Annotated in this window: 85 protein-coding genes and 1 pseudogene; 48 read left to right on the top strand and 38 right to left on the bottom strand. The window is 41.6% G+C overall.

Features of this window, described 5'->3' with window-relative positions:
* A pseudogene (locus tag CWC02_RS15085) lies at positions 1 to 374 on the bottom strand (hypothetical protein); the annotation flags it as partial.
* A gap of 62 nt (positions 375 to 436) precedes the next feature.
* Here CWC02_RS15085 and rsmD point away from each other — a divergent pair.
* From rsmD to CWC02_RS15020, 13 genes are all read left to right on the top strand, one after another.
* Entirely contained in the window at positions 437 to 1054 is a 618-nt protein-coding gene (rsmD, locus tag CWC02_RS15080) for a 16S rRNA (guanine(966)-N(2))-methyltransferase RsmD (RefSeq protein ID WP_138601680.1), read from the top strand.
* Positions 1055 to 1199: 145 nt separating this feature from the next.
* The gene (gene rpsU, locus CWC02_RS15075) at positions 1200 to 1415 is read left to right on the top strand and encodes a 30S ribosomal protein S21 (RefSeq protein ID WP_002957797.1); all 216 of its coding nucleotides are present in this window, start codon (positions 1200 to 1202) and stop codon (positions 1413 to 1415) included.
* Positions 1416 to 1436: 21 nt separating this feature from the next.
* Entirely contained in the window at positions 1437 to 1883 is a 447-nt protein-coding gene (locus tag CWC02_RS15070) for a GatB/YqeY domain-containing protein (protein WP_054551044.1), read from the top strand.
* Positions 1884 to 2019: 136 nt separating this feature from the next.
* On the top strand, positions 2020 to 3771 hold the full coding sequence (gene dnaG, locus CWC02_RS15065) for a DNA primase (protein ID WP_138619136.1): 1752 nt from the start codon (positions 2020 to 2022) through the stop codon (positions 3769 to 3771).
* 123 nt (positions 3772 to 3894) lie between these two features.
* Positions 3895 to 5754, top strand: a complete 1860-nt coding sequence (gene rpoD / locus CWC02_RS15060; protein WP_054551042.1) for an RNA polymerase sigma factor RpoD — start codon at positions 3895 to 3897, stop codon at positions 5752 to 5754.
* 64 nt (positions 5755 to 5818) lie between these two features.
* Positions 5819 to 6700 (top strand): 50S ribosomal protein L11 methyltransferase, encoded by an 882-nt coding sequence (gene prmA, locus CWC02_RS15055; RefSeq protein WP_138619134.1) that lies wholly within the window; start codon positions 5819 to 5821, stop codon positions 6698 to 6700.
* A gap of 270 nt (positions 6701 to 6970) precedes the next feature.
* A complete protein-coding gene (gene dusB, locus CWC02_RS15050) occupies positions 6971 to 7942 on the top strand; it encodes a tRNA dihydrouridine synthase DusB (RefSeq protein ID WP_054551040.1) in 972 nt (323 codons plus the stop codon).
* A gap of 21 nt (positions 7943 to 7963) precedes the next feature.
* Positions 7964 to 8254 (top strand): DNA-binding transcriptional regulator Fis, encoded by a 291-nt coding sequence (gene fis, locus CWC02_RS15045; RefSeq protein ID WP_002957804.1) that lies wholly within the window; start codon positions 7964 to 7966, stop codon positions 8252 to 8254.
* A gap of 179 nt (positions 8255 to 8433) precedes the next feature.
* Complete coding sequence (purH, locus tag CWC02_RS15040) at positions 8434 to 10020, top strand: bifunctional phosphoribosylaminoimidazolecarboxamide formyltransferase/IMP cyclohydrolase (protein WP_138619132.1); 1587 nt, start codon at positions 8434 to 8436, stop codon at positions 10018 to 10020.
* A 99-nt stretch (positions 10021 to 10119) separates the two neighbouring features.
* Positions 10120 to 10941: a class I SAM-dependent methyltransferase gene (locus CWC02_RS15035; protein WP_138619144.1), complete on the top strand. Its 822-nt coding sequence runs from the start codon at positions 10120 to 10122 to the stop codon at positions 10939 to 10941.
* 15 nt (positions 10942 to 10956) lie between these two features.
* Positions 10957 to 12243, top strand: coding sequence for a phosphoribosylamine--glycine ligase (gene purD, locus CWC02_RS15030; RefSeq protein ID WP_138619129.1), 1287 nt, complete (start codon positions 10957 to 10959; stop codon positions 12241 to 12243).
* A 93-nt stretch (positions 12244 to 12336) separates the two neighbouring features.
* Positions 12337 to 14835: an EAL domain-containing protein gene (locus tag CWC02_RS15025; protein WP_138619127.1), complete on the top strand. Its 2499-nt coding sequence runs from the start codon at positions 12337 to 12339 to the stop codon at positions 14833 to 14835.
* A 47-nt stretch (positions 14836 to 14882) separates the two neighbouring features.
* Positions 14883 to 15692 carry a DUF2797 domain-containing protein gene (locus tag CWC02_RS15020; protein ID WP_138619125.1) on the top strand — a complete coding sequence of 270 codons (810 nt, stop codon included), beginning with the start codon at positions 14883 to 14885 and terminating at the stop codon, positions 15690 to 15692.
* On the opposite strand, the gene CWC02_RS15015 is transcribed toward CWC02_RS15020, so the two are convergent.
* Positions 15679 to 18192, bottom strand: a complete 2514-nt coding sequence (locus CWC02_RS15015; protein ID WP_138619123.1) for an EAL domain-containing protein — start codon at positions 18190 to 18192, stop codon at positions 15679 to 15681. The two genes, CWC02_RS15020 and CWC02_RS15015, sit on opposite strands and share 14 nt — an antisense overlap.
* Positions 18193 to 18270: 78 nt before the next feature.
* Here CWC02_RS15015 and CWC02_RS15010 point away from each other — a divergent pair, with 78 nt between their 5' ends.
* Complete coding sequence (locus tag CWC02_RS15010) at positions 18271 to 18564, top strand: DUF4144 family protein (RefSeq protein WP_138619121.1); 294 nt, start codon at positions 18271 to 18273, stop codon at positions 18562 to 18564.
* Here the strand turns inward: CWC02_RS15010 and CWC02_RS15005 are convergent.
* The 6 genes from CWC02_RS15005 to CWC02_RS14980 form a co-directional block, all read right to left on the bottom strand.
* Complete coding sequence (locus CWC02_RS15005) at positions 18561 to 19481, bottom strand: histone deacetylase family protein (protein ID WP_138619119.1); 921 nt, start codon at positions 19479 to 19481, stop codon at positions 18561 to 18563. The two genes, CWC02_RS15010 and CWC02_RS15005, sit on opposite strands and share 4 nt — an antisense overlap.
* Positions 19482 to 19548: 67 nt before the next feature.
* A complete protein-coding gene (locus CWC02_RS15000) occupies positions 19549 to 21096 on the bottom strand; it encodes a serine hydrolase (protein WP_063703012.1) in 1548 nt (515 codons plus the stop codon).
* Positions 21093 to 21608 carry a gamma-glutamylcyclotransferase family protein gene (locus tag CWC02_RS14995; protein ID WP_138619117.1) on the bottom strand — a complete coding sequence of 172 codons (516 nt, stop codon included), beginning with the start codon at positions 21606 to 21608 and terminating at the stop codon, positions 21093 to 21095. Before CWC02_RS14995 ends, CWC02_RS15000 begins: the two co-directional genes overlap by 4 nt.
* A 7-nt stretch (positions 21609 to 21615) precedes the next feature.
* Positions 21616 to 22236: a LysE family translocator gene (locus CWC02_RS14990; RefSeq protein ID WP_119852454.1), complete on the bottom strand. Its 621-nt coding sequence runs from the start codon at positions 22234 to 22236 to the stop codon at positions 21616 to 21618.
* A 6-nt stretch (positions 22237 to 22242) separates the two neighbouring features.
* The gene (locus CWC02_RS14985) at positions 22243 to 23025 is read right to left on the bottom strand and encodes a hypothetical protein (protein ID WP_138619115.1); all 783 of its coding nucleotides are present in this window, start codon (positions 23023 to 23025) and stop codon (positions 22243 to 22245) included.
* Between the two features lie 3 nt (positions 23026 to 23028).
* A complete protein-coding gene (locus tag CWC02_RS14980) occupies positions 23029 to 23499 on the bottom strand; it encodes a CreA family protein (protein ID WP_054551027.1) in 471 nt (156 codons plus the stop codon).
* Between the two features lie 103 nt (positions 23500 to 23602).
* On the opposite strand from CWC02_RS14980, the gene CWC02_RS14975 reads away from it, so the two are divergent.
* Entirely contained in the window at positions 23603 to 24190 is a 588-nt protein-coding gene (locus CWC02_RS14975; RefSeq protein WP_138619113.1) for an outer membrane beta-barrel protein, read from the top strand.
* A 10-nt stretch (positions 24191 to 24200) separates the two neighbouring features.
* Positions 24201 to 24530, top strand: coding sequence for a 5-carboxymethyl-2-hydroxymuconate Delta-isomerase (locus tag CWC02_RS14970; RefSeq protein ID WP_054551025.1), 330 nt, complete (start codon positions 24201 to 24203; stop codon positions 24528 to 24530).
* 1 nt (position 24531) lies between these two features.
* On the opposite strand, the gene CWC02_RS14965 is transcribed toward CWC02_RS14970, so the two are convergent.
* Complete coding sequence (locus CWC02_RS14965; protein ID WP_171043850.1) at positions 24532 to 26661, bottom strand: winged helix-turn-helix domain-containing protein; 2130 nt, start codon at positions 26659 to 26661, stop codon at positions 24532 to 24534.
* A 330-nt stretch (positions 26662 to 26991) separates the two neighbouring features.
* On the opposite strand from CWC02_RS14965, the gene CWC02_RS14960 reads away from it, so the two are divergent.
* Positions 26992 to 30012 carry a TonB-dependent receptor domain-containing protein gene (locus CWC02_RS14960; RefSeq protein WP_138619109.1) on the top strand — a complete coding sequence of 1007 codons (3021 nt, stop codon included), beginning with the start codon at positions 26992 to 26994 and terminating at the stop codon, positions 30010 to 30012.
* 48 nt (positions 30013 to 30060) lie between these two features.
* On the opposite strand, the gene zapE is transcribed toward CWC02_RS14960, so the two are convergent.
* The gene (zapE, locus tag CWC02_RS14955; protein WP_138619107.1) at positions 30061 to 31170 is read right to left on the bottom strand and encodes a cell division protein ZapE; all 1110 of its coding nucleotides are present in this window, start codon (positions 31168 to 31170) and stop codon (positions 30061 to 30063) included.
* A 58-nt stretch (positions 31171 to 31228) separates the two neighbouring features.
* Between zapE and rsuA the strand changes: the two genes are divergently transcribed.
* Positions 31229 to 31927 (top strand): 16S rRNA pseudouridine(516) synthase RsuA, encoded by a 699-nt coding sequence (rsuA, locus tag CWC02_RS14950; protein WP_138601721.1) that lies wholly within the window; start codon positions 31229 to 31231, stop codon positions 31925 to 31927.
* 154 nt (positions 31928 to 32081) lie between these two features.
* A complete protein-coding gene (locus CWC02_RS14945; RefSeq protein ID WP_138619142.1) occupies positions 32082 to 33656 on the top strand; it encodes a methyl-accepting chemotaxis protein in 1575 nt (524 codons plus the stop codon).
* A 61-nt stretch (positions 33657 to 33717) separates the two neighbouring features.
* Here CWC02_RS14945 and CWC02_RS14940 read toward each other — a convergent pair whose 3' ends face one another.
* Both CWC02_RS14940 and CWC02_RS14935 read right to left on the bottom strand, forming a co-directional pair.
* A complete protein-coding gene (locus tag CWC02_RS14940) occupies positions 33718 to 34500 on the bottom strand; it encodes a YggN family protein (RefSeq protein WP_138619105.1) in 783 nt (260 codons plus the stop codon).
* A 105-nt stretch (positions 34501 to 34605) separates the two neighbouring features.
* Complete coding sequence (locus CWC02_RS14935; protein WP_138619103.1) at positions 34606 to 37035, bottom strand: zinc-dependent metalloprotease; 2430 nt, start codon at positions 37033 to 37035, stop codon at positions 34606 to 34608.
* Between the two features lie 160 nt (positions 37036 to 37195).
* Between CWC02_RS14935 and CWC02_RS14930 the strand changes: the two genes are divergently transcribed.
* Entirely contained in the window at positions 37196 to 38164 is a 969-nt protein-coding gene (locus tag CWC02_RS14930) for a class 1 fructose-bisphosphatase (RefSeq protein WP_138619101.1), read from the top strand.
* 146 nt (positions 38165 to 38310) lie between these two features.
* Here the strand turns inward: CWC02_RS14930 and CWC02_RS14925 are convergent, their stop codons facing one another.
* The 5 genes from CWC02_RS14925 to rplU all read right to left on the bottom strand — a co-directional run bounded on the left by CWC02_RS14925 (position 38311) and on the right by rplU (position 41229).
* Positions 38311 to 38688, bottom strand: coding sequence for a DUF3718 domain-containing protein (locus tag CWC02_RS14925; protein WP_138619099.1), 378 nt, complete (start codon positions 38686 to 38688; stop codon positions 38311 to 38313).
* Between the two features lie 79 nt (positions 38689 to 38767).
* The gene (gene folA / locus CWC02_RS14920) at positions 38768 to 39247 is read right to left on the bottom strand and encodes a type 3 dihydrofolate reductase (RefSeq protein ID WP_138619140.1); all 480 of its coding nucleotides are present in this window, start codon (positions 39245 to 39247) and stop codon (positions 38768 to 38770) included.
* 79 nt (positions 39248 to 39326) lie between these two features.
* Entirely contained in the window at positions 39327 to 40481 is a 1155-nt protein-coding gene (cgtA, locus tag CWC02_RS14915) for an Obg family GTPase CgtA (RefSeq protein WP_138619097.1), read from the bottom strand.
* A gap of 162 nt (positions 40482 to 40643) precedes the next feature.
* Positions 40644 to 40901: a 50S ribosomal protein L27 gene (rpmA, locus tag CWC02_RS14910; protein ID WP_054551015.1), complete on the bottom strand. Its 258-nt coding sequence runs from the start codon at positions 40899 to 40901 to the stop codon at positions 40644 to 40646.
* Between the two features lie 16 nt (positions 40902 to 40917).
* Positions 40918 to 41229, bottom strand: coding sequence for a 50S ribosomal protein L21 (gene rplU, locus CWC02_RS14905; RefSeq protein ID WP_036965957.1), 312 nt, complete (start codon positions 41227 to 41229; stop codon positions 40918 to 40920).
* Between the two features lie 410 nt (positions 41230 to 41639).
* Between rplU and ispB the strand changes: the two genes are divergently transcribed.
* Positions 41640 to 42611, top strand: a complete 972-nt coding sequence (gene ispB, locus CWC02_RS14900; RefSeq protein WP_054551014.1) for an octaprenyl diphosphate synthase — start codon at positions 41640 to 41642, stop codon at positions 42609 to 42611.
* 89 nt (positions 42612 to 42700) lie between these two features.
* On the opposite strand, the gene mdh is transcribed toward ispB, so the two are convergent.
* Positions 42701 to 43636: a malate dehydrogenase gene (mdh, locus tag CWC02_RS14895; RefSeq protein ID WP_054551013.1), complete on the bottom strand. Its 936-nt coding sequence runs from the start codon at positions 43634 to 43636 to the stop codon at positions 42701 to 42703.
* Positions 43637 to 43861: 225 nt separating this feature from the next.
* On the opposite strand from mdh, the gene argR reads away from it, so the two are divergent.
* Complete coding sequence (argR, locus tag CWC02_RS14885; RefSeq protein WP_054551012.1) at positions 43862 to 44329, top strand: transcriptional regulator ArgR; 468 nt, start codon at positions 43862 to 43864, stop codon at positions 44327 to 44329.
* Here the strand turns inward: argR and CWC02_RS14880 are convergent.
* The 5 genes from CWC02_RS14880 to CWC02_RS14860 all read right to left on the bottom strand — a co-directional run bounded on the left by CWC02_RS14880 (position 44326) and on the right by CWC02_RS14860 (position 50496).
* On the bottom strand, positions 44326 to 45225 hold the full coding sequence (locus CWC02_RS14880) for a Dyp-type peroxidase (protein ID WP_054551011.1): 900 nt from the start codon (positions 45223 to 45225) through the stop codon (positions 44326 to 44328). The two genes, argR and CWC02_RS14880, sit on opposite strands and share 4 nt — an antisense overlap.
* Positions 45226 to 45286: 61 nt before the next feature.
* Positions 45287 to 46330 carry an ABC transporter ATP-binding protein gene (locus CWC02_RS14875; protein WP_138619094.1) on the bottom strand — a complete coding sequence of 348 codons (1044 nt, stop codon included), beginning with the start codon at positions 46328 to 46330 and terminating at the stop codon, positions 45287 to 45289.
* Entirely contained in the window at positions 46327 to 47961 is a 1635-nt protein-coding gene (locus CWC02_RS14870; protein WP_138619092.1) for an ABC transporter permease, read from the bottom strand. The genes CWC02_RS14875 and CWC02_RS14870 overlap by 4 nt, the downstream gene beginning before the upstream one ends.
* A gap of 77 nt (positions 47962 to 48038) precedes the next feature.
* A complete protein-coding gene (locus tag CWC02_RS14865) occupies positions 48039 to 49043 on the bottom strand; it encodes a Fe(3+) ABC transporter substrate-binding protein (protein WP_138601729.1) in 1005 nt (334 codons plus the stop codon).
* 790 nt (positions 49044 to 49833) lie between these two features.
* The gene (locus CWC02_RS14860) at positions 49834 to 50496 is read right to left on the bottom strand and encodes a tRNA-uridine aminocarboxypropyltransferase (protein ID WP_138619138.1); all 663 of its coding nucleotides are present in this window, start codon (positions 50494 to 50496) and stop codon (positions 49834 to 49836) included.
* A gap of 479 nt (positions 50497 to 50975) precedes the next feature.
* Here CWC02_RS14860 and rluA point away from each other — a divergent pair, with 479 nt between their 5' ends.
* Together rluA and CWC02_RS14850 are read left to right on the top strand one after the other, a co-directional pair.
* Positions 50976 to 51629: a bifunctional tRNA pseudouridine(32) synthase/23S rRNA pseudouridine(746) synthase RluA gene (gene rluA / locus CWC02_RS14855; RefSeq protein WP_138619090.1), complete on the top strand. Its 654-nt coding sequence runs from the start codon at positions 50976 to 50978 to the stop codon at positions 51627 to 51629.
* Positions 51630 to 51709: 80 nt separating this feature from the next.
* Positions 51710 to 52645: a DUF3530 family protein gene (locus CWC02_RS14850; protein ID WP_138619088.1), complete on the top strand. Its 936-nt coding sequence runs from the start codon at positions 51710 to 51712 to the stop codon at positions 52643 to 52645.
* Here CWC02_RS14850 and djlA read toward each other — a convergent pair.
* The 3 genes from djlA to CWC02_RS14835 are packed head-to-tail and all read right to left on the bottom strand — an operon-like array spanning position 52628 to position 55178.
* Entirely contained in the window at positions 52628 to 53500 is an 873-nt protein-coding gene (gene djlA, locus CWC02_RS14845; RefSeq protein ID WP_138619086.1) for a co-chaperone DjlA, read from the bottom strand. The two genes, CWC02_RS14850 and djlA, sit on opposite strands and share 18 nt — an antisense overlap.
* A 23-nt stretch (positions 53501 to 53523) precedes the next feature.
* Positions 53524 to 54180 (bottom strand): N-acetylmuramate alpha-1-phosphate uridylyltransferase MurU, encoded by a 657-nt coding sequence (murU, locus tag CWC02_RS14840; RefSeq protein ID WP_138619084.1) that lies wholly within the window; start codon positions 54178 to 54180, stop codon positions 53524 to 53526.
* A complete protein-coding gene (locus CWC02_RS14835; protein WP_138619082.1) occupies positions 54177 to 55178 on the bottom strand; it encodes an aminoglycoside phosphotransferase family protein in 1002 nt (333 codons plus the stop codon). The genes murU and CWC02_RS14835 overlap by 4 nt, the downstream gene beginning before the upstream one ends.
* A gap of 103 nt (positions 55179 to 55281) precedes the next feature.
* Here CWC02_RS14835 and lptD point away from each other — a divergent pair, with 103 nt between their 5' ends.
* The 7 genes from lptD (at position 55282) to CWC02_RS14800 (ending at position 64010) form a co-directional block, all read left to right on the top strand.
* On the top strand, positions 55282 to 57528 hold the full coding sequence (lptD, locus tag CWC02_RS14830; protein WP_138619080.1) for an LPS assembly protein LptD: 2247 nt from the start codon (positions 55282 to 55284) through the stop codon (positions 57526 to 57528).
* Positions 57529 to 57564: 36 nt separating this feature from the next.
* Positions 57565 to 58857: a peptidylprolyl isomerase SurA gene (gene surA, locus CWC02_RS14825; RefSeq protein WP_138619078.1), complete on the top strand. Its 1293-nt coding sequence runs from the start codon at positions 57565 to 57567 to the stop codon at positions 58855 to 58857.
* Positions 58858 to 58862: 5 nt separating this feature from the next.
* Positions 58863 to 59855, top strand: a complete 993-nt coding sequence (gene pdxA, locus CWC02_RS14820; protein WP_138619076.1) for a 4-hydroxythreonine-4-phosphate dehydrogenase PdxA — start codon at positions 58863 to 58865, stop codon at positions 59853 to 59855.
* Positions 59852 to 60658: a 16S rRNA (adenine(1518)-N(6)/adenine(1519)-N(6))-dimethyltransferase RsmA gene (gene rsmA, locus CWC02_RS14815; RefSeq protein ID WP_054550997.1), complete on the top strand. Its 807-nt coding sequence runs from the start codon at positions 59852 to 59854 to the stop codon at positions 60656 to 60658. Before pdxA ends, rsmA begins: the two co-directional genes overlap by 4 nt.
* Positions 60642 to 61031 (top strand): Co2+/Mg2+ efflux facilitator ApaG/CorD, encoded by a 390-nt coding sequence (apaG, locus tag CWC02_RS14810; protein WP_054550996.1) that lies wholly within the window; start codon positions 60642 to 60644, stop codon positions 61029 to 61031. Before rsmA ends, apaG begins: the two co-directional genes overlap by 17 nt.
* Positions 61032 to 61037: 6 nt before the next feature.
* Complete coding sequence (locus CWC02_RS14805) at positions 61038 to 61853, top strand: symmetrical bis(5'-nucleosyl)-tetraphosphatase (protein WP_054550995.1); 816 nt, start codon at positions 61038 to 61040, stop codon at positions 61851 to 61853.
* Between the two features lie 141 nt (positions 61854 to 61994).
* Positions 61995 to 64010: a methyl-accepting chemotaxis protein gene (locus tag CWC02_RS14800; RefSeq protein ID WP_138601742.1), complete on the top strand. Its 2016-nt coding sequence runs from the start codon at positions 61995 to 61997 to the stop codon at positions 64008 to 64010.
* A 190-nt stretch (positions 64011 to 64200) separates the two neighbouring features.
* On the opposite strand, the gene lpdA is transcribed toward CWC02_RS14800, so the two are convergent.
* From lpdA to ampD, 6 genes are all read right to left on the bottom strand, one after another.
* Complete coding sequence (gene lpdA / locus CWC02_RS14795) at positions 64201 to 65625, bottom strand: dihydrolipoyl dehydrogenase (protein ID WP_138619074.1); 1425 nt, start codon at positions 65623 to 65625, stop codon at positions 64201 to 64203.
* A 188-nt stretch (positions 65626 to 65813) separates the two neighbouring features.
* Entirely contained in the window at positions 65814 to 67706 is a 1893-nt protein-coding gene (gene aceF / locus CWC02_RS14790; protein WP_138619072.1) for a pyruvate dehydrogenase complex dihydrolipoyllysine-residue acetyltransferase, read from the bottom strand.
* Between the two features lie 9 nt (positions 67707 to 67715).
* On the bottom strand, positions 67716 to 70382 hold the full coding sequence (gene aceE, locus CWC02_RS14785; RefSeq protein WP_138619070.1) for a pyruvate dehydrogenase (acetyl-transferring), homodimeric type: 2667 nt from the start codon (positions 70380 to 70382) through the stop codon (positions 67716 to 67718).
* Between the two features lie 85 nt (positions 70383 to 70467).
* The gene (pdhR, locus tag CWC02_RS14780; RefSeq protein WP_036965924.1) at positions 70468 to 71217 is read right to left on the bottom strand and encodes a pyruvate dehydrogenase complex transcriptional repressor PdhR; all 750 of its coding nucleotides are present in this window, start codon (positions 71215 to 71217) and stop codon (positions 70468 to 70470) included.
* Positions 71218 to 71694: 477 nt separating this feature from the next.
* The gene (gene ampE / locus CWC02_RS14775; protein ID WP_138619068.1) at positions 71695 to 72546 is read right to left on the bottom strand and encodes a beta-lactamase regulator AmpE; all 852 of its coding nucleotides are present in this window, start codon (positions 72544 to 72546) and stop codon (positions 71695 to 71697) included.
* Between the two features lie 21 nt (positions 72547 to 72567).
* Entirely contained in the window at positions 72568 to 73110 is a 543-nt protein-coding gene (gene ampD / locus CWC02_RS14770) for a 1,6-anhydro-N-acetylmuramyl-L-alanine amidase AmpD (protein ID WP_054550989.1), read from the bottom strand.
* A 187-nt stretch (positions 73111 to 73297) separates the two neighbouring features.
* On the opposite strand from ampD, the gene nadC reads away from it, so the two are divergent.
* From nadC to yacG, 8 genes are all read left to right on the top strand, one after another.
* Entirely contained in the window at positions 73298 to 74146 is an 849-nt protein-coding gene (nadC, locus tag CWC02_RS14765; protein ID WP_138619066.1) for a carboxylating nicotinate-nucleotide diphosphorylase, read from the top strand.
* 491 nt (positions 74147 to 74637) lie between these two features.
* The gene (locus tag CWC02_RS14760) at positions 74638 to 75072 is read left to right on the top strand and encodes a pilin (RefSeq protein ID WP_138619064.1); all 435 of its coding nucleotides are present in this window, start codon (positions 74638 to 74640) and stop codon (positions 75070 to 75072) included.
* A gap of 48 nt (positions 75073 to 75120) precedes the next feature.
* Positions 75121 to 76449 (top strand): O-antigen ligase family protein, encoded by a 1329-nt coding sequence (locus CWC02_RS21105; RefSeq protein WP_349304122.1) that lies wholly within the window; start codon positions 75121 to 75123, stop codon positions 76447 to 76449.
* A 63-nt stretch (positions 76450 to 76512) separates the two neighbouring features.
* Complete coding sequence (locus CWC02_RS14750) at positions 76513 to 77742, top strand: type II secretion system F family protein (RefSeq protein WP_054550985.1); 1230 nt, start codon at positions 76513 to 76515, stop codon at positions 77740 to 77742.
* 123 nt (positions 77743 to 77865) lie between these two features.
* On the top strand, positions 77866 to 78762 hold the full coding sequence (locus tag CWC02_RS14745; protein WP_138619060.1) for a prepilin peptidase: 897 nt from the start codon (positions 77866 to 77868) through the stop codon (positions 78760 to 78762).
* 2 nt (positions 78763 to 78764) lie between these two features.
* A complete protein-coding gene (gene coaE, locus CWC02_RS14740) occupies positions 78765 to 79361 on the top strand; it encodes a dephospho-CoA kinase (protein WP_138619058.1) in 597 nt (198 codons plus the stop codon).
* Positions 79362 to 79559: 198 nt separating this feature from the next.
* Positions 79560 to 81236: a type IV-A pilus assembly ATPase PilB gene (gene pilB / locus CWC02_RS14735; protein ID WP_138619056.1), complete on the top strand. Its 1677-nt coding sequence runs from the start codon at positions 79560 to 79562 to the stop codon at positions 81234 to 81236.
* A gap of 73 nt (positions 81237 to 81309) precedes the next feature.
* Positions 81310 to 81543: a DNA gyrase inhibitor YacG gene (gene yacG, locus CWC02_RS14730; RefSeq protein WP_138619053.1), complete on the top strand. Its 234-nt coding sequence runs from the start codon at positions 81310 to 81312 to the stop codon at positions 81541 to 81543.
* Between the two features lie 60 nt (positions 81544 to 81603).
* Here the strand turns inward: yacG and CWC02_RS14725 are convergent, their stop codons facing one another.
* Complete coding sequence (locus CWC02_RS14725) at positions 81604 to 82131, bottom strand: Spy/CpxP family protein refolding chaperone (RefSeq protein WP_138619052.1); 528 nt, start codon at positions 82129 to 82131, stop codon at positions 81604 to 81606.
* Positions 82132 to 82302: 171 nt separating this feature from the next.
* Between CWC02_RS14725 and CWC02_RS14720 the strand changes: the two genes are divergently transcribed.
* Genes CWC02_RS14720 through CWC02_RS14710 form a run of 3 tightly spaced genes read left to right on the top strand, consistent with a single transcriptional unit; the run spans position 82303 to position 85321 of the window.
* Positions 82303 to 82992, top strand: coding sequence for a response regulator (locus CWC02_RS14720; protein ID WP_138619050.1), 690 nt, complete (start codon positions 82303 to 82305; stop codon positions 82990 to 82992).
* Between the two features lies 1 nt (position 82993).
* A complete protein-coding gene (locus CWC02_RS14715) occupies positions 82994 to 84379 on the top strand; it encodes an ATP-binding protein (protein WP_138619048.1) in 1386 nt (461 codons plus the stop codon).
* Positions 84380 to 85321, top strand: a complete 942-nt coding sequence (locus CWC02_RS14710; RefSeq protein WP_138619046.1) for an alpha/beta fold hydrolase — start codon at positions 84380 to 84382, stop codon at positions 85319 to 85321.
* On the opposite strand, the gene CWC02_RS14705 is transcribed toward CWC02_RS14710, so the two are convergent.
* Positions 85300 to 86208, bottom strand: a complete 909-nt coding sequence (locus CWC02_RS14705; protein ID WP_138602166.1) for a cation diffusion facilitator family transporter — start codon at positions 86206 to 86208, stop codon at positions 85300 to 85302. The two genes, CWC02_RS14710 and CWC02_RS14705, sit on opposite strands and share 22 nt — an antisense overlap.
* A 101-nt stretch (positions 86209 to 86309) precedes the next feature.
* Here CWC02_RS14705 and trmL point away from each other — a divergent pair, with 101 nt between their 5' ends.
* Both trmL and CWC02_RS14695 read left to right on the top strand, forming a co-directional pair.
* Complete coding sequence (gene trmL / locus CWC02_RS14700; RefSeq protein ID WP_054550977.1) at positions 86310 to 86774, top strand: tRNA (uridine(34)/cytosine(34)/5-carboxymethylaminomethyluridine(34)-2'-O)-methyltransferase TrmL; 465 nt, start codon at positions 86310 to 86312, stop codon at positions 86772 to 86774.
* Positions 86775 to 86876: 102 nt separating this feature from the next.
* Positions 86877 to 88763 (top strand): putative bifunctional diguanylate cyclase/phosphodiesterase, encoded by a 1887-nt coding sequence (locus tag CWC02_RS14695; RefSeq protein ID WP_138619044.1) that lies wholly within the window; start codon positions 86877 to 86879, stop codon positions 88761 to 88763.
* 74 nt (positions 88764 to 88837) lie between these two features.
* Here CWC02_RS14695 and gpsA read toward each other — a convergent pair whose 3' ends face one another.
* From gpsA to CWC02_RS14675, 4 genes are read right to left on the bottom strand one after another with little or no spacing between them, the layout of a single operon-like run.
* The gene (gene gpsA, locus CWC02_RS14690; RefSeq protein ID WP_055022087.1) at positions 88838 to 89845 is read right to left on the bottom strand and encodes an NAD(P)H-dependent glycerol-3-phosphate dehydrogenase; all 1008 of its coding nucleotides are present in this window, start codon (positions 89843 to 89845) and stop codon (positions 88838 to 88840) included.
* 3 nt (positions 89846 to 89848) lie between these two features.
* Positions 89849 to 90334, bottom strand: a complete 486-nt coding sequence (gene secB, locus CWC02_RS14685; protein WP_054550974.1) for a protein-export chaperone SecB — start codon at positions 90332 to 90334, stop codon at positions 89849 to 89851.
* Positions 90335 to 90375: 41 nt separating this feature from the next.
* Positions 90376 to 90633 (bottom strand): glutaredoxin 3, encoded by a 258-nt coding sequence (gene grxC, locus CWC02_RS14680; protein ID WP_138619042.1) that lies wholly within the window; start codon positions 90631 to 90633, stop codon positions 90376 to 90378.
* A 30-nt stretch (positions 90634 to 90663) separates the two neighbouring features.
* On the bottom strand, positions 90664 to 91095 hold the full coding sequence (locus tag CWC02_RS14675) for a rhodanese-like domain-containing protein (protein ID WP_054551326.1): 432 nt from the start codon (positions 91093 to 91095) through the stop codon (positions 90664 to 90666).
* 192 nt (positions 91096 to 91287) lie between these two features.
* On the opposite strand from CWC02_RS14675, the gene gpmM reads away from it, so the two are divergent.
* From gpmM to CWC02_RS14655, 4 genes are read left to right on the top strand one after another with little or no spacing between them, the layout of a single operon-like run.
* Positions 91288 to 92832, top strand: a complete 1545-nt coding sequence (gpmM, locus tag CWC02_RS14670; protein ID WP_054550972.1) for a 2,3-bisphosphoglycerate-independent phosphoglycerate mutase — start codon at positions 91288 to 91290, stop codon at positions 92830 to 92832.
* A gap of 3 nt (positions 92833 to 92835) precedes the next feature.
* A complete protein-coding gene (locus CWC02_RS14665; RefSeq protein WP_138619040.1) occupies positions 92836 to 93975 on the top strand; it encodes a murein hydrolase activator EnvC family protein in 1140 nt (379 codons plus the stop codon).
* A 35-nt stretch (positions 93976 to 94010) separates the two neighbouring features.
* The gene (locus tag CWC02_RS14660) at positions 94011 to 95279 is read left to right on the top strand and encodes a S41 family peptidase (protein ID WP_138619038.1); all 1269 of its coding nucleotides are present in this window, start codon (positions 94011 to 94013) and stop codon (positions 95277 to 95279) included.
* A 35-nt stretch (positions 95280 to 95314) separates the two neighbouring features.
* A complete protein-coding gene (locus CWC02_RS14655) occupies positions 95315 to 96073 on the top strand; it encodes a divergent polysaccharide deacetylase family protein (RefSeq protein WP_138619036.1) in 759 nt (252 codons plus the stop codon).
* Positions 96074 to 96510 lie beyond the last annotated feature (437 nt).

Genomic DNA, 96510 nt, shown 5'->3' with positions numbered 1-96510 from the left:
TCTGCCTTTTCTGCAGCGATACGTTCTTGTTCTAAACGTTCAGCTTCTACTTTTTCTGCCGCAATGCGTTCTTGCTCTAAACGTTCAGCTTCTGCCTTTTCGGCTTCAATTCGCTGTTGTTCTTCTATTTGCTTCTGGTTATCAGCCTCTTTTGCTGCTTGCTCTGCTTGTTGCTTATCTGATTTGCCAAAACCAAACCAAGACAGGAATTTACTTTTTTTTGCCATACTTGCTAATAACCACTTATAAAAATCTGATAAACTTACATGAATAATAGTTTGGTGACAGTTCAGCTTTTTAGCCAAACATAAACAGGTACCATCTATCGCTAAGGTCGCAATACTATCACTTTTAGCGCAGTAGAAAAATGACACGCTAGCTATTGCATACAATATTATCTGAGCTAGGGGTCAGTTACCAATGATTAGTGAGTTAAATGAGAAAAAAATCAACAGCTAACCGCCAAGCAAAAGCAGCGAACAATAAATCAGCAAATGGTTTTATTCGTATTATTAGTGGGCAATTTCGCGGTAGAAAATTACCAGTAAAAGATGTGCAAGGCTTGCGTCCAACCACAGACCGTATAAAAGAAACAGTATTTAACTGGCTCATGCAAGATACCCGAGGCGCAGCTGTTCTTGACTGCTTTGCTGGTTCTGGCGGCTTAGGGTTTGAAGCTTTATCGCGCTTTGCTGATCATGCTGTGTTTTTCGAACTAGATAAAAGTGCCGCTAGCCAGCTAAAAGAAAACATTAACATGCTTAAATTGGATAATGCCGTCGTAAAACAAGGCAATAGCCTTTCATTATTAGAACAAAAGACGCAAAACGAGCAATTTGATCTAATTTTTGTTGACCCGCCATTTCGACAAAACTTGGCTGAAAAAAGTTGTTTTTTACTCGAAAAAAATAACTGGTTATCTGCCCAAGCACTTATATATGTTGAGGTCGAAAGCGAACTAAGCGACCTAAGCTCACCAGATAACTGGATGCTTTTAAAAGAAAAAACTGCCGGACAAGTAATTTGTCGGCTATATCAACGCCAGACAAATTAACACTGTTTTGCAAACCTAGTTTCTGTTAATATTATTCTTTACATGTGGTGTTGCTTCGGATTACAATACCGCACCATTTTTGAACCACTTGGTCGTTATTCGATCAACTTGAGCAACGCTCATTATTTAGGTAGGTGAATTTTTAATGCCAGTAATTAAAGTAAGAGAGAACGAACCGTTTGACGTAGCACTTCGTCGCTTCAAGCGTTCATGTGAAAAAGCAGGTATCCTTTCAGAAGTTCGTCGTCGCGAGCACTATGAAAAACCAACAGCTGAGCGTAAGCGTAAAAAAGCTGCTGCAGTAAAGCGTCACATGAAGAAGCTTTCTCGCGATAACGCACGTCGCGTTAAATTATACTAATCAGTATTTGGTCTTGTATAAATGAGCCTTTTATTAACGCTAAAAGATGCGCAAAAAGATGCGATGAAGGCAAAAGACAAAGAACGTCTTAAACCTATCCGCATGGTACTTGCTGCAATCAAGCAACGTGAGATTGACGAGCAAATTACACTTGATGACGACGGTATTACCGCTGTTTTAGTAAAGCTTGTTAAGCAACGTCGCGATTCTTACACCCAGTACATTGATGCGGGTCGTGAAGATTTAGCTGAAATTGAAGCCAGTGAGATTAAAGCACTTGAAGAATTCTTACCTCAACAATTGAGTGAAGAAGAAATCATTGCTCTTATTGACTCGGCTATAGCTGATACAAACGCAGCGGGTATGCAAGACATGGGTAAGGTAATGGGAGTTATCAAAAGCAAAGCTGAAGGTCGTGCCGATTTAGGTAAGATTTCTGGCTTAATCAAGCAACGATTAACTGCCTAACCCCCACATACAGATGTATGATTCAAGCAAACCGAGCCTAGTGCTCGGTTTCTTGCTTTTAGTCTTTCATAAACACAGTAATTGTGTTCAAATCTTATTTTACAACGCATAGATAGCGCAGGAAAAAACAACAGCTATGGCCGGAAAGATCCCTCGACAGTTTATTAATGATTTACTCGCACGCACAGATATTGTTGAGTTAATTGATTCGAGAGTTGGCCTAAAAAAAGCAGGTAAAGACTACCAAGCCTGTTGCCCATTTCACAACGAAAAGTCACCCTCTTTTACCGTTTCTCAAGATAAACAGTTTTACCACTGCTTTGGTTGTGGTGCCAATGGCAATGCAATTTCATTTGTCATGGAATACGACAAATTAGAGTTCGTTGACGCCATTGAAGAATTAGCGAGTATGCTCAATTTAGACGTACCTCGCGAACAAGGCACAAGCTCAGGCCCGCAACGCACCGCAGAACAAAAGCGCTCTGATTACGATTTAATGTTACATGCTGCTCGCTTTTACCAACATCAATTAAAGCATCATGCCAACTCGAAAACGGTTATCGACTATATCAAGGGTCGTGGTTTAAGCGGTGAAACAGCGAAAAAATTCATGATTGGTTATGCGCCAAGTGAATGGGAAGCGCTATGCCAGCAACTTGGCCGCAATAAAGAACAAAAAGAGCAGCTTGTAGAACTAAAGCTAGCCTCTGAAAAATCGCCTGGTCGTCAATTTGACTTCTTCCGTGATCGACTCATGTTTCCTATTCGCGATAAACGCGGTCGGGTGATTGCATTTGGTGGCCGTGTTATGCAAGCGGATCAAGGTCCTAAGTACCTTAATTCACCAGAAACCCGTATTTTCCATAAAGGCTTTGAGCTTTATGGTTTATACGAAGCCAAGCAAGCGCATAAAAAACTTGAACATATTTTAATTGTTGAAGGCTACATGGATGTCGTTGCTTTAGCTGAGCAAGGCATCGAATATGCCGTCGCCGCCCTTGGCACAGCAACCACTGCAGAGCATATGCACACTTTATTTAGAACCACGGATAAAGTGATTTGCTGCTACGACGGTGACCGTGCTGGCCGCGATGCAGCTTGGCGAGCGCTTGAGAATGCACTGCCTTATCTTGGTGATGGTAAGTCGTTGAAGTTTGTGTTTTTACCAGATGGTGAAGACCCTGATTCACTGGTACAAAAGGAAGGTAGAGACGCTTTCGAAGCTAGGTTAAGCGAAGCGGATGATTTTACTAAGGTGCTGTTTAATAAGCTCAGCCAAGAGATAGACCTGACACAAGACGCAGGTAAAGCAAAGCTCCTTAGTGATGCCCTACCACTAATTGAAAAAATCCCGAGTGATTTTTACCAAGAGAATATTTTGGAACATCTTGGCCGCTTAATTGGTCGAACAAGAGAGCAATTAAATAATCGTGTTAAGTCACCAAAGCAACAGCATGCGATTGAGCGTAAATTTAAAATAACGCCGATGCGCCAAGCGATTGGTATTTTATTGCAACACCCAAGTTTGGCGACCAGCATTGCTTATATGCCGGAGTTAGCTGAGATGAAAATAGCCGGTATTGAGCTATTTTTACGCATTCAGCACTTAGCACTAGAACGTGAAGGTATCACCACCGCACAAATTTTAGAGTCATTTAGGGATGGCGCTGAATATGACGCGCTGGTGAAATTAGCCACTTGGCAGCATCAAATAAATGACGATCGTTTAGAGACGGTTTTTAAAAATACTTTTAAATTTATTGAAGACCAGTGTTTAAATTATCGACTAGAGACCCTATTAATAAAAGACAAGACCCAAGGCTTAAGCAGCGAAGAAAGGCTGGAATGCCACTTACTAACGCAAGCGTTAAAAGGCAGCAACAGCTAGTCAGAATTGAATAATGCTGTTATACTGTGCTATTCACTGCGTCTAGTTAGTTTTCGTGTCGCTTAATTAGTAAGCGAGCTGGCGCCTGTTGTATCAACTTTCAGAGTGGAAGAATAAATCTCTATGGATCCAACTCCTCAGTCACAATTAAAGCTTCTGATTCAAAAAGGTAAAGAGCAAGGTTATTTAACTTTTGCAGAAGTTAATGATCACCTTCCACAAGACATTATCGACTCAGATCAGGTAGAAGATATCATTAGCATGATTAATGATATGGGTATCAAGGTAAGTGAAAACGCACCTGATGCCGATGAATTAATGATGCAAGAAACAACGACAGACGAAGACGCAGCAGAAGCCGCGGCAGCTGCACTTGCGACTGTAGAAAAAGAGATCGGTCGAACAACTGACCCTGTACGTATGTATATGCGTGAAATGGGTACTGTTGAACTTCTTACGCGTGAAGGCGAAATCGTAATCGCTAAGCGTATTGAGGAAGGTATTAACCAAGTACAGATTTCAGTTGCTGAATACCCAGAAGCAATTACTTATCTACTAGAGCAATGGGACAAATTCGAAGCTGAAGAAATGCGCTTAAGCGATATTATCTCTGGCTTCTTTGATCCTAATAATGAAGACGAATCACAAATTTCTGCAACACACATCGGTTCTGAGTTAAACGAAGAGCAACTCGACGAAGAAGACGACGAAGACGATGATGACGAAGATAGTGATGATGATAACGATGATGATAACGATGGCGACACAGGTCCAGATCCTGAAGAAGCCCGTATTCACTTCGAAAACTTACGTGAGCTTTATAACAAAGCACGCGAAACGTTCGAAGAAAAAGGTCGCTCACACCCTGACTCACTTGTAGCTATTGCAGAAATCGGCGAACTATTTAAAACATTTAAATTAGTGCCAAAACAGTTTGACCGCATGGTTAACAACATGCGTGAAATGATGGACCGCGTTCGTGTACAAGAACGTATCATCATGAAGCAAGCTGTACAAATTGCTAAGTTACCGAAAAAGAACTTTATCAAGCACTTTGCAAATAACGAAACAGACACAAGCTGGATCGACCTTGAGATTGCTGCAAACGAGAAATACTCAGTAGCACTTGAATCAGTTAAACCAGAAATCATTCGTTGCATCAGCAAACTAAGTGCGATTGAAGAAAGCACTGGCCTTAGCATCGAACGAATTAAAGACATCAACCGTCGTATGAGTATTGGTGAAGCGAAAGCTCGCCGTGCGAAGAAAGAAATGGTTGAAGCGAACTTACGTCTTGTAATTTCAATTGCGAAAAAATACACCAACCGTGGTTTACAATTCTTAGACCTTATCCAAGAAGGTAATATTGGTCTAATGAAAGCGGTTGATAAGTTCGAATACCGCCGTGGTTATAAGTTCTCAACTTATGCAACATGGTGGATCCGTCAAGCAATCACACGTTCGATTGCTGACCAAGCACGTACCATTCGTATTCCTGTGCACATGATTGAGACGATCAACAAGTTAAACCGTATCTCTCGTCAAATGCTACAAGAGATGGGTCGTGAGCCGAGCCCAGAAGAATTAGCTGAGCGTATGTTAATGCCTGAAGACAAGATCCGTAAGGTACTTAAGATCGCTAAAGAGCCAATTTCAATGGAAACACCAATCGGTGATGATGAAGATTCGCACTTAGGTGACTTCATTGAAGATACCACAATCGATTCACCTATTGATTCAGCAACCATGGAATCACTACGTGGCGCAACAAACGATGTACTAGCGGGCTTAACAGCACGTGAAGCTAAAGTATTACGTATGCGTTTCGGTATCGACATGAACACTGACCATACATTAGAAGAAGTAGGTAAACAATTTGACGTAACACGTGAGCGTATCCGTCAAATCGAAGCGAAAGCGTTACGTAAATTACGTCACCCTTCTCGCTCTGACTTACTGAAAAGCTTCTTAGATGCTAAGTAATTTAGTATCGCGTTATTAACTAAAAGGCCGCTGTTGCGGCCTTTTTTCTATTCGAGAGATATTCATGGCTTGGATCCAAATTCGCATCAATGCAAACGCAGACAACGCTGAATTAATCAGCGACTTACTCATGGACACTGGCAGTGCCTCAGTCACTTATGTTGATGCCAAAGATACTCCTATTTATGAGCCAAAGCTTGGTACTGTGCAGTTATGGGCTGATACCACAGTGATTGGCCTGTATGACGCAAACCATGATATGGACAGCGTTGTAGCAACATTAAATGCTGAAGCAACACTCGCCGATAAGCTCGTTTATAAAATTGAACAGCTTGAAGATAAAGATTGGGAACGTGAATGGATGGATAACTTCCACCCTATTCAATTTGGTGATCGCTTATGGATCTGTCCAAGTTGGCGCGATATTCCCGACCCTGATGCGGTTAATGTATTGCTCGACCCTGGCCTTGCTTTTGGCACAGGTACCCATGCAACCACTGCGCTTTGTTTAAAGTGGCTAGAAAGCCAAGATTTAACAGGTAAAACCGTGGTCGACTTTGGTTGTGGCTCAGGTATTTTAGGAATTGCGGCGATCAAACTCGGGGCAGAGCGTATGATCGGTATCGATATAGATCCTCAAGCCCTTGAAGCAAGCCGCGATAATGCAAAACGTAATGGCGTTGCAGATAAACTTGAAGTGTATTTACCTGAAGATCAACCAGAGTTTACAGCCGATATTGTGGTTGCAAACATCTTAGCTCAACCACTTCGTGAACTACATGAAGTGATTTTAGGTCTTTTAAAACCGAATGGTAAAATTGCTATGTCAGGAATTTTAGAAGAACAAGCTCAGTCTGTAGCCGATGTTTATGCCCCGTTTTTAGCACTTGATGAAGTGGCTGTTGAAGGTGAATGGACCCGTGTCAGCGGCGTCAAAAAAGCTTAAACAGCACTAGAGCATTTACTCAAACATAATAGGTAAAGCCTATATTTAACAGGCTTTACCTTATTTTTACAGTTAATCGTTTCGCACTTTTTTGCGAGTAAAAAAATTTCTGTTTAAATATCAAACAAATCAACCTACCCGTCAAACTGTTATCAAAAGTCAATACGAAAAGGGCAAAAAAAAGTCACTTTTGTTCAATTTATAGCCTTTGATTTTTGTCAAAAAAACCGTAAACTTAGCGCCCCTTGAAAAGAGGCCAATTGAATAACAGTGCGTATCGGTTCATACCAACTTGAGAACAATGTAATTGTCGCGCCAATGGCAGGCATTACAGACAGACCATTTAGACAACTTTGCCGTCGCTTAGGTGCGGGCCTTGCTGTTTCTGAAATGCTCTCGTCAAACCCGAAAGTATGGAAAACTGAAAAATCGATGAACCGTATGGATCACAGCGGTGAATCGGGAATTCGTTCGGTGCAAATCGCCGGAGCCGATCCTGAGCTTATGGCACAGGCAGCACAATTCAATGTCAGCAATGGTGCACAGATCATAGATATCAATATGGGGTGCCCAGCTAAAAAAGTGAATAAGAAACTCGCAGGCTCTGCCTTATTACAGTTTCCTGAATTAGTACAAGAGATACTCGATGCCGTTGTAAACGCTGTTGATGTCCCTGTCACTTTAAAAATCCGTACTGGATGGGATCAGGATAACCGTAATGGTGTCGAGATTGCGAGAATAGCTGAACGTTATGGCATTGCCTCACTGGCAGTACATGGGCGAACGCGCGCATGTATGTATAAAGGTGAAGCAGAGTACGCCACAATTAGGGATATTAAACGTTCAGTGTCTATCCCTGTCGTTGCCAATGGTGATATTACTTCACCAGAAAAAGCAAAGCAGGTTTTGGATTATACGGGTGCAGATGCCATTATGATTGGTCGAGCCGCCCAAGGTCGCCCTTGGATTTTTAGGGAGATAGACCACTATTTGCGAACTGGAGAACATTTGCCAGCACCTGAAATTGCAGAGGTGCGTAGCATTTTGATGGAGCATTTAGACAATCTTCATCAGTTTTACGGGGAGCCAATGGGAGCGCGTATCGCTCGAAAGCATGTATCTTGGTATTTGCAAACCCATGACAGTGACGGTCAGTTTAGGCGAGTATTTAATGCGTTAGATAACCCACAGGCACAAGTCGACGCATTAGAAGAATACTTTAAAACACTAGCAGCTAACTAAGAAAGAAAGAGACATATAACGATGTTCGAACAAAACGTGACTTCTCCATTTATCACAAACCCTCATGTACAGTCACACGAGAAACCACAGCCGTTGCGTGATGCAGTGAAAAAAGCTGTTCATCACTACTTAAAGCAGCTTAATGGTCAAGACGTACAAGACGTATACGACCTTGTTCTTTCTGAGCTAGAAGCACCATTACTTGAAGAAGTAATGACGTACACGCGTGGTAACCAAACTCGTGCTGCAATCTTACTAGGTATCAACCGTGGTACTTTACGTAAGAAGCTTAAAAAATACGGCATGAACTGATATAAAAGTTTTTAAAGAACTGATATAAAAGTTTTGAAAAAAGCACCTTAGGGTGCTTTTTTTATAGCTGTTAAAAACTATGCAAAATCCTCACGCTTTAAACGTCGTTTTTTAAAGCAGATTCAGTTAAAATACCGCCTTTCTAAGCTAGCTCAAACATTGAGGTAATCAAAACTACAATGGATACACATCGTCCAATTCGTCGCGCACTATTAAGTGTGTCAGATAAAACCGGTATCGTTGAATTTGCTCGCGCTCTTGAAGCACAAGGCGTGGATATTTTATCAACTGGCGGTACTTGCAAATTACTTGCTGATAACGGCATCAAAGTCACTGAAGTATCTGACCATACTGGTCACCCTGAGATCATGGATGGTCGCGTAAAAACACTTCATCCAAAAATTCACGGCGGCATCCTAGCGCGTCGCGGTCAAGATGAAGACGTAATGAGCGAGAATAACATCTCTGCTATCGATATCGTTGTAGTTAACTTATACCCCTTCGCAAACACTGTTGCGAAAGAAGACTGCAGCCTAGAAGATGCGATTGAAAACATTGATATCGGTGGTCCAACTATGGTTCGCGCTGCGGCGAAAAACCATAAAGACGTAACTATCGTAGTTAATGCAAAAGATTACGACCGTGTGATCAGCGAAATGCAAAGCAACAACGGTTCAACAACGTATAAAACACGTTTTGATCTAGCTATTGCTGCTTACGAGCACACAGCTCAGTACGATGGCATGATTGCAAACTACTTTGGCAAGATGGTTCCTGACTACACAGAGGAAGCAGCTGAAGAGACTAAGTTCCCACGTACTATCAACATGCAGTTCACTAAGAAGCAAGATATGCGCTACGGTGAAAACTCACACCAAGACGCTGCTTTTTATGTTGAAAACGACTTAACTGAAGCATCTGTTGCGACGGCAGTTCAACTGCAAGGTAAAGCACTTTCTTACAACAACATTGCTGACACTGACGCAGCATTAGAGTGTGTAAAAGAATTCGACGTACCAGCGTGTGTAATCGTAAAACATGCGAACCCTTGTGGTGTGTCAATTGGTGACAACATTCTTGAAGCTTATGATCGTGCATTCAAAACTGACCCTACATCAGCATTTGGTGGCATCATCGCATTCAATAAAGAACTTGATGCAGACACAGCTGAAGCAATTGTTGCTCGTCAATTCGTTGAAGTTATCATTGCACCAAAAGTATCTGAAGCAGCTGCACAAATCGTATCTGCAAAGCAAAACGTACGTTTATTAGAGTGTGGTGAGTGGTCTGGGAATGCAACAGGTCACGACATCAAGCGTGTTAATGGCGGTATTCTAGTTCAAGACCGCGACCTAGGCATGGTAACGCAAGGCGACCTTAAAGTTGTATCTAAGCGTCAACCAACTGAGCAAGAATTAAAAGATCTTTTATTCTGCTGGAAAGTAGCTAAATTCGTTAAGTCTAACGCAATCGTTTATGCACGTGACGGTATGACGATTGGTGTAGGTGCAGGCCAAATGAGCCGTGTTTACTCAGCTAAAATTGCGGGTATCAAAGCCGCTGACGAAAACCTTGAAGTTAAAGGTTCAGTTATGGCATCGGATGCATTCTTCCCATTCCGTGACGGTATTGATGCAGCAGCAGAGGCTGGCATTACCGCAGTTATTCAACCAGGTGGCTCAATGCGCGATGAAGAAGTTATCGCTGCAGCTGACGAAGCTGGTATGGCAATGGTATTTACAGGTATGCGCCATTTCCGCCACTAATCACATAAAGGGTTAAGCAAATAGCTTAACCCTTTTTGTTTGCCACAAATTCACGTATTCTGATTAATAATAATTACCCATATAATGAAGGAATAGATGATGAAATTTGCCGTAAAAACGTTACTCGTTGCCAGCCTTGCACTGACATCAGCACAGGCTCTAAGCCATGGCCATGAATCAGCGCTTACACAAGCCGTGCAATCAAGTGAACGTGATGCTAAAAATAGCGCACGTGATAAATATCGCCATCCAGTTGAGACACTTGAGTTCTTTGGCTTTAAGCCAAACATGACCGTTGTTGAAATTGCGCCGGGCGGTGGTTGGTACAGCGAAATCCTTGCGCCAGCTGTAAAAGGCCATGGTGTTTACTACGCGGCACATTTCCCTGCTGATTCTGAGGTGGGTTATTACCAACGTTCATTAGCTGGTTTTAAGAAAAAGATGAGCGATGACGCACGCTTCAGTGAAGTTAAACTAACTGAATTTGCACCAGTAACACATCTTGATATTGCACCAGCGGGTAGCGCAGATCTTGTCTTAACATTTAGAAATGTACACAACTGGTACATGGGTAAAGATAAAGAAGGCGCGTTAAGTGCGTTTAAAGCATTTTATAAAGCACTTAAACCAGGCGGCACTTTAGGTGTGGTTGAACACCGTCTACCTGAAGCGCGCAGCGATGAAGATCAGAAATCATCAGGTTATATGAAGCAAAGCTATGTAGTTGATATTGCAAAGCAAGCTGGCTTTGAACTGGTGGCAAGCAGTGACATTAATGCAAACCCACTTGATACAGCAGATCACCCTAAAGGGGTGTGGACACTACCACCAAGCCTTCGTTTAGGCGAGCAAGATGCCGCGAAGTATAAAGCGATTGGTGAAAGTGATCGTATGACGCTGAAGTTTAAAAAACCGCTATAAATAGGATTATACGCCATGAATGTACTTGTCATCGGCAGTGGCGGCCGCGAACACGCTCTTGCGTTTAAGGCTGCACAAAATACTAAAGTAAACACCGTTTTCGTAGCTCCTGGTAACGCAGGTACTGCACTAGAGCCAAAACTTGAAAACGTAGCTATCAACGTTGAAGACCTAGCAGGTTTAGTTACTTTTGCTAAAGAAAACAACGTTGAGTTAACTATTGTTGGTCCAGAAGTACCGCTTGTTTTAGGTGTCGTTGATACATTCCGTGAAAACGGTCTAGCTATCTTTGGCCCAACAGCAGGTGCTGCACAGCTAGAAGGCTCGAAGTCATTCACTAAAGACTTCTTAGCACGTCACGACATTCCAACAGCTGATTACCAAACGTTTGAGCAAATCGATCCAGCACTGGCTTACCTAAAAGAAAAAGGTGCGCCAATTGTTGTTAAAGCTGATGGCTTAGCAGCAGGTAAAGGCGTTATCGTTGCGATGACAGAGCTTGAAGCTGAAGAAGCTATCCGCGATATGCTTGCAGGCAACAGCTTCGGTGAAGCCGGTAGCCGTGTAGTTATCGAAGAGTTCTTAGAAGGTGAAGAAGCTTCTTTCATCGTGATGGTTGATGGCAAAAACGTACTGCCATTTGCAACTAGCCAAGACCACAAACGCGCTTACAACGGTGACCAAGGTCCAAACACTGGTGGCATGGGTGCATACTCACCGGCTCCAGTTGTTACAGATGAAATTCACCAACGTATTATGAACGAAGTGATCAACCCAACAGTTGAAGGTATGGCAAAAGAAGGCCACCCTTACACTGGTTTCTTATACGCTGGTTTAATGATCACCGCTGATGGTACGCCAAAAGTAATCGAATACAACTGTCGTTTTGGCGACCCTGAAACACAACCTATGATGCTTCGTCTTAAGTCTGACCTTGTTGAACTTATCGAAGCGGCTAACCGTGAAGAACTAGATAAAACAGCAATCGAGTTCGACCCACGTGCAGCAGTCGGTGTTGTATTAGCAGCTAAAGGCTACCCAGATAGCTACCCGAAAGGTGATGCAATCAGCGGCTTGCAAGTTACTTACCCTGAAAGTGAGAAAGTATTCCACGCAGGGACTAAGCAAGACGGCGACAACGTAGTAACAGCTGGCGGTCGTGTACTGTGTGCTACGGCACTTGGCAACACTGTAACTGAAGCGCAGCAACGTGCTTATAAACTAGTTGATCAAATCAGCTGGGAAGGCATGGAATATCGTACTGATATCGCCTATCGTGCAATTGCTCGCGAACAGAATTAAGGTCAAACCAGTCTAATTCTGAAAAAAGCGCAGTTTATCTGCGCTTTTTTAATGCTACACTATGAGAATATTTACCTAGATAAAGAACTAATTTTGAATAATAAAGCACTGAAATATAACTTTGTTTCATTTCTTATTCTGACAATTTTGTTTTTTATCATTGCTACCCTAGCTGCACATTTAGCCAGCCCTACCCGCTACACCATAGATAAAACAGCCCCCATCTACAGTAATACGGCGTATCGAATAGATAGCAGTAAAGCGCTAACACTCGAGCAGTTTTTAGCTGAGCCAGACAAGCTTAAACATCGCCCTTTTAAAGATGTTGAATGGGATTTAGCAGCGCAGGATTATTGGTTAAAGCTTGATTTAGAAAACCGTCAAGCTAAGCCTGTGGAGCTGGCGATTCACTTTGACAACCCTATGGTTGATTACCTTAGCGTTTATCATGTTGATGATACAGGGCAGCTTATAGATACAACCGAGCTAGGTGATAAAGTCTCTGGCCTTAGTTTGTTTCAATACAGTACACCGCACAGCATGCTCACCATGCAGGGCTATGAACAAACATCCCTCATTATAAAAATAGATACGGTTGGGATTAGCAAAACACCTATTAATATTTATGGTGAAAAAGAGTTTCAAGACCTACTACGTTCGCAATCAGGAATTTGGGGGATCTTCATTGGTGTGCTGATCATGGCAGCTCTGTATAACTTGGTATTATTTTTAGGGATCCGTGACCGCGTCTATCTTATTTATATAGGCTACATCATCTCAGCACTACTACTTATGGGCTCAGTGCTAGGCTTTGGTTTTTATTTATGGCCGTTATCGTGGCAAATCTTTTTTAATGAGCAAGTGGTCTTCAGTAACTACGCGATTGCATTTTTCACCGTCGCCTTTTGCACCATGTTCTTACGCTACCATAAAGACAATTGCCGCTTATACAAACTCAGTATCAGCTTTTTAGCCTTGCTGTTCAGCCTCGGTTTGCTCAGCTTTTTTATGTTGGAATACCATTCCTCGAAAATCTTTTTTGCCATCATGGTGCCGTTATACATTTTATGTATTTGCATGATTTACAAAAAGTTGGTGAGTGGTTTTCGGTGGGCAAAGTTTTACGTCATGTCGTGGGTGCCACTGATTGTAGGCGCTGCCATTCAGCCATTAGAACTAACGGGCTTTATTCCCTACAGTTTTGCTGTTAGGCACATATTTTTAGTCGCCATTCTCTGTGAGATTGTGCTTATGGCAATGGCGCTGGCAGACCGTGTTCGTTATCAACGTGAAAAAGCGCTGTATCATGCAACCCATACGCAACAAACTGAGCTACTCAACCAAGCAATGCTCAAACAAGCTTATATGGCGATTACCTCGGAGCAAAGACTCGCTAACCTTTGTTTAGTGAAAATAGAGCAATTCAATGCCCTTATGAGCATTCTAAAGCCAAGCCAAAGCAGCCAAATAATTATCACTGTTGCCCAATCGCTAGAGCATCAAATTAATAAAAATAGGCAATTTATTAATTTAGAATCAGCGTTAGATAACAGTCCAAAAGTGGCTGACTTAGGCAATGGTGTACTGGCTTTTATTTCGACCAAAATTCAATCGAAAGCAGAAATCTATCAAGAACTTAGCAATATATGCAAGCAGCTACCTAAGCAATATAAAGTTGCAGGCTTAGACCTTCAGCTTTATTACCGCTATAGCATTACTGAACCGGTGAGTGATGATGGCTTTGATATTTGGCTGCAACGTGGCTACTTAGGTTTATCGCAAAAACAGCAAAATATAGACTTTAGTAAAGCTCATATTGATATGGATGTGAGCCTTGCTGCTGAGTTACAACAAGCAATGCGAAGTAATACCTTAGCCATTTACTTACAGCCCATTATCAATTTACGCAGCGGTGCGATCTGTGGCGCAGAGGCATTGTTACGCTGGCCTACAGCAGGGAAATACCTGGATATTGAGCAACTCATTTTATTGGCTGAACGTACTGGTTTAATTAACGAATTGAGCTTATGGGTGATTGATCAGGCTTGCCTAGCCGCTGCAAAGCTTAATCGACAAGGCTATCGCGACCATACCATTAGCGTTAATTTAAGTGCTAAGAATCTCGCGATCCCTAAGCTGGTCGAAAAAGTCGAAAACACCATTCTAAAACATGGCATTACTGCGGATCAGTTAAAGTTTGAATTAACTGAGTTTGCGCTTATAAAGAACCATGATGAAATGGTCAGCTTTATCAGCGAACTCAATAAACTCGGTAGCAAGGTGGTACTCGATGATTTTGGTACTGGTTACTCGTCGTTAAACTACTTAGTAAATTATTCTTTTAGTACGATTAAAGTCGATAAGAGCTTTATTCTGGATTTAGTGAATAACACTACCAACCAAGTGGTGGTAAAAACGGCCATTGATATGGCCCATAACCTTGATATGAATATCACCATCGAAGGCATTGAAGACCAAGAAACAGAAAAAATGCTGATCAAGATGGGCGCAGATCAAGGGCAAGGCTATTATTACAGCAAAGCGGTGCCGATTAATGAGTATCTAAGCTTTATTGCCTCACAATTTAAATAGGCCGTGTTACACTGCCCTTTTTTAACATCTTTAGGGGCCATGTAAAGATGCAAGGTACGATCAGAAAATTAAAGTCGACACTGACCTCTCCTGTCGAATATCAATTACCTATCGGTGATGAGCTAGTTTCATTAAATGACTATATTGGTATGCCGCTCACGCTGACTTTCACCGGCAATATTTTTTGCTGTAACTGTGGTAAGAAAACCAAGAAAAGCTACTCTCAAGGCCACTGTTTTGTGTGTATGCGCAAACTGGCTAGCTGTGACATGTGTATCATGAAACCTGAAACGTGTCACTTTGATAAGGGCACCTGTCGTGAGCCACAGTGGGGTGAAGAAAACTGCATGATCCCGCATTACGTGTATTTAGCCAACACCTCAGGCCTAAAAGTAGGTATTACCCGCCATACTCAAATTCCTACACGCTGGATTGACCAAGGTGCGACGCAAGCTTTACCTATCTTCAAAGTACAAACCCGCCTTCAATCGGGTTTAGTTGAGGTTGCTTTAGCCGAGTTTATTGCTGATAAAACCAATTGGCGAAACATGCTAAAAGGCCAATCTGAAGCGATTGATTTAAAAGCTGCGGCAGCAGAGTTGATCCCACAAATTGATGCTAAGCTGAGTGAACTTGCAGAGCTATTTGGCGCAACAGCCATTGAAAAGCTCGATGAAGAGGTGGTCGAGCTAGACTACCCAGTAAGTGAATACCCAAGCAAGATCAGCTCTTTCAATTTTGATAAAGCACCAGAAGTATCGGGTATTTTAAAAGGCATTAAAGGCCAGTACTTAATTTTTGATACTGGCGTCATTAATATTCGTAAATTCACTTCTTACGAAATTAGCCTAGCTTAGGCTCTTTTTCGGTATTGAGATAAAAGTCATACCATTGCTGCTTCGCTATTGGGCGGCAAAAGTAATAGCCTTGAATGGTATCGCAGTTAAGTGAACGTAAGTAATTTAACTGCTCTACCTTCTCTACCCCTTCCGCGACAACATGAATACTCAAGCTTTTCGCAAGGCTAATAATCGCCGTAACAATTTCACTATTACCGTATTCATCGGGCACTTTTGCGATAAAGCTGGCATCTATTTTTAACGTATCAATTGGCAGTTTGGTTAAGTAGCTTAAAGCCGAATAGCCCGTGCCAAAGTCATCTAACGTTATATGCACGCCTAACTTTTTAAGCGCGAGTAACTCTTGCTTAGCCTCACTAAAGTGGCTGATAAAACAGCTTTCAGTAAGCTCTACTTCAAGCTTGTGTGGGTCTACATCGTAACGCTCGAGTAAGCGCTCAACATTTGATGCTAGTTGCCCCTGACGTAAGTGATTAGCCGAAATATTAATTGCTAAGCGCCCTGCTTCAATGCCTTGTTGCTGCCATTTTTCTAACTCTTTACAGGCCTGCTCGATGACCCATAAATCAAGTTTCACAATTAGGCCTAGCTCTTCAGCAAGAGGGATAAACTTAGCAGGTGAAATCACTCCAAGGTTTGGCTCATGCCAACGTAACAGTGCCTCTACTCCTAAAATTTTGCCTGAATTTAATTGCTGCTTGGGTTGGAAATAAAGCTCAAACTCATCGCTTTCGATGGCGCTTTGTAATCGGCTCATCATAGCCAATCGCTCTAAAGAGCGTGCATTCATCGCCGGTTTGAATAATTGAAATGAATTACGGCCCACCTCCTTAGCACGGTACATAGCAATATCAGCATGCTTAAGCAGTGTAGCGCTATCTACGCCATCATCAGGGTAAACCGCCGCGCCAATAGAAGCTGTAATTGCAACCACATGCTCGTTAATAGCAAGCGGCATACTCACCTGCTGCAAGACTTGTTCGGCAAAGTTGAGCAGTGTTTCAACCCGATTTACTTCGCATAATAAAACAAACTCATCGCCACCTAAGCGCGCAAGAGTATCCCCTTCAGGAAGAATTGATAAAATACGCTCTGCCACTTGCTGCAATAAGTTATCACCAGCGTCATGCCCTAAGCTGTCGTTCACCTCTTTAAAGCGGTCTAAGTCGATAAACATCACTGCTAATAGATCATGGTTTCGTTTGGCAGAGCTCAGCGCAATAGAGAGTCTGTCATGAAATAAGCGCCGATTAGGCAGGCCGGTTAATTCGTCGTAATAGGCAAGCTGGGCAATTTTTTCTTCGGCACGTTTGCGCTCTGTAATGTCGCTAAAAATTGCCGCATAAAGCACTTCATCAAAGTTAGGGTCTTTAATTTGGATAATGGTGAGCCACTCTACAAACTCTTCACCATCTTTTTTGCAATTGCAGATCTCCCCTTGCCAGACCCCTTCGTATTCAATGGCATGCCACATTTTTTGATAAAACGAACGGCTATGTTTTGTAGAGCTTAAAATATTAGGGCGCTTTCCAATTACTTCATGCTCAGCAAAGCCGGTCAATTTAGTAAAAGCAGGGTTAACTTGAATAATCGTGCCGTCTTTACGGGTTAGCATGATGCCATCGAGTGAGGCATCAATAATTTTATTTGCCAAAAACAAGTTACGTTGTGACTTTTGCAAAGCAATATCACGCTGCTCAATTGCCCGCTCAAGCTCGCAGCAATAAGCTGACTCGATCTCAGTGATCAAATCAGCATATGAAATCACCCCGCAAATTTCATCATCTCTGACCACCAAATGACGCACATTACGATCTGTCATAGTGCGATACGCATCAAATAAACTGCTTTCACAATCAATTTCAATGAGCGGGTAGCTGGCATATTGCCAACAAAGATTTAGCCACTCAGTTTGAATGATCAGCTCGACAATATCACGCTGAGTAATAATACCGTGCAGTTCAAGCTCTCGGTTATAAACCAGTACACTATCAAGGCGGCCTGCGCGCATCAGTTGCACAACCTCTTCTATCGGTGTTTGCGCATCAACTATCTCTAGGTCAGTGCGATACTGCTCATGAATAGGCCGAAATTGTAGGTAGTGGTCCAAACCTTGGTTATGCACAATATCTGACAGGTTCAACATACCTGCAGGCTGATTCTCGCTATCCATCACCAATAAATGACGAATACCATGCTGTTGAAAACGCAGGGTTGCATCACTGACTGAGCATTGATTCGGCACCGTAATAACAGGCGCTGACATAACCTCGTGAATGGCAAGGTTCTTATAGAGCGGGCTGCTGATGTCAATTTTCAAACAATCAGCCTCAGTCCAAATACCAACAACAGACTGTTCATGCTTGATAAAAATCGCCGTTACATTGTGAACATGCATCAACCTCACCGCATCGACCAAAGGCGTATGCGCAGGACACGATACCAGCTTTTGCGAAAAAACATCACTCACCTTTTGATGTCGTCTTGGTTGATTCATAAGTAGACTTTCCTAGTTCTTACATGAATTGGCAATTATAATCATTTCAACCTCGGCAGCTTTGACACAGGACAATAAATGCACTCATCATTTCCTAAGATTATTTTTACAGACCATGAATTAGCATTAGTAGAAGATGAAGCCGATATAGAAAGCTTTTTATATGGCTTAAGTGAAGAGCAGCAACATGAAGCGATGCTACTTTTGGCAACAGGGCAGTATGTCAACTTGCAAGGAGAAAGCGTGAAAGCGTTAACTGACGTTGAACTTGCGAATAAAGTAACAGAGCATCTAGCACAAGAGGGAGTATGCTGTTTAAGTAAGGTTACTAAGCTTACACCAACGCAAGCCTTTGCGATGCTGGCAGATTAAGGCGCATCCACCAGCGCTTTAATGTGCGCAACGGCACTACGACCTAGAGCTGATAAAGCATAGCCCCCTTCAAGATAAGAGATAATCCCTTTGCAATCTTGCTGCTGACAAAATTCAGCTAATTGGGTGGTTAGCCATGCGTAATCGTCTTCAACAAACTTCAGGCTTGCCATGTCATCTTCAAGGTGAGCATCAAACCCGGCGCTAATAAACAACAGTTCAGGTTTAAATTCATTGAGTTTTGGTAGCCACTGCTCAAGATAAACAGCTTTTAAGTCATTACCATCACTGGCAATTGGCAGCGGTGAGTTCACTAACGTCGCGTTATTTTCAACGGCGGTATTTGGGTAAAACGGGTGTTGAAACAAAGAGCAAAACAACACAGTGTCATCATCTAAAAAGATATCTTGTGTGCCGTTGCCGTGGTGTACATCAAAGTCCAAAATAGCGATGCGTTTTACACCTTTGCTTTGCGCGTACTTCACGGCAATGGCTAGGTTATTAAAAACGCAAAATCCTGCAGAGGTACTGCGGTTTGCATGATGTCCTGGTGGTCTAACAGAACAAAACGCTGCATCCAGCTTATCAGCAAGGATTTCATCAACGGCGAGTAATCCAGCGCCAACGGCTCGCTCAATCGCTTTCATTGAATCTGGGCACAACCAAGTGTCGCCGTCTAATTCAGCCAGCCCTTCAGCGGGAATTGTTTGCTCTACATGGCTTACCAAAGGTTCATCATGAGCACGTAAAAAGTCGTCGCGGCTGGCTTTAGGAGCTTGTAAGTGAGTAATTGCTATATCAATACCACTTGCTAGCAAGCGGTCGGTGATCACATCTAAACGCGCGGGGCATTCGGGGTGATCCTCAATCATTTTATGTTTACGACAAAATGGATGTGAGATAACAGCCGTTCTCATAATACGCTCCTTGAATTATTTTCCCCAGTATAACAAAGCCACCTAACGGTGGCTTTGCGACTTTGGTTTACTTTTTAGCGCGTAAATCTAAATTCCTAAAGTCAAAACTAAAGTCTGTCACCGCCGTTGAGACAGCGCGCATTTTCGCACTACTCACTCGGTTATCAGGGCTCATTTGAAACTCAATATACGCATCTGCTTCAAGTAACTTTTCATCCCACTTCACAATGAACGTATTGCCGGTGTAATGCTCAAGCTGACCTTTCAAACGCTTTGTATGTGTAAAATCAATACGTAGCTGGCCATTTAACTCTTCAATAACCACATCACCATACCAGTTGTCATGCAGCGTGCCTGTGTAGTTGATGTTCGGCAATTTTGGTTGATAATCCGCAGGTGTTTCTGGTTTTGCGTTTGCGTAAGCTTCTTTTTTACCTTCAAAGTGCTTTTTAGCAAGATCTTCAACCCAGTCTTTATCTTCAAGATCTAATGCATCTTCTAGCACTTCATAGGTCACTGCAGAGAGCGCGCTGAATGCTTGCTGGTTACTCAGAATAACAATACCGAGGTTTTTCTCAGGTACTAAAGTCACTTGAGACACCATACCTAAGATACCACCACCGTGGCCTAGCTTTTTAATGCCGTGGAAATCTTCAATGCTCCAACCTAAACCATAACCTCTAAATTGTTGGTGGTAAGCTTCATAAGCACTTTTTGATGCCATTGAGGTAATGTGCGGATGCCACATTTGTTGCTGCTGCTTTTCAGTGAATAACTGCTGGCCATTTGGCATTTTGCCATGAGCAAGCTGCGTGCGTAGCCATTGGCTCATGTCGCTCACGCTTGATGCAATCGCACCTGCGCCACGGAAATCTTCAAGGTAGTTCACAAAAAATGGATGAAGTTGACCATCCATTGGAATATGACCTGTCGCCCAGTTTTTATTGCTACTAGGAATGCGTGAAAAACCTGCACGTGAGTTTTTCATATCAAGTGGCTGAAGAATATTCTTCTCGATGTAATCATTCCAGCTCATGCCTGAAACACGGGCTACTACCTCACCGGCTGTTACAAACATTAAGTTGTTATACGCGTATTTACTGCGAAAGCTACTCGCTGGTTTTAAGTATTTAAGACCTGCGATGATTTCCTCAATTGATTTGTCAGTATCAGGCCAAATCATTAAGTCGCCTTGCCCTAACCCCAAACCGCTACGGTGGCTTAGTAAATCGCGAATGGTCATTTCACGCGTGACATAAGGGTCATAAAGACGAAACTCTGGTAGATGATCAATCACTTTGTCATCCCAACTCAGCTTACCTTCATCAATTAGTTTAGCTAACGCTGCTGCGGTGAATGCTTTGGTGTTTGACGCGATACCGAATAAGGTGTCTTTATTTACTTTTTTACCCGTATCAAGGTTTGCGATCCCAAAGCCTTTAGCTAATACGACTTTATCATTTTCAACAATCGCCACTGCCATACCCGGCACATCAAAACGTGCCATTGAAGTTTCGATTACTTTTTCAATTTTCTTACTATCGATATCAGCATAACTGTAAAACGAACAGCTTGATAACAGCGCCGCGGCAACGGCTAATTTACGAAATGTCATAATGTCCCTTGGTGATTTTTATTGTTGTGAATAGCGAACTCTCTCGCTGCTCGGGTTTTATCTGGATCATCGCAACTTGGTCTTGCGAGTATTGCTTCACTGTAATGATTTGGTACACCTGCTTCAAGCGCTCCGCGATGAACATGCTGAAGATACCAGTCGAATGGCAGTAAAGACTCATCTAAGGTGTTGGCAATATAACAATGGGCAGCAAGTTGCTCGCCATCAATGAGTTCAACGGTGATATCCACACAGTCATAACGCGGCCCTTCAATGTCATCTAGAATCGACTTTTCAGCTTCGTTTAACTGATACACAACGCCATACACTAAGGCATCTGGCTGCGCTGTTTTACGCACGCTGCATTTCGCAGAGCCATCGGTACTCACCATATCAAACGTCAGCTCATAGCCTTTTAAAATAGCTGTGCCCACCCGTTTAGCCTCTGGCAACCTTGCCAGCAATCGACTCGATGACATATTTGAACCAAATGAAAAGTTATACAGCGCCATATTCACCTCACACAACAACGCGAATAGCTAAGGCAATTAAGATCACCCCAATGCCTCTATCAAACCAGTATCCGCTTTTTAAGAAAAATGCTCGCACTGATGCTTTTGATAACACCAATGATAAAAATGAAAACCACAGCCAAGTCGCCATTGCCATATACACGCCATAACCAGCCTGCACTAAAACAGGTGTGTCAGGGCTAATCACAAGAGTAAACAACGACATAAAGAACAGTGTTGCTTTGGGGTTAAGGGCATTGGTAAAAAAGCCGCGTCGAAATGCTTTATACACAGATTCAGGTTCAGCAGGAGCAAGAGTTTGCTGCGTGCTATCGGTAGGTTTTGCGCTACGTAATGCTTGTACACCTAAGTAAGCCAAATAAGCCCCTGCAAGGTATTTTAAAGCCATAAATAAGCTAGGCGACTGCGATAAAATTAACGCCACACCTAATACACAATAAGCAATATGCAAAAGAATAGCCGCACCAACACCGGCACTGGTCCACAGCGCATTTTTACGACCCTGTTGAATACTTTGCTTGAGTACAATTGCAAAATCAGGGCCTGGACTTGCTACTGCAAAAAAGTGAGCAATGGCTATCAATAAAAACTCATCTAAATACTGCACTCAATATCACCCTACTGCTTGTTCATCTAATGCCAATAACAACGGATTTGCACTGTCACTCACCAATGCTTTAATTTGCTTTTGCGCTTTTTTATATTGGCTGCGTAAATGGGGTTTTAAAAACTTCTTCGACTGATTATCCCCTTTAAAATGCGTAACTAGCGCATGCATAAATAGCGTTTGTGGCTCAGTCAGCGCCGCTTGGCGATTGGCATAAGGGTTATAACCGCAGCCGCAGCCTCCTTTAAATTGATACACCGTATTACTCATCATTACCCCAAAGCCTAAATAGCATGCCAACGCATCGCTCGCTTGCGGTAAGTACTCTTTACCGCCGGGCGGTAAGACACCCACATGGTGAATCAAAATAGTCGCTAAGGTACCAGCAAAACTTGCCACTAAATCTTGTGGTTGATTGATTTGGTTCGGGTTAAACGAGATATTCACCGGATGATTTGCCGGTACAATTAAACTTGCCTCGCTACCGCGTAAACTGTCTTGAAACTCAAAATGCGGAAACACCTGAGGTGTAAGCCCAGATGGCGCAACTAAGTTAATTGGCCACGCCTGCATACCCGCATACTCAACAACCCGACTAAATACCTTTTCAGCCATTTCACTGACGCTCGACACCCTATCAGGAAAGAACAGCCCGTTAGGTAAAATAATTTGCGTGTGTTTTAAATAATATTCACTATCAAAGTGCTCAACTGCCCATAAAAAGGTATCGATTAACCATTGCTGCTCTTGCTCATCAACAACTGGGGCTGACTTAAATAACGCTAACATAAATTACTCTTGTGATTGTGCCCATTGCCATGCATCCGTATTGTAAAGAGGCACTGTTGATAAAGCATGATGATGGCTGCCGCTCGACTCTTTCGTTGAATAAGACAAATATAAAAGAGTGCGTGTTGGCGCATCATAAATACGACGTACTTTTAACGATTTAAACAAAATACTTTTCGATGACTTAAAAACCACTTCGCCCGATTTACTTCGGTCAATTTGTTGTAATTGTTCAGCGGTTATAGGTCCTGTTTGACGACAAGCAATAGACATATCAGATGGATCTGCAAAATCAAGATTCGCTTCAATATGGCTAATATGGCAAGTAACACCGCTTATAAGCGGGTCTTGTTGTGATACCACTTTAATATCTTTAGTCGTGAATAATCCTAAACTCACCGAAGCAGCGTCATCCGAGCAACCGCTCAACAAAATCAGTGGCGCAGTAAGTGCAGCTAATTTTAGTAACTTCATCCTAGTGTTCCTTATTAAAAAGCGATAGTTGTCCGTTTACAACGATTTGCTTGCTATGTTTCAATACTATCTCAAAATATCTTCAACAACGAGCACCTAAACAATGAAAAAATCGCTTGGTTTACTGTGTTTAATGTTCTTAAGTACTACCGCTCACGCTGACTACTCTATTAGCGCTGGTTTCGGCAAAAACTTTACTAACTCGGTGCAAACCGAAGAAAACCTAAAAATTGAGCTTGAGGATGACAGCCATTTTACTGTCAGCCTAGATAGAACCCTTAATAATGCCCGCTATGGCTTCTTTTATTCAGCTACCAAACTCGACATGAAAGACCAAACCAACAAGCAAGTTGAAATGCAATACCTGCTATTTCAAAGTGCTATAGAAGTACCATTAGCAAATCGTATGGTAGGTTTTGTTGGCGCTCAAATTGGCGCAAATCATGTCAGCACAGATTTTGCCGACTCTGACACATTCTTTACCACAGGTCTTTATGGTGGCGCCGAGTATTTATTTACTGATCAAGCACGGGTTTATATTGAAACTCGCTGGTTGGCAACTATTGTAAATAATGCAAGTAACGTATCATGCACATTACCAGCATCTGAAGACAGCCAATGTCTATGGCACTTTGATGGTGATGTATTAAACCAATTTCAAACAAACATCGGTTTTAGTTACCGCTTTTAAGGAAAACCCCATGCCGCACATTGTTATAGAACACTCAGAAGACTTGCCAATTCTGCCACAAGTGTTAGTTGAAAAAGTTCACCAAGCCGTTTTTGACTCAGGCTTATTTGATCTTTCGACCATAAAGACTCGTGCAATCGCTTATCAACATTACGAATTAGGTGAAGGTAAAGATGGCTTTATACACATCGGCGCATCAATTATGGCAGGAAGAACCGTAGAGCAAAAGCAGATGCTTAGTGAGCAATTATTAAATTGCTTAAGAACATACTGCCGCCGCTCGTATAGTCTAAGCGTTAATATTTATGATATGGATGCTGATATCTATCGTAAGTGCTAGCTTACTTTGGTAAATAAGCTGCGGGTAAACGCTTGATTTCTATCTCAGGCGATAGATACGCAGTGTAAACCAACCAACGTTCATCGGGTATGTAGGTCAGACCCGATGAACGGCTATAAGCGCGCTCAGGCAAAGCAATTAAATCATGATGTTGTTTACTAGCTAAGTCATAGTAGCTAATACGATAATCACCTCGGCGCTCTTTATAATAATAAATACGCCCTTCATGATACGCGTTTTTTGCTACTCGTAACCACGCATATTTGCGCGCCAACTTAACATCGTTCACCAGCATTTCTTCAACACCCGTATCATGATGTTTAATCCAAATAGCATGGCGCGAATTGGTAAATAAAATATCGCCCGATTGTGTTTCAACGCCATACTGTGCTGGCATTTCAACAGCTTTTCCTTGGTTTTTTCCTGATAAATCATAACGGTAAAGATAGTCACCATCAGAGACTAAAAAATGCTGACTATCAGCACTAAACTTGGGTTTAGCAGCATAGCTAAATGGCAGTTCGATTTGTTGGCTTTGCTCTACTTTGAAATCATAAAAATATAAACGAGCGCTGCCGTTATCGTTCAATGAAAACAAGATATAACGTCCATCGGCTGACCAGGTCGGGTCACGGATCTCTGCGGTACTATGTGAAATATTAGTAAGCTGTTTTCGCGAGCTACTATCGGGGTTTACAATCCAAAGCTGCGAACTGCCTGACTCATTCGACACATACAGCAGTTTATTCTGTTGCTGATTATATTCGGGAAAGAGCGAGCTAAAGTTAGTCGACAACATAGAAAATGGCGAGCTTGCCACCTGTTCGTCTATTTTCAGTCGCGTGATCACCTTATCTAAATCCCATTGATGATAATAAACACTGCCATCGCCACTGAAGTTAGGTGAACTCATACCAGCAATTTGCGTGTTGATTAAGGTTTTATTCTTAATATCATAAAAATAGCCATAACGCTTACCGCCCTCTACCGCACTAAACGCTAATTGCTCTTTAGTTGGGTGCCAATCTACACCGTGAATATCAATAAAGTCGTGAGTTAAGCGTTGGCTTTGCCCTGTTTTCACATCAATTAAGAACAGCGCTTTTTGGTTGTTTTTAACATTACGAGTAACCACAATTCGCTGTGCATCGGGCGAAAACGACACCGACTCATACACAGTTTCGCAGTCATCATTACAAGGAATAACTGTTTCTTTTGTTTGTTTTTCCTGTAACCCAAGTAGCTTGATACGAGTCACCCTGTTGCCTGACTGCCCAGTATGATCTGCAATGTAGGCTAGAGTTTTGCCATCACTACTGATATCAAGATCTGCTGCATAGCTATTACTGCACTCGCCAAGTACAACACTGGTGGCATTCACCAAAGACAGTTTTACAATTTCACAAACATCTGACGCCATTCGGTAATAGTATAAAGTATTTGAGTCTGGGCTAAACACAGAGCGTCCTTCGGTAAAAGGTGAGTCTGTTAATTGCTTGGCTGGGTGTTCAGGAAAATGTAAATCGCGTAAATAGAGGTTATTTTGTTTACCAAGTTGTCGCCATGAATACACCAAGTAGTGTTGATCATCTGAAATTGAAGGATAAATCTCACGACCAGGGCTTGCCGTCACACTTTCGATGCTATTAAGTGGCAACACAAAGCTTGAATTGATTTGCTCTGAGGGCGATGAGAACAGCCAATACATTCCCACTAGGCTTATTAAACAAAAAGCCACAAACAACTGCCTTATTTGTACTGCTGTGATACTAAAGCTCTCGGTTTTTACTTCATCGGCTGTAGCTATTGGTTCAGGCTTTAACAGTACCCGGTAACCCGTTTTACGTAATGTCTCTATATAAGTTTGTTCTGGGTCGAGTTCTTTAAATGTTTTTCGTAAATGCCAAATAGCATTCGTTAACGCTTTTTCCCCAACATAAAAATTACCTTCCCACACATGGTTAATAAGATCTTCACGGGTGATAGGTTCAGGGTAGCGCCCAACTAAACAGCCTAATAGCTCAATGAATTTAGGCTGCAAAAGCTGTTCACTGCCATTGCATATCAGTTTATTTTCGAGCGGGTTAACAACACATGGGCCCAGCTGATAAGCGCGATTAGATGTTTCCATTAACTCTAAATAAAACCTCATTTTAGATAAACAGCAGTGTAAGCCCCTACCAATCTAACGTAAAAGCCAAGTATTAACCAGTCTAGAATTGCAATTTAATTAACAATAAGAATTTTCCTAACGCACTGTTTTTAAATGAATAGATATTCAATAGATATAAAATAGAGACATAAACGAGCAACCTAAGATTGTAGTTAAGTTCACATTTCTATAATTATTTTAACGTCAATACCAACCAACCAGAGTGTTGTTCGCTGTAAATTTTAACTGCCCTTAAAAAGAGCATCACTCTGGTTCTAAAAACTAAAAATATAACAACTAGGAACGCCTGTGAGAAATCTACTAACCAAACCTTGTGCCATTGCACTTGCCGTTGCCAGTGGTTTTAGTCAACATGCTTTTGCAGATGAGGCTGAAATAGCTCGCACTGCCAATACCACCCCAACAGCCAATGAGCAAACTGAAGAACCTGAAAAAATTGTCGTGACAGGTTCACGAATAAAGCGTGATAGTTTTTCCATTTCAACCCCCTTAGTAACGATGGATCGTGACGCTATTTCCGATACAGGATTAAGCAACTTATCAGATATTTTAGTTGATAACATGCCAGCTCTTAGCGAGAGCATCGGTAACACCACCAGCCAATCAAGCGTTTCAACTACCGGTCTATCAACAGTTGAACTACGTAACTTAGGCCCTAATCGCACCTTAACGCTGATCGATGGCCGTCGTGTAGTTTCTAATAGCTACAGCGGCAACTATGTCAGTTTAAATACTATTCCGAGCGGCATGGTTGAGCGCGTTGAAATAATCAGTGGTGGCGCTTCTGCAACTTATGGTGCCGATGCTGTGGCCGGTGTTGTTAATATCATCACTCAATCAAAAAAAGAAGGGGTTGATTTTAAAGCTAAAACTGGCGAGTCAACTGAAGGAGGCAGTAAAGAGTTTAGCCTCGATTTAAACTATGGTACGTCATTCGATGATGGTCGCGGCTATGCTTATTTCAGTTCAAACTGGGACCGTGATTTCGGTATGACTTTTTACGACCGTAAACGCGCACAAATAGAAGATAGCTACGATTACGATAAAGATCGCATGTGTAATGTAATGCAAACAGCAGATGGCGATCAATGTATGCGCGACATAACGCAAGCTGATTGGGTGAGTAAAAGTGATGGTCTTCCTGGTGGTGTGTTTTTAGAAAATGGCAAAAACGACACACAGTTCTGGTACGACGGACAAACCCTGCGTGATGATTGGAAAGGTAATGAAGAAATTTATGGTATCAATTCAAATCAGTATGTAATGCTTGATGTACCAAGCGATAACTTCTCTACTGCAGTTAAAATTGATTATGACCTTACTGACAATGTGATGTTTTACGCGCAAGTGCAATACAGTGACAGTGATTCGTTCAATCATAAATCACCAGAAGACGAATATGAGGGTGCCACAGCACCGCAGTTTGATCCGGCTACAGGTGAGCCTTTAGGGCTTGTAAAACCGGGTTATATTCCAATTGACAATCCGTATGTTCCACAAGAGATTCTTGATGCAAACCCATACAAAGACCGTATTTATTGGGATCGTCGCTTTCATGAGGTTGGTAACATCACTACTGACAATAGTCGAAAAACTATTCGCAGCTGGGCTGGCCTTCAAGGCACTCTATTTAATGACGAGTGGGACTGGGATTTTTCAGTCAGCTATGGTCGATTTAAACAACATCAAGTACGGAGCAATGAATTAAATACAGTTAGACTTAATCAAGCTTTACAAGCTGAAGAGTTAGCTGATGGCACAATTCAGTGTATTGATGAAGCGGCTCGCGCAGAAGGCTGTGTAGCAATTAACTTATTTGGTGAAGGCTCTATTACCGAAGAGATGGCCGCTTGGATCCGCAGCAACCCAATTATTGATACCGAGATAAAACAATATGGTGCGGTAGGCTACATTACTGGTGACCTGTTTGAGCTCCCTGCAGGGCCAGTTGCAGCTGTGTTTGGTGGTGAATACCGCAAAGATAGCCAAGACCTCAAAACCAGTGATGATATAAAAGCAGGCGGTATTACTTTTAATTATGTGCCTACTTTTTATGGTGAAGTTGATGTATATGAAGCTTTTGCTGAGCTTGCACTACCGCTTTTAAGGGATGCAACATTTGCAAAGTCACTTGATACAGACCTATCTTTACGTGTAGCTAACTACAGTATGAATAATGTCGGGACTGTTGCCAGTTATAAATTAGGCGTAATGTGGGAAATTACTAACGGCTATGCTTTTAGAGCTAACTATGCCCGTGCTCAACGTGCTCCAACTATCACAGAATTATTATCACCACCACGCGGCGACTATGACAGCTATGATGATATCTGTGATGGTCTAACAGCTACATCAACTGACGCAGGGCATGATAACTGCCGCAAAGAGCCAACACTTGCAGCCCTAATTGCAGAAGATCCTAACTTTGAATTTGATGATGATAACAACCGTTATTCACCGGGTGTGGGTAATAAAGAGCTCAAAGAAGAAACCGCTGATACCTATACTTTCGGTGTGAGTATTGCCCCTCAGTTTATCCCTGATTTTAATCTTGCGATTGATTTTTATGACATATCTGTCTCTGATGCTATCTCTGAATTAAGTAATGATAATATTCAACGAGAGTGTTATGACTCAGGTACACAATGGGGTGAAAATAATTCTTTTTGTAATGATATTACCCGTAATGATGAAGGTAATATCATTGAAATAGTACAACGTAAATACAACCTCGATGAGCTAACTGCACGTGGTTATGATGTTTCAGCTCAGTATGAATATGATTTACAAAGTTTAGGTCAGTTGGCATTTAAACTTGACTACAATCATGTCATCGAGAACTCGCAAACATACCAAAGCCCTGATGGCGGTAAAGTGACTACACATTATGCGGGCTATGGCGAAAGTAAAGATAAAGCTTCAATGTCTTTAACTTGGCGAAAAGATGAGTTACGGATCCGTTGGCGTACTAAATACTTAGGCTCATTTAAAGCAAGCCAAAGTAGAGAAGAAGAATACTTAGGCTACTTAGCAGATAATGATGAACGCTGCGCAGAAGGAAGCGATGAATGCGTTACGAACCCTGAAAAACTAGCTTTTCAAGATTACGGCTCATACCTAAGACATGATTTGTCAGTTTCTTATAAATTAGGACTGTCTAACAAAAGTGATTTACGTTTATTTGGTGGTGTGAATAACCTTTTTGATAATAAAGGGGACTTTTACCCATCAGGCCGCGGTAATTATTATTCAAAATACGGTGGTGGCAAGGGGCGCTATGCATACATAGGTGTATCATACAGCTTCTAGCCTCAGCGCTCGAAAATAAGAAGCACGCCTCAGTGGCGTGTTTCTTTATCAATGCCAGCTTTGCATCTCAACTAATCGAGACTCGGTACGCGCATATTCAAATGCCAGCTTTTGGCCTTGATATAAATCGCTAATGCCCACCTCAGCCGAAATCACCAGCAATCGGCTGCGATCATAAAACTCATCAATCAAAGCAATAAAGCGCCGCGCTTCATCATCTAAAAAGTGTTCTTGTAAATCTTGCTTTTCTCGCTGGTAGCTATCTTCAATACCATGCACAATTTGTTTGCCTGTGGCTCCGCGCCCCATTACTGGCACATTGAGTAAATACACCCGCTGAAAACGCTCTGCCAAATCAATATAATCCGCGGTGCTTCTAGGTCCTGAGCAAAGCGTCATAAAATCAAACATAATGGCGTCTTGAGCGAGCAAGATACAGCTAAGCTCTCGGTGGCAAACCTCTATCGTTGTTTGCCTTTGTACCGCTTGCTCTTGCTTTAAAAAGCGCTCTGTTAGCGCCTCTTTGTTATTAATAAAATAATGTGCGGTTTGTTTGCCAAAGCGAAAGCGATGATCTGTATCGCCTTCAACACTTAAAACATGGCAATGCTCATTTAATAAATCGATTGTCGGTAAAAATCGTGCTCGCTGTAAACCGTTGCGATATAACTGCTCCGGTTGACAGTTCGACGTTGCCACTAACACTACTTGTTGCTCAAACAGGGCTTTGAATAAGCCACCTAAGATCATGGCATCGCCAATATCAGACACAAAAAACTCATCAAAACAAATCAAGCGAATGTGCTCTGCCCACTCTTTAGCAATCACCGTCAGCGGATTTTTCTGCCCTTGCAGCTGAGTTAAGCGCTCATGCACTTGCTTCATAAAATGATGAAAGTGCAAACGCTGCTTAGCGTCAATATTAACAAGCCGAAAAAACACGTCCATTAACATGGATTTACCACGCCCTACTGGGCCATATAAGTAAACCCCTTTTATTGGCTTAGCGCTTTGCCACCAATGGCTTGGTGCAGCCAATTCTGTGGCTAGATTATCCAGAGCATTAATCGCTGTGCGCTGGGCACAGTCTTCTTGCAAATCACCTTTGGCTATTTGCGCTTGGTAATGCTGTAATATTTGTCCTTGCTGTACTGTCATAGGTAACTAGTATCCGCTATACTCGCCGCCATTGTAGCCGACTAAAAATGTGATCCCAATGAAATTTCCATGCCGTTTAGATAAATTTATTAGCCATATTGCCGAGTTACCTCGCAGCAAAACCAAAGCAGGTATCAAACGTAAATACGCCACTGTTAATGGCGAGGTGATCACCTCATTTGATTATTCAATCAACCAAGATGACGACGTGCGCTGGCAAGGCGAGCCGCTGGTGTTTTTAGGCAAACGCTACTTTATGCTCCATAAACCAGCGGGCTATGTGTGTGCCAACAAAGATGACCTTCACCCAACTGTATTCGACTTACTTGATGAACCAAACATGAGCGACTTTCATGTTGCAGGCCGTTTAGATATCGACACCACAGGGTTAGTGATCATCACCAATGACGGCGACTGGTCACACAAAATTACTGCACCAAAGCATAACAAATTCAAAACGTATTTAGTTGAAACTCAAGAACCTATTGATGAAGAAGCCATTGCAGCGTTAGAGCAAGGGGTGCAATTGCACAACGAAAAAGAGCTAACTCGCCCTGCGGTTGTTGAAAAACTTGCAAGCTACAGCTTACGCCTTTCAATTTGCGAAGGTAAATACCATCAAGTTAAGCGAATGCTTGCGGCTGTGGGTAATAAAGTTGTTGAATTACATCGTGAAAAAATAGCTGGCATCACCCTCGATGAAAGCCTTGCAAGCGGTGAATATCGTGCCCTGACAGAAGCCGAACTGAAGCTCTAAATAGGTACTTGAGTAAAAATCATGATAACGCTGTCATTTTTCCTTAATAAAACCAGACAAACGTGGTAGAAGTTAACAGGGGAAATAATAAAGGAGGCTGACTGTGTTATCAGGATTAGCTTTAAAAACAAAAATCACCTTATTTGCTATCGCAATGTTTATTGCGTTATCGGCGATAGCGTTACTTGGCTTACAATCTTTACGTCATGCCAGCGAAAGCGACAACATCGCGCGTATCAACCAGCTCATGAAGAGCACCACCAATATTGTTGAGCAATTTGAGTTGATGGTTAAAAGCAATCAACTCGAAGAAGCACAAGCAAAGAAGCTCGCGATTCAGGTACTTCGAGAAAATAAATACCACGACTCAGAATATGTGTATGTCGTCGACAACAACTTAGATTTTGTCGCCACTCCGCACGACCCAGAACTACACGGCACCAGCTTTAACGATTTTAAAGATGCCAGCGGCAACAGTATCGGCCGTATGGTCGAAAATCTCGTGGGTAACACGACCAATAAAATCATCACCTATCACTGGGATTCAGTGCGAGATGGTGAAACCGTTGATTTAACCTCTGTAGTACAAAAAACACCGCTGTTTGGCTGGTATGTTGGTACAGGCATTAGCGCCAAAGAAGTTGATGAACGTTATTGGAATACTGCAAAGTGGCTGCTGGGCTTATCTATGCTTATTGCCATTGCACTGACCTTTGCCATTGCCCGCTTTGGTTCATCGCTCACTAATGCCTTAGGCGGCGAAATTGACGAAGTAATTGGTATTGTAAAAAACGTCTCTCGCGGCAACTTAAACTCACATATTCGCCAAGATGCCCCACCTGAGAGCATTATTGCTGCCATGCATTATATGCAGCAAGGCTTACGTGGCGTTGTTGGTGGTATTAAAGGGGTTACAGATAGCTTAAAAAATCAAAGTGTTGATAACGAGTCTCGCTCTGTTGAGCTCGATAAACTAACTCGTAGCCTAAACGAAGAAACTCAAATGGTTGCTTCAGCTATTACCGAGTTAACAGCCTCAGCGCAAACCGTTGTAGAACATGCTGAACAAGCAGCTGACTCAGTGCAAGAAGCTGAGCAACAAGGTCAAAGTGCCAGCCACTTAACCAGCGAGGCTGCTGATACCATCGCGCTTTTAGAGCAGCAAATTGACAGCGCTGGTAATAACATTCAAGTGCTTGATGATGAAGTAAATAACATCGCAAATGTGCTCAGTGTTATTCAAGGTATTGCCGAACAAACGAACTTACTTGCGCTTAATGCGGCGATAGAAGCTGCCCGTGCAGGTGAGCAAGGACGAGGCTTTGCTGTAGTTGCTGATGAAGTTCGTGGGCTTGCTCAGCGCACACAAACCAGCACTGAAGAAATCCGCAATATGATTGGCAAACTACAAGCTGCAACCCAAGATGCCAAGTCATCTGTTTCTCTTAGTATTAGTACCAGTGAACAAACCGTTGAAAAGTCGACTAAAGCCAATGAAGAACTAAAACGCGTTGCCAGTTCACTCAGCGCAATCGCACAAATGAGCCATCAGATAGCCATTGCTGCGAAAGAGCAACTTGATGCAGGTGAAGACACCGCCAAGCGCATCGTGACTATCTCAGACACGGCTTCACAAACGGCTAATGTATCTAATCAGGCTCATACAGCAACCGATTTGATCAAAGGCCTTACTAGCAATTTAGAAACTGAAACCGCTAAGTTTAGCTAATTCAAACAAGTAAAAACGAAAAAGCCCAGCAACTGCTGGGCTTTTTCGTTTTAAGTTCGTATTAAGACTTTATTTGTACCAAATCAAAATCGGCCATCCCCGGCACCAGTTGTTGTAATCGTGACTCAGTGACATCTAATGAGTTCAAACACTCACAGTATTCTGAGGCTTTCATCTCTAATTGCTCTGCTTTCTTTTGTAGTGATTTATCAATTTCTTTTGAGATGATATCCATACGCTGCCCCATATCATTGATACGGTCTTCGATGTTACCTTCGCGCGATTTAAAAGCATCGCCTAACGAGACTAAAATAGCGCCAAGTGAGCCATGCACTGCAGAGTGAATTTTTTGGCTGATTTCTTTGGTAAAAAAGTCATCTATTTTCGACAGCGACTGCGGAGCAATAAAGAAAAAGTCATCACCACGCTTAAATTTATCCATCAGCGCACGCTCAACATATTGCAGCTGAGTTTTTAACACTTCAGGCTCTTTGTCTGACATACCCTCAACAACTTGCTCGATGGCACTTAAGCCAAGGTTTACACCATCGGTCGCCAAGTCAACAAGTTCAGGGACTGTTTGCCTGATACCGCGGCTGAACTGCTCCACAACTTTGCTTTCATCTGGGCTTAAATCAACCCAATAACCTCTTATAAACAATTGGTTATCGTTATTGATCTGTACGCGAGTTTGACCTTTATCAACAATACGAATGACATCATCAGTGATGATTAAGCCATGGCTTAGCTCTACATCGCATTGTTTTTTTTCTAAGGTTGCGTAACTGGAAAAGCTAGAGAATGTAATGGCCGCTGCTAACAACGAGCGAGAAAAGAACGCCATATACACCTCAAAAAGACAAAAAAGGAAGGCCGCTAGATTAGCAAATATCCAATTTTATGCAAGTAAAACGCCTAGCTATGCTAGGCGTCTTAAAAGAAAGGTGAGTTAAATTGGCGAACCCGGTGGCATTGGCAACACTTTAAAGTTTGCAGGCCATTCACCGTTTTCTAAAAAGTGACTGATTTGCTCGCTTAAATATTGCTTAAATGCACTGTTGCCAACGGATACACTGCCTAGCATTGATTCTTGCTGGTAACTCTTTGCAAGTTTAGCTAAGTAGTAACGAAGCTGAGCTTGTACTTCGGGTGCCACCTCATTGCTTGCAACTAAATCGGCAAACTGTTTTGCAGTTAAAAGCTGCACACGTTGGCTAATTTTACCTGCCATCCCTGAAGCAATTTTTTGCTCAAATACTTGCTGATAAGTTTGTGCTAATAGCGCATCTAAACCATAAAATGCATCGCTTCGTGCTTGCTGCTGTGCTAAACGGTTAATGCGTTGGCTATTAAAAAGTAGGCTCAAGCTATGTGCTGCAGCAACCTCAGGCAGCGCCATCGCATCAAGCGTTAGTCCTGTACGACCAACAATACTTTCGCGTGATTTAGATTCACCATACGCTTTTGGCGGAATAAGCGCTAATACTGACTCAGGTAAAACAAGGTTTTCGGCTTTTAGCGTTGCAAGTAAGGCATCCACTGCTGCTTGTTGCGTTTGCTTTGCCACAACCTGTGCCCCTTTTGGTTGTGAACCATCACGTACTTCGTACTCATAATTCACACCAGCAATTAATTTAACCGCAGCTTCTACTTGATAGCGATGGAACAAATAAAGTGGCACCAGCATTTCTTCTAATTGCGATAAAGCAGTGCCTGTTTTGATGTTTTCGATACCAAAGCTCGTCAGTGCTTGTTTACGAACATCAAGTACACGCATTAGCTCATCACTTGGTGAACTGCCGTTATCCCATAAATGCCCTGTTGGATGAGCCCCCCCTTGAGCGCGGGCATCACTGTCTGAAATAAATTCCAGCCCTTTGCTTTTGTTTTCAGCTAAAATTGCGGCCAATTGCTGTGCTTCATCTTGATTGGTGAAGTCGCTATAACCGTATTTAACCACTTGGGTATCCCATACGCCCATGCCAGCAGCATAGCCACGGCTTACATCTAATTTACCTTGCTCATTAAAGCTCAATAGTGGGTGTGGATAATCCATTACAGAGGCTCTGTCTGCCACTGACGCTGCAAAGTTATGCGAAATACCTAAAGTATGCCCTACTTCATGAGCGCTTAATTGACGAATACGATCAAGCGCCATGGCTTGTAAACGCTTAGCCACTTCATTGCCTTCAAAATAGGGAGCTGCTAATGCTTCTGCAATTAGGATATCTTGACGAACACGCAGTGACCCGAGTGTCACATGACCTTTGATAATTTCGCCTGTTCGAGGGTCTATCACTGAGCTGCCATATGACCAACCACGCGTTGCACGGTGCACCCATTGAATTACGTTGTAGCGTATATCCATAGGGTCGGCATCATCAGGGAGCACTTTGACAATAAATGCGTTCTTATAACCTGCTGCATTAAAGGCATCATTCCACCATTTAGCACCATCAAGTAACGCTGTTTTAACTGGCTCTGGTACACCCGGATCTAAGTAATAAACAATCGGCTCAACGGGCTCGCTGATTGGCAGGCTCGGATCTTTTTTCGCTAAACGATGACGCGGGATGTAGCGCACATACATAGACTCACCCAGCGCTGCCGCATAATCTTTGTGCTCAATGCTCCAAAAACCTGCTTGAGGGTGGAACTTGCGCGGGGTGTAGTTATCATCAGGTAATTCAATTAATGAGTGATGCATATGTACTGTCAGCGCATAAGGGTCTGCGCTCACTTGGCGTACATACTTTCCTGGGTTATTACCTTGAAAAGTAAGCACGGCTTCTAATTCTGTATTTTTTTCAAACGCTTTTGAACGTGCTAAATATACCGCACTGCGGTTACTATCTAGACTAAAACTTCCCTGCCCGGTTGCCGATAAACGACGGCTTACACCATGAACATCGCTTAATAAATAAGGGGTGTAATCCACAAGTACCGCAGTATCTGACTGAGCTACAACACCAAAACCCGCTAAAATACTCGATGCGAACGCCTCTTTAATACTTTGTTGTTCCGCAAGGTTATTAGTATTAGCGCGGTAATATGTATTGATGGCTCTTAGCATTACCTTATCGCCAAAACGCTCAAACTGTACTAAATGTGTGTCACCTAACTGACCGCGATCTAAGCCAATATCATTTGAACCAACACCGTAAGGTAGGCTTTGTTGTAGTAAAAATTGTTGCTCGAGTTTATCCACCTCAAGATACAATTTGCCGTTTTCTGTGTCGTAGTAAAATGAAAAATAGCCTGAAAAATGAGTCATTTTTTCAGTAAAATCATTTATAGACTTAATTGCTGCGTGTGCTTGAGTTATCATAGTAAGTAGCACAGCTAAGAGCAGATATCGTAGTAATGGTATTTTTTGCATAATCTTATCTTTGTTATTCGCGTTTTAAATACTGTATAGGTATTAAGCAGTATAAAGTACCGTTTATAAAAATCAGCTATTTAAGACGAAATTCAGCGCTTGCTAAGACATTCTCTCTCACACTAAAAATGTCTGGCTACAACGTTATCAGGAAAATAGAATGCGTAGACTCCCACCGGTATTGTTAGAAGATGGTTGCCCTCGTGAACTGATCTCATTGATCAGAACGGTACTTGCGGCATGTAAAGAAATTTCATTTCGTGTTGGTCAAGGCGCCCTATCTGGCGTATTAGGCTCAACCCTAGACGAAAACATTCAGGGTGAAACACAGAAAAAACTCGACGTTCTAACTAACCAACTTTTAAAAGATATTTTATTAGAATCGGGCTACGTAAAAGCCATTGCCTCTGAAGAAGAAGACTTCACCGTTGCGGGTAATCCAGATGCCAACTACATTGTTGCATTCGACCCACTTGATGGCTCATCAAATACTGATATCAACTCACTCGTTGGTACAATTTTCTCAATTATGGCGGCGCCTGAAGGTTCAGATCCAGCTGATCCTAGTATTTTTATGCAACCGGGTAAAAACCAAGTTGCAGCGGGTTATGTATTATATGGCCCATCAACCGTGCTGGCGTTAACAACCGGCAAGGGCACACGCTTTTTCACCTTAGATAAAACGCACGGTACCTTCTTATTAACACAAGATTTTGCAAGCGTACCTGAAGAGACCAGCGAATTTGCTATCAATGCTTCAAACCAACGCCATTGGCAACCTGCGATGCAAAATTACATCAATGACTTAATTGCTGGTGACACAGGCCCACGTGGTCGTAACTTCAACATGCGCTGGATTGCTGCAATGGTGGGTGATGTGCACCGTGTATTATGTCGTGGTGGTATTTTTACTTACCCAACTGACACGAAAGATCCAAATAAACCTAACAAATTACGTTTATTATACGAAGCAAATCCAATGGCAATGTTAATCGAACAAGCTGGCGGCATAGCTTCTACAGGCACTGAGCGCATCATGGACATTCAACCTGACGCTATTCACCAACGTGTGGCGGTGATCTTAGGTTCGAAGAACGAAGTAGAAACCTGTTTAAGCTACCATAAATAACAAGCAGTAAATGCCTCAAACTGGAAGGCTTCAACTTTAGAAGCTTCCAGTTTTTAACAAACGAAAGATTCTCAACAAGTTACTTACCTTACAGGCACAAAAAAACCGCAACGAGTGCGGTTTCTTAAATTCTTTTGGCGCTTAAATTAAAGGCCTGCGCGGTCTTTAATAACAGCGATTAGTGGTGAACCACCATGACCGTTCGACTCAGCCCAAGCAATATCAGCACCATCTTCTAAAGAGCTTTTTGATAAGTTCTTAACAATATACTCACCAGTATCTGCCGCGCCGCTTTCGATTGCATGACGAAGCATGTTATTGCCATTGCATTTCACAGCATCAAAAATGTTACGAACTTTCACACGTGAACTTTTAAGCTTACTACGCAAACGGTTTTTATCATCAGCTGCGATATATTCACAGATAGAAACCGCTAATTGATCATCAGCTTTTGCTGGTGCTGTATACGCAACTGACGCTGATACAACAGCCGCTGCAAGTAACATATTTGGTAACTTCATCATATTTTGCCCTTATGTAATACTTTTTTCTTACCAAGATTGTGTAATATTGTACCAACTAATTAATTTTACCGCAATAATGTTACGAATTTTTGTACAGGGTTACAAAAGTATACGAGTGAGGGTTTTTGTTATCAGGCTGATGCTTTTCTTGCTCGGCAACTGTCCAATTAGCAACACTTTCGTAATCTGGGAATTGCGTATCACCGGCCACTTCGAGGTCGATGAATGTTAAGTATAGACGATCTGCTTGAGACAGGAATTGTTCGTATATATTTCCGCCACCAATAATCATTACTTCTTCAACATCAGCAACCAATTCCAGCGCAGCCTCTGGTGAAGTAACCACCTCAATACCTTCAGCTGTGTAATCAGCATTACGCGTGATAATAATATTTTGACGACCCGGTAAAGGCCGACCTATTGATTCAAATGTTTTACGGCCCATGATCACAGGCTTTGCCATGGTTACTTTTTTAAAGTGTTGCAGATCGGCGGGTAAATGCCATGGCATTTGGTTGTCTTGGCCAATTACTCGGTTATTTGCCATCGCAGCAATCATTGAAATTTTCACACTAAACCTTAATACTTTTTTCTTATTAATAAAAAAGGAGCGCATGGCTCCTTTTCAGTTTTAAATTTTATCGTTGGTAGATAACTTCTACGTCGTAGTCATCATCATCCCAGTCGTCATCCCAATCATCATCGTCTTGAGAGGTCGCTTTCTGATGGTAAGTATCCCACTTAAATTCAACTTCTTCTTTCTCTTCTTCAGCGAATTTCTCTTTCGGCATACTATCAAGTAGCGCCATAATGTCATGACACAATGCTTGAGTATTTTGTTTATTCGCAGCAGAGATACGGTAAACATTAGCCTCTTCACCTAGCTCTTCGGCAATTTCATTACACAGGGCTTCAGCTTCATCTTCTGGTAATAGGTCAATTTTGTTAAATACTAACCAGCGCGGCTTTTCAGCAAGTTTAGGGCTGTATTGGTGTAGCTCATTAATAATCGCAAAGGCATTATCAACCGGATTTGTGCCATCAACAGGCATAACATCAATGATATGCAGTAATACACGACAACGCTCTAAGTGTTTTAAGAAGCGAATACCAAGGCCTGCGCCATCTGAAGCGCCTTCGATTAGACCTGGGATATCAGCAATTACAAATGACTTATTCGCATCTGGGCGTACTACACCAAGATTAGGAATAAGCGTCGTAAACGGGTAATCTGCCACTTTTGGTTTAGCTGCAGAAACACTGCGGATAAACGTTGATTTACCAGCATTTGGTAAACCAAGTAAGCCAACATCTGCAAGTAGCATTAGCTCTAGACGTAAGCTGCGAACTTCACCAGGTGTACCTAGTGTTTTTTGACGTGGAGCGCGGTTTGTACTTGATTTAAAACGTGCATTCCCCAAGCCATGGAAACCACCTTTTGCAACAACAACCTTTTGACCATGCTTGGTCAAATCACCTAATGACTCTTCAGTATCAACATCAATGATACGTGTACCAACAGGCACTTTAAGCGTTAAATCAGCGCCTTTTTTACCAGTCATGTTACGGCTTTGACCATTTGTGCCGCGCTCTGCTTTATGAAAACGCTCAAATTGGTAATCAATTAACGTATTTAAGTTTTCATCGGCTTGTAGATAAACGCTGCCGCCATCGCCGCCGTCGCCGCCATCAGGACCGCCATCTGGTACATATTTTTCACGTCGGAAAGATACGACACCGCTGCCGCCATCACCCGCGTCACAACGAATTTCTACTTCATCTACAAACTTCATGATTACTCACTTTAAGATTGGCTTGTTAATAACTCTATTATATACCTAAGTGCCCTATTCAGCACCCAATGCCAAGGCGCTTAGGTATATATTTATACGCTCGATTATGTGCCTTAAAACAAAAAACCCCGCAAAGGCGGGGTTTTTCAAATATCGAGATGATTACTCAGCTACGATATTTACGTATTTACGGTTTAAAGGACCTTTCTGTTCGAATTGAACTTTACCATCTGCTTTTGCGAAGATAGTGTGGTCTTTACCGATACCTACGTTTGCGCCAGCGTGGAAACGAGTACCACGTTGACGAACAATGATGCTACCCGCTAGAACTGATTCGCCACCAAAACGCTTAACACCTAGGCGTTTGCTTTCTGAATCGCGACCGTTACGAGTACTACCAGCTGCTTTTTTATGTGCCATTTCTCAGTACCTCTAATTAAGCGCTAATGCCAGTGATTTTAACTTCAGTGAACCATTGACGATGGCCCATTTGCTTACGAGAATGCTTACGACGTCTAAATTTAACAATCTTAACTTTCTCACCGCGACCGTGTGAAACAACCTCAGCTGTTACTTTACCACCGTTTACGAACGGTACACCGATCTCGATTTTCTCACCATCAGCAACTAAAAGTACTGAATCAAATTCAACTGCTGCACCAGTTTCAACGTCTAATTTCTCAAGACGAATTGTTTGACCTTCAGTCACACGGTGCTGTTTACCACCACTTTGGAAAACCGCGTACATAATTAACTCCGTCTGTGCGCCCTCAAATCGACGCAACTAAAATATTCTTCAATAGGGCGCGAAGTTTACGCTAATGTGCAAAAACTAGCAAGCCTCTTTTTCGATAAAATGAATAAAAAATAGCTGCATTGAGAGCAATTCAATATTTTCCCCTATTCTATCCTAAAAACACCACATGCCAAGCGGTTTTTACGATCTCATGACAATTAAATTACGCTAATAATACGCACCTTTAAAATTCAAAAAGCTGATCACTTATTAATCAAGGTTATAAATTTATCTTGGCAAAATTGATCTCAAATAAAAAACTTTACAGTGTTTTTTTACTGAATCATCACAAAATATCGAGCAAGCGCTTTTTTTGTTGTACAATCAGCCCCGTATACCCATAAATATTGGCTCGGAGATCAATGGATATAAAAGCTATCCAGACGTTAATCGAAAATGAAATGGATGACGTCAATCAACTTATACATGCCCAAATGCGCTCAGATGTCGCATTGGTTAACCAACTCGGTTTATACATAGTAAACAGTGGCGGTAAACGCGTTCGTCCTATGTTGGCCATTTTAGCGGCAAAAGCACTTGGTTATGAGGGCAAAGACCATATTACGCTTGCCACTATCATCGAATTTATTCATACCGCCACTTTATTGCATGACGACGTTGTCGACGAGTCACATTTGCGCCGTGGTACGCCTACAGCCAACGCAGAGTTTGGTAATGCAGCGAGCGTTTTGGTCGGTGACTTTATCTATACACGTTCATTTCAGCTTATGGTTGGCCTAGGTAAAATGCCAATCATGCAAATTTTAGCGGATGCAACCAATGTCATCGCTGAAGGTGAAGTATTACAGCTAATGAACTGTAATGACCCTGACACCACAGAACAAAGCTATATGCAGGTTATTTACAGCAAAACGGCAAAATTGTTCGAAGCTGCAACCGGCCTTGCTGCAATTATTACCGAGCAAGACAAACAAACCCTTGAAGCATTAAACTTATATGGAATGCATCTTGGAACTGCATTCCAATTAGTGGATGATGTACTTGATTACAACGCCGATGCCGAGCAACTTGGTAAAAACATTGGCGATGATTTAGCTGAAGGTAAACCTACCCTACCGCTTATCTACGCAATGCAAAAAGGCACACCAGAGCAAGTTAAGCTAGTACGCGAAGCTATTGAGCTTGGTAATGGTATGGACCATTTAGAAAGCATTCTAGCGGCATTAGCTGACACTAAAGCCCTTGAGTTTGCAATGCAAAAAGCTGAGCAAGAAGCTGACAAAGCAATTGCTTGTATTGCGTTCTTACCAGATACACCGTACAAACAAGCCTTAGAGAGTTTGGCCCGTATCGCCGTTGCCCGCGATCACTAAACACTATTTATTCGAGCCATTAAAAAAGCCTGCATTTGCAGGCTTTTTTGTTTTCGGCGATTTAAAAAATCGCCTATCATCTGTCGGAATTAACCGTTGATGAAATCAACACCTTCTTGGATGTCTTTGTTAAGTGTAGCTAGCATGTCGTTTTTAGCTTGCTCTTCGAATGCACTTAACTCACCGTAAGAAAGGATTTCTTCAACGCCGTTTTTACCTAGACGAACTGGGTGTGCGAAGTATGCTGCGTCACCGTTTTCAACTGCAACGTATGCGTAATCAACAACTTCTTCACCTTGTAAGCCTTTAACTAAAGACATACAGAAGCGTGCTGCTGCAGCACCCATAGAAAGAGTCGCTGAACCGCCACCCGCTTTAGCGTTAACAACTTCAGTACCTGCGTTTTGGATACGTGGAGTTAATGCCGCAACTTCTTCGTCAGTGAAAGTAACACCTTCAACTTGAGATAGAAGAGGAAGGATTGTCGTACCTGAGTGACCGCCGATCACTGGAACTTTAACGTCAGTTGCGCTTAAACCTTTAAGTTCAGCAACAAATGCTTCTGAACGGATCACGTCAAGCGTTGTGATACCGAATACACGGCCTGCATCGTAAGTACCAGCTTTTTTGAATACTTCAGCAACGATTGGCACTGTGCCGTTTACTGGGTTAGTGATGATACCTACTAACGCTTTAGGACAGTTTTTAACGATGCCTTCAGCTAATGTTTTGATGATACCTGCGTTTACGTTGAAAAGGTCCGCACGGTCCATGCCTGGCTTACGTGGCATACCCGCTGGGATAAGAACGATATCACAACCAGCTAATGCTGCGTCTAAGCTGTCAGCACCAAAGCCTTCAACTTTAACGTCTGTTGGGATGTGAGAAAGATCAACCGCTACACCAGGAACAACAGGGGCAACATCGTATAACGATAATTCAGAACCTGCAGGTAAACTTGTTTTTAATAATAAAGACAATGCTTGGCCGATACCGCCAGCTGCGCCTAAAACAGCAACTTTCATTGGAATTCTCCGTAATTTGAGGTAGGAAATATTTGTGGCCCTAAAGATAATGAAATTAGCGACTAAAAACAAATTTATCCTGCTTATTTCGCGTATAATTTCGACCATAGTTGTAAACTTGGCTGTAAAGACACAGCATTTTGGACGACTTTGTAAACTAATACTGCATAAATATGCAGAGTTGTGTAGAATTACCCTACATTTTATGAATAAAGAAACGGCAACATGCAACCACAAGACAAACAAGAAGCACTGATCAAAGCGTTTAAAGCGCTATTAAAAGAAGAAAACTTCGGTTCACAAGGTGAGATTGTCGAAGCATTAAAAGAGCAAGGCTTTGATAATATTAGTCAAAGTAAAGTATCTCGCATGTTAAGCAAATTTGGTGCGGTACGTACTCGTAATGCAAAACAAGAAATGGTCTATTGCTTACCGGCTGAAATGGGTGTGCCAACAGCGAAAAGCCCACTGCGTCAGCTTGTTATTGATATTATGCATAACGAAATGATGATCATTATTCGCACCAGTCCAGGCGCAGCACAATTAATTGCTCGTTTACTTGATTCACTCGGTAAAGCAGATGGTGTACTCGGTACCATTGCAGGCGACGACACTATTTTTATCGCCCCTGCGAAGATTTCTGAAATCGATGTGACGCTTGATCGCGTACGCACTTTATTCGATACCGTTTAAAGTTGCTTTAAGAAGTTTACTGACGGGGCGAAAAACGCAGATCCCATATCGGCTTGAGTAAAGTCGAGCCAATGATCATAGCAATCGCCCTGCCCCAAGCGACTCTTTAATACCTGCTCAAACGCATCCCCTTGCGCAGCACACGAAACCATTAAAATTCCCTGCTTATGCACATCACCAAATGGCATGCTTTGGTTTAGCAATAGTGGCTGGCCATGCTCATCTTTTAATTCACTACGTACCGCATGACTGGTTTCTACAGCAGGCACAATCAAGGTATTATCTAGACGCGTGCGCCCCATGATTTGCTCTTGCTCAGACAGCGATAAATGCTGCCAGACACTCAAATCATGCACAAAGCGCTGAACATGAATATAGCTGCCTTGATCTTCAAAGTGCCCCGGTTTATCGATAAGTGCTGTACTACGCTTTTGACGGCCATGAGGTGTATCGCCTGCATAAATAAAGCCGTTAAAATCACGTCCATCTAAAAACCGAAAATTACGGACCTGCTCCACCAGCTCAACATCCGGTGTTAATAATTTTAGGATTTGCAGGGCAAATAGATGGTTTACATCTTCACGGTCTGAGCGAATTTGTACAAACAAATCAAATGGCTGGGCACTCATCACATGATCACTGTGAGTTACATTCGGAAAGCTTTGCAATTGACTAGGAATAAACTCGGGCAAGATATGCGGCCAATACTGAGCACCAAGGGCAACCACGCACGATAGCATGGCTTCTGAGAACTGATCAGCAAACTCATCTTGAATGACGCTAACGCGTTTTAGTTTTTTACGTAATGACTCATCGTGGCCATCGTAAACATTAAAAAACAGGTGCAAACCATGTAAGTTTGCTTCAGCACAAATCCCAGATTGCGCTTGCGCCATAGTGAATCCTTAGCTTCTCGTTATTTGCACAAAGCCAAGGATTCAAGATTGTTATTTATTACTAATCATGAAAAAAATTGACTGTGTGCGGCATTATTTTTATTTTTACAGGTTGCTCAACAGCTAACACGCGGTCTTGCTCTGCAGCAACTTCACACTCTTGCCCTGCAATATTAATTCGATATACATAACGCGTACCGATAAAGCGCCTGTGCAAAATAGTTAAACTGTTTGCGTCACTGTGCGCAGCTTCACACAACTGAATATGGTGCGGTCTTATATACACTTGACCTTGCTGACAATCTGCATTGTTCGGTGTCAATGAGTGAACCACACCAAACGCCGTTTCGTATTCAGTTGGCGTTAATACTTTTGCCGTTAAGTATATGCCCGTACCAAGAAACTCTGCAACCACCTTTGAGTTAGGTTGACTAAATAACTGCTCAGGAGAGCCTTGTTGGGCTATTTTTCCACCATGCATAACCGCAAGCGTGTCGGCAAACGCGAAAGCTTCTTCCTTCGAGTGGGTAACAAATACCGCAGAAACCTGCTGAGCTTTAATAATGCGACGTATATCGGCAATAAGCTCAAAACGTACTTGTGTATCAATATTCGAAAATGGCTCATCAAGTAGTAATAAACTTGGTTTGTAAGCAAGTGCACGGGCTATTGCTACTCGTTGCTGCTGTCCACCAGAAAGCTGGTGAGGGTATCGCTGTGCACAACCATCGAGTTTAACAAGGCTAAGCATTTCATCTACACGCTCGCGCTTTTGCGCTTTACTCATATTGCTTAGCCCAAACGCAATGTTGTCGCTTACCGTTAAATGAGGAAACAACGCATAGTCTTGGAACATCATGCCAATATTACGTTTTTCCGGTGCAACAAACAGCCCACTATCGTTGACCACTTTTGAATCAATACTCATATAGCCTTGCTCAGGCTGTAAAACCCCGGCAATTGCCTTTAAGGTGGTGGTTTTGCCGCAGCCACTTGCACCAAGCAAACAAACAATTTCATCTTGTTCAACATTGAGGTTTAGTTCACTCAACACCTGAGTCGCATTGTACTGATAAGCTAAGTCTTTAATTATCAAATGACTCATGAGTGATTTTGCTCCATCGAACGATTAACGAAATACAAAGGGATTAACCCAACTAACACGATAAACAAGGCTGAAATTGACGCAAGCTCCAATTGCTCATCACTAACATATTGAAAAACATGAGTTGCTAGGGTTTCAAAATTAAAAGGTCTGAGTAATAAAGCCGCAGGTAACTCTTTCATGCACTCAATAAACACTAACAAGCCAGCTGTTAAAATACCGCGTTTTAATAGCGGTAAATGTACTCGGCAAAGTGTTTGCAAGGGCCCTTTGCCCATTGATTGACTGGCCATATCTAGCGATGGGCTAATACGTAAAAAACTGCTTTCAAGTGCGCCATGTGCAATCGCATAAAAACGCACAACGTAAGCAAAGATCATCGCAAATAAAGTGCCGCTCAAAAGTAAACCGGGTGATAAACCAAAAGGCTCAAGCCAATTATTTAATGCATCATCTAACTGAGTTAATGGAAGTAATACAGCAATCGCTAATACGGTACCAGGTAAGGCGTAGCCAGTACTTGCTAAACGTCCTGGGATCAGAGGGTAAGCTTGTTTCGCAATGCGCTGATAAAACAATACCAATAAGCTCAATAGGATAGTTGCAATGCTCACCACAACAGCCACTTTAAAACTTTGCCAAGCGTAATTAAAAAATGCCCCATTCCATGCTTCATCTGCATAGACAATGGCGTATTTAACTAACACCCCAACCGGTAGGATAAAAGCCAATACCAGCACAACTGTGCAAGCCAAGCTTGCAGCCCATGCGGCACTGCCTTTTAAGCGATACAAGGTTGCACTGTTAACGCTTGACTGACGTTCATACACAGCTTGATTACGACGACTAAAACGTTCAACCATGATGGTTAAAAACAAAATCAATAACATGATACCTGAGATTTTCGCCGCAGCAGTTAATGAGTAATAGCCAAGCCACGTATCGTATACAGCGGTAGTGAGCGTACTTACAGCAAAGTAATTGACGGTAGCAAAATCAGCCATGGCCTCCATACTGATTAATGTAACCCCTGCCACAATCGCCCCACGACCAAGAGGCAAACTAACGCGTAAAAAGCTTTGTAATGGTGATAGCCCCATTAGTTGACTAGCTTGTACTAGTTTAAAAGACTGCTCTCTGAGTGCCGTTTTAAAAATAAGGAATAAGTAAGGATAGAGTACCAAGGCAATCATAATAATAGCCCCAGATAATGTACGAATATCAAAAAACCAGTAATCGTCTGGTGACTGCCAACCAAACCAGTCTCTAAGGGTGATTTGTACTGGCCCAGCGTAATCAAGTAAGTCAGTATACACATAGGCGATTAGATAAGTTGGCATTGCTAATGGCAGCATTAATGCCCATTCAAATTGCTTACGCCCAGGAAACTCACAATATGCAGTTAACCAAGCTAACGGCAATGCTATTACACAGCTCAGCAGCCCTACCCCTGCAATGAGTATGAGAGTATTACGGGTATAATCCCACAGCACAGTATCGAAAAGGTGCTGAAATACATCTGAATCTCCTTGCAGAGATTCAAATAGTAAAAAGCCTAATGGCGTAACAAGCAACAGGCCAATAAGCCAGGCTATAAGCTGCCAACGCGACAGCGAAAACTTCACATGCATAAGTGGATTAATACCAGATAAAATAAAAGCTGTTAAAAAACAGCTTTTATAAAAATGTGTTACGAGAAATATCCTCGTTATAAATCAAACTTTACTTCATCAATCAGCTTCAGTGCCACAGGGCGATATTTGCTGATCTCATCAAGAGGAAGGCTATCTTCTTTAAACTCACCCCATGATGCAACCATCTCAGATAATGCAACCCCTTGCTTTACAGGGTATTCCATATTAACGGAAGCATACATATTTTGCGCCTTATTGTCGGTCATATACTCAACTAGTTTCAAGGCATTTTCAGGGTTTTTAGCATAACGGGTCATAACAACGCCCGATACATTGATATGAGAGCCACGGTTCGTTTGGTTAGGGAAGTTAATATATACCGCTTCTGCCCATGATTTTTGCTGCTCATCTTGCATCATTTTGCCAAAATAATAGCTGTTGCCTAACGCCAGATCGCATAAACCTTCTTTTACGGCTTTGACTTGCGCTCTGTCATTACCTTGCGGTTTACGTGCTAAATTGGCTTTTACGCCCTCAAGCCATTGCTTAGTTTTTGCTTCGCCATGGTGAGCAACCATAGAAGCAACTAAACCTAAATTGTAAGGATGTTTACCAGAGCGAGTACAGATTTTACCTTTGTATTTTGGGTCTGCTAAATCTTCGTATGTTAACTCACCAAGCGCACCAACGCGCTCTTTTGCGGAGTAAACATTACGTACACGTTTAGTAAGTGCTATCCATTGACCGTCGGCATCGCGAAAAGTGCTTGGCACATTCGCATTAACTACATCACTATTAATTGATTGCGTTAAGCCTAAATCTTCTAATTGAATCAGCGCACTAAAATTTGAAGTTAATACTAAATCAGCCTTACTGTGTTTACCTTCACGCTTTACACGTTCAATCAGCCCTTTTTTGGCAAAAACCACATTGGTTTTAATACCTGTTTGCTTAGTGAAATCATCCAAAATAGGCTGAATTAAGAATGGTTGACGAAACGAGTAAATATTTACTACATCTGCAGCAAATGTAGGCGCGCTTAATAATGCGCTAAGTAATACTAAGGCTGTTTTTTTCATTTTATAGCACCTAAATAATAACAATTATCAAAATATTTTACCTAGAGTTAGGGCAAAGTGCACCCGTTTAAACTTATATTTCAATCAACATAGCTGCCATTTAGGAATTTGCATGTAAGACATATCTCACCCACATGGCAGTTATTGAGTAAAAAGCACCAGCAAACACTGCATAAAAACACTTAACCAACTGAAATTTAATGAAATATATTAAATGACAATAAAATAACCAACAGATTAAATAAGATTTTGACCTACTCAGCTTTGCCTATTTCTCTATAATTACTTACATCAACTAAGCAAGAAGCTTAATGAGTAGATGGATAAGGAAGCATTACTCATAATACCGCGGAATAAGGTTCATTAGGAGAATAAGGAATCAAGGACAGGCTCAGGAAGAGTAACGCAATGGAGTGACAACCTACGGACAGCATCAGGATGATGTGGAATGGCATAACAACAGGATGTTGTTATACAGGAAGTTCAAAAAGTGGAATAAAGGACAGGCCGTTAGGGCATCGCAACGGATTTGCAAATAAAGGGATAGTGTCGGGATGGCACGTAAGGGAATGGTAAAGTGATTACCAGCAAGGATGTAAAGGACTAACAAGGAAACAAGGCGGGATTGCCTTATATTACACAGAACCAATAAGTAAAGTGTGATCGCATGGATTGGCAAAGTTTAGGGAGTTGATTAGATTCAATTGCAGGATGCAAAAAATTAAGAAGATTCCGCAAGCGCGACTAGAGATAGTACGCGCTTTTCTTTTGCCTACAATTTAGTAAAGAGTTATTGCTCTGGGCGTCCCTTATTTCGCTTACCAAGCAGGTAAGCATCTCTAAACTTAATAAAATGTTGCTCAAGCTTTTGTGTAGCGTCTTCCTCACCAGCAAGAGCAAGAACCATAATAGCCACCTCAGCAGTACCTAGTTGATGCTCATGCGGGGCAACACGCAATCGATAATCCGAAAGCTTTTCAGGTGTAATTGAAAGCACAGGAAAATTATCTAGATAAGGGCTTTTACGGATCATTTTCTTTGCTTCGCGCCAAGTACCATCTAAAAAGATAAACAATGGACGTTTACCTTCAACAGGGGTTACTTCGGTGATCACCCGCTCTTCGTCGTCTACATCGCTGGCTGGAAAAATAACCATTGGCTGATACTGGGGATCTGCCAATAAGCTTAATAAGGCTTCATCTGGATTTGTTCTATCCCATTTAAAGGCATGGTTATCTGGCACGATTTCAGCAATTAAACGGCCAGTATTTGACGGCTTAAAACTCTCATTATGGTACATAAGTAAACAAACCGCGGCATCACACTTTGCCTGTTCAACACCATCACAAATACAATAGTGTTCGGCTAATAAACATCGCTCACAACGCGTTAACTTTGCTCCTCGCGCTTTAAATTCACGACGAGACTCAGTCATTTGCTGAGCACGAAGCATTAACACGGAATTATTTGAGATAGTAGCCACTGTATTTACCAGATAATTAAACGGCGCGTATTGTAGCTAAAAATAAGGGGAATAGATATCTGCAAGCCCAAAGAGCAAGCTATTCCTAAAAAATGAAGAGAAGTAGTGTTATAAAAAATGCAACAAGGGTTAGCTTCCAAAAAACGGCTATTAAATCGCTATTTTTATTACGTAAATCATCTCTGTGGGACTTCTTCAAAAACACGACCTGTAAATCTGATAGGCCTTTACAGTGCGGACACTCTGGCTCAAGATAATTTACTTCTAAGCCACATCGTGAACAAGGCTTACTGCGAATTAAACCAAAGCGAAACATTTGTTTGTCCTTTTCTTAAAACTCCATAGCTGAATTTACTGTATCTTAACTACTTTTCTAAAACCAGCTCTGGCATTGTGTATGCGCTCATACTCCTTTAAAATAGCGTCCTTGCATATCATCGAGGCTGGCTGTGTTACTCAATTATAATCCCCCAATGACACCTTATTTAAGTATTGTTTATCAAGACGATGACTTACTTATTGTGAATAAACCAAGTGGTTTACTTACTGTGCCGGGAAAAGACCCAAAACACGCCGACTGCCTTATTGCCCGCATTAATCGCGTTTTCCCAACGGCAAAAATTGTTCACCGCCTTGATATGGCGACCTCTGGCATTATTTGTTTAGCTATGCATAAAGAAGCGCATCGTAATTTAAGCATTCAGTTTCAAGATAGAAAAACCGCGAAACGCTACATTGCTCGTGTATTCGGTAAGCTTGAGCAAGAAACTGGTTCTGTAGATTTACCACTTATTTGTGATTGGCCGAACCGCCCAAAGCAAATGGTTGATCAAGACAATGGCAAACCGTCATTAACCCATTTTAAAGTACTTGAGCATGAACAGAATGCAACTCGTGTCGAGCTGACCCCTATTACAGGGCGTTCTCACCAACTACGTGTGCACATGCTGTCATTAGGTCACCCTATTTTAGGCGATAAGTTGTATGCTCACCCCGAGGCATTCGCCATGTCTCCCCGCTTACAACTGCATGCCGAAATGCTTACCTTAGCTCACCCTGCAAGCGGTGAAACACTGATTTTTGAAGCCGCTCCTGAGTTTTAAGACAATTCGCTAAATATTTAATAAAGACTGCCGATAGTTAATTAATCACTGATTTAATTAAAGACTCAGGTAATATCGGCATGAATTTAAAACCCGCACATCGCTTAGCTTACGCAGCCTGTTTTGCGTTGATGGGCAATGTGAATGCTGCCGATTTTATTAAACCCACCCCTTGGTCAAGCTTGGTCACTAACGATATTCAACGCTTTTTACCAAGTGATGAAGTACGTACTCTGCTTGCCGGTGAAGATGAGTTCATTAGTTTATACCGTCAATCGATGGCAGCCAGTCAACGCGGAATTGTGCTAATCATTCCTGATTGGCAGCACTTACCCACTAATAATGCTGGTATTAACTTTTTGCGCAAGCAGTTAAACGAAATTGGCTATGCAACCCTTGCCATGACCATGCCTGACATTGATTGGCACCCTGTCGATGTGACAACGCCCGAGTCACCTAAAAGCTCTGAAGCTGAGTCAACAACACAAAGTAGTCAACAAGGCGATGAGCAATCAACTCCTGCTCCACCAGCCGAAACACAACAAGCGCCGCATTTTGTTACAGGTGAACCTAATATTAGTGAAGCCGTACTTGATGATTATAAATTAAAGCTAATTGCCAGATTCAATGCCTTGTATAACAGTGCCATGGATGAAGGCGGCAACATTATTGTAGTAGCACAAGGTGCCAGTGCGGGGCTCTTGATTGAGCATTATGCTAGCTTTCCAAATAACGAACTAAACGCTTTTATTAGCCTAGGTAGTTATTTACCTAACAGCGTTCGTAACCAGCATCTCAATGCGACGCTTTCGACTATCAGCCCACCGCTACTGGATATTTTCTATAGTGAGGGCAACCCTGACACGCTGCAAAGCGTTAAAGACAGAAAACGTTGGGTAAGAAAACACGCAAAATATGACTACCGACAAAGAGAGTTATTTGGTGTGCCTTCAGAGCCTGAGCAGCACCAGCGGCTGCTCAAAGAAGTCGACGGATTTTTACGCCGCCTTTTTTAAATACTCATAAGCCGCTTGAATATCTTGGCTTTTCTTTACCGCAACTTCCATCATATGTTTTGGTAAACCTTGCGATACCAGCTTATCGGGATGATGCTGAGCCATGAGCTTTCGATAAGCAACTTTAATATCTCTCGCAGAAGCATCATTGTTTAAACCTAAAAGAGCCAACGCTTGGGCGCGATTCATACCGTTATTAGGTGGCACACTGTGCCCTCTTTGTTCACTATGACTGCTGCGATTTTGCTGACTTTGTTGACGCTGCTGTTCATAAAAACGCTGTTGTTGCTGACGAAATGCAAATTCGGCTTGGTAACGTTTTAATAAAATTGCAAACTGAGTACGTGAAATACCTAACTGCTTACTCACCTCTTGCAAAAGCTGCTTTTCTTGCTCTGCAAGGTGACCATCAGAAAAGGCCATTTGAATTTGTATTTCGAGGAACAGTTGCAATAAATCATGGCGTCGAGCAAAGCGCTCTTTAAAGTCATGAACGGTTTCTTTTAATGAAAAGTCGCTTTCTTTACCACTACGAAAGGCATCTTGTGCTTCTCTTCGCTCATCACCCGATAAACCCATTTCGTCCATAAACAAACTTGCAGCACGAATATGCGTTTCACTAACGCGACCATTCGATTTGGCGATATGCCCCATCACTGCAAAGCAGCTAGAAAAGAAAAGTGCTTGGCGCTCGTTAATATCATCGCCTTTAAACAAACCAGAAAAACCACCTGCTTTATCAAAATCTTGTTTTAAGCTGCGATCGAACATATGGCCTAGGTATAGGCCTAGTAAGGCTCCTATAAATTTGCCAAACATAAAGCCAAAACAAAAACCGAGTACTTTTCCCCACATAATTTGGCAAACCTCTGTTGTTTTTACAAAGCAAAACGCTGATTGATTTCGTCGAGTCTGGCTGGTGTGCCAATGTCATCCCACTGACCTAAATAAAGTTCAGTCGAAACCTGATACTCACTGAGCTTTTCTCGCAAAATAGGCCCAAGTGGACGAATACCAGTGCTGAGACCTTTAAAGAAATCAGCATGATAGCGACTTATACCGGAAAAAGTATACTTTTGACTATCTGGGCTTAGATGACTCAGCGCAAAATCACCATCAGGATTATGCGCGGGATTTTCAACAAGGACAATATGCGCCTCTCCTGCTTGCAGGTGTAACTGCATCAACGAAGTCACATCGTAATCAGTAAACACATCACCATTGATGACAATAAATTGCTCGCCCAATAACGGCAATGCTTGAATGATCCCCCCGGCGGTTTCTAGCCCCCCAGCTTGTTCTTGGCTATAAGTGATCGTTACACCAAACTGCGAACCATTACCGAAATACTCGGTTATTTTGTCACCCTGCCAAGCAAGGTTAATGACAATATCGGTAATGCCTGCTTGGCGTAAGTTATTAATATGATGCTCTAATAATGGCTTGCCTTTAATCTTTAGCATCGGCTTTGGTTGCGTTTCGGTTAGCGGCATCATGCGTTTACCACGCCCCGCCGCTAGGATCATTGCTTTCATTTGGACTCTTTCGTTAAACGCTGCTTAGTCTGTGGAATAATTATCTGCTCTATCCACTGACCAAGGGCTGTTAACTCTGGGTATTCTTTACTGACATTACTGATGTATGTAAGGGTTGGCAGTACATTATTCAAATAGCCAGACTTTCCGTCACGTAATTTTAAGCGGCAAAATATGCCCGCAGCTTTTAAATGACGCTGCACGCCGGTTAAGTCAAACCAACGTTTAAACATCGCAAACGAAGTGTCTTGCAATAGCTGCTGCTCGCTAAATTCGTCATAAGCGTAATGTAAAAGGTAGTCGAGCTCTTGTTCTGGTAGCTTGAAATAGCAATCTCTTAATAATGAAACAAGGTCATAACACACCGGCCCTTGTACGGCATCTTGATAATCGATGATTGCCCATTGCTGCCCTGTGCGCATAATATTACGACTATGGAAGTCTCGGTGAACCGTAACAATTGGTTGCTCAAGGGCATTATTAATTAATAACTCACAGGCTTGTTGCCACATTTTCTGCTCATCAGCAGAGAGTTGCTCACCAATAAAGTTATCGACTAACCAATCTCTAAAAATGCTTAGCTCAAACTGTAAAAACTCGCCATCAAATACTTTCATATATTGGGCAGGCGGGATTTGCGCCCACTGTGCACTTAACTTTATTAGATGTTTGTAGTGTAAAGTGCGGTCTTCGTCGCCCAGTAAATCAGCCAAATGAGTATTGCCTAAATCACTCAGCAAGAAGAAGCCTTGTTTTTCATCAGCCTGAAGAATTTTTGGTAATTTAAAGCCATGCTGAGAAAATACTTTGTTGAGTTCTATATAAGGTGTGTTATCTAGTTTGTCTGGATCTGAGTCCATGACAATATAGCTTTGTTCACCTGTATTTACGCGGAAATAACGGCGAAAACTCGCATCCCCAGTGATGGCGGCTAATTGATATTCATCCTCTTTAAAGTGAGGATTTAAAAACTGCTGTAAACTTTTATAACGATTCATTTAGTAAGATATCTATTTTTCACTAAGTCAATTACTGTATTTGCCATTGTTTTCCTTTATTATGTCTAGCTTATATCCAACCAAAGAGCATTAAGGTCATTAAATGAGCAAAACCTGGGGCATAATGATGCTAAGCGTACTTAGCGCACCATCGTTCGCCGAAACTGAACTGGCACACAATTTTTGTGGCACTTCAATGCAAACCAGAGCTTGGCAACCGCTCCCTGGCCTTGAACTTAATACGATCGATATCAAATCCGATGATATTGAACTATTGGGTACCCAAAGCGCAGAATTTACCGGTAATGTAGATATTAACACCCTAACGATGAATTTGTCCGCACAAAGTGCACTGATTGACAAACAACGTGGGTTACTTAATGCAACCGGTCCTATCGTTTATCGCGATAAAGTAAGCCAAATTAATAGCTCTGGACTCAATGCAGATTTAAACAATTCTGAATTGAGCTTGCTAGGCGCAGACTATAAGTTTACTGATCAACTTGGTCATGGCGGCGCAGAAAAACTAACAGTTAATGAGTCTGGCCTAAACCTGATGAACGCAAGCTTTACTACCTGTCCGGGTGAAACACCTGTGTGGGCCATCGAAGCTGACGAAATCGACTTATCAAGAGAAGAAGGTTGGGGCGAAACACATAATACTGTGCTTAGAGTGTTTGATACCCCAGTACTTTATGTTCCTTATTTTACTTTCCCATTAGATGACCGTCGTAAGTCAGGTTTACTAACACCTAACTTCTCGAGCTCAGGCCGCTATGGTATCGAAACCATTACTCCTTATTACTGGAATATTGCACCAAATTACGACGCGACTATAACACCGCGCTATATGTCTAAACGCGGTTTACAAATGATTGGGGAATTTCGTTACTTAACTGAGCAAAATAATGGCTTAGTTGCTGTTGAGTACCTAGACAAAGATGACGAAGAGCCAAATGTAGACTCTCGTTACCTGTTCCACTGGCAACAGCAAAGTTATTTAGGTGAAAACTGGCGTGCTAATATCGACATAACAAACGTCAGTGATGATAACTACTTAACCGATTTAAACTCTGGTTATGCGACTCGCACCGATACTCAGTTGTACCGCACCGGCTCTCTAACCCACTTAGGTGACACTTGGCGCACCAATATCAAGTTGCAAAGCTTTGAAGTACTTGGTGATCACCGTGAATCATATGCGGCGTTGCCACAAATTAGTTTTTCGCAAACTGATGCATATGATTTTTATGGCATTGATTTAACCCTTGATGGTGAGCTCAGTTATTTCACTAATGATGAAGCTGTAATTGATGAAGCAAGCCGTGTTCATATAGAGCCTAAAGCAAGTTTTGGTTACCAAGAATACGCATGGTCATTTTTATCTGAGTTCAGCTTATTACATACTGAATACAACCAACATGGTGACTTAGCTGGTACCGAGTTTGATGAAAATGTCACTCGAACCCTACCTAAAGTGCGTTTATACAGCCAATTAAATTTTGAGCGTGATACTGCATTTTTCTTTAAAGATGGTATTCAAACTCTTGAACCACAAATTCAGTACTTATATACGCCAAATAAAGACCAATCAAATATTGGTCTTTACGATACAGCAAAATTACAAGACGATTTCTTTGGCTTATTTAGAGATCGCCGTTTTTCAAGTATCGACCGGATAGCAACCGCAAACCAATTTACGTTAGGTGCAACAACACGCTTATTTAGTAGTGAAAATGAAGAAGTATTTAACTTCAGTGCCGGACAAATTTTTTATTTAAGTAATGATGCCAAGCCTACATCACAAGGTATCGACTCCGACACTAACTACAATGCCTTGTTTGCAGCGCAAACCATGTTACATTGGCACCGTCGTTGGTATTTATCAGGTGGTATCCAGTACGACACTGATAGTAAAGAAATTATTCAGTCAAATATCACCTTAGATTATAAAGGTGACGATAAACAGCTCGTGCAATTGAACCATCGCTATGCAAATGATGTCTCAGGCAATACAATCGAGCAAGTTGGTCTATTTACCAGCATTCCGCTATCAGAAGATTGGCAGTTTGTTGGCAGCTACCACCGTGATTTAGAGAGCGGTCGTAGTATTGAGGTTTTCAGCGGTCTTCAGTATGAATCATGCTGTTGGGCGTTTCAAATCACAGGCCGTCGTCAAATCGAAACTGATTTGAACCAGGCGATTGGTCAAGAGCAAGCAACCTTTGACACAAGTATTGGTTTCAATATTGTGTTAAAAGGGCTTGGAAGCAAAAGCCGTTATGATGCACAAAAATTATTACAACAAGGTATTTTTGGCTATCGTAGACCGTATTTTCTTAATAACTAGTACCGCAGTACTATTAGCAAGAGTATTAGAAAAAGTATGAATTTAAAAAAATTATTTGCATCAGCATTATTAACAGTTGGCCTATGCCAAAGCGTTTTCGCAAAACCAGTTGAAATTGACAAAGTGGTGGGCGTTGTTAACCAAGGTGTTATCTTACAAAGTGAAGTAGATACCATTGTTAATCGCGTAAAGACCCAGGCTGCAGAGCAAGGTCAAGAATTACCTTCTGATGATACACTGCGAATTCAAGCCATTGAGCGTTTAGTTAGCCAAGAACTAATGATGCAACTTGCTGAGCGTATGGGTCTTGAGATTTCAGACTCGCAATTAGACCAAACTTTAGAAAATATGGCGCGTGAGCAAGGTGGCAGTATTGCTGACTTACGTCGGACAATTGAAGCGGCTGGAGACAGCTACCCTGCATATCGCGAAGAAATCCGTAAAGAGATCACCACGCAACAAGTAACTCGTATGAACGTGGATCGCCGTATTTATATCAGTACGCAAGAAATTGATAACCTGTTAAAAATCATGGAAACACAAGGTAAAAATGCCGAAGAATATGACATTGGCCATATCTTGATTGATATTCCTAGTGATGCTACTGCGGATGAAATTGCGAGCGCTAAAACGCGAGCTGAGAAAGTTATTGAGTTTTTAAAAGAAGGCAAAGAGTTCAAGCGTATTGCTATTTCATCTTCAAGCGGCTCAAAGGCACTTGAAGGTGGTCAGCTAGGTTGGATGAGCATCAATGAAATGCCATCACTTTTTGCTGAAGCGGTAAAAGGCCATAAAAAAGACGATATCGTTGGCCCGCTTCGTTCAGGTGCTGGTTTCCACATCATTAAAGTGCAAGATGTTCGTGGTCGTCAAGTTGTTGAAACAACAGAAGTTCGTTCACGCCATATCTTAATTAAGCCTTCTATCATCTTAAGCGAAGAAAAAGCGCGTGACATGCTAAAAGGTTTTGCAAAAGAGCTACGTGAAGGCAAAGCTGACTTTGGTGAACTTGCTAAAGAATACTCTGAAGACCCGGGTTCTGCATTAAAAGGTGGTGAGTACGATTGGACTGATCCAAGCACTTATGTACCAGAATTTAAAAATACCCTGCTTTCTCTAGATAAAAATGAAATCAGTGAGCCATTCAGAACTCAGTTTGGTTGGCACATTGTACAGCTACTTGATAAGCGTGTAGCAGATAAAACAGAGCAAGCTAAACGTAACCGCGCTCACCAACTACTGTTTAATCGTAAATTTAAAGAAGAAAGTTTCAACTGGCAGCAAGAAATGCGTGAGCAAGCACACGTTGATATTTTCCCAACAGAATAATAATTATGACCATTAGAATTGCAATTACCCCAGGTGAGCCAGCTGGTATTGGCCCTGATTTACTTATCAAGTTAGCGCAGCACCAGTGGGATGCCCAACTGGTGGTGATTGCTGATGGCGCGCTGTTAAAACAGCGCGCTAAATTGCTTGGTTTAGATATTAATTTAATTGACTTCGATGACAGCCAAGCCCCAAGCATTGCCCCTGCAGGCAGCGTTTACTTACACCAAGTAGATTTAGGCTCTGATGTTGAAGTGGGCGTACTTAATGACGCCAATGGTCAATATGTGCTGGATACTCTGCGCATTGCCAGTGAAAAAAATATGGATGGTACTTTTGCTGCTGTTGTTACAGGCCCTGTGCATAAGGGGATTATCAACAAAGCAGGTATCTCATTCAGCGGTCACACAGAGTATTTTGCACAGCAATCAAATACTGCTGATGTGGTGATGTTGTTAGCAACTGAAGGCTTGCGTGTGGCACTTGTTACGACCCATATACCGCTTGCTTATGTATCGCGCGCAATCACTGTTGAGCGTTTAAGCAAAGTAGCCACAATATTAAATCATGACTTACAAACAAAGTTTGGCATTGAAAAGCCACGCATTCTCGTATGTGGCTTAAACCCACATGCCGGCGAAGATGGTCATTTAGGCACAGAAGAAATTGACACTATAACGCCAACTCTTGAGCTCTTAAATAACCAAGGTATGAACTTAATTGGCCCATTGCCTGCTGACACCCTATTCCAAGATAAATATCTTTCGCAAGCAGATGCAGTGCTTGCAATGTATCACGATCAGGGATTACCTGTGCTAAAATACAAAGGTTTCGGCAATTCGGTCAACATCACTCTTGGCCTGCCATTTATTCGCACCTCAGTAGATCACGGCACGGCTCTCGATTTAGCCGGCACAGGTACTGCTGATGTAGGTAGTTTTGAATTAGCGATCCGCGAAGCAATTAAGCTCGCCCATGAAAAAGCGCAGAATCAATGACAGATAAAGTACATTTAGGACACCGCGCGCGTAAGCGTTTTGGTCAAAACTTTTTAAACGATGACATGATCATCGACAAAATCGTTACGGCCATTGATCCTAAACCTGAAGATAATTTAGTAGAAATCGGCCCGGGTCTTGGTGCTATCACTGAGCCAGTCGCTGATTTAAGTGGCCACCTAACGGTTGTTGAGTTAGATAAAGACTTAGCAGAACGTTTAACGAGCCACCCATTCTTAGGGCCAAAGTTAACAGTGCATCAAGGCGATGCAATGAAGTTCGACTTTAGCTCTTTGATCAAGTCAGACGAAAAATTAAAGATTTTTGGTAACTTACCTTACAATGTTTCGACCCCGCTGTTATTCCATTTATTTGAATTTGCAGACAATGTTGAGCATATGCACTTTATGCTGCAAAAAGAAGTAGTTAAACGTATGGTCGCAGGCCCAGGCAGCAAAGCTTTTGGCCGCTTGAGTGTAATGACACAATATTACTGTCACGCAATGCCAGTGATTGATGTGCCACCAGAGTGCTTTAAGCCAGCCCCTAAGGTCGATTCAGCAGTAATTCGTTTGATCCCTAAAAAGCCTGAACAGCGTTCAGCTAAAAGTACAAAACTTCTTAACACAGTATGCTTAGAAGCCTTTAATCAGCGCCGTAAGACTCTGCGTAATAGTTTATCTAACTTACTTACAGCTGAAGAACTAACAAGCATCGGCATTGATATCACGCTGCGTGCTGAAAGCCTGTCTTTACAACAATTTATTGATATAGCTAATTGGATTTATGACAACAAGCAGTAATCTAGGTTCTCCAATTAAGGTGTCGGTTGAGACCTTCTACGTAGAAGGTCAATCAGAGCCTGAACAAGATAAATACGTTTTTGCTTATTCTATCACCATTAAAAACCACAGTTTATGCAGTGCTAAGCTTTTGAGCCGTTATTGGTTAATTACTGATGCTAACGGTAAAGAAGTGGAAGTACAAGGTGAAGGTGTTGTTGGTGAAACCCCAACCATTGCCCCAGGTGAAAGCTACAAATACACCAGTGGCGCTGTGCTTGATACCCCAGTTGGGACAATGCAAGGTCATTACACCATGCGTAACGAATTTGGGACTGAATTCGAAGCACCAATCGAGGTGTTTCGTTTAGCTCGCCCAAACATATTGCACTAAATAACGATGGCTGATTATGCAATTGGTGATTTACAGGGGTGTTATAGTGAATTTGATGCGTTATTGAAACGGGTCAACTTCAACCCAAGCCAAGATCACCTTTACTTAGTCGGCGATATAGTCGCTCGAGGTCCTGACTCACTCGCCTGTCTCGAGCGTCTTCATACTATGCAAGGCAGCGTAACTATTACCCTTGGTAATCATGATTTACACCTTATCGCTTGTCATTATCTAAATAAACCTGCAAACCCCAAAGATAAGCTGGCCGATGTTTTTAATAGTCCAAAACGCGCTGAATATATTCATTTTTTACAGCAACAACCATTAGCTATTTGGCTTGAACGCTATAACATGCTGATAAGTCATGCTGGCCTAAATCCTAGCTGGTCAATAAAAAAAGCATTGAAACGTGCTAGTTTTGCCCAACAATGCTATCAAGGAGCTGATGCAACTCATTACTTCGCCAATATGTACGATCCCCATCCGTTACAGTGGCAATCGAATTTAAGTAGTGAAGCTAAATTTCGCTATATTGTTAATTATTTCACTCGGATGCGGTTCGTAAACCTTACAGGTGAACTCGATTTTGCAAACAAAACCAGTATTAGTGAAGACAGCTCAATAATACCTTGGTTCGATCACCCTGATATTTCTAAGTTAAAACAGCATATTGCATTTGGCCACTGGGCTGCTTTAGAAGGTAAAGTCAAACAAGAAAACATCCACGCTCTTGATACAGGCTGTGTTTGGGGTGGCGCAATGACCCTAATGGAACTCAACACAAAAGACTATTTCGTCGAAAAATCCCACTCTTTTATCTAAATAAACTGAAAAATAGCTGAACATCTGTTAGATTTATAACAATTAAAATAAATTTAATTTAAAGCTAATTAAATTTAAATACTTAACTAATTGGCAACCTTGCCGATAAGTGTTGATTAGTACTATTTTCTGGAATTGCATATGAACTTGACCGTTAGACAGCGCATTTGGGGTGGCTTTATTGTTATTACGTTACTCCTGCTTTTTATTGGTGGTAACTCGTTGGTAAAAATTACCAACATAGATCAATCAACACAGCGAGTTAACCAGCTTTCGCTGCCAGCTCTCGATAAGAGTTATGAGTTACAGGTTGAATTTATTTTAATGAGTAAGTCAGCTCAGGCAAGTTTTTATACTAGTGCGCAAGATGAACTGGCGACATTAAGAAAAAATTTCAACCAACAAAAAAAACGATATGATAATTCCTACCAAGAGCTTCAACAAATTGTTAGCAACGATCCAAAGCTAAAACAAAGCAGCCAACAAGTTGAGCAAACTTATAAGCGCTTTGTTAAGTCTGTCGACAACCTGTTTGCAGATAAACAAACTCAACTTGAGCTAAATAAAACACTACGCACCCAGCTTGAAAACATCGAAATCAGTGCTGAAGATGCAAATTCAGTGGTGCTTGATATTATTGATATAGATGGACTTGAAGAAAACCATTCACGTGCTTATCAAGCCGCCAATAACATGGAAAACAACTTCCAATCAGTCGTCACTAACAGCACTGATATGCTAACGGTGAAAACTCTCAACACATTAGACATCGTAAAAAATGAACAGGTTTATTACTTAGAAGAAGTTGAGCGTAGTTTAGGGCTCATTCGCCCAGCAATTATTGATAATAACGCCGGTTTGTATAATGATTTAAACGGCTACTTTGAAACGCTTTCAGATAATGTTCGTGGTAATAACAGTTTATCTGCAAATAAAAAACGTTTAATTGATGCAATTGCTAAAACAGAAGCTGAATTAGCAAACGCAGAAAACTCTACTAGTGAAGCATTAAAGCAATTAAAAGAACTAGTTGACCAAGCTACAGTGCTGGCTTTTGACTTGCAGCAAGATGTCAGCGGTAATGTCTCAACAGCAACTATTTGGACTTGGGTTGCCATGGTGATTGCTACTTTAATTGCTATCATCGTTGCTGCTGTGACTGTTAATCGTATAACCAAGCCCCTTTCTGAAGTAAACCGTATCCTTGATATCGTGGCAAGCGGTGACATGACACAGCGTCTTGACGACTCAGCTAAAGACGAATTCGGTGAACTATCACGTAGCTGTAATACGCTAATTGAAAGTTTGCGTACGCTTATCCAAGGTATAATCTCTCGCTCTACACAGCTAGCTGCTGCTTCTGAAGAGACATCGGCAATCACTGAAGAATCTAGCCAAGCTATACGTAATCAACAAGCACAGGTTGAACAAGCGGCAACGGCAACAACTGAGATGAGCAGTACATCACAAGCGGTAAGTAGCAGTGCTCAACAAGCTCTTAGTGAAATAAAGAACGCTGACAAAGAAGCAGATCGTGTCAAAGGCATTTCATCACAAAATAAAGCAACCATTGAGCAACTAGCTCGTGAAGTCGATGATGCATCGCAAGTTATCAACCAACTTCATAAAGACAGCGCTTCAATCGGTGGCATTTTAGATGTTATTCGTGGCATTGCTGAGCAAACCAACCTACTTGCGCTTAATGCAGCCATTGAAGCAGCCCGTGCCGGTGAACAAGGCCGAGGCTTTGCCGTAGTTGCTGATGAAGTACGCTCTCTAGCAAGCAAGACTCAAGAGTCGACCCAAGAGATCCAAGCAATGATTGAATCGCTTCAGGTTGGCGCTGAGGCTGCTGTATCGGCTATGTCGAAAGGTAAGCAACAAGCTGAGTCGTGCGTTGAGCAATCAGACCTTGCAAACACGGCCCTTGATTCAATCACTGCTGCCGTTGCACAGGCTCATAACGTAAGTGAAGAGATTTCAACAGCCGCTCACGAACAACAGCAAGTATCTCAAGAGATCAGTGAACGTTTAGAGTCGATTGTAGCAATCGCAGAGCAAACAGCTGAAGGTGCAAACCAAACTAATATCTCAAGCTCTGAAGTAGCAAAACTGGCTGAAGAACTGCGTTTATCGGTAGATGCGTTTAAAGTATAGTAAGCTACAAGCTAATGAAGAATAGAAGCCGTGTTTGTGAAAGCAAACGCGGTTTTTTTATAGTAATTCTTAACGAAGTTAACAGCTGGCTTTTGATTCAGTCTTATTGCGAATAACTAAAATGTGCTGATGGTTAAAAAACAAAAAACCCAGCCGGAGCTGGGTTTTTAAAATGATTAGTCAAAAGAACTTACTTCTTTTTAACTGCTTTTTTGTTTGGAAGGTCAGTGATTGAACCTTCGAAGATTTCAGCAGCTAGACCGATTGATTCGTTTAATGTTGGGTGAGCGTGAATAGTTAACGCTAGGTCTTCACCGTCTGCGCCCATTTCAACTGCTAAGCCGATTTCACCTAGCATTTCACCTGCGTTGATACCAACCATAGCACCACCGATAACGCGACCTGAGTCTTTATCGAAGATTAGCTTAGTTTGACCTTCAGTACGTGCTGAAGCGATTGCACGACCAGAAGCAGCCCAAGGGAATACAGCAGTTTCGATGCTTAAGCCTTGCTCTTTTGCTTCTTTCTCAGTTACACCAACCCATGCGATTTCTGGATCTGTGTATGCGATTGAAGGGATGCACTTAGGATCGAAGAAGTGTTTCTGACCAGAGATAACTTCTGCAGCAACATGACCTTCGTGTACCGCTTTGTGTGCAAGCATTGGTTGACCAACGATATCACCGATAGCGAAGATGTGATCAACGTTTGTTTTAAGCTGTTTATCAACATTGATGAAACCACGCTCATCAACATTAACACCTGCTTTATCAGCATCAACAAGCTTACCGTTAGGTGTACGACCAACAGCAACAAGTACTTTGTCGTAACGTACTGCGTCAGCTGGTGCATTTTTACCTTCGAATGAAACGTATAGACCGTCTTCTTTCGCTTCAACACCAACAACTTTAGTAGAAAGCATTACGTTGAACTTGTTCTTAACGTATTTTTGGTAGATCTTGATAACGTCTTTATCAGCTGCTGGTACTAATTGATCAGCAAACTCAACAACGTCGATTTCAGAACCTAGTGCACGGTATACAGTACCCATCTCGAGACCGATGATACCACCACCTAAAACAAGAAGTTTCTCAGGAACATCTTTAAGCTCTAGCGCACCTGTTGAGTCAATTACACGGTCATCTTCAGGGATGAAAGGTAAGTTAACAGGTTGAGAACCTGCTGCAATAATAGCATTGTCAAACGTGATTGTTGTTGTACCGTCAGTACCTTCAACAGCAATGGTGTTGCTGCCAGTGAATTTACCGTAACCGTTAACCACTTTCACTTTACGCATTTTAGCCATGCCGTCTAGGCCGCCAGTTAATTGACCGATTACAGACTCTTTCCAAGAACGGATTTTGTCTAGGTCGATTTCAGGCTTGCCAAAAGTAACGCCGTGAGATGACATTTCAGCAGCGTCATCGATCACTTTAGCTACGTGTAAAAGTGCTTTTGAAGGAATACAACCCACATTTAGACATACACCGCCTAATGTGTTGCGAGATTCTACCAATGTTACTTCTAAGCCCAAGTCAGCAGCACGGAAAGCCGCAGAATAACCACCAGGACCACCGCCTAGTACAACAACTTGAGTTTTTAATTCGTTGCTCATGCTATTACCTTAAATGTTTGAACGGGACACTGCCCCTATGTTTAACTGCCATGTTTCTGCAAGGCAGAAAGGGAGAGCAGATATCTATACCAAGATTGTTCTATAGCAAAGATTGTATCATTGCCAATGGTAAAAATCCCAGCAAAAAACAACTTGCTGGGATTTGATTCTTATAATTAATGAGGAGATTACATCACTAGTTGACGAATATCGCTCATGTAGCTTGCTAGCGTCACAGTAAAGCGTGCTGCTAGTGCACCGTCAATAACCCTATGGTCGTATGACATTGATAATGGAACCATTAATTTAGGTTCAAACTCTTTGCCATTCCACTTAGGTTTCATTTCTGACTTAGATACACCCAAGATAGCAACTTCTGGCGCATTTACAATTGGTGTGAACGCTGTACCACCAATACCACCAAGGCTTGAGATTGTGAAACAACCGCCTTGCATATCAGATGACGTTAGCTTGCCGTCACGTGCTTTCTTAGAAATATCCATTAACTCACGAGAAAGCTCAATGATGCCTTTCTTATCTACATCTTTGAATACTGGAACAACCAAACCGTTTGGCGTATCAACTGCAACACCAATGTTGATGTACTTCTTCAAGATTAAGCTTTCGCCGTCTTCAGACAGTGAAGAGTTAAACGTTGGGAATTCAGCCAATGCTTTCGCCGCTGCTTTCATCACAAATACAAGAGGTGTGATTTTAACACCCAGCTTTTTCTTCTCTGCAAGCGCATTTTGCTCTTTACGGAATGCTTCAAGGCTTGTGATATCAGCTTCGTCAAACTGTGTAACATGCGGGATTTGCACCCAGTTACGGTGTAAGTTAGCACCTGATAGCTTCTGGATACGAGAAAGTTTCTTCTCTTCAATTTCACCAAACTTAGCAAAATCAACCTTAGGCCAAGGGATAAGACCTAACTCACCGCCACCGGCATTACCTTTACCTGCAGATAGCTGACCTGACTCAACTTTCTTCACAAGATCTTTCACGTAGTTTTGTACGTCTTCTTTCACAACACGATTCTTACGACCCGTGCCTTTTACGTTTGCTAGGTTAATACCAAACTCACGCGCTAAACGACGTACCACAGGCGATGCATGTGCATACGCTTTGTTATCTGCAAAACCTTCGTTGCTTGCAGGTGCTGATGCAGGCTTTTCAGCCGCAGGCGCTTTTGCTGCAGGAGCAGGCGCTGCTTCAGCTTTTGCAGGAGCAGGTGCAGCTGGTGCACTACCCGCTACTTCAAATACAAAGATAAGTGAGCCAGTTGATACTTTATCCCCAGCTGCTACTTTGATTTCTTTAACAGTACCGGCAAATGGTGCTGGTACTTCCATTGATGCTTTATCGCCTTCAACGCTTAATAAAGATTGCTCTTCTTCAACCGTGTCACCTACCGCAACCATGATTTCAGTTACTTCAACTTCATCATCGCCGATATCTGGCACAGTTACTTCCTGTGTAGCAGAAGCTGCAGGCGCAGCTGCTGGAGCTGGCGCTTCTTCTTTAGCCTCTGCAGGAGCCGCAGCTTGTTCTTCACCTTCGAAGATCATGATAAGTGAACCAGTAGTTACTGTATCACCTTCAGCTACTTTAATTTCTTTAACCGTACCTGCTTGTGGAGCAGGTACTTCCATTGATGCTTTATCGCCTTCAACGCTTAATAAAGATTGCTCTTCTTCAACCGTGTCACCTACCGCAACCATGATTTCAGTTACTTCAACTTCATCATCGCCGATATCTGGCACAGTTACTTCCTGTGTAGCAGAAGCTGCAGGCGCAGCTGCTGGAGCTGGCGCTTCTTCTTTAGCCTCTGCAGGAGCCGCAGCTTGTTCTTCACCTTCGAAGATCATGATAAGTGAACCAGTAGTTACTGTATCACCTTCAGCTACTTTAATTTCTTTAACCGTACCTGCTTGTGCAGCAGGTACTTCCATTGATGCTTTGTCGCCTTCAACCGTTAATAACGATTGGTCAACCTCAACCTTATCACCAACGCTAACAAGGATTTCGGTTACTTCAACTTCATCGCCACCGATATCTGGTACATTAATTTCAATACTCATTGGAACCTCTTATGCGTATAGCGGGTTAACTTTGTTTGTGTCGATGTCGAATTTCTTGATTGCTTCAACAACTACTGACTTCTCAACTTCACCACGTTTAGCAAGCTCAGATAGTGTTGCAACCACAACATAACCAGCATTCACTTCGAAGTGACGACGTAAGTTTTCACGGCTATCAGAACGACCGTAACCATCAGTACCTAACACTTTGTAGTTGCTGCTTGGTACGAATGAACGAACTTGTTCTGCGTAGTTTTTCATGTAGTCTGTTGCAGCAACAGTCACGGCATCTGTTAATGTGCTAGTGATATAAGCAGTCTTTTGCTCTGCTTCAGGGTTAAGCATGTTGAAACGCTCAGCGTCTTGACCGTCACGAGTTAACTCGTTGAATGATGTTACAGAGAATACATCTGAACCAATACCATACTCTTCGCTCAGGATTTGTGCCGCTTTGCGCACTTCAATCATGATAGTACCTGAACCTAGTAACTGTACTTTCGCTTTATCGCCAGCCACAGTTTCAAGTTTATAGATACCTTTACGAATACCTTCTTCAGCGCCTTCTGGCATTGCTGGTTGATGGTAGTTTTCGTTCATTAGCGTTAGGTAATAGAACACGTTTTCTTGATTTTCGCCGTACATGCGACGGATACCGTCTTGCATGATTACCGCTACTTCGTATGCGAATGTTGGGTCATAAGAAATACAGTTAGGAACCGTGTTAGCAAGAATGTGGCTGTGACCATCTTCGTGCTGTAAACCTTCACCGTTTAGTGTAGTACGACCTGCCGTAGCACCTAGTAAGAAACCACGTGCTTGTTGGTCACCAGCCATCCACGCCATATCACCTACACGTTGGAAACCAAACATTGAGTAGTAGATGTAGAATGGGATCATTGGTAAATCGTTAGTGCTGTATGATGTTGCAGCAGCAACCCATGATGACATTGCACCTAACTCGTTGATACCTTCTTGTAGTACCTGACCTGATGTTGCTTCTTTATAGTAAGAAACAATGTCACGGTCTTGTGGTGTGTAGTTTTGGCCATGCGGGTTGTAAATACCGATTTGACGGAATAAACCTTCCATACCAAATGTACGCGCTTCATCAGCGATGATAGGAACGATGTTTTTACCAATGCCTTTGTCTTTTAGTAACACGTTAAGTGCACGTACAAAGCCCATTGTTGTAGAGATGTCACGTTTTTGCTCTTCAAGTAGTGGCTTGAACGCGTCAACTTCTGGCAATGTTAAGCTTTCAGAAAACTTAGGAATACGCTTTGGTGTGTAACCTTGAAGCGCTTCACGACGAGCGTGAAGATACTTGTACTCTTCAGAGCCTTCTTCAAGAGTAAGATATGGTAAATCTTTAATTTCTTCATCAGAAACTAAATCTTGTAGACCTAAACGTGAACGTAAGTGCTCAACATGGGTCATGTCCATTTTCTTAACTTGGTGCGCGATGTTTTTACCTTCAGCCGCTTCACCCATGCCGTAACCTTTTACAGTTTTAGCAAGGATTACAGTTGGACGGTCTTTAGTTTCTTCCGCTTTTTTGAATGCAGCGTAAAGTTTAGAAGGCTCATGACCACCACGCTTAAGTGCGAAGATCTCTTCATCAGTCATATCAGCAACAAGTGCTGCTGTTTCTGGGTAACGACCGAAGAAGTGCTCACGAACATATGCACCGTCTTTTGCTTTATATGTTTGGTAATCACCGTCAATCGTTTCGTTCATTAACTGCAGTAATTTACCTGATGTATCTTTAGCCAGTAGGATATCCCAACCACTACCCCATACAACTTTAATCACGTTCCAGCCTGCACCTTTGAATAGGCCTTCAAGCTCTTGAATGATCTTACCGTTCCCCATTACTGGGCCATCTAAACGCTGTAGGTTACAGTTGATTAGGTAACATAGGTTATCTAGCTTCTCACGCGCAGCGAATGAGATTGCACCACGTGATTCTGGCTCATCCATTTCACCATCGCCTAAGAAAGCGTATACACGTTGGTTTTTAGTGTCTTTTAAGCCACGACCATCTAGGTATTTTAAGAAACGAGCTTGGTAGATTGAAGCAATTGGACCAAGACCCATAGATACCGTAGGGAACTGCCAGAATTCAGGCATTAACTTAGGGTGTGGGTATGAAGGAAGACCTTTACCATCAACTTCTTGACGGAAGTTATCAAGCTGCTCAGCAGTTAAACGACCTTCAACAAATGCACGTGCATAGATACCTGGAGAAATGTGACCTTGGTAATAAACTAAATCACCGCCATCAACATCGTTTGGTGCTTTGAAGAAGTGGTTAAAACATACTTCATAGAATGCAGCTGAAGACTGGTAAGACGCCATATGGCCGCCTAAGTCTAGATCTTTTTTCGACGCGCGTAATACGATCATGATCGCATTCCAACGAATGATTGAACGAATACGACGTTCAATGTTTACGTCACCTGGGTAAGCAGGTTCTTGATCTACCGGAATGGTATTAACGTAGTTAGTGGTTGTGCCAGTAGGCATATCAACACCGTCTAAACGGGCTTGCTCTAACACTTGCTCAAGTAAGAATTGAGCACGTTCAACACCTTCTTCACGCACAACAGACTCAAGGGCTTGTAACCACTCTTGTGTTTCTAGCGCGTCTACGTCAATTTTATTGACTTCAGACATATGGAGGTTTCCTTATGTTTAAAATACTAATTATTTTAATAAATCTTAAAATTAAGTAGTTAACTAAACTTAGCTAATCACTTGCTTAATGTTGTTTGGTGCGTCTTAAACTACGTTCAATCCGCGAATGCTCTTTGCCAGCCTCAAGTAAGGCTTCTTCGATAAAGGCTAAGTGAGCATTACTAGCAAGACGTGCTTGCTCTGGGTTTCCTTCAATAACCGCATCCATCAACAGTCGTCTGTGTTCTGCGAGCTGCTGGCTGATCTGTGGTTTTTTTAACAGTACAGTTAAATTCTGTAATACATTTTGCTCTAGCAAGGCCTGCATACCACGAACTAAATGTAGCAGTACAACGTTATGAGACGCTTCTGCCACACTAAAATGGAATGCATTAATTGCTTTTGCTTTTTGCACAATGTCGTCATTAACGAGCGCAATGTTGTCAAAGCTTTGTTTTACTTTTTTGAAGTCATTCGTTGTGCCACGCATAGCTGCATAATATGCTGCGATTCCTTCAAGGGCATGACGAAATTCGAGTAAATCAAATTGTGACTCTGGATGCTTACTAATCAAATCAAAAAGCGGATCAGTGAGCCCCTCTTCAAGCTGATTTTTTACGAACGTTCCGCCACCTTGGCGACGCGTTACTAACCCCTTAGCTTCTAGCTTTTGAATCGCCTCACGCAGCGAAGGTCGCGATACTTCAAATTGTTTCGCTAACTCACGCTCAGGAGGCAGCTTTTCGCCTGGCGCCAACGACCCCTCAAGAATCATATTCTCAAGTTGTTGTAAAATTACATCAGATAATTTTGCTGCTTTAATCTTTAAAGACATTTATTAACGTCCGCATTGTTATGCGCTAACCCCATAAATATCGGGTATTTAGCCTTGTGCTTTGACCAAAAAGGTAAATTGGTCATACCAAATTTGTCGCATACGTTATCAAAAACCCGTATTTCTGTCAATTTCACTACGTTCAGCGCCTAGTTACACCCTAACGTAATTCGTCTAAAGATTAAACAGTATGGATTAAAGTGGCTTTTTCTGAAGGAAAAAACAATAAAAAATAAATGGTCAGACCAGATTGAGCGACAGAGCTTTTAGTGGTCAGGTTTTAGATGTTAGATAAATTGATTAGCTTTGTAGCAGCGGGGTTACCCCGCGTCGTTGAATTGAGTACTGAAAAATATTCGAAGTAGGATGCACTTCAATGCTGAAAAAATCAGAACTCAATCGAAGTGCATTAGTAGAGCAATTAATGAATAAAGTTATACAACAAGCTTTACTCTTTCAACTCGCTAACTTTACACACTACGCCAAACCACCAAATAAGGTAAGCGCTGCGATGATCACTAAAAAGAACAATACATTTCGTTTTACAAGCTTCATCATGCAAGTAGCTTCATAAGTACAACCAAAATGTTGTTGCTCTATTTGCTCAGCGGCAAGTGCGGTTTGCGTAACAACTTTACGGTTACTCACTGAAAAGTCGAGCACATACTTCAGCCAACAACTGGTGCCTTTATTAAAGTTACCAATCACTAAATAACCAAAGCTTGCAACTCGTGCAGGTAACCAATCAAGCCAAAACAGTAAGCTATGGATCAGTTTAAAACGCTTAGCGTACGCCACTTTATGGTCGTCTCTGACTTTATCAGCAAAAGTTCGAACTAGCGCATAAAGAACTGCGCCAGGTACACCTAAAACCACAAACCAAAAAATAACTGCACAGTAAAAGCGAAAATTTAGCCAAGCTAGAGTTTGGCCAAAAGTCTCACCTTGAGGCTCATCTTCTGTTTTCTTTTGGCCCATTTGTAATGCATATAAGGTCGCCGCCTCTTGATCGTTACGTGTTAAGGCATTTAAGTAAGACTTATATAAAGCACGTTGTTTAGCACAGCCAAAACATACCAGCAGCGCAGTAATATTCACTGCCAGCTGCCAAATAATAAAATCAGAGAGTTGATAGACTAAACCTGCGGCAACGACAGGCAACATCAACCAAATCAAAAAGCCAATTGGCGAATTAAATAAGCCTTTTTCTGAGAGTTGTTTTTGCGAGTGTTTAAGATATCTATTGGCATAAAAACCGATTTGCCAATAATCTGCTCGAGCTCCTAAACGCTCAATCACCAAAGCAATAATTATTGAAATTAAGATCATGCCTTTACCTATATCCTTTAACTAAAACACTAAATCAAAATAGTATTGCCAATCAAAACTCGCACCTGGGTCAGTTTTTCTGCCCGGTGCAATATCACAATGGCCAACAATGCGCGAACGGTTTATCTCAGGGTACTTTGCCATCAACGCCTTAGTCACTAAGTGTAATGCATTATATTGGGCTTGGGTATACGCTTTGGTGTCTGTACCTTCAAGCTCAATGCCCACGCTAAAATCATTACAGCGCTCTCTACCTTCAAATGTTGAGATACCGGCGTGCCAAGCTCGTTTCTCAAAAGGCACGTACTGAATAACTTCACCAGTACGACGAATAAAGCAATGTGCAGACACTCTTAATCCTTTTAAATCAGCAAAGCTTTCATGCGCCGTACAATCAATTGTTCCCATGAACAAATCATCAACATAAGGCGTTGCGAACTGCCCTGCTGGCAATGAAATATTATGAATAACAAGTAATGATACCTCGCCTTCTGGGCGTTCATCGTAATGTGTACAGGGTCTTTGTAACACATTGTTTAATTGACCCAATTCATTTATATGCATATTAAAAACTAACGATGACAATAAAGTTAAATAGTGTAAAGGGTTAAAATCTCAGGGTCTAGTTGCTTTGATTCAATCACTTAAAGTAACAGTGAGGATACTTTACTGTAGCCAATCTTTGTCTTCTATTGAGGGGGTAAACATAGTAAAATTTCGCCAATTTATTAATAAACAATGAGCTTTCGACATGTCAGTCCCACACACATTAATTAGCCAACTGGTAAAACTCGCCCTTGATGAAGATTTAAATTACCAAAGCGCAAATGACGGTGATATTACCGCGCAACTAATTCCAGAAAACGAGCTAGCCAATGCCAAGGTAATTACCCGTGAAGACTGCGTATTTTGTGGTAAAGACATTATTTTAGAAGTTTTTAACCAAGTTGATCCTACAGTAAACGTTGAAGTACTTGTAAATGACGGCGACAAAGTAGCTGCAAATAGCACACTTTTTACAGCATCAGGCTCAGCTCGCGCAATTTTAACTGCAGAGCGCACTGCCCTTAACTTTGTACAAACACTCTCAGGTACAGCAACAACAACCGCTCATTATGTAAAAGAGCTTGAGGGTACAACGACGCAGCTACTCGATACGCGTAAAACAATTCCTGGCTTACGTGCGCTACAAAAATACGCTGTAAAATGTGGTGGCGGCGCGAATCATCGTATCGGTTTGTTTGATGCGTTTTTAATTAAAGAAAACCACATCGCTGCCTGTGGCGGTATTGATAAAGCAGTAGCTCAAGCAAAAATCAATCACCCTACAAAACCAGTTGAGGTTGAGGTGGAGTCACTTGATGAGCTTGAGCAAGCAATCACAGCAGGTGCTGATATCATCATGCTTGATAACTTTACAGTCGAACAAATTCAACAAGCAGTCGTGCTGACAGACAAGCGAGCAAAGCTCGAAGTATCTGGCAACATGACACTCGAAACCTTAAAAGCCTATTCGCAGGCTGGCGTTGACTTTATTTCAAGTGGCGCACTTACAAAAAATTTACAATCAATCGACCTTTCAATGCGTTTTAGTGCTTAAAAATAGCTAGCCACGTATTTAATGCTTACCTAATCCGTTGACAACGAAATAAAAAAAGCATTAAATACGTACAAAGCTTGTAATAGTAACAAAAAACAAACATTTATACGGCAAAATATCACTCTTTAGTATGTCTGCACCCTAGGCTCTTACACACATTTTAGTTTCACTCTTCAAAGTATTAGCAAGGATGCCATATCAAACAGTGCAATAATTGAATTAGCTTGACCTGTCTCAAACTAAAGTAGGAAAGTTCTGAAAAAACCTCTAGCTAACAGGAAAATAGCTTTCAAAATCATTGAATAATGCTAAAGTTAATTAATGTTTTCAGAACATGGGAAGTTCTAAGAGTTTTATGTTATCGATCAAGCTTTATTTAAAGAAGTTTTAATTAAAACTGTAAGATTTATCCTGTAAATTGAGCCTTGGTTTACAACGCTGAAGTTACAGCTAAACTTACAAAATCATCATATCCTTTAGGAGAGGAACAAATGACAAAACAAAACCAACAGGGTTTCACCCTAATTGAATTAATGATTGTAGTTGCAATCATAGGTATTTTGGCTGCAGTAGCACTTCCTGCATACTCTGACTATCAAGCATCATCTAAATTAACAGCTGGTTTAGCTGAAATCACTGGCGCAAAAACCGAAATGGAAATTGACGCTAATAATGGTGAAACGATTGCTTCAGTAACAGATCTTAAAGCTATCAAAAACGCTGATACTCAAAATTGCGATATCACAGCCAGCTTAGCAGCTGATGGCACCGGTAGTATTGTTTGCACTATTGATAATGCTCCATCTCAAGTTTCATCAGCTGTAATTACTTGGTCGAGAGCCGCTACAGGTGAATGGACTTGCGCTACCACTGGTTTAACTGGTGATGCAAAAGAATTAGCTCCTAAGAGCTGCCCACATTCATAATATGTGAATTTAATAAAGCGCCTTTCAAAGGCGCTTTTATTTTAACTAATGATAAAGTTTCCTTTAATATTACTTTTTAGTACATTATATTTCTCATTAACGCTTCTTCCATTTGTTCCAATATTTTCATTTGACTATCATAATCATCAAAGATTACTACAGATAATTTTACTTTTTTTAACGTCTATACTTTTTTTAATAAAGATTGTTAAAGATAAACAGCTATTATTAGTCATCCCAATAAACAAATTAGTATATTTATTTATTGTAATGGGGTTTATTTCATCTTTTCTGTCTAACGAAGCTACTTTTAGTTTATTTTATGTACTTCATTTTGTGCTACTATTTTTGCTTTTATTCATAGTTTTCAATGAAGAAAGCGAAAATAGAAGCCTTTACTTTATAGCTTCTTTAATAACAATACATGGTATCCTTGTATTAGTTTGCTTCTTAAATGTGATCTTCTCTATCGTTGACCAAGTAAAACCGAGCCCATTCGTTATATATCAAAACTTTATTAACATTCGATTTTTTAATCAAATTCAGATTTTCATAATACCGTTACTTATATACTTTTTGAAATATAGAGACATCAGGCGTGTAGTATATTTTTTTCTTACTTTAAACTTTCTTTTGATTTTTATAGGTCATGCTAGAGGTGCATTATTAACCTTTACTTCCATTTTCTTGCTAACACAACTTTTTGATAAGCATCAAAGAAAAAACTACCAAATTACATTAGGTTGTCTATTTGTTGGTTTGCTGCTCTATTACTTTCTCACTATACTTTTTAGTTCTGGTGAGATACCTGTAAATACAAGCTCTTCAGGTAGATTATTTATATGGCAAAAAGTTATTTCTGAATTTACTTGGCAACAACTTTTTATAGGTAATGGTCCTGGCGTATTTCAAGCTTCATTACCAGGCAAACCGCCAATGAGTCACCCTCATTCCTCTGTAATAGAAATAATTAATGAATGGGGCTTTTTAGCTTTTATATTTTTATCGTCAGCTATTTATATAACAATTAAAAATGCAGTCTTTTATCTTACGATAAATAAGGAAGATGCCATATCAAAAGCTCTTCTTTATTCTTTATTTTCTGGCCTTTTATATTCATTATTATCAGGTGTACATGTGATGCCTGTTTCACAGACATTACTATATATTATTTGGGGTCTATTAATAGCTAGAACTTCGCGTAATGTTAAGGTGTTACTGACGTTTAAAAAGTGTAAATTAATTATTTTTGCTATCATATTTGCTGCAGTGTGGTATTTTTATGGTTGGGTAGCATTAGAAACCTATCAAAAAATGAATCCTGATACTGGTTATATTTTTGGACCAAGGTTTTGGTCAATAGCTCATAGATTATGAATTATATAATTTTCGATTTTCAAAATAATATTTTAATACATTACAACATAACGGGTTTTATCCATGGCTAAGAAACAGGAAGATAAAGACCTAGATACCTTCCAATGGGTAGGTGTTAATGCTAGAGGCAAGAAGCTGGAAGGAGAACTAACTGGCAGTAGTATAGCCCTTATCAAAGCTCAGTTACGCAAACAAGGCATCACTCCATCTAAAGTTAAACGAAAACCAAAACCTTTATTTGGTATAAAAAGCGTACAAAAAGTTACTCCTAAGGATATTGCTTTAATTACAAGGCAAATCGCTACTATGCTTTTAGCTGGTGTGCCTTTAATACAAGCGATTGAGCTCATATCATCAGGAGCAAAGCACAAAGGTGTGGCCAAGTTGATGGAAGGAGTTGGCGATGAAGTCAAAGCCGGTGTGCCACTTTCTCAAGCGCTCCGTAAACATCCGCGCTATTTTGATGATTTATATTGCGACTTAGTGGCCTCAGGTGAACAGTCGGGTGCCCTTGATAAAATTTTTGACCGTGTTGCGCTTTATAAAGAAAAGGCCGAAGCATTAAAATCGAAAATTAAAAAGGCCATGTTTTATCCTATTGCGGTTTTGGTGGTCGCAGTCATTGTAACTTCTATTCTACTTATATTTGTAGTGCCACAATTCCAAGATATCTTTAACGGTTTTGGCGCTGAGTTGCCGGGCTTTACTTTAATGGTGATTGGTATTTCTGAGTTCATGCAGGAATATTGGTGGATAATTCTAATTGTAATTATCGCCGCAGGTTTTGCTTATAAAGAAGCTTTATTAAAAAGTAAAAAACTCAGAGATGCTAACGATAGAGCCATATTAAAACTCCCCGTTATTGGTATGATTTTGAATAAAGCGGCGGTTGCGCGTTACGCTCGTACTTTATCAACTACGTTTGCTGCTGGTGTACCTCTGGTTGATGCACTTGACTCTGCTGCGGGTGCTTCTGGTAATGCGGTTTATCGCTATGCTATTTTAGAAATTAAAGCAGAAGTGAGCTCTGGTAATTTAATGAACTGGGCAATGCGTAACTCTAAAATATTCCCCGATATGGTGATCCAAATGGTAGCCATTGGTGAAGAGTCTGGCTCACTTGATGGCATGCTTGCTAAAGTCGCAACTATTTATGAGCAAGAGGTTGATGATGCCGTTGACGGTTTATCAAGCTTACTTGAGCCACTCATTATGGCTGTATTAGGTGTGCTGGTTGGTGGTTTAATTGTTGCTATGTACTTGCCTATATTCCAGTTAGGGTCGGTGATTTAACACATGGCTGTAAGCAAAACTCAAAACGCTAATTGATAACTTGCTACATAAAATAAATAATAAAAACAGTTCAACACAGCGAAATTAATTCGGCCTCTAAATGGTCAGATGTTAGGTATTTTAATGGAAAACTTTTTTCTTGATATAACCACTGCGATGCAAAGTCAGCAGTGGTTTTATTTTTTAACTGTAGGCTTAGTAAGCCTGTGTATTGGTAGCTTTTTAAATGTGGTGATTTATCGTTTGCCACTGATGATGAAAAGAGAATGGCAAACTGAATGCCGTCTTGTATTGGCCGATGAGCTAAATTCAAAACAGCAAACAGAACAAGCTCCCTTTAATTTAGTAAAACCTAATTCAAGCTGCCCAAAATGCAAGGCTCCGATTAAAGCTTGGCAAAATATCCCTGTGCTAAGTTGGCTATTATTAAAAGGTCGCTGCGCAAGTTGCCAATCACCAGTATCTGTACGCTACCCTATTGTGGAGATGCTCACAGCAGTTTTAAGCATAATTGTCGCTGTAATTTTTGGCCCAACTAAGCTTGCTCTGCTTTATATATTTATTACCTGGGTTTTAGTCGCTTTAACCTTTATCGATATAGATCACATGTTACTACCCGACCAACTAACCCTTCCTTTAGTATGGTTGGCACTGATTGCAGCCACTATGGATATTACCATTGCTCCAAGCGACGCTATTATTGGCGCAGCAATTGGCTACTTAAGCTTGTGGAGTGTCTACTGGCTATTCAAGTTAGCCACAGGTAAAGAGGGTATGGGATATGGCGACTTTAAACTATTAGCTGTGTTTGGTGCGCTACTTGGCTGGCAAGATATTTTAACTATCGTACTGTTATCAAGTGTCGTCGGTGCCATCATCGGCATTGCGCAAATCATTATTCAAGGTAAAGATAAAACTACGCCAATTCCATTTGGACCCTACCTTGCCATTGCCGGTTGGCTAACCTTGCTTTGGGGTGAGCAAATTCAAGCTTACTACTTTAATTATTTGGGCTACTGATTATGGCAAGCTGGATTTTAGGATTAACGGGTGGTATCGGCTCAGGCAAAAGTGCAATAAGCGCCATGTTTGAAGAGCTTGGCATTCAAGTGGTTGATGCTGATATCGTGGCTAGAGAGGTCGTTGAGCCAGGTTCAACGGGACTTGAAAAAATTACTGAACACTTTGGTGATGAGATACTCACTACTGATGGCAGCCTTGATCGTGCAAAACTAAGAGCAATTATCTTTGCTGATGAATCACAAAAGCAATGGCTAAATAATTTATTGCATCCGCTTATTAGAGAGTCAATGCTCGCTCAATTACAGCAAGCCACCAGCCAATATGTAATATTAGTTGCGCCTCTACTTTTTGAAAATGGCCTAGATCAATTCTGTGATCATACTCTATTGATAGATGTTCCTGTTGAAGTGCAAATAACGAGAACCACAGCTCGAGACAATATCTCTGTTGAATTAGCTAAGCAAATCATCGCTTCACAAATGCCCAGAGCAGATAAGCAACAAAAAGCGACAGATACATTAGATAATAACCGCCTTCTTTCTGAGGTAAAAATTGATGTACAAAAGTTGCATGAGAAATACCTGACTTTAATTTAACGATATTATTGATTTAAATACTTATTTTTGTAAAAAAGCAGCCACAGAAAAACAATACCAAAGTACCAATTAACTAGCTAAACATTTGAGTTTATGGTTATTTTATTTTGCAATTTTTCCAAAATCAGACAAGACTGATGTAACCGTTTTACTTTTTCTGTTAGATTGTGGCAAATAAAGGATCAAACTAGGTGCGCAATGAATATTAACTCACCGCTACTTCGAAAATTTATCACTCTAGGTCGCATTGATGCAGAGACCGTAAAATCAAAGCAGCGCGAATACAGCTCAACTGCGGAGCTAATTTCTAAAACATGTGGTATGGCTGGCCATGAGCTAGCAGAGCAATGCACAGATCTTTTCAGAGTCCCTTATTTTGACATCAAAGATTTTGATGTATCACACATTTCTGAAGAACTTGTTAAAGACAAACTCATTCGTGAACACCACATTCTGCCTTTAGTAAAAAAAGGCCGTAAACTCTACATTGCCGCCTCGGATCCAACCGATTACGGAGCCTTTGAAAACTTTGAATTTAGTACTGGTCTTTCATGTGAAGTAGTTGTTGTTGATTACGTTCAGCTCGAAAATAAAATAGAACAATTACTTGATGCTGCAGGCGGTTTACACTTAAGTGAAGATGAGTTTAAAGAACTTGGCGATCTTGAAACCGAAGCTCCTAAAGACTTAACCAGCAAAGATGAAGACAAAGACGATGCGCCTATTATTGTCTACATCAATAAAATTTTGATGGATGCGATAAAAAAAGGTGCATCGGATCTACACTTTGAACCTTATGAACACCGTTACCGTGTACGTTTTCGTATCGATGGTATTTTGCATGAAATGGCAAGTCCACCCAATAGCTTAGCGAGCCGTTTGTCGGCGCGTATTAAGGTTATGTCTCGACTTGATATTGCAGAAAAGCGTAAACCTCAAGATGGTCGTATTAAGCTTAAAATCACTGAACGTAAAAGTATCGACTTCCGTGTAAGTACGCTACCTACCCTTTGGGGCGAGAAAATCGTAATGCGTATTCTCGACTCATCAAGTGCTATGCTAGGTATCGATGTACTTGGTTATGAACCAGAGCAGAAAAAACTCTACATGGATGCACTTGAACAGCCCCAGGGCATGATCTTAGTAACCGGTCCAACAGGTTCTGGTAAAACCGTATCACTTTATACTGGTTTGAATATTCTTAACCAGCCAGAGCGCAATATCAGTACTGCCGAGGATCCAGTAGAGATCAACCTTGAAGGGATTAACCAAGTACAAATTAATCCAAAGGCAGACATGACCTTTGCTAATGCATTGAAGGCCTTCTTACGACAAGATCCCGATGTCGTCATGGTTGGTGAGATCCGTGACCTTGAAACCGCTGAAATTGCAATAAAAGCGGCGCAAACAGGTCACTTGGTATTATCGACTCTGCATACAAACTCAGCACCAGAAACCCTTACTCGTCTTTTAAATATGGGTGTTCCTGCTTATAACGTCGCAAGTTCAATCAGTCTTATTATTGCGCAGCGTCTAGCAAGACGACTTTGTCCTAAGTGTAAAACACCAGAAACACTCCCTGATGAAGAATTGATTCGCCAAGGTTTTGATAAAGACAAGCTCAATGAGGTTCAGTTATTCGCACCAAAAGGCTGTGACAGCTGTACTGAAGGGTATAAAGGTCGAGTTGGTATTTACGAGGTAATGCAAATTACCCCTGAAATAGCGCAAATTATTATGCGTGGTGGTAACTCACTCGAAATCGCTGAAGTATCTCTACGCTCAGGCTTTAATGATCTACGTTTATCAGGCCTGAAAAAAGCCGCCGATGGTGTTACCTCTCTGGCTGAAATAAACCGAGTAACGAGTTTCTAAACAAATTCGTTACTGGATTCTCAACTAACTGTTCAGTAAGATCTGACGAAAGTGCTTAATTAAGAGTGATATCATGCCAACAGTTGTAGACTGCCCAACATGCAAAGCCAAAGTAGAATGGTCAGAACAAAGTCCACATCGCCCATTTTGTTCAAAACGCTGCCAGCTAATAGATTTAGGTGAGTGGTCGTTTGAGAACAATAAAATTTCTAGCCCAATTAGCAATGCTAATGATTTGAGCCAAGATATGATTGAAGATATCGAAGCGATGCTAGCTAAGAGCGATGATTCATTCTTTAAAGAATAAAGCGTCAAATACAAAAAATGCGGCATTTGCCGCATTTTTTATATTAATAGTAATTTGGTATTAACCTTCAGAACGCTCACCTTTGCGCTCTCCGCGTGGACCATGGTGACCCTTTTTGTGACCTTTTTTACGCAGGTGCTTTTTAATCTCTTGATAGCTTTCGCGCTGTTCAGCATTTAAAACCTGCCAAATGGCATGATCAGATTTCATTTTTAGCATTGCAAACTGCTGGCCTTTTTCTTGACGCGCATTAATTAGTTCTAATGCGGCATTTTCATCAAATGTTTTAGCTGCTAATAATGCATCCATTTTCTCTTTGTGTGCAGTACGAGCGGCTTTCATTGCATCTTTATCACCACGCAGTGCTGCAAATTGTGTTTTCTGATCGGCAAAAATCGCTTTAAGTTGCGTTTGCTGATCTTCTGTAAGTTGTAATTTATCAATACCACGCTCAGAAAGTAAAAAACGTGCTTGTGGATTCATCCCACGGTTAAAGTCACCTTTCGCCATTGCTGAAGTAGCACCGACACTCGCTGCTGCTAAACCACAAACAAGTACGAATTTAGAAAGCTTATTTGAAATAGTCATAATCATTACCTTTTGTTGGGTTGTGCTCTGTTGTCGTTTCCGACTGATGGGTTAACTATAACTAATTCAATGCAAAGGAACGCAAACCAGTGTAAAGGTTGTGTAAAGATTCACTTTTACACAATTTACTGAGTAAAATAACCTTAAAGAAATAAATAGCTAGGTGTCAGAATGAAACTATTAATGATCGACGACGATACAGGATTGTGCGAATTACTCAGCGAGTACTTATCAGCACAAGGTTTTACAGTAGAGTGTGTTCATGATGGCGCTGAAGGCCTAAAACAAGCTATAAAGCATAACTATGAGCTAATATTGCTTGATGTGATGCTGCCATCTATGGATGGCTTTGAGGTGCTAAAGCAGTTAAGACAACATAAGCTTACTCCAGTGATCATGCTAACCGCTAAAGGTGAAGACTTTGATCGTATCTTTGGTTTAGAACTAGGCGCAGATGATTATATTCCTAAACCATTTAACCACAGAGAACTGCTAGCCCGCGTTAAAGCAATTACCCGTCGCATCGAACATATCAATAGCTTATCGAGCCAACAGGCCAGCTCATTGAGTGTCAACAGCATCAATGTTAATTTCGCAACGCGAGAAGCTTCTGTTAAAGACAACGTACTTAGCCTCACCGGCACTGAGTATGAGATCCTTGCCATACTAGTACAACATGCCGGTGAAGTGATCAGCAAAGAACAAATAAGTGAGCAAGTCCTTGGTAGACGCCTTGCCCCTTTTGACCGTTCAATCGATATGCATGTCAGCAACATCCGTAAAAAGATTGCAGAACACGTTAGTAATGAACGGATCAAAACCATGCGTGGCAGTGGTTATGTATTAATACAAGGCGAATAATATGCAAACTCCAAGCTGGCTAAAGCATCCTCGGCATTATTTGTTTTTAAAAATATTTGCCTGGTTTTGGGTTACCGTCATAGCGACTATCACAATATTGGTTTTTTTAAGCCAATTAACGAGCAATGTCGGCAACGATGAGCTGCGTGGACCCATGCTTAAGAACCTAGAGTACACTGCTAAAAGTATTGAACGTATTGTTGCTAAGCACGGCAAACCAACTCAAGAGGTTTTATCTCATCCGCGCTTATCAAAGCATAAATTACTGTACTTAAATGGTGAGGTACATGGTGTTGAAATGCTCAGCGAACCTGTATCCAAAGACATTGATTTAAGCTTGCTGAACTTTACCAAATATATGCGCCCGCAAATTATTTTTACCGATGAATACCAAGCTTATGGACCGGTAGCTTTAAATGTACCCGAAGGTAAATTTTATCTTTATGAAATCGATGAAAAACGCAAGAAACCGTTTTTTGTCAGCCTTTGGCTAATGCCAACCTGGCTCAAGCTATTGATAGCTTTAGTTGCATCCTTGATGCTGAGTTTCTTCTTTAGCCGCAACTTAATTGCACCCATTAATAGTTTAAAAGAAACCGCAAAAAAACTAGCTCATGGCGATTTAACAGCTCGTGCCGATGTATCTCCTACTCGTCAAGATGAGTTAGGTGTACTTGGTCGTGACTTTAATACCATGGCAGTACAACTTGAGCAGCTTATTAGCGCGCAAAAAAGATTACTAGCAGATATTTCCCATGAACTACGATCACCATTAACGCGCTTAAAAATGGCCACAGGCCTTGCACAAATGCAAGCCGATGATGCTCAACACGCTTATTTAGAGCGTATTGAAAAAGAAGCTAATCAGCTTGATAAAATGATTGCCGATGTCCTTCAAGTTTCTCGCTTAGAGGCCAAAAGCCAAACTCTAGCGTTGAGTACGCAGTCTTTACAAGTGATTGTTGATCATGTACTTAACGATGCTCAATTTGAAGCTAAGCAAAACAATAAAGAGCTTATTGTCAATGGTACACTAACTGCCGACTTAAAATGCGATGAAACCTTAATAGCCAGCGCACTTGAAAATGTACTACGTAATGCCATTAAATACGCAGAACATTCAATCTCAATAGGCTTAGTTGAATCAGATGCTATTTACATTACTGTTTGTGATGATGGTAAAGGGGTTGATGAAGCGAACCTTGCAAGGCTATGTGAACCCTTCTTTCGCCAAGAACATGCTCGCGATAGAAGCACAGGCGGCACAGGCTTAGGTCTTGCAATTGCAAAGAATGCTATCTCAGCACATGATGGTACACTAACACTTGAAAACCAAGAACATGGCGGACTATGCGTAAACATCCGTCTCCCATTTAAGAGTGAGTAAATGTTTTACAGTAGCGAAGCAAGTCTTGTTAGTAACCTACCTAATATTAACCAGTTTTTTTCTGAGCAATTAAAGCAAGACTTTCTGAGCACCGCTCATGGCAAGCTTTATTACGGCTATGCTATTCCTCAGCAAGCAAAAACGGCCATCGTTATCAGTACTGGCCGTATAGAATCTCTAGTTAAGTACAAAGAGTTGCTTTGGGAGCTATATCAAAATGGTTTTGCGGTTTTTAGTGTTGATCACCAGGGGCAAGGTCGCTCTTATCGTCATTTAAAAAATACTCATAAAGGCTATGTAAACCGGTTTACTGATTACGCAAATGACTTTGCAGTATTTATAGATAAAGTAGTGCAGCAACACTGGCAAGGAAAGCAGGTTTTGCTTGGCCACTCAATGGGCAGTGCCATTGCCTATGATTACCTGTCGCGTTATCAACATCAATTTGCAGGGGCTTTTTTATCAGCGCCGATGTTTGATATCTATACCAAAGGCACGCCAAAGCCTGTTGCAAAACTAGCTGCTAAAATTGCATCCTTACTTGGTCTTGGCCGCAGTTACGCATTTGGCCAAAGCGATTATTTACCCGTCGACTTTGCAGCTAATGAACTAACCAGTAGTGAAATTCGTTATAAGCTGTTCAGAGAGCTGTATGCAGCAGAAGGTGATTTACAACTAGGTGGCGTCACCTATGGCTGGCTCAATGCATCGTTTGATTTTATTGCTTCTTTAGTCGATAAAAAAGTCGATATTCCTTTGTTTATCGCCAGCGCAGAGCAAGATACTGTGGTCGATAACGCTGCGCAATTTGCACTTACTCATAGACAAAAGCAAGCACAAATAAAAAGCTACGCAGGTGCTCGCCACGAACTATTGTGTGAACGCGACGAGATCAGACAAGCAGTACTCTGTGATTTTTATCAATTTTGTGCAGAACTTTGACGTGTTTTGTTAACTACTGAAAGTGGGTCTAAGTGCATTAAAATATCCATTTCGCAATCAAAATGCGTTTGAATTAACGCTTCTACTTCATCAGCAACTTGATGTGCTCTTAATAATGATAAAGAGTCTTCCAGCTCTAAATGCATCTGAATAAACTTAATTTTACCACCTTGGCGGGTGCGAATATCATGGGCGCCAAATACGTCTTGATGACTATTCACAATGGCGAGTATCTCTGCTTTTTCTTCATCTGGCAGCTCTTTATCCATTAAATGATCAGCACTGTCACGAGCAATGTCCCAACTGTTATAAAGTAAATAAACAGCCACACCAATAGCAAATAATGGATCGGCATAAGCAACACCGTACTTAGCTAACACAATTGCCAGTAGTACGGCCAAATTTAAGATTAAATCGCCTTTATAATGAATCGAGTCTGCTTTAATGGCGATTGATTCAGTGTGGTTGATCACCTTAGTTTGCACAAACACCACCACGAGCGTACAAACAATAGCGAAAATACTGACCCAAATACCAAGATCAGAATGCTTTAAAGTTACAGGATTAAATAAGCGCTCAATGCCATGAAACGCTAAAAAACAACCAGAACCTGCTATAAAAGCGGCTTGTGCAAGCCCTGCTAATGCTTCGGCTTTACCGTGACCAAAGCGATGGTCGTCATCAGCAGGACGCAGTGCATAACCAAGCACTAAAAAACTCATCAGTGATGCGGTGATATCCATTAACGAATCAGTTAAAGAACCCAACATTGATGCCGAGCCAGATGCAAGCCATGCCCAGCTTTTTGCCGCAATCATTAAACTCACCATAACAATGGTGACTAGACTCGCTGTTTTAACCCAAAACTCGTAACTACGATGCTGCACAACAACTTACCTTAAGTGAGTAACTGTATTGAGTATATCATCTTTTCTTTCTAGTTCGTGTATACTCAGCAGCAGATCAAATCCTTTAAAATGAGATTCACATGCTTGATATTGTGTTGTACCAACCAGAAATTCCACCAAACACGGGTAATATCATTCGCTTATGCGCAAACACAGGTTATGCGTTACACCTAATTGAACCACTTGGTTTTGAGTGGGATGATAAACGTGTAAAGCGAGCTGGCCTTGATTATCATGAGTTTAGCCATGTACAGCGCCATGCCTCGTTTGAAGCATACCTTGAAAAATGCCAGCCAAAAAAAGTCTATGCTTGTACCACTAAGGGCAGCCAATTTCATCATCAAGCGCAATACCAACCCGGCGATTGTTTAGTGTTTGGGCCAGAAACGCGTGGCTTACCTGATGAACTCATTCAATCATTACCGAAAGAGCAACGTGTACGCATTCCAATGCAAAAAGACAGCCGTAGCATGAACTTATCTAACTCAGTGGCTGTATTTGTTTATGAATCTTGGCGTCAATTAGGGTTTGTGAACGGTCAATAATGCACTGAAAATGTGATTTAAAATTATCCACTAATTATTTAGCACGACCTTTTTTAATATACTAATCTAAAAGGGCTGATTTAATACTTTAGATGGAAAGTAATGCGTATTTTCACCCTAGTGTGCTGTATCATTTTACTGTTACAGCACTTTGCCAGTGCTGCAACAGTTTTCACTTCCAACCCACCGATTGCTTTAACAAGTTATGTAATCACCGCAGCACTTACCTTGTTATTACTCATCGCAGTAGTGATAATTATTAGTATTGCTCTACAGCGTAAAAAACAGAGATTGGTTTTTGTTGATGCGTTACTTTCAAAATCGAAAGACGCTGTCTGGGTTACTGATGATGAGTTCAATATCATTGAGGTTAATAGAACATTTAGCGAAATCTCAGGTTTTAGCGAGGATGATGTCATCGGTAAACGATTTAAAGCACATACATCTAATGGCCGTGACCAACAATTAGAAGCAATTATAAAGCAAGAGCTTATAGATGATGGCTATTGGTCTGGTGAAATTTGGAATGTCCGTAAAAATGGCAAACCCTACGCCCTTGATTTATCCATTACTAAAATTACGACTTCGCGCTTTTTCAAAAAATCAGTTCGCTATGTCGGAGTATTTTCAGATATAACAGCCCGCAAGAATAATGAGCGCACGATGCTCAAGCTTACAACCAAAGATACTGTTACTGGTTTATCAAACCGCGCCATTTTTATAGAGTCGCTCGAAAAAGCGATTAAAGCCTGTAACGACACATACCCAAGCTTGCTAATCATATTTATCGACCTAGATAACTTCAAAAAAATAAACGACTCTTTGGGTCATACTGTTGGAGATGTTTTATTAAAAGAAGTTGCTTGCCGTCTTACTGGCGCACTCAACTCAGCTTTTACCATTGCAAGACTCGGCGCAGATGAATTCGCGATTCTTGTGCCGCCCTATCTCTACTCAGGTAAAACGGTATTCTTCGCCAAAAAGACCGCAGACATCGTGCTGCAGCAATTCAAAACCCCTTTTATGTTGGATGGTTTTGAGACTTCGCTATCTGCCTGTTGCGGCCTTGCTATTTATCCAGACAACGCCTATAACTGCGAAAACTTAATGCGCAGCGCAACCAGTGCTTTGAATCATGCTAAGAAAATGGGCCATAATACATATCAATTTTTTGATAAAGACCGCCACACACTCGACCCAACCGAGTTAACCAAAGAAAGCGCTTTATTTAGAGCTATCAACAACAATGAGTTTGAGCTTTATTTTCAGCCTAAGTTTGATGCCCAGCATAATCAGTTATACGGCTTTGAAGCATTAGTTCGCTGGCCACAAGAAGATGGCAGTGTGATTAACCCCGATGAGTTCATTCCGCTGGCTGAACAAAATGGTGCCATTATTCCGCTTACCCAATTACTAATGGAACAACTACTTAATCAACTAGCACAGTGGCGAAAACAAAACATTTCGTTTGGTAATGTAGCTATTAATATTTCAGCCCTACACTTTCAACAAAGTAGTCTTATAGAAACACTCGTTGATAATTTGGCTAAATTTGACGTCCCAGCACATTGCTTAGAACTCGAGATCACAGAAAGCGCTATGATGGATAACCCTGAGTTTGCAGAGCAGCAAATGAAACGTATAAAATCACTAGGTGTACATATTGCACTAGATGATTTTGGAACCGGCCATTCATCACTCAGTTACTTAAAACGCTTTCCTATTGATACGCTAAAAGTCGACAAGTCATTCGTAAAAGACATCGATAAAAACGACCAAGATCGTAATATCACCGCCACCATAGTGCGACTAGCTAAATATTTAGATATTAATGTGGTCGCCGAAGGAGTAGAAACAGAAGAACAAGCCTACATGCTACATATTATGGGCTGTCATTTTCAACAAGGTTATTATTACTGTAAGCCATTAAAAGCTGAGCAAGTTAGCGAATTTATTAACGAAAAATTAAAAAAGCAACAATCAAGCTAATGATTAGAAATATACTTTAAATAAAAAACGCGATTAATAAATCGCGTTTTTTATTTAAAAGTGCACAATCTAAATTATTCAGATTTTTGCTCACGGCCAAGTAGTGCCATCGCAGCTTCTTTTACATCTTTATTTTCATAAAGCACTTGGTAAATTTGCTCCGTTATTGGCATTTCGATACCAGTGCGCTCAGCAAGTAAATACACTTCTTTGGTATTTCTATAGCCTTCAACAACCTGACCAATAGATTCAATCGCAGCTTCTACGCCTTCACCCTTGCCAAGAGCAAGGCCAAAGCGACGGTTACGAGATTGGTTATCTGTACAGGTTAAGATCAAGTCACCAAGGCCGGCCATACCCATAAAGGTATCTGAACGGGCACCTAATGCACAACCTAAACGGCATAGCTCAGCTAAACCACGAGTGATTAAAGCAGTACGTGCGTTGGCACCAAAGCCAAAACCATCAGACATACCTGCGCCAATCGCAATGACATTTTTAACTGCGCCACCAAGCTGTATACCAATAAAGTCATCATTGTTATACACCCTAAATGAGCGGCCACAGTGTAAAAGGTCAGCTAATTGCTTAGCAAAGTCTTTAGAGGTAGACGATACCGAAATAGCGGTTGGTAAACCCATTGCCATTTCTTTGGCAAACGTAGGTCCTGAAAGCACAGCCAGAGGAACATCATCTCCTAGCTCTTGTACCGCTACTTCTTGCAATAAACGCCCTGTATTTGGCTCTAAACCTTTGGTAGCCCATGCAACCTCAGCACCTTCTGACAACCAAGGTTTGATTTTTTGCAGCGTGCCAGCAAAAGCATGACTCGGCACAACAACCAAAATGATCTTGCTTGCTTTAACTGCCGTTTCTAAATCAGCTTCTAGTTGGAGGGTTTCAGGAAAGCTAACATCTGGAACATAACGTTGATTCTTTCGCTCAGCTGCAAGCGTAGCAACGTCATCGCTATTGCGGCCCCACAAAGTAACTGGGTGGCCATTTCTGGCAAAGCAAATAGCAAGGGCGGTGCCATAAGACCCCGCCCCTAATACTGTAACAGCTGATTGTGCTGTACTCATAGCTTATGCGTCTGCAGTTGCCTGTTGATCTTGAGCTGCACGTTGTTGCATGTATTGAGCAAATAGTGCGTCGAAGTTAACTGGCGCTAAGTTTAATTGTGGGAAAGTACCACGGTTAACTAGGTTTGATACTGCTTCACGTGCGTAAGGGAAAAGTACGTTCGGGCAGAAAGCACCTAACATGTGTGCAAGTTGAACTTCTTCAACTTCACCAATTGTGAAAATACCCGCTTGTTGGATTTCACATAGGAATGCAGTTTCTTCACCGATTGAAGCCGTTACTGTTAAAGCAAGAACAACTTCAAACACACCTTCTTCTAATTTGTTAGAACGAGTATCTAAGTCAAGCTTAACTTCAGGAGTCCACTCTTTTTGGAAAATAGCAGGTGAGTTAGGCGTCTCAAATGAAACATCTTTAGTATAGATGCGTTGGATTGAGAATTGAGCGCCGGCTTGTTCTGCTGCTGCGTTTTGATTTTCTTCGTTCATTGTAATTCCTAACTTGTATTCGTTTTTATATTTAAAATTTATTAAGCGTTAAGCTTTGCGTCTAAAATGCCTTGCGCTTCAATTGCCATCATGTCGTCACAACCGCCGATATGTTCATCATTAATGAAAATTTGCGGAACTGTGTAACCACCATTTGCTTTGTCGATCATTTCATCACGACGCTCAGGGTGAACACCAATATCGATATTCGTGTAGTCTACACCTTTACTGTCTAATAACGCCAAAGCACGTTGGCAGAATGGGCAGTATGCTTTTGTGTAAAGAACAACATTACTCATAATAATTCCTCTATCGGGCAGTGAGCCTTATTAACGACCGGTCGTTGTTGGTAAGCTAGCTGATTGCCAAGCGCCCATACCGCCCGCTAATACATAAACACGCTCAAAACCTGCTTTATGCATTGCAGTTGCGATACCTGAGGCTGTCATGCCCGTGGTACATACTAGTATAATGGGTTTCGTCTTAAACTTTTCAAGGCTTGAAAAATCAGATTGCTTTGCTTTTTCCGGATTTAAGTGAGTTGCGCCTGCAATACGGCCAGAGTTAAACTCTTTTTGTGAACGTATATCAATCACTTGGCCATCATCACGGTTAATTAGCAAGGTAAGTTGCTGTGGGTTGATTTGACGGATAGCCGAAAATTTACTTTTAAACCAACTGCTGATCAGCATTGCAACTAATGCCAACCAGATAATGCTCAAAACCGGATGATTCGAGATAAATTCAATATATTGATCCATGCGTTTTCCACTAAGAAATTTAGGTACCACAGCGCATAGCCATGGGTTAATTAAAATTTGCCACGCAAGTATACGTGCTTGAATTGAAAATGCTAGGGCGTGAAATATTTTAATATGACATATTGATAGCTGATCAAAACCATAAAACACGGTATGCTAGTGATATATAAGTGCCAATCTTCAGGAGCTATAATGACAGAGCATAAAAAACCATTGGTATTAATGATCTTAGACGGTTGGGGATACCGTGAAGACACAGAAAGTAACGCCATACTTGCTGCTAATACCCCAGTACTCGACAACCTTTGGGCAACCCGCCCACATACATTAATTTCAGGTTCGGGACTTGATGTTGGTTTACCTGCAGGACAAATGGGTAACTCTGAAGTAGGTCACGTAAATTTAGGTGCTGGCCGAATCGTTTACCAAGATTTCACTCGCATCACTAAAGCCATTGAAGATGGTGAGTTTGATAGTAACCCTGCACTTGTTGATAATATCGATAAAGCTGTAAATGCAGGCAAAGCCGTGCATATCATGGGCCTTTTAAGCCCAGGTGGCGTTCATAGTCACGAAGACCACATTGTTGCAACAATCGAACTAGCTGCTAAGCGCGGTGCAAAAGAAGTTTACTTCCACGGTTTCTTAGACGGCCGTGACACACCGCCACGTAGTGCAAAAGCCTCAATTGAGCGTATCGAAGCTGTATTTGCTGAACTTGGCTGTGGCCGTTTAGCCACGCTTGTTGGTCGTTATTATGCAATGGACCGTGATAACCGTTGGAATCGTGTCGAGCTTGCTTATGATGTTATGGTGAGTGGCATTGCTGAATACAGCTACACTGACGGTGTAACCGCACTAGAAGCCGCTTATGCACGTGACGAGAACGACGAGTTCGTGGCTGCAACAACGGTTGTACCTGAAGGCCAAGCAGCTGCAGAGATCAATGACGGCGACACTGTTATCTTTGCTAACTTCAGAGCAGACCGAGCACGTGAAATGACTCGTGCCTTTGTTGATGCTGACTTCAGTGGTTTTGATAAGAAAAAATCACCTAAGTTAAGCGCTTTTGTAATGATGACAGAGTACGCAGCAGACATTAAAGCGCCGATTGCGTTTGCTCCGGAGCCTTTAACAAATGTATTAGGCGAATGGTTAGAGAAACAAGGTAAAACACAGCTACGTATTTCTGAAACAGAAAAATACGCACACGTGACCTTTTTCTTTAGTGGTGGTCGTGAAGATGAATTTGTTGGTGAGACTCGCGAACTGATTCCATCACCACAAGTAGCAACCTACGATCTGCAACCAGAAATGAACTCTGAAATGCTGACCGATAAACTTGTTGAAGCAATCGCTAGCGGCAAATACGATGCCATCATCTGTAACTACCCTAACGGAGACATGGTAGGCCACTCAGGTGTATTTGAGGCTGCTGTGAAAGCGTGTGAAGCAGTTGATCATTGTATTGGTCGTGTAGTTGCAGCACTTGAAGAACATGGTGGTGAAGCGCTTATTACAGCCGATCATGGTAATGCTGAACAAATGGCTAACCCAGCAACGGGCCAAGCACATACCGCACACACCAGTGAGCCAGTGCCATTTATCTATGTTGGCCGTGATGCGACACCACATGATGGTAAAACACTGAGTGACGTGGCTCCAACCATGCTTCACCTACTCGGCTTAGAGCAGCCAAGTGAAATGACTGGTAAACCAATCATGACGCTGAAATAAGCTATGAGTAAATGTATTAACCACTTCCTTAAAACTGGTTTAATACTGACTTCATTAGTAGCAACTACGGTTGTTGCTAATGAAGATCAAACCAAAAAAGACTTATCAGACATTCAATCAGCTTTACAAAAAACAGAGGCTGAGCTTAAAGGTCAACGCAAGTCCATTGCCCAAATGCGTAAAGATCTGCGCGCCCATGAGCTCGACATCGCCAAAAATGCCAAAGCATTAAACCTTGCCGCCCAATCTGTTAAAGAAAATGAGCAACAACAACGCGAACAACAAGCTAAAGCTGAGCAACTTAAAGCCCAGCAAGCACAACGCCAAACCTTATTAGCTGCACAACTAAAAAGCGCCTATATGGCGGGTAGTCATGACTATTCAAAGATGTTGCTTAACCAACAAGACACAGCCAAAATTGAGCGTACACTAAGTTATTATAATTACTTAAATAAAGCACGTATTGAGCAAATTGAAGAACTCAAAGCACTGCAGCAAGAAATTGCAGACAACCAAGCTGAGCTTGAAAAAACCAAACAACGTCTAGTTGCCTTATATGATGAGCAAATAAGACGCCAGCAAGCTCTAGTCAATGCACAGCAAGAGCGTAAAACTAACCTCAATAAACTCCAGTCAGCGTTAAAAGAAACGAAGAGCTCAATTGATTATTTAAAAGAAAATGAGCAAACCCTGATCACCGCCATTGAAGAGCTTGAACAAGAACGAAACGAAAAAGTTGAATTACTAGGCTTACAAAGTAGTAAGGGCAAACTCGACTGGCCAACCAAAGGAGCATTACGCCACCGCTTTGGACAACGCAAGCACGGCAACATAGATTGGAAAGGCGTACTAATCAGCGCCAAAGAAGGCAGTAATGTTAAAAGCGTACAGAACGGCCAAGTGGTTTACGCTGACTGGCTAAATGGCTTTGGCTGGGTTATCGCTATTGATCATGGCGATGGCTTTATGAGCTTATATGGTCACGCTCAAACCCTTCTTCGCGATGTTGGCGACCTTGTTAGAGAAGGCGAAACGATTGCTTTAGTCGGTCAAAGCGGCGGACAACCAGATCCTGGTCTATACTTTGAAATACGCCACAAAGGACGCGCAGTAAATCCTGTAAAATGGTGCAGACGCATTTAATTGATTAAATAGCTGCACTCTATGAGGAGCAGCTGATGCTAAACACAACTTACTCTTACAATGCTCATTTTTCCCCAGCTAAGTTTTTTACTCAGCTGTCTTTTCTATTACTTGTCAGCTTGCTATGCCTGATATTGCAATCGTTTCAGGTTGTTGCAAAACCCTCGTTACAATCACTACAGCATCAGCAACTAAACGAAATCCTATTTAATATTCATACGTATTATGTTGATGATCTGAAGCTACAAAACGCATTTGTAACTCAACCTGATAACTTACAAGTCGAAGCGTTATTCGAGCGCCTTGATCCATATTCAAAATATCTCGATGAAACTGAACTCGATGCTATCTTCAGTAGCACTAATGGTAGGTACACAGGACTCGGTATAGAAGTAAAGATCGAAGAGGGTCGGGTATATATTGTTAACACTATTAATAACTCACCAGCGGCGCTTGCGGGTCTTCAGGTAAATGATGAAGTTATTGCGATTAATCAACAGCCTATTTTAGACAAAAGCATCGAAGAAGTGGCTAAGTTGATTCGCCAAAGCGGTGAGAACGCCGTTGATGTAGTTGTTAAAAGAGAGACAAATACTGAGCTTAATTTCTCGGTTAAGCGCCAACAGATTAACCTAGAAAGTGTTAGTGGCCATTTAGCAGATACAGGCGTTGCACTGATCAGTATCAATGCATTTAACAATCATACATTGCACGATGTTGCTCGAGAGCTTGCAAAAATGCAGGTCACCAATAGCTTCCCTCTTTCAGGTTTAATCATTGATTTACGCGATAACCCTGGCGGTACATTACAAGGGGCGATTGAAGTTGCAGATCTGTTTTTAGATAACGGCACCATCGTATCCACCAAAGGTCGCTTTAATGAAGCTAATCAGAAGTTTAAAGCCCATAAAGGCGACATACTCAGTGGCGCTCCTATTGCCGTGCTAATTAACGAAAACTCAGCCTCTGCAGCTGAAATACTCGCAGCAGCACTGAGAGACAATCAACGAGCGGTGCTAATTGGCGAAACTTCATTTGGTAAAGGCTCAGTGCAATCGTTGATACCATTAGGTAATGGTAATACCGCATTAAAACTGACTACAGCACGTTATTACACACCTTTAGGTCAATCTATCGATGGGAAGGGGATCACTCCAGATGTGAGTATTAATCAAACAATGCTTTCAGAAATTGACCAAGGCGTTATAATAAAAAATATCCAAGAATTGGCGCTTTTTAGCTCACTTCTAGATAGACAAGACAAAAAGCAACTTACAGCAAAGCAGCTCGTTATTATGCAGTAAGTAAATGCTCACAACGGATATAATAATTACAAAAAGTGAACTTAAAAAAAAGCTTATTACTCGCCGTATGTTGCCTACCGCTATTTTGCCAAGCAAAGCAAATAGCCATAGTAATTGATGATATAGGCAACCATCAGCGCGACCTTGAAATATTAAACTTACCAGGGCAAGTGACCTTTTCAATCTTGCCCCATACACCCTATTCGCAAATATTTGCTGAACGCGCCAGTAGAACTCATAAAGAACTACTTTTACATGTTCCCATGCAAGCGCTTGATAAAACCAAAGCACTTGGTCCGGGTGCGCTCACCGATACTATGAGTAAGTCAGAGTTACAAACAACCCTTGGCCATGCATTAGCCTCTTTACCACAAGTAAAAGGGGTCAATAACCACATGGGATCTGAGCTAACACAGCTTACTGAGCCAATGAAATGGACGATGGAAGTATTAAAGAAACGTGGTTTGTATTTCTTAGACAGCCGTACAACGAGTCAAAGTGAAGCACAAAATGTTGCTAACCTGTATGGTGTCGCAAATGTATCTCGCCATGTATTTCTTGATAACAATGTCACCCAAAGTCAGCTACAACACCAACTAGAAGAGCTAAAAACCAAAGCTCAACACTTCAACTACGCAATCGCCATTGCCCACCCCTACCCAGAAACCGTTGCTTTTCTACAACAAGCCCTCCCAGAACTACAACAACAAGGCTTCGAACTTGTTCCCCTCTCACAACTAGTCGAAACAAAATACATTCAACTAGCCAAAGCAGAGCAAAAACAAGGGGAATGAGTGTTATAAACGAGAGTTGCGAGTTAGCGAGAGTAAAGTTGAAAGAGTAAAGCTTGAGATCTGGCGTAGGTTGGGTAGAGCGCAGCGAAACCAAACACAGAGCTATCAGCTTTCAGATGTCAGCAAACAGCCGCGCGGTGTGGTTTTTTGGGTAAGAGTCTCCCTAAGCAATAAAGCCCTGCCAAGGCATTTCAGAGTTGTCTATTAGCAAGATAAAGCTTGAAGGTCTGGCGTAGGTTGGGTAGAGCGCAGCGAAACCCAACAGCGTGGTAATTCGTCATGCAGAATGAAAAGATAAAGCTCATTAATAAAAGACGAATTAGCGCAAGGTGAAGTAAGCCATTTTAGAGATCGCTAACCTGTTATACCATTCCGCTTAAATATCTGATCTAATATAGGCTATATAAAATCACCGGCTAATAACATTGAATTCAAAC

Source organism: Pseudoalteromonas sp. S2721, assembly GCF_005887425.1.
GTDB lineage: Bacteria > Pseudomonadota > Gammaproteobacteria > Enterobacterales > Alteromonadaceae > Pseudoalteromonas > Pseudoalteromonas simplex.
Note: the sequence above shows the minus strand (reverse complement) of the source record. Positions and strands in the feature narration are given on the sequence as shown.

What these genes read in the sequence shown, in the direction of transcription:
- CWC02_RS14985 (WP_138619115.1), bottom strand. Translation starts at nt 23,025, where the DNA reads ATGTTAGCGTTATTTAAGTCAGCCCCAGTTGTTGATGAGCAAGAGCAG.
- CWC02_RS15035 (WP_138619144.1), top strand. Translation starts at nt 10,120, where the DNA reads ATGAAATTTGCCGTAAAAACGTTACTCGTTGCCAGCCTTGCACTGACA.
- rpsU (WP_002957797.1), top strand. Translation starts at nt 1,200, where the DNA reads ATGCCAGTAATTAAAGTAAGAGAGAACGAACCGTTTGACGTAGCACTT.
- murU (WP_138619084.1), bottom strand. Translation starts at nt 54,180, where the DNA reads ATGAAAGCAATGATCCTAGCGGCGGGGCGTGGTAAACGCATGATGCCG.
- CWC02_RS14710 (WP_138619046.1), top strand. Translation starts at nt 84,380, where the DNA reads ATGTTTTACAGTAGCGAAGCAAGTCTTGTTAGTAACCTACCTAATATT.
- CWC02_RS14805 (WP_054550995.1), top strand. Translation starts at nt 61,038, where the DNA reads ATGGCTGATTATGCAATTGGTGATTTACAGGGGTGTTATAGTGAATTT.
- coaE (WP_138619058.1), top strand. Translation starts at nt 78,765, where the DNA reads ATGGCAAGCTGGATTTTAGGATTAACGGGTGGTATCGGCTCAGGCAAA.
- CWC02_RS14835 (WP_138619082.1), bottom strand. Translation starts at nt 55,178, where the DNA reads ATGAATCGTTATAAAAGTTTACAGCAGTTTTTAAATCCTCACTTTAAA.
- CWC02_RS15020 (WP_138619125.1), top strand. Translation starts at nt 14,883, where the DNA reads ATGCAAGGTACGATCAGAAAATTAAAGTCGACACTGACCTCTCCTGTC.
- CWC02_RS14715 (WP_138619048.1), top strand. Translation starts at nt 82,994, where the DNA reads ATGCAAACTCCAAGCTGGCTAAAGCATCCTCGGCATTATTTGTTTTTA.
- gpmM (WP_054550972.1), top strand. Translation starts at nt 91,288, where the DNA reads ATGACAGAGCATAAAAAACCATTGGTATTAATGATCTTAGACGGTTGG.
- nadC (WP_138619066.1), top strand. Translation starts at nt 73,298, where the DNA reads ATGTCAGTCCCACACACATTAATTAGCCAACTGGTAAAACTCGCCCTT.
- CWC02_RS14750 (WP_054550985.1), top strand. Translation starts at nt 76,513, where the DNA reads ATGGCTAAGAAACAGGAAGATAAAGACCTAGATACCTTCCAATGGGTA.
- CWC02_RS14760 (WP_138619064.1), top strand. Translation starts at nt 74,638, where the DNA reads ATGACAAAACAAAACCAACAGGGTTTCACCCTAATTGAATTAATGATT.
- rsuA (WP_138601721.1), top strand. Translation starts at nt 31,229, where the DNA reads ATGAAATTTCCATGCCGTTTAGATAAATTTATTAGCCATATTGCCGAG.
- gpsA (WP_055022087.1), bottom strand. Translation starts at nt 89,845, where the DNA reads ATGAGTACAGCACAATCAGCTGTTACAGTATTAGGGGCGGGGTCTTAT.
- CWC02_RS15015 (WP_138619123.1), bottom strand. Translation starts at nt 18,192, where the DNA reads ATGAATCAACCAAGACGACATCAAAAGGTGAGTGATGTTTTTTCGCAA.
- fis (WP_002957804.1), top strand. Translation starts at nt 7,964, where the DNA reads ATGTTCGAACAAAACGTGACTTCTCCATTTATCACAAACCCTCATGTA.
- purD (WP_138619129.1), top strand. Translation starts at nt 10,957, where the DNA reads ATGAATGTACTTGTCATCGGCAGTGGCGGCCGCGAACACGCTCTTGCG.
- CWC02_RS15010 (WP_138619121.1), top strand. Translation starts at nt 18,271, where the DNA reads ATGCACTCATCATTTCCTAAGATTATTTTTACAGACCATGAATTAGCA.
- pdxA (WP_138619076.1), top strand. Translation starts at nt 58,863, where the DNA reads ATGACCATTAGAATTGCAATTACCCCAGGTGAGCCAGCTGGTATTGGC.
- dnaG (WP_138619136.1), top strand. Translation starts at nt 2,020, where the DNA reads ATGGCCGGAAAGATCCCTCGACAGTTTATTAATGATTTACTCGCACGC.
- apaG (WP_054550996.1), top strand. Translation starts at nt 60,642, where the DNA reads ATGACAACAAGCAGTAATCTAGGTTCTCCAATTAAGGTGTCGGTTGAG.
- ispB (WP_054551014.1), top strand. Translation starts at nt 41,640, where the DNA reads ATGGATATAAAAGCTATCCAGACGTTAATCGAAAATGAAATGGATGAC.
- CWC02_RS14850 (WP_138619088.1), top strand. Translation starts at nt 51,710, where the DNA reads ATGAATTTAAAACCCGCACATCGCTTAGCTTACGCAGCCTGTTTTGCG.
- yacG (WP_138619053.1), top strand. Translation starts at nt 81,310, where the DNA reads ATGCCAACAGTTGTAGACTGCCCAACATGCAAAGCCAAAGTAGAATGG.
- pilB (WP_138619056.1), top strand. Translation starts at nt 79,560, where the DNA reads ATGAATATTAACTCACCGCTACTTCGAAAATTTATCACTCTAGGTCGC.
- CWC02_RS14875 (WP_138619094.1), bottom strand. Translation starts at nt 46,330, where the DNA reads ATGAGTCATTTGATAATTAAAGACTTAGCTTATCAGTACAATGCGACT.
- CWC02_RS14880 (WP_054551011.1), bottom strand. Translation starts at nt 45,225, where the DNA reads ATGGCGCAAGCGCAATCTGGGATTTGTGCTGAAGCAAACTTACATGGT.
- CWC02_RS14995 (WP_138619117.1), bottom strand. Translation starts at nt 21,608, where the DNA reads ATGGCGCTGTATAACTTTTCATTTGGTTCAAATATGTCATCGAGTCGA.
- grxC (WP_138619042.1), bottom strand. Translation starts at nt 90,633, where the DNA reads ATGAGTAATGTTGTTCTTTACACAAAAGCATACTGCCCATTCTGCCAA.
- rsmA (WP_054550997.1), top strand. Translation starts at nt 59,852, where the DNA reads ATGACAGATAAAGTACATTTAGGACACCGCGCGCGTAAGCGTTTTGGT.
- CWC02_RS14860 (WP_138619138.1), bottom strand. Translation starts at nt 50,496, where the DNA reads ATGCTTCGTGCTCAGCAAATGACTGAGTCTCGTCGTGAATTTAAAGCG.
- CWC02_RS21105 (WP_349304122.1), top strand. Translation starts at nt 75,121, where the DNA reads ATGATAAAGTTTCCTTTAATATTACTTTTTAGTACATTATATTTCTCA.
- rplU (WP_036965957.1), bottom strand. Translation starts at nt 41,229, where the DNA reads ATGTACGCGGTTTTCCAAAGTGGTGGTAAACAGCACCGTGTGACTGAA.
- argR (WP_054551012.1), top strand. Translation starts at nt 43,862, where the DNA reads ATGCAACCACAAGACAAACAAGAAGCACTGATCAAAGCGTTTAAAGCG.
- folA (WP_138619140.1), bottom strand. Translation starts at nt 39,247, where the DNA reads ATGATTGCTGCGATGGCAAATAACCGAGTAATTGGCCAAGACAACCAA.
- CWC02_RS14725 (WP_138619052.1), bottom strand. Translation starts at nt 82,131, where the DNA reads ATGACTATTTCAAATAAGCTTTCTAAATTCGTACTTGTTTGTGGTTTA.
- CWC02_RS14665 (WP_138619040.1), top strand. Translation starts at nt 92,836, where the DNA reads ATGAGTAAATGTATTAACCACTTCCTTAAAACTGGTTTAATACTGACT.
- zapE (WP_138619107.1), bottom strand. Translation starts at nt 31,170, where the DNA reads ATGACAGTACAGCAAGGACAAATATTACAGCATTACCAAGCGCAAATA.
- cgtA (WP_138619097.1), bottom strand. Translation starts at nt 40,481, where the DNA reads ATGAAGTTTGTAGATGAAGTAGAAATTCGTTGTGACGCGGGTGATGGC.
- CWC02_RS15070 (WP_054551044.1), top strand. Translation starts at nt 1,437, where the DNA reads ATGAGCCTTTTATTAACGCTAAAAGATGCGCAAAAAGATGCGATGAAG.
- mdh (WP_054551013.1), bottom strand. Translation starts at nt 43,636, where the DNA reads ATGAAAGTTGCTGTTTTAGGCGCAGCTGGCGGTATCGGCCAAGCATTG.
- djlA (WP_138619086.1), bottom strand. Translation starts at nt 53,500, where the DNA reads ATGTGGGGAAAAGTACTCGGTTTTTGTTTTGGCTTTATGTTTGGCAAA.
- CWC02_RS14800 (WP_138601742.1), top strand. Translation starts at nt 61,995, where the DNA reads ATGAACTTGACCGTTAGACAGCGCATTTGGGGTGGCTTTATTGTTATT.
- lpdA (WP_138619074.1), bottom strand. Translation starts at nt 65,625, where the DNA reads ATGAGCAACGAATTAAAAACTCAAGTTGTTGTACTAGGCGGTGGTCCT.
- CWC02_RS14970 (WP_054551025.1), top strand. Translation starts at nt 24,201, where the DNA reads ATGCCGCACATTGTTATAGAACACTCAGAAGACTTGCCAATTCTGCCA.
- aceF (WP_138619072.1), bottom strand. Translation starts at nt 67,706, where the DNA reads ATGAGTATTGAAATTAATGTACCAGATATCGGTGGCGATGAAGTTGAA.
- CWC02_RS14940 (WP_138619105.1), bottom strand. Translation starts at nt 34,500, where the DNA reads ATGGCGTTCTTTTCTCGCTCGTTGTTAGCAGCGGCCATTACATTCTCT.
- CWC02_RS14675 (WP_054551326.1), bottom strand. Translation starts at nt 91,095, where the DNA reads ATGGATCAATATATTGAATTTATCTCGAATCATCCGGTTTTGAGCATT.
- surA (WP_138619078.1), top strand. Translation starts at nt 57,565, where the DNA reads ATGAATTTAAAAAAATTATTTGCATCAGCATTATTAACAGTTGGCCTA.
- ampE (WP_138619068.1), bottom strand. Translation starts at nt 72,546, where the DNA reads ATGATCTTAATTTCAATAATTATTGCTTTGGTGATTGAGCGTTTAGGA.
- lptD (WP_138619080.1), top strand. Translation starts at nt 55,282, where the DNA reads ATGAGCAAAACCTGGGGCATAATGATGCTAAGCGTACTTAGCGCACCA.
- CWC02_RS14695 (WP_138619044.1), top strand. Translation starts at nt 86,877, where the DNA reads ATGCGTATTTTCACCCTAGTGTGCTGTATCATTTTACTGTTACAGCAC.
- aceE (WP_138619070.1), bottom strand. Translation starts at nt 70,382, where the DNA reads ATGTCTGAAGTCAATAAAATTGACGTAGACGCGCTAGAAACACAAGAG.
- purH (WP_138619132.1), top strand. Translation starts at nt 8,434, where the DNA reads ATGGATACACATCGTCCAATTCGTCGCGCACTATTAAGTGTGTCAGAT.
- CWC02_RS14865 (WP_138601729.1), bottom strand. Translation starts at nt 49,043, where the DNA reads ATGAAAAAAACAGCCTTAGTATTACTTAGCGCATTATTAAGCGCGCCT.
- rsmD (WP_138601680.1), top strand. Translation starts at nt 437, where the DNA reads ATGAGAAAAAAATCAACAGCTAACCGCCAAGCAAAAGCAGCGAACAAT.
- rpmA (WP_054551015.1), bottom strand. Translation starts at nt 40,901, where the DNA reads ATGGCACATAAAAAAGCAGCTGGTAGTACTCGTAACGGTCGCGATTCA.
- CWC02_RS14930 (WP_138619101.1), top strand. Translation starts at nt 37,196, where the DNA reads ATGCGTAGACTCCCACCGGTATTGTTAGAAGATGGTTGCCCTCGTGAA.
- CWC02_RS14660 (WP_138619038.1), top strand. Translation starts at nt 94,011, where the DNA reads ATGCTAAACACAACTTACTCTTACAATGCTCATTTTTCCCCAGCTAAG.
- ampD (WP_054550989.1), bottom strand. Translation starts at nt 73,110, where the DNA reads ATGCATATAAATGAATTGGGTCAATTAAACAATGTGTTACAAAGACCC.
- prmA (WP_138619134.1), top strand. Translation starts at nt 5,819, where the DNA reads ATGGCTTGGATCCAAATTCGCATCAATGCAAACGCAGACAACGCTGAA.
- CWC02_RS14870 (WP_138619092.1), bottom strand. Translation starts at nt 47,961, where the DNA reads ATGCATGTGAAGTTTTCGCTGTCGCGTTGGCAGCTTATAGCCTGGCTT.
- CWC02_RS14945 (WP_138619142.1), top strand. Translation starts at nt 32,082, where the DNA reads ATGTTTATTGCGTTATCGGCGATAGCGTTACTTGGCTTACAATCTTTA.
- CWC02_RS14980 (WP_054551027.1), bottom strand. Translation starts at nt 23,499, where the DNA reads ATGAAGTTACTAAAATTAGCTGCACTTACTGCGCCACTGATTTTGTTG.
- CWC02_RS14745 (WP_138619060.1), top strand. Translation starts at nt 77,866, where the DNA reads ATGGAAAACTTTTTTCTTGATATAACCACTGCGATGCAAAGTCAGCAG.
- CWC02_RS15000 (WP_063703012.1), bottom strand. Translation starts at nt 21,096, where the DNA reads ATGACATTTCGTAAATTAGCCGTTGCCGCGGCGCTGTTATCAAGCTGT.
- rpoD (WP_054551042.1), top strand. Translation starts at nt 3,895, where the DNA reads ATGGATCCAACTCCTCAGTCACAATTAAAGCTTCTGATTCAAAAAGGT.
- CWC02_RS14925 (WP_138619099.1), bottom strand. Translation starts at nt 38,688, where the DNA reads ATGATGAAGTTACCAAATATGTTACTTGCAGCGGCTGTTGTATCAGCG.
- CWC02_RS14935 (WP_138619103.1), bottom strand. Translation starts at nt 37,035, where the DNA reads ATGCAAAAAATACCATTACTACGATATCTGCTCTTAGCTGTGCTACTT.
- trmL (WP_054550977.1), top strand. Translation starts at nt 86,310, where the DNA reads ATGCTTGATATTGTGTTGTACCAACCAGAAATTCCACCAAACACGGGT.
- CWC02_RS14720 (WP_138619050.1), top strand. Translation starts at nt 82,303, where the DNA reads ATGAAACTATTAATGATCGACGACGATACAGGATTGTGCGAATTACTC.
- CWC02_RS14965 (WP_171043850.1), bottom strand. Translation starts at nt 26,661, where the DNA reads ATGGAAACATCTAATCGCGCTTATCAGCTGGGCCCATGTGTTGTTAAC.
- CWC02_RS14975 (WP_138619113.1), top strand. Translation starts at nt 23,603, where the DNA reads ATGAAAAAATCGCTTGGTTTACTGTGTTTAATGTTCTTAAGTACTACC.
- secB (WP_054550974.1), bottom strand. Translation starts at nt 90,334, where the DNA reads ATGAACGAAGAAAATCAAAACGCAGCAGCAGAACAAGCCGGCGCTCAA.
- pdhR (WP_036965924.1), bottom strand. Translation starts at nt 71,217, where the DNA reads ATGTCTTTAAAGATTAAAGCAGCAAAATTATCTGATGTAATTTTACAA.
- CWC02_RS15005 (WP_138619119.1), bottom strand. Translation starts at nt 19,481, where the DNA reads ATGAGAACGGCTGTTATCTCACATCCATTTTGTCGTAAACATAAAATG.